This window comes from Neisseria leonii, assembly GCF_028776105.2.
In the GTDB taxonomy this organism is placed as follows: domain Bacteria; phylum Pseudomonadota; class Gammaproteobacteria; order Burkholderiales; family Neisseriaceae; genus Neisseria; species Neisseria leonii.
Map to the genome: position 1 here is coordinate 2,116,265 of NZ_CP145606.1, position 89,821 is coordinate 2,206,085.

The 89,821-nt window shown below is 58.5% G+C and carries 83 protein-coding genes and 1 other RNA gene (1 of these 84 only partly in view); 54 read left to right on the forward strand and 30 right to left on the reverse strand.

Annotated features, from left to right (window positions below):
- Together ORY85_RS10150 and trkA are read right to left on the reverse strand one after the other, a co-directional pair.
- On the reverse strand, positions 1-300 hold the 5' portion of the coding sequence (locus ORY85_RS10150) for a TrkH family potassium uptake protein (RefSeq protein WP_274570840.1). 1,155 nt of this gene lie to the left of the window's left edge; only the first 300 of its 1,455 coding nucleotides appear in the window; its start codon is at positions 298-300; the stop codon falls past the left edge of the window.
- Positions 301-368: 68 nt separating this feature from the next.
- Complete coding sequence (gene trkA, locus ORY85_RS10155) at positions 369-1,769, reverse strand: Trk system potassium transporter TrkA (protein WP_274570839.1); 1,401 nt, start codon at positions 1,767-1,769, stop codon at positions 369-371.
- 242 nt (positions 1,770-2,011) lie between these two features.
- On the opposite strand from trkA, the gene ORY85_RS10160 reads away from it, so the two are divergent.
- The 9 genes from ORY85_RS10160 to rpsI all read left to right on the forward strand — a co-directional run bounded on the left by ORY85_RS10160 (position 2,012) and on the right by rpsI (position 9,739).
- A complete protein-coding gene (locus ORY85_RS10160; protein WP_274570838.1) occupies positions 2,012-2,728 on the forward strand; it encodes a Slam-dependent surface lipoprotein in 717 nt (238 codons plus the stop codon).
- A 72-nt stretch (positions 2,729-2,800) separates the two neighbouring features.
- Positions 2,801-4,210: a surface lipoprotein assembly modifier gene (locus ORY85_RS10165; RefSeq protein WP_274570837.1), complete on the forward strand. Its 1,410-nt coding sequence runs from the start codon at positions 2,801-2,803 to the stop codon at positions 4,208-4,210.
- A 152-nt stretch (positions 4,211-4,362) separates the two neighbouring features.
- Positions 4,363-5,889, forward strand: coding sequence for a fumarate hydratase (locus ORY85_RS10170; protein ID WP_274570836.1), 1,527 nt, complete (start codon positions 4,363-4,365; stop codon positions 5,887-5,889).
- Between the two features lie 845 nt (positions 5,890-6,734).
- Positions 6,735-7,724: an NAD(P)H-dependent glycerol-3-phosphate dehydrogenase gene (locus tag ORY85_RS10175; protein WP_274570835.1), complete on the forward strand. Its 990-nt coding sequence runs from the start codon at positions 6,735-6,737 to the stop codon at positions 7,722-7,724.
- A 37-nt stretch (positions 7,725-7,761) separates the two neighbouring features.
- The gene (locus tag ORY85_RS10180; protein ID WP_274570834.1) at positions 7,762-8,193 is read left to right on the forward strand and encodes a hypothetical protein; all 432 of its coding nucleotides are present in this window, start codon (positions 7,762-7,764) and stop codon (positions 8,191-8,193) included.
- 46 nt (positions 8,194-8,239) lie between these two features.
- Positions 8,240-8,533: a cell division protein ZapA gene (locus tag ORY85_RS10185; protein WP_274570833.1), complete on the forward strand. Its 294-nt coding sequence runs from the start codon at positions 8,240-8,242 to the stop codon at positions 8,531-8,533.
- Positions 8,534-8,538: 5 nt separating this feature from the next.
- Positions 8,539-8,720: non-coding RNA, 6S RNA (gene ssrS / locus ORY85_RS10190), on the forward strand.
- A gap of 179 nt (positions 8,721-8,899) precedes the next feature.
- On the forward strand, positions 8,900-9,331 hold the full coding sequence (rplM, locus tag ORY85_RS10195; protein WP_274570832.1) for a 50S ribosomal protein L13: 432 nt from the start codon (positions 8,900-8,902) through the stop codon (positions 9,329-9,331).
- A 15-nt stretch (positions 9,332-9,346) separates the two neighbouring features.
- Positions 9,347-9,739 carry a 30S ribosomal protein S9 gene (gene rpsI / locus ORY85_RS10200; protein ID WP_274570831.1) on the forward strand — a complete coding sequence of 131 codons (393 nt, stop codon included), beginning with the start codon at positions 9,347-9,349 and terminating at the stop codon, positions 9,737-9,739.
- A 518-nt stretch (positions 9,740-10,257) separates the two neighbouring features.
- On the opposite strand, the gene murJ is transcribed toward rpsI, so the two are convergent.
- Both murJ and amgK read right to left on the reverse strand, forming a co-directional pair.
- Positions 10,258-11,796, reverse strand: a complete 1,539-nt coding sequence (gene murJ, locus ORY85_RS10210; protein ID WP_274570830.1) for a murein biosynthesis integral membrane protein MurJ — start codon at positions 11,794-11,796, stop codon at positions 10,258-10,260.
- A gap of 79 nt (positions 11,797-11,875) precedes the next feature.
- The gene (amgK, locus tag ORY85_RS10215; RefSeq protein ID WP_274570829.1) at positions 11,876-12,880 is read right to left on the reverse strand and encodes an N-acetylmuramate/N-acetylglucosamine kinase AmgK; all 1,005 of its coding nucleotides are present in this window, start codon (positions 12,878-12,880) and stop codon (positions 11,876-11,878) included.
- Positions 12,881-12,941: 61 nt separating this feature from the next.
- On the opposite strand from amgK, the gene ORY85_RS10220 reads away from it, so the two are divergent.
- Both ORY85_RS10220 and ORY85_RS10225 read left to right on the forward strand, forming a co-directional pair.
- Positions 12,942-15,263: an LPS-assembly protein LptD gene (locus ORY85_RS10220; protein WP_274570828.1), complete on the forward strand. Its 2,322-nt coding sequence runs from the start codon at positions 12,942-12,944 to the stop codon at positions 15,261-15,263.
- Positions 15,260-16,225 (forward strand): peptidylprolyl isomerase, encoded by a 966-nt coding sequence (locus ORY85_RS10225; RefSeq protein ID WP_274570827.1) that lies wholly within the window; start codon positions 15,260-15,262, stop codon positions 16,223-16,225. The genes ORY85_RS10220 and ORY85_RS10225 overlap by 4 nt, the downstream gene beginning before the upstream one ends.
- 304 nt (positions 16,226-16,529) lie before the next feature.
- Here ORY85_RS10225 and ORY85_RS10230 read toward each other — a convergent pair whose 3' ends face one another.
- Complete coding sequence (locus tag ORY85_RS10230; RefSeq protein ID WP_274570826.1) at positions 16,530-18,515, reverse strand: pilus assembly protein; 1,986 nt, start codon at positions 18,513-18,515, stop codon at positions 16,530-16,532.
- Positions 18,516-18,857: 342 nt separating this feature from the next.
- Positions 18,858-20,117, reverse strand: a complete 1,260-nt coding sequence (hemA, locus tag ORY85_RS10235; protein WP_274570825.1) for a glutamyl-tRNA reductase — start codon at positions 20,115-20,117, stop codon at positions 18,858-18,860.
- A 135-nt stretch (positions 20,118-20,252) separates the two neighbouring features.
- On the opposite strand from hemA, the gene pdxH reads away from it, so the two are divergent.
- Positions 20,253-20,894, forward strand: coding sequence for a pyridoxamine 5'-phosphate oxidase (gene pdxH, locus ORY85_RS10240; RefSeq protein WP_274570824.1), 642 nt, complete (start codon positions 20,253-20,255; stop codon positions 20,892-20,894).
- A gap of 232 nt (positions 20,895-21,126) precedes the next feature.
- Here the strand turns inward: pdxH and ORY85_RS10245 are convergent, their stop codons facing one another.
- Both ORY85_RS10245 and ORY85_RS10250 read right to left on the reverse strand, forming a co-directional pair.
- Positions 21,127-22,236: an endonuclease/exonuclease/phosphatase family protein gene (locus tag ORY85_RS10245; RefSeq protein WP_274570823.1), complete on the reverse strand. Its 1,110-nt coding sequence runs from the start codon at positions 22,234-22,236 to the stop codon at positions 21,127-21,129.
- 54 nt (positions 22,237-22,290) lie between these two features.
- The gene (locus tag ORY85_RS10250) at positions 22,291-22,476 is read right to left on the reverse strand and encodes a zinc-finger domain-containing protein (protein WP_274570822.1); all 186 of its coding nucleotides are present in this window, start codon (positions 22,474-22,476) and stop codon (positions 22,291-22,293) included.
- A gap of 231 nt (positions 22,477-22,707) precedes the next feature.
- Between ORY85_RS10250 and ORY85_RS10255 the strand changes: the two genes are divergently transcribed.
- The 13 genes from ORY85_RS10255 to panC all read left to right on the forward strand — a co-directional run bounded on the left by ORY85_RS10255 (position 22,708) and on the right by panC (position 33,872).
- Positions 22,708-23,007: a lipopolysaccharide assembly LapA domain-containing protein gene (locus ORY85_RS10255; protein WP_274570999.1), complete on the forward strand. Its 300-nt coding sequence runs from the start codon at positions 22,708-22,710 to the stop codon at positions 23,005-23,007.
- 19 nt (positions 23,008-23,026) lie between these two features.
- A complete protein-coding gene (gene lapB / locus ORY85_RS10260; protein WP_274570821.1) occupies positions 23,027-24,202 on the forward strand; it encodes a lipopolysaccharide assembly protein LapB in 1,176 nt (391 codons plus the stop codon).
- Positions 24,203-24,294: 92 nt separating this feature from the next.
- Complete coding sequence (locus ORY85_RS10265; RefSeq protein WP_274570820.1) at positions 24,295-24,798, forward strand: DUF4375 domain-containing protein; 504 nt, start codon at positions 24,295-24,297, stop codon at positions 24,796-24,798.
- 4 nt (positions 24,799-24,802) lie between these two features.
- Entirely contained in the window at positions 24,803-25,435 is a 633-nt protein-coding gene (locus ORY85_RS10270) for a hypothetical protein (RefSeq protein WP_274570819.1), read from the forward strand.
- 11 nt (positions 25,436-25,446) lie between these two features.
- Positions 25,447-26,181: an orotidine-5'-phosphate decarboxylase gene (gene pyrF / locus ORY85_RS10275; RefSeq protein ID WP_274570818.1), complete on the forward strand. Its 735-nt coding sequence runs from the start codon at positions 25,447-25,449 to the stop codon at positions 26,179-26,181.
- A 40-nt stretch (positions 26,182-26,221) separates the two neighbouring features.
- Complete coding sequence (gene rfaE1 / locus ORY85_RS10280; RefSeq protein ID WP_405030356.1) at positions 26,222-27,163, forward strand: D-glycero-beta-D-manno-heptose-7-phosphate kinase; 942 nt, start codon at positions 26,222-26,224, stop codon at positions 27,161-27,163.
- A gap of 294 nt (positions 27,164-27,457) precedes the next feature.
- Complete coding sequence (gene fabA / locus ORY85_RS10285; protein ID WP_274570816.1) at positions 27,458-27,982, forward strand: 3-hydroxyacyl-[acyl-carrier-protein] dehydratase FabA; 525 nt, start codon at positions 27,458-27,460, stop codon at positions 27,980-27,982.
- An 85-nt stretch (positions 27,983-28,067) separates the two neighbouring features.
- Positions 28,068-29,276, forward strand: coding sequence for a beta-ketoacyl-ACP synthase I (gene fabB, locus ORY85_RS10290; protein ID WP_274570815.1), 1,209 nt, complete (start codon positions 28,068-28,070; stop codon positions 29,274-29,276).
- A gap of 249 nt (positions 29,277-29,525) precedes the next feature.
- Positions 29,526-30,875 carry a polynucleotide adenylyltransferase PcnB gene (gene pcnB, locus ORY85_RS10295; RefSeq protein ID WP_274570814.1) on the forward strand — a complete coding sequence of 450 codons (1,350 nt, stop codon included), beginning with the start codon at positions 29,526-29,528 and terminating at the stop codon, positions 30,873-30,875.
- Positions 30,875-31,381, forward strand: coding sequence for a 2-amino-4-hydroxy-6-hydroxymethyldihydropteridine diphosphokinase (gene folK / locus ORY85_RS10300; protein WP_405030357.1), 507 nt, complete (start codon positions 30,875-30,877; stop codon positions 31,379-31,381). The genes pcnB and folK overlap by 1 nt, the downstream gene beginning before the upstream one ends.
- Positions 31,371-32,018 (forward strand): deoxynucleoside kinase, encoded by a 648-nt coding sequence (locus ORY85_RS10305; RefSeq protein ID WP_274570812.1) that lies wholly within the window; start codon positions 31,371-31,373, stop codon positions 32,016-32,018. The genes folK and ORY85_RS10305 overlap by 11 nt, the downstream gene beginning before the upstream one ends.
- A gap of 166 nt (positions 32,019-32,184) precedes the next feature.
- On the forward strand, positions 32,185-32,979 hold the full coding sequence (panB, locus tag ORY85_RS10310; protein ID WP_274570811.1) for a 3-methyl-2-oxobutanoate hydroxymethyltransferase: 795 nt from the start codon (positions 32,185-32,187) through the stop codon (positions 32,977-32,979).
- 56 nt (positions 32,980-33,035) lie between these two features.
- Complete coding sequence (gene panC / locus ORY85_RS10315; protein ID WP_274570810.1) at positions 33,036-33,872, forward strand: pantoate--beta-alanine ligase; 837 nt, start codon at positions 33,036-33,038, stop codon at positions 33,870-33,872.
- Between the two features lie 406 nt (positions 33,873-34,278).
- On the opposite strand, the gene ORY85_RS10320 is transcribed toward panC, so the two are convergent.
- The 3 genes from ORY85_RS10320 to ORY85_RS10330 form a co-directional block, all read right to left on the reverse strand.
- The gene (locus tag ORY85_RS10320; protein WP_274570809.1) at positions 34,279-35,058 is read right to left on the reverse strand and encodes a DeoR/GlpR family DNA-binding transcription regulator; all 780 of its coding nucleotides are present in this window, start codon (positions 35,056-35,058) and stop codon (positions 34,279-34,281) included.
- Between the two features lie 4 nt (positions 35,059-35,062).
- Positions 35,063-35,971 carry a lysine exporter LysO family protein gene (locus ORY85_RS10325; RefSeq protein ID WP_274570808.1) on the reverse strand — a complete coding sequence of 303 codons (909 nt, stop codon included), beginning with the start codon at positions 35,969-35,971 and terminating at the stop codon, positions 35,063-35,065.
- A gap of 68 nt (positions 35,972-36,039) precedes the next feature.
- Complete coding sequence (locus tag ORY85_RS10330) at positions 36,040-36,816, reverse strand: ferredoxin--NADP reductase (RefSeq protein WP_274570807.1); 777 nt, start codon at positions 36,814-36,816, stop codon at positions 36,040-36,042.
- 209 nt (positions 36,817-37,025) lie between these two features.
- Between ORY85_RS10330 and ORY85_RS10335 the strand changes: the two genes are divergently transcribed.
- Complete coding sequence (locus tag ORY85_RS10335) at positions 37,026-38,492, forward strand: phosphatidylserine/phosphatidylglycerophosphate/cardiolipin synthase family protein (RefSeq protein WP_274570806.1); 1,467 nt, start codon at positions 37,026-37,028, stop codon at positions 38,490-38,492.
- Between the two features lie 163 nt (positions 38,493-38,655).
- Here ORY85_RS10335 and ORY85_RS10340 read toward each other — a convergent pair whose 3' ends face one another.
- Complete coding sequence (locus ORY85_RS10340; RefSeq protein WP_274570805.1) at positions 38,656-38,931, reverse strand: antitoxin VbhA family protein; 276 nt, start codon at positions 38,929-38,931, stop codon at positions 38,656-38,658.
- A 388-nt stretch (positions 38,932-39,319) separates the two neighbouring features.
- Positions 39,320-40,189 carry a YicC/YloC family endoribonuclease gene (locus tag ORY85_RS10345; protein ID WP_274570804.1) on the reverse strand — a complete coding sequence of 290 codons (870 nt, stop codon included), beginning with the start codon at positions 40,187-40,189 and terminating at the stop codon, positions 39,320-39,322.
- A gap of 90 nt (positions 40,190-40,279) precedes the next feature.
- On the opposite strand from ORY85_RS10345, the gene rph reads away from it, so the two are divergent.
- The 11 genes from rph (at position 40,280) to ispH (ending at position 49,569) form a co-directional block, all read left to right on the forward strand.
- The gene (gene rph / locus ORY85_RS10350) at positions 40,280-41,029 is read left to right on the forward strand and encodes a ribonuclease PH (RefSeq protein ID WP_274570803.1); all 750 of its coding nucleotides are present in this window, start codon (positions 40,280-40,282) and stop codon (positions 41,027-41,029) included.
- 298 nt (positions 41,030-41,327) lie between these two features.
- Complete coding sequence (locus ORY85_RS10355; protein ID WP_274570802.1) at positions 41,328-42,014, forward strand: metal ABC transporter ATP-binding protein; 687 nt, start codon at positions 41,328-41,330, stop codon at positions 42,012-42,014.
- A 93-nt stretch (positions 42,015-42,107) separates the two neighbouring features.
- On the forward strand, positions 42,108-42,977 hold the full coding sequence (locus ORY85_RS10360) for a metal ABC transporter permease (protein ID WP_274570801.1): 870 nt from the start codon (positions 42,108-42,110) through the stop codon (positions 42,975-42,977).
- The gene (locus tag ORY85_RS10365; RefSeq protein WP_274570800.1) at positions 42,977-43,879 is read left to right on the forward strand and encodes a metal ABC transporter solute-binding protein, Zn/Mn family; all 903 of its coding nucleotides are present in this window, start codon (positions 42,977-42,979) and stop codon (positions 43,877-43,879) included. Before ORY85_RS10360 ends, ORY85_RS10365 begins: the two co-directional genes overlap by 1 nt.
- A gap of 194 nt (positions 43,880-44,073) precedes the next feature.
- A complete protein-coding gene (locus ORY85_RS10370; RefSeq protein WP_274570799.1) occupies positions 44,074-44,811 on the forward strand; it encodes a methionine ABC transporter ATP-binding protein in 738 nt (245 codons plus the stop codon).
- Position 44,812: 1 nt separating this feature from the next.
- Entirely contained in the window at positions 44,813-45,499 is a 687-nt protein-coding gene (locus ORY85_RS10375) for a methionine ABC transporter permease (protein ID WP_274570798.1), read from the forward strand.
- Positions 45,500-45,536: 37 nt separating this feature from the next.
- The gene (locus ORY85_RS10380; protein WP_274570797.1) at positions 45,537-46,457 is read left to right on the forward strand and encodes a MetQ/NlpA family ABC transporter substrate-binding protein; all 921 of its coding nucleotides are present in this window, start codon (positions 45,537-45,539) and stop codon (positions 46,455-46,457) included.
- 264 nt (positions 46,458-46,721) lie between these two features.
- Positions 46,722-47,270, forward strand: coding sequence for an NUDIX hydrolase (locus tag ORY85_RS10385; RefSeq protein WP_274570796.1), 549 nt, complete (start codon positions 46,722-46,724; stop codon positions 47,268-47,270).
- Positions 47,270-48,022: a hydroxyacylglutathione hydrolase gene (gene gloB / locus ORY85_RS10390; RefSeq protein WP_274570998.1), complete on the forward strand. Its 753-nt coding sequence runs from the start codon at positions 47,270-47,272 to the stop codon at positions 48,020-48,022. The genes ORY85_RS10385 and gloB overlap by 1 nt, the downstream gene beginning before the upstream one ends.
- A gap of 86 nt (positions 48,023-48,108) precedes the next feature.
- Entirely contained in the window at positions 48,109-48,603 is a 495-nt protein-coding gene (lspA, locus tag ORY85_RS10395; RefSeq protein ID WP_274570795.1) for a signal peptidase II, read from the forward strand.
- Between the two features lie 27 nt (positions 48,604-48,630).
- Positions 48,631-49,569, forward strand: coding sequence for a 4-hydroxy-3-methylbut-2-enyl diphosphate reductase (gene ispH, locus ORY85_RS10400; RefSeq protein WP_274570794.1), 939 nt, complete (start codon positions 48,631-48,633; stop codon positions 49,567-49,569).
- Positions 49,570-49,643: 74 nt separating this feature from the next.
- Here ispH and ORY85_RS10405 read toward each other — a convergent pair whose 3' ends face one another.
- From ORY85_RS10405 to ORY85_RS10435, 7 genes are all read right to left on the reverse strand, one after another.
- A complete protein-coding gene (locus ORY85_RS10405) occupies positions 49,644-49,880 on the reverse strand; it encodes a TM2 domain-containing protein (protein ID WP_274570793.1) in 237 nt (78 codons plus the stop codon).
- Between the two features lie 107 nt (positions 49,881-49,987).
- Positions 49,988-50,557 carry a 5-formyltetrahydrofolate cyclo-ligase gene (locus ORY85_RS10410; protein WP_274570792.1) on the reverse strand — a complete coding sequence of 190 codons (570 nt, stop codon included), beginning with the start codon at positions 50,555-50,557 and terminating at the stop codon, positions 49,988-49,990.
- Positions 50,554-51,861, reverse strand: a complete 1,308-nt coding sequence (gene argA / locus ORY85_RS10415) for an amino-acid N-acetyltransferase (RefSeq protein ID WP_274570791.1) — start codon at positions 51,859-51,861, stop codon at positions 50,554-50,556. Before argA ends, ORY85_RS10410 begins: the two co-directional genes overlap by 4 nt.
- A gap of 23 nt (positions 51,862-51,884) precedes the next feature.
- Entirely contained in the window at positions 51,885-52,526 is a 642-nt protein-coding gene (gene pyrE / locus ORY85_RS10420) for an orotate phosphoribosyltransferase (protein WP_274570790.1), read from the reverse strand.
- A 625-nt stretch (positions 52,527-53,151) separates the two neighbouring features.
- Positions 53,152-54,354 (reverse strand): MFS transporter, encoded by a 1,203-nt coding sequence (locus ORY85_RS10425; protein ID WP_274570789.1) that lies wholly within the window; start codon positions 54,352-54,354, stop codon positions 53,152-53,154.
- A gap of 198 nt (positions 54,355-54,552) precedes the next feature.
- Positions 54,553-55,158, reverse strand: a complete 606-nt coding sequence (locus ORY85_RS10430) for a nitroreductase family protein (protein WP_274570787.1) — start codon at positions 55,156-55,158, stop codon at positions 54,553-54,555.
- A gap of 51 nt (positions 55,159-55,209) precedes the next feature.
- On the reverse strand, positions 55,210-55,605 hold the full coding sequence (locus tag ORY85_RS10435; protein ID WP_274570786.1) for a DoxX family protein: 396 nt from the start codon (positions 55,603-55,605) through the stop codon (positions 55,210-55,212).
- A gap of 122 nt (positions 55,606-55,727) precedes the next feature.
- On the opposite strand from ORY85_RS10435, the gene ORY85_RS10440 reads away from it, so the two are divergent.
- A complete protein-coding gene (locus tag ORY85_RS10440) occupies positions 55,728-56,636 on the forward strand; it encodes a LysR family transcriptional regulator (protein ID WP_274570785.1) in 909 nt (302 codons plus the stop codon).
- A gap of 74 nt (positions 56,637-56,710) precedes the next feature.
- Here the strand turns inward: ORY85_RS10440 and ORY85_RS10445 are convergent, their stop codons facing one another.
- Positions 56,711-58,042 carry an MFS transporter gene (locus ORY85_RS10445; protein WP_274570784.1) on the reverse strand — a complete coding sequence of 444 codons (1,332 nt, stop codon included), beginning with the start codon at positions 58,040-58,042 and terminating at the stop codon, positions 56,711-56,713.
- Positions 58,043-58,166: 124 nt separating this feature from the next.
- A complete protein-coding gene (gene gtfA, locus ORY85_RS10450; RefSeq protein WP_274570783.1) occupies positions 58,167-59,615 on the reverse strand; it encodes a sucrose phosphorylase in 1,449 nt (482 codons plus the stop codon).
- A gap of 65 nt (positions 59,616-59,680) precedes the next feature.
- On the opposite strand from gtfA, the gene ORY85_RS10455 reads away from it, so the two are divergent.
- The 6 genes from ORY85_RS10455 (at position 59,681) to rpiA (ending at position 64,111) form a co-directional block, all read left to right on the forward strand.
- Complete coding sequence (locus ORY85_RS10455; RefSeq protein WP_274570782.1) at positions 59,681-60,361, forward strand: HAD-IA family hydrolase; 681 nt, start codon at positions 59,681-59,683, stop codon at positions 60,359-60,361.
- 100 nt (positions 60,362-60,461) lie between these two features.
- The gene (locus tag ORY85_RS10460) at positions 60,462-61,469 is read left to right on the forward strand and encodes a S49 family peptidase (RefSeq protein ID WP_274570780.1); all 1,008 of its coding nucleotides are present in this window, start codon (positions 60,462-60,464) and stop codon (positions 61,467-61,469) included.
- A 9-nt stretch (positions 61,470-61,478) separates the two neighbouring features.
- Positions 61,479-62,201, forward strand: coding sequence for a DNA polymerase III subunit epsilon (gene dnaQ, locus ORY85_RS10465; protein ID WP_274570779.1), 723 nt, complete (start codon positions 61,479-61,481; stop codon positions 62,199-62,201).
- Positions 62,171-62,908, forward strand: coding sequence for a 2-C-methyl-D-erythritol 4-phosphate cytidylyltransferase (gene ispD / locus ORY85_RS10470; protein WP_274570778.1), 738 nt, complete (start codon positions 62,171-62,173; stop codon positions 62,906-62,908). Before dnaQ ends, ispD begins: the two co-directional genes overlap by 31 nt.
- The gene (gene ispF / locus ORY85_RS10475; RefSeq protein WP_274570777.1) at positions 62,905-63,426 is read left to right on the forward strand and encodes a 2-C-methyl-D-erythritol 2,4-cyclodiphosphate synthase; all 522 of its coding nucleotides are present in this window, start codon (positions 62,905-62,907) and stop codon (positions 63,424-63,426) included. The genes ispD and ispF overlap by 4 nt, the downstream gene beginning before the upstream one ends.
- A 22-nt stretch (positions 63,427-63,448) precedes the next feature.
- Positions 63,449-64,111: a ribose-5-phosphate isomerase RpiA gene (gene rpiA / locus ORY85_RS10480; protein ID WP_274570776.1), complete on the forward strand. Its 663-nt coding sequence runs from the start codon at positions 63,449-63,451 to the stop codon at positions 64,109-64,111.
- 147 nt (positions 64,112-64,258) lie between these two features.
- Here rpiA and ORY85_RS10485 read toward each other — a convergent pair whose 3' ends face one another.
- Positions 64,259-65,077, reverse strand: a complete 819-nt coding sequence (locus ORY85_RS10485; RefSeq protein ID WP_274570997.1) for a pyruvate, water dikinase regulatory protein — start codon at positions 65,075-65,077, stop codon at positions 64,259-64,261.
- A gap of 425 nt (positions 65,078-65,502) precedes the next feature.
- Between ORY85_RS10485 and ppsA the strand changes: the two genes are divergently transcribed.
- Positions 65,503-67,890 carry a phosphoenolpyruvate synthase gene (gene ppsA / locus ORY85_RS10490; RefSeq protein ID WP_274570775.1) on the forward strand — a complete coding sequence of 796 codons (2,388 nt, stop codon included), beginning with the start codon at positions 65,503-65,505 and terminating at the stop codon, positions 67,888-67,890.
- 120 nt (positions 67,891-68,010) lie between these two features.
- Here ppsA and phoU read toward each other — a convergent pair whose 3' ends face one another.
- Both phoU and folB read right to left on the reverse strand, forming a co-directional pair.
- The gene (gene phoU, locus ORY85_RS10495; protein WP_274570774.1) at positions 68,011-68,709 is read right to left on the reverse strand and encodes a phosphate signaling complex protein PhoU; all 699 of its coding nucleotides are present in this window, start codon (positions 68,707-68,709) and stop codon (positions 68,011-68,013) included.
- 182 nt (positions 68,710-68,891) lie between these two features.
- Positions 68,892-69,245 (reverse strand): dihydroneopterin aldolase, encoded by a 354-nt coding sequence (folB, locus tag ORY85_RS10500; protein ID WP_274570773.1) that lies wholly within the window; start codon positions 69,243-69,245, stop codon positions 68,892-68,894.
- A gap of 54 nt (positions 69,246-69,299) precedes the next feature.
- On the opposite strand from folB, the gene plsY reads away from it, so the two are divergent.
- Positions 69,300-69,902: a glycerol-3-phosphate 1-O-acyltransferase PlsY gene (gene plsY / locus ORY85_RS10505; RefSeq protein WP_274570772.1), complete on the forward strand. Its 603-nt coding sequence runs from the start codon at positions 69,300-69,302 to the stop codon at positions 69,900-69,902.
- A gap of 104 nt (positions 69,903-70,006) precedes the next feature.
- Positions 70,007-71,572: a glutamine-hydrolyzing GMP synthase gene (gene guaA, locus ORY85_RS10510; protein WP_274570771.1), complete on the forward strand. Its 1,566-nt coding sequence runs from the start codon at positions 70,007-70,009 to the stop codon at positions 71,570-71,572.
- Between the two features lie 671 nt (positions 71,573-72,243).
- Here the strand turns inward: guaA and uvrA are convergent.
- The 3 genes from uvrA to recC form a co-directional block, all read right to left on the reverse strand.
- Complete coding sequence (gene uvrA, locus ORY85_RS10515) at positions 72,244-75,081, reverse strand: excinuclease ABC subunit UvrA (RefSeq protein ID WP_274570770.1); 2,838 nt, start codon at positions 75,079-75,081, stop codon at positions 72,244-72,246.
- Positions 75,082-75,200: 119 nt separating this feature from the next.
- A complete protein-coding gene (locus tag ORY85_RS10520) occupies positions 75,201-75,557 on the reverse strand; it encodes a YkvA family protein (RefSeq protein WP_274570769.1) in 357 nt (118 codons plus the stop codon).
- A gap of 505 nt (positions 75,558-76,062) precedes the next feature.
- Entirely contained in the window at positions 76,063-79,290 is a 3,228-nt protein-coding gene (gene recC, locus ORY85_RS10525) for an exodeoxyribonuclease V subunit gamma (RefSeq protein ID WP_274570768.1), read from the reverse strand.
- A 378-nt stretch (positions 79,291-79,668) separates the two neighbouring features.
- Here recC and trmB point away from each other — a divergent pair, with 378 nt between their 5' ends.
- The 7 genes from trmB to ORY85_RS10560 all read left to right on the forward strand — a co-directional run bounded on the left by trmB (position 79,669) and on the right by ORY85_RS10560 (position 87,724).
- Positions 79,669-80,373, forward strand: a complete 705-nt coding sequence (trmB, locus tag ORY85_RS10530) for a tRNA (guanosine(46)-N7)-methyltransferase TrmB (RefSeq protein WP_274570767.1) — start codon at positions 79,669-79,671, stop codon at positions 80,371-80,373.
- Positions 80,374-80,375: 2 nt separating this feature from the next.
- Positions 80,376-81,473, forward strand: coding sequence for a tRNA (uridine(54)-C5)-methyltransferase TrmA (gene trmA / locus ORY85_RS10535; protein ID WP_274570766.1), 1,098 nt, complete (start codon positions 80,376-80,378; stop codon positions 81,471-81,473).
- An 11-nt stretch (positions 81,474-81,484) separates the two neighbouring features.
- The gene (locus ORY85_RS10540; protein WP_405030331.1) at positions 81,485-82,831 is read left to right on the forward strand and encodes an aldehyde dehydrogenase family protein; all 1,347 of its coding nucleotides are present in this window, start codon (positions 81,485-81,487) and stop codon (positions 82,829-82,831) included.
- Positions 82,806-83,546, forward strand: a complete 741-nt coding sequence (locus tag ORY85_RS10545; RefSeq protein WP_274570765.1) for a toxin-antitoxin system YwqK family antitoxin — start codon at positions 82,806-82,808, stop codon at positions 83,544-83,546. The genes ORY85_RS10540 and ORY85_RS10545 overlap by 26 nt, the downstream gene beginning before the upstream one ends.
- Before the next feature lie 41 nt (positions 83,547-83,587).
- On the forward strand, positions 83,588-84,337 hold the full coding sequence (gene surE, locus ORY85_RS10550) for a 5'/3'-nucleotidase SurE (protein ID WP_274570764.1): 750 nt from the start codon (positions 83,588-83,590) through the stop codon (positions 84,335-84,337).
- A 138-nt stretch (positions 84,338-84,475) separates the two neighbouring features.
- Positions 84,476-85,372 (forward strand): peptidoglycan DD-metalloendopeptidase family protein, encoded by an 897-nt coding sequence (locus ORY85_RS10555; protein ID WP_274570763.1) that lies wholly within the window; start codon positions 84,476-84,478, stop codon positions 85,370-85,372.
- A 165-nt stretch (positions 85,373-85,537) separates the two neighbouring features.
- The gene (locus ORY85_RS10560; RefSeq protein WP_274570995.1) at positions 85,538-87,724 is read left to right on the forward strand and encodes a malate synthase G; all 2,187 of its coding nucleotides are present in this window, start codon (positions 85,538-85,540) and stop codon (positions 87,722-87,724) included.
- 309 nt (positions 87,725-88,033) lie between these two features.
- Here ORY85_RS10560 and ORY85_RS10565 read toward each other — a convergent pair whose 3' ends face one another.
- Together ORY85_RS10565 and ORY85_RS10570 are read right to left on the reverse strand one after the other, a co-directional pair.
- On the reverse strand, positions 88,034-88,519 hold the full coding sequence (locus ORY85_RS10565; protein WP_274570994.1) for a low molecular weight protein-tyrosine-phosphatase: 486 nt from the start codon (positions 88,517-88,519) through the stop codon (positions 88,034-88,036).
- Between the two features lie 25 nt (positions 88,520-88,544).
- Entirely contained in the window at positions 88,545-89,648 is a 1,104-nt protein-coding gene (locus ORY85_RS10570) for a conjugal transfer protein (RefSeq protein ID WP_274570762.1), read from the reverse strand.
- Positions 89,649-89,821: the final 173 nt, after the last annotated feature.

Consider the following 89,821-nt stretch of genomic DNA (forward strand, 5'->3'; position numbering starts at 1 on the left):
ATCGGTATAGCTGATGTTGGGGAAATAAACATACAGCGGCAGCGAGGAAATGGCGGCAAAACCCAGCCACAGCATCACCACCAGCGTGAAGCCGTCGCGCGGGCGCAGTTCGCGTTCGTGCCGCGCGGTCAGAAGGGCGGTAATCAGCGAGCCGGCAAAGGTGGCTGCGGCCGTGGCGGCGAAAGCGGAAAATGCGTCGTCGCGGTAGATAAAGGAAACCAGCGTCGGTACCAGCATCACCAGCGCATACAGAATGCCCAGTTTGGCCAGGACGTGGATAATCGGAATAATTTTGTGCATGGTCGTGCCTGATTGAGTTTGGCGGCCGTCTGAAAATCGGGCTGCGTACCGTTTCAGACGGCCTTTTGTCAGCCGAAAAAGCCCACTTTCACCTGAATCAGCTTTTCCAAATCCGGCAGCACGCGGCGGCGCGATACGAAGAAAATCAAATGGTCGCCGTCCATCATGACCGCGTCTTCCTTATGACCCATGACAACGGTTTCGCCGCGCACCAGCCCGGCAAAGTGGCAGCCCTGCGGCCAGCGGACTTCCGATATGCGACGGCCGACCAGTGCGGACGTTTCCGGCGTGCCGTGCACCACCACTTCAACCGCTTCCGCGCTGCCCCGGCGCAGCGGGTGGATGGCGGCCACGTCGCCGTGGCGGATATGCGCCAGAATGCCGCCGATGGTAATCAGGTGCGGCGACACCACAATATCGATCTGGTTGCCTTCGAGCAGGTCCACATAGCGCGAACGGTTGATAATCGTGACCACGCGGCGGGCACCCAAATCTTTGGCCAGCAGGCTGGACATAATATTGTTTTCGTCGTCGTTGGTTAAGGCGAGGAAAACGTCGATTTCGTCGATGTATTCTTCGGTCAGCAGGTTTTCGTCGGTGGCAGAGCCCTGCAAAACCAGAGCGTTGTTCAGATTGTCGGCCAGCCAGTGGGCACGGGCGGGGTTGTTTTCGATGATTTTGATGTCGTAGAGCTGCTCCGCCTGCTTGGCCAGGCGGTAGCCGATGTTGCCGCCGCCCGCAATCATCACCCGCCGCGTGCGCTGTTCGTTCGGACGCAGCTCGCGCATGATGGTTTTGACATGGCGGCTGTCGGCGAGGAAACAGATTTCGTCGTCTTCGATAATCACGGTTTGCGCCGAGGGCACAATCAGGCGGTCGTTGCGGTAGATGGCGCAGATTTGGCAGTCCACATTTTCGGGCAGGTGGCCGTTGATTTCGGCAATCGGCCGGTTGATCAGCAGGCCGCCGCTTTGCGCGCGCAGCACCACCATACGCGCTTTGTCGTCGGCAAAACGCAACACCTGCAATGCGCTGGTGTAGCTCAACAGCGCGGCCAGCCGTTCGGTTACCAGCTGCTCGGGGCTGATGGTTTCGGTAACGTCGAATGCCTGCCATGTGCCGGCTTCATCTTCGCGGCCGCCGTCAAATTCCAGATAGTCGGTTTGGCGCACGCGCGCGATGCGGTAGGGAATATTGAAAACGTCTGCCGCTATTTTGCAGGCAACCAGATTGGTTTCGTCAAAACGGGTCAGTGCCAGCAGCATATCGCAGTCGGCCGCGCCCGCAGCGGCCAGCACCGAGGGGGAAGCGCCGTTGCCGACAATGGTCTGCACATCCAGATGGCTGCCCAGATTGCGCAGCGCCGATTCGCTCGGGTCGATAATCGTAACGTCGTTATTGGGCAGGGCGGCCAGATTGTGCGCCACCGTCGAGCCGACCTGTCCGCTGCCGAGAATGATGATTTTCACAATAGATGCCGGTTGCCGAACCGGGTCAAGAAGTTGGAAGCGGCGTATTTTAGCGCGTTTGGGGCGCAAGCAGTATCTGTTTCCCGCCTTTTTGCAACAAAGTGAAAAATATGGATAGAAGGCTTGACTTTTTCTTGACTTTCGGGGGGTAGACGGTATAGTACGGGCTTTACGGCCGTCTGAATTCAGGTATCGGCTGCCATGCGGTTTTTATCTGGAAACCAATCAAAGGAGCAACTGTAATGAAAGTGTATCAACTGGGTATCTTGTCTGTGGCGGCCGTATTCGGCCTCGCTGCCTGCGGCAGCGGTGGCGGCAGCGCACCCGCAACCACGTCCACCCCCTCTCAGACTGCGCCGTCAAAACCGGCGGTGCCGTCCACGCCGACGACTCCTGTGCCGCCTGCCGCCGGCGCGGTGTCCGGCAATTATCTGAAAAACGGTGCCGTGCAGCAGACGAACGGCAGCAGCCGTGATGTGTTGGTGGTGGACGGCAAAGAGATTGCGCTGGTCTCTCCGGGGGTTATTTCCGGTGGGTTTACCAATCTCAGCGGCAACGTAGTCAGCGGCAGCCATATGTCTTATGCCCGCTACGGTTCGGTGGCGGCCGACGGCACCCGTTACACTTTCGCCCAAGGCGCGCCGACTGCCGATATGCCGGCCAACGGCGTGGCGACGTATAACGGATTGGCGCTGCATATTCAGAACGGTCAGCAACCGAATACCAGAGGAACTTCCCGATTCACGGTCGATTTCGGCCAAAAAACCCTGAGCGGAACCATCAGCGGTGTCGGCACCGATGTGGACCTGCAAGGTGCCATCAGCGGCAATACCTTCCAAGGCACGCATAACGGCACTGCCGTCAGCGGCGGTTTCTACGGCCCGGGTGCGGCCGAACTGTCCGGCACATACCGCAACAGCGCGCAAGGCTTTGAAGGTGCGTTCGGCGCGGCAAAATAATCTGCGGATTGGATGCCGTTCTGCCCCGTCTGCGGACGGGGCTTTTGTCTGCCTGAAAAGCGGAAGATGGAGATGAAGTGTTTGTTGGTGATGGCCGGGTTGGTGCCTGCCGTTGCGGCCGCCGTGCCGGTGCAGGATACGCCTGCCGCATTCGATCTGGACAGCCGCCGTTTGGAGCAGTCTCTGGCCGCAGAAGCCGCGCCGGAAGAAAATGAGCCGGCAGCGCAGGTGCGCCATATGTCGTCCGCAGAGCTGGCGCGGCAGCCCGAACTGTTGGAGCGGGCCTTGGATTCGGCGGTGGCCGCACGCAATCTGGAAGCCGTCCGCCTGCTGCTGCCGCTTTACCGCGCGCAGCCGGAACATGATGTTCTGCTGGTGCGTTATGCACAGGCGGAGCTGGCGTTTTCAGACGGCCTCTACGGCGAAGCGGCGGCGCAATACCGCGCCATGATTGCCGCGCGGCCGGAGTTGACGCCGGTACGCCTGCGTTTGGCCGAGGCTTTGGCTGCCGATGCGCAGACGGAAGCAGCGCGCGATCAGCTGGACAAAGTGGCGGCCGATGCCGCGCTGCCGCCCGAGGCGGGACAGCGTGCGGACGTGCTGCGCGGCGAACTCGACAGGCTGTACCGCCTCCGTACCGATTTCGGCCTGCGCTATCTGCATGAAAACAACGTCAATCAGGCACCTGATGTGCGCGAAATTCCTTATGGGAGCGGCACTCTGCGGCTGTCCGAACCCGAAAAAGCGCGCGGTTTCGCCTACCGCGCTTCGCTGGAAAAGGATTATGCCGCGGGCGGACGCTGGTCGTGGCGCGTGCAGGCGGGCACGTTCGGCAAGTTTTATTGGGACAACCGCCGCTACCGCGACGACAATCTGTCTGCCGGTGCGGGGGTGCAGTGGCGGAGCGGGCGGGGGGAATGGCAGCTGATGCCGTTTTACGAATACCGCCGTTTCGGCGGGCAGTCCTATTCGCGCGGCTACGGTGCGGCCATGGCGGGCAATTACCGTCCGGCACCGCGCTGGCAGGTTTTCGCCGCCGCCCGTGCGGGCAGGCGGGTGCACGATACGCGCCGGTATTTGGACGGCAGCCGCCTGTCGGCTTCGGCAACCGTGCTGTACCGTGTTTCACCGCGGCAGTCCTGGTTCGCGGGTGCCGACCGGCAGCACGAAAATGCGCGCGATGCTTCGGAAGCCTACCGGCGCACGGGTTGGCGTATCGGCACTTTGCAGGAATGGCGCGGCGGTCTGTCGGTATGGGCGCAGGCTGCCTATGCCCGCCGCGAGTACCGTGCGCCGGACATATTCGCCGTCAGGCGTGCCGACAGCGAATACGAAATGCAGGTGTCGGCCTGGCACCGTTCGCTGCATCTTTACGGCCTGACCCCGCGCCTGACGGCAGTGTGGAACCGCAACCGCAGCAACCATTTTTTCTACCGCCGGGAAAACCGCCAACTGTTTATCGAGCTGAATAAAACGTTTTAGCGGATGGCGCGTGGATACGGCGGTTGCGAAATTCCGTGCATCGGCAGCAGTTCGCGATTAGAATAGGCCGTCTGAAAATACTGCCCCGAGGCGGCGTTTTCAGACGGCCTTTTTTGGACGGAAAACAAACATAAGCGAAACAGGAACGCAACATGACGGTCATCAAACAGGAAGATTTCATTCAAAGCATTGCCGATGCTTTCCAATTTATCAGTTACTACCACCCGGTCGATTATATTCAGGCACTCTACAAGGCGTGGCAGAAAGAGGAAAACCCCGCCGCCAAAGATGCGATGACGCAGATTCTGGTCAACAGCCGTATGTGCGCCGAAGGCTGCCGCCCGATTTGCCAGGACACGGGCATTGCCACCGTGTTTCTGAAAGTGGGCATGAATGTACGCTGGGACGCGCAGATGAGCGTGGCCGAGATGGTCAATGAGGGCGTGCGCCGCGCCTATACCCACCCCGACAACGTGCTGCGCGCGTCGGTGCTGGCCGACCCGGCGGGTAAGCGGCAAAACACCAAAGACAACACCCCCGCCGTGATTCATATGGAAATCGTGGCGGGCGACAAAATCGAAGTGACCTGCGCGGCCAAAGGCGGCGGTTCGGAAAACAAATCCAAGCTGGCGATGCTCAATCCGTCCGACTCGATTGTCGATTGGGTGTTGAAAACCATTCCCACGATGGGCGCGGGCTGGTGTCCGCCGGGTATTTTGGGCATCGGCATCGGCGGCACGCCCGAAAAGGCCGCTCTGCTGGCCAAAGAAAGCCTGATGAGCCATGTCGATATTCACGAATTGCAGGAAAAAGCCGCGTCGGGTGCAGAATTGTCCGCGGTGGAAAAACTGCGTTTGGAGTTGTTTGAAAAAGTGAACGCGCTGGGTATCGGCGCGCAGGGTTTGGGCGGTTTGACCACCGTTTTGGACGTGAAAATCCTCGATTATCCGACCCACGCCGCGTCCAAGCCGGTTGCCATGATTCCCAACTGCGCGGCCACCCGCCATGTGGAATTTGAATTGGACGGTTCGGGGCCGGTGAATCTCGTGCCGCCGAGCCTCGACGACTGGCCGGACATCACTTACAACCCCGAAAACGGTATCCGCGTGAATGTGGACGAATTGACCAAAGCCGATGTGGCGCAATGGAAAACGGGCGATGTACTGCTGCTGAACGGCAAAATCTACACCGGCCGCGATGCTGCCCACAAACGCATGGTCGATATGCTGGACAAGGGCGAAACACTGCCGGTGGATTTCCGCAATAAAATCATTTATTACGTCGGCCCCGTCGATCCCGTCCGCGACGAAGTGGTGGGTCCTGCCGGACCGACCACTGCCACGCGCATGGACAAATTCACCCGCCAGATGCTGGAACAGACCGGCCTGTTGGGCATGATCGGCAAATCCGAACGCGGCGCGGAAGCCTGCCGTGCGATTGCCGACAATCAGGCGGTTTACCTGATGGCGGTGGGCGGATCGGCCTATCTGGTTGCCAAGGCCATTAAAGAGGCCAAAGTAGTGGCGTTTGAAGACTTGGGCATGGAAGCGATTTACGAATTTGAGGTCAAAGATATGCCGGTTACCGTAGCGGTCGATTCAGACGGCCTTTCCGTACACGCCGTCGCGCCCAAACAATGGCAGGAAAAAATCGGCATCATTCCGATTGACCCCGCCTGAATCATGCACGGATAAACCCGCTGCGTGAAGCAGAACCGCCGCCAAACCGGCGGTTTTGTCTGCCGCCGCCGGAAGGTGTTTCAGACGGCCTTTGTCGCGTCTGCAGGAAGGCCGTCTGAAAACTCAGGTTTGCCGGATTTTGCATTCAAAGTAGGTCGGATTCTCGAATCCGACAAACATCAAAAATCCGAAAACATCAAAAGGCGGCCAAGTCGGATTCCGGAATCCGACTGACAATCAGCATCGGGGTATTAGCGGAATTTCCCCGAATACGGCAAGCAATTGCCGCTGCTGCTGCATCATTTGCCGGGCGATGAGCAAATCCGATACGATAAATACCATGCCGTCATTTGCTGTATTCCGCTGTCCGACTTGGGGCAGACGTAGGCCGGATTCTCGAATCCGACAATACTCAAGATTTGGCAAACGTACTGTACCGGCATACGAGAAAAGAATATGCACTTGCCGATAGGGCACGGCTTCAATGGCCGGGTGTCATTCTCAACCAGCGTGCCCTTTCCGGTGAAATGAAAACGGCAGCGGATTTGGTGCCATACCTTAACGCGCCTGCTGCCAAGCGGCACAGCACGGACGCTGGCGGTTCGGCAGGAGGCGGTCGGTGTGCGGGTCGGGCGGTTCAGACGGCCTTCGGCGAAGGCTCCCTGCGCCATGCGGCATGTGTGCGTCCGAAATGCCGGAGTCCGGAGGCAGCGTGCCGGTATGTGTCCCGACGGTGGCAATATGGCGGCCACTGTCGGATTCAAGAATCCGGCCTGCCCGGACAGGAACTTGCTTCTGCCGCCCGCTTGCTTTAAAGTTCAGCCAAAATGACCGGAGAGGGCGATATGAAGATTAGCGTGATCGGTGCGGGCGCGTGGGGAACCGCGCTGGCGATCCACTTTGCGCTGCACGGCCACCAAGTGGCGATGTGGGCGCGCAACCGCGAACAGTTGGCCGCCATGCAGGCCGAGCGCGAAAACAAGCGTTATTTCCCCGGTTTCGCATTGCCGGACAATCTGACGGCGCATACCGAACTGGCCGATGCCTTGGACGGCAGCGGTTTGGTATTGGTGGTAACGTCGGTGGCCGGTTTGCGCGACAGCGTGGAACAGATAAAATCCGCCGGTTTCGGCCACCTGCCGGTTCTGACCGCCTGCAAAGGCTTTGAGCTGGATACCGGTTTGCTGACGTTTCAGGTGGTGCAGGAAGTCTTGCCCGACAACGACAAAATCGGCGTGCTCTCCGGCCCCAGCTTTGCGCAGGAATTGGCCAAACAGCTGCCGTGTGCGGTGGTACTGGCCTCGCAAAACGAAGCGTGGATCAGCGGCTTGGTGCGCCAGCTGAATACGCCCGTGATGCGCCTGTATGCCAACACAGACATCATCGGCGTGGCCGTCGGCGGCGCGGTGAAAAACGTCATGGCGATTGCCACCGGCCTTTCAGACGGCCTCGAATACGGTCTGAATGCCCGTGCGGCACTGGTAACACGCGGTTTGGCCGAAATTACCCGTCTGGCCGTGGCGATGGGTGCGCAGCAGAAAACCATGATGGGCCTGGCAGGCATGGGCGATTTAATCCTGACCTGTACCGGCGCACTTTCGCGCAACCGCAAAGTCGGATTGGGCCTGGCTTCGGGCAAGCCGCTGCATCAGGTGCTGACCGAAATCGGCCATGTGGCCGAAGGCGTGCCGACCATCGACGAAGTTTTCGACGCGGCCTGCCGTTATCAAATCGATATGCCGATTACCCAGATGCTGTACGAATTGGTACGCAACGAATTGTCGGCCAAAGATGTGGTCGAGCGCCTGATGGAGCGCGAGGCCAAGTCGGAATAAAACAGAATCAAACACAATTAACACAAGGTTATTTCAGATGTATCCGCAAGACACAAGCGGGCAGCAGATTCCCGCTGTCGAAACTTTTGATCCGCAGGCTGCCGTTCAGACGGCCGGTGAAGACGATCAGGTTTTAACTGCCGCGCTGGAACGGTTGGAAAACGGTATCGGCCGTTTGGCCGAAAAAATGGCCGCATTGCAGGAGCAGTATCGAAAATTACAGGAGGAAAAAGAAGAAATCGAGCTGGAAAACCTGATGCTCAAAGACGAGGCATCAGAACAAGAGCAACGCCACCGGCAAACTGTAACCGAATTGAACGAAGCGCTGAAAGTTCAAGTCAGCCAGCTGCGCGACGATATGCAGAAACGCCTCGACGATCTGACTGCCGAAAACGTCCGCTACCGCCGTGCGCTGGAAAACGGAGCGGACGGCATCGAACGCCTGCTGGCCGATTGGGGCGGGGCGTAACGCGCAGTCCGGCCCACCCGTTCAGACGGCCTGTGAAAGATAAGAGATGACGACAGAACATGTGCCGGTCCGACTGCTCGGCCGCAGCTTTACCATCGGTGCGCCGCAGAGCGAGACCGCGCGGCTGGCCGATGCGGTAGCGCGTTTGAATGAAAAAGCCGCCGCCGTGCGTGCCAGCGGCCGTGTGTTGGACAACGAACAGATCATTGTGATGGCGGCACTCAATGTGGTGCACGACCTGTTGCGCGATTTGCATGCAGCGGATTTGGCAAACGCCAAAACAGCGCGTAAAATAGCGCAATTGGCAAAACTGTGCGACAAAACCTTGTCGCAGCCGTAACGTTTTATTCCCTGCGGTGTCCGTGAAGGCATACATTCCTTTGAACCAATAAGTTCGCTTCAGGTTGCCGGGAGTTTGCAGTGGGCGAGCGTGTTCCGTTCGGAATGTACCCGAAACTGCCCGAGGCAGCCGCCTTGTCTGACAAGGTTCAAGCGGATTGAGCCGAAGCGCCACCTGCGGGGAACCCTTTCCAAACGCCCTGACTGCGGGGCGTTTTTTGCTGCACGGCCGTTTTGTCTGCGGGCACATGGTGCCGGTGCAACAATTTTACCGCTGCGAGTGAATAAAGCGGGCGGCAACATTGACAAATCGGACGGGAGTCTCTAAAATCGGCAGCTTTCTATATATTTGTTTGGACTACTCCATATGAAAACCTTTTCAGCCAAGCCGCACGAGGTTAAGCGCGAATGGTTTGTAATCGATGCGGAAGACAAAGTTCTGGGTCGCGTTGCAGCCGAAGTTGCCAGCCGCCTGCGCGGCAAACACAAGCCCGAATACACTCCCCACGTTGATACCGGCGACTACATCATTGTCGTCAATGCCGACAAGCTGCGTGTAACCGGTGCCAAACTTGAAGACAAAAAATACTACCGCCACTCGGGCTTTCCGGGCGGTATTTACGAGCGTACATTCCGCGAAATGCAGGAGAAATTTCCCGGCCGCGCGCTGGAAAAAGCCGTAAAAGGTATGCTGCCGAAAGGTCCTTTGGGCTACGCCATGATCAAAAAACTGAAAGTGTATGCCGGTGCGGAACACCAACACGCCGCCCAGCAGCCCAAAGTTTTGGAATTGAAATAATAAGGACACGAATAAATGAACGGTAAATACTACTACGGCACAGGCCGCCGCAAAAGTTCAGTTGCCCGCGTGTTCCTGCAAAAAGGCACCGGTCAAATCATTGTCAACGGCCGTCCCGTTGATGAGTTCTTCGCACGCGAAACCAGCCGAATGGTGGTTCGTCAACCTTTGGTTCTGACTGAAAATGCCGAGGCTTTCGATATTAAAGTCAACGTAACCGGCGGTGGCGAAACCGGCCAATCGGGCGCTATCCGCCACGGTATTACCCGTGCGCTGATTGATTATGATGCAGCCTTGAAATCCGCACTGTCGCAAGCCGGCTTTGTTACCCGCGATGCCCGTGAAGTTGAGCGTAAAAAACCGGGTCTGCGCAAAGCACGCCGCGCCAAACAGTTCTCGAAACGTTAATCTGTTACTATGGATATACACCCCGCTTTGTGCGGGGTGTTTTTTTCAGACGGCCTTTGGCGGCAGGGAAGGGATGAACCGGACGGCATCGGATAGTGCGTTCGGCTCTCGGGAAAGCTGAAATCCGCATCGGGGTGTCGGGGTTTTGCCGGATTTGCCGGCGACGGCCGCCTGCCATCGTTGCAGAAGCGGGAGGGATCTGCCCGACTGCGCCTCCGACAGCATGGAAATCTGACAGGCCGTTTTTTAGACGGCCTTATATGTTACAGGTTTGAAGGAGCTTAACAAAACTTCACGGGATCTGTGAGTCACAGTCATCATCACTTGCGTCAGCTTAGTTCGAGTTCCCATACGTTAAAATCAAAGGAACCCGACTATGTCTGCGCCTATGTCTTCTCTTTTACTTCCACCAAAGGTGGTGTCGGTAAAACGATGTTAACCGCAAACTTGGCCGGTTTGCCGGCCGATTTGGGTTTGCGTGTCCTGATGATCGATGCCGATGTACAGCCCAGTCTTTATCAGTTTTCGGAGCGTTTGAAATGTCGGGCGCGAAAGCCCAAGGCAAACAGGGCAGCAAAGTACAGGGCGGCACCGGTGCCGATCAGGCCGCCCAGCTGTAAGGCTTTCTGCCAGCCGCGTGCCTGCGTCCAGTCCAGCGGCAGGTAGGTTTGCACCAGCCACAGTCCTCCGCCCATGACCAGCAGGGCTGCGGCGAGTTTGACTAAGAATGCCGTCCAGCCGGGACCGGGGCGGTAAAAACCGTTGATGCGCAATAAAGTATACAGCAGCACGGCATTCAGGCAGGCACCCAGCCCGATGGCCAGCGACAGGCCGACGTGTTGCAGCGGACCGATAAAGGCCAGATTCATCAGTTGGGTAACGGCCAAGGTAAAGATGCCGACTTTGACCGGTGTTTTGATGTTTTGGCGGGCATAAAAAGCCGGTGCCAGTACTTTAATCATAATCAGGCCGATGAGGCCGAACGAATAGGCAATCAGCGCGTTTTTCGTCATCAGCGCATCGTGCAGGCCGAAATTGTTGTACATAAAGAGCGTGGCCACCAGCGGAAAGGCCAGCACGGCCAATCCGACGGCGGCGGGCATGGCCAGCAGCATACACAGGCGCAACCCCCAGTCGAGCAGGGCAGAAAATTCCTGTTTGTCGCCGGTGGCAGAGTGTTTCGACAGGGCTGGCAGCAGAATGGTACCCAGTGCCACCCCCAGAACGCCGGTGGGCAGTTCCATCAGCCGGTCGGCGTAATACATCCATGAAACGCTGCCCGATTGCAGAAACGAGGCGAAAATGGTGTTGATGACCAGCGAAATCTGCGCGATGCTCACGCCCAAAACCGCCGGTGCCATCTGTTTGAGTACGCGGTTCACCGCCGCATCTTTGAAATTGAGTTTGGGCAGGTGGAGAAAGCCGAGTCTGAACAGCCACGGCAGCTGGAAGGCCAGTTGCAGCAGGCCGCCGACGAAGACCGCCCATGCCAGTGCCAAAACAGGCGGGTCGAAATAAGGTGCCAGAAACAGGGCGAACACGATAAACGCGATATTGAGGAATGTCGGCGTGAAAGCGGGAATGCTGAACCGGTGGAAAGTGTTGAGAATCGAGCCGACGAAAGACGATAGCGAAATCAGCAGGATATAGGGAAACGTGATGCGCAGAAGTTCGACCGACAGGGCGAATTTGTCGGGTTTGGCGGCAAAGCCCGGCGCGGTCAGATAGATAATCCACGGTGCGGCCAGAATGCCGGCGGCGGTCACAACGGTCAGCGCGAACGTCAGCATACCGGCCACATGGCGGATAAATTCGCGGGTAGCGGCTTCGGAACGGGTTTGGCGGTATTCGGCCAAAATCGGCACAAAAGCTTGGGCAAACGCGCCCTCGGCAAAAATCCGCCGCAGCAGATTGGGCAGTTTGAAGGCCACAAAAAAGGCATCGGTGGCCGCTCCCGCGCCGAAGGTGCGGGCGATAATCGAGTCGCGGATAAAGCCCAGAATCCGCGATACCATAGTCAAACTGCCGACTCTTGCCAGCGCGCCGAGTAAATTCATAATCCAGCCAATTCAAAATGAGTACGACAGGCCGTCTGAAAACCGCATAGTACGGCGGTGTTTCAGACGGCCTTGATGATCAGAATGTGTAACCCGTTTTCAGTTCGTCGTCGCCCACCAAATCTACCAGTAGGGCATAGAGCGGCGCCAGATCGGTATAGCGGCGCGAGGTGCGGCGCAGATAATTGAGGAAACGCGGGATTTCGGGGCGGTATTTGTCTTTGCCGTCGCGGTAATACAGACGGGCGAAAATACCGGCCACTTTCAGATGACGCTGTACGCCCATCCATTCAAACCAGCGGTAAAATTCATCGAATTGAGCCGGAACGGGCAGGCCGGCGGCGCGTGCTTTTTCCCAGTAACGGATAACCAAGTCCAGTACAAATTCTTCTTCCCACTCGATAAACGCATCGCGCAGCAGGGAAACCAAATCGTAGCTGACCGGGCCGTAGAGCGCGTCCTGAAAGTCCAGCACGCCCGGGCGGCCGTTTTGCAGCATCAGATTGCGCACGATAAAATCGCGGTGCACATAGACTTTGGGCTGTGCCAGAAGCGGCGGCAGCAGGACATCGACTGTTTGCTGCCAGAGCTGTTTTTGTTTGAATGAAAATGGTTTGCCCAATTCTTTGGCGGCAAACCATTCGGGAAACAGATTGATTTCGCGCAGCATGGTGTCGCGGTCATAATCGGGCAGCACGTTTTCGCGGCTGCTTTTCTGCAACGCCACCAATTCGTCAACGGCTTCGAGCAGCAGCACTTTGTGGACGGCTTCGCGCGTATCGTGCTGCATGGCCGCCAGAAACGTGGTGCTGCCCAAATCGTTGAGCAGCATAAAGCCGCGCGCTTCATCGGCCAGCAGGATTTGCGGCACATTGACCGCATCAAACAGTTTCTGCACTCTGATATACGGCGCAATGCTCATTTTGTCCGGCGGCGCGTCCATACAGATCAGGCTTTCGCCGTCGGCGAAGCGGGCGCGGAAATAGCGGCGGAAGTCGGCATCGGCGGCGGCAAAACTTAATTCGAAACTGCGTTCGGGGTAGTGTGCGGCGAGCCAATTTTTTAGTTCGGTTTGTCGTTGCATGGCGTTTTTCGGGTTAAAATAAACGCTATTTTAACTGGCAAAAGTGTTTTAAGGTGATTCTTTGGCACGTTTATTTTTAGTGAAACCGATGGTGTTGACCGTGGGCATGGCATTGGGCGGCACGGTTGCCGCCGCAGATACGCCGCTGGGGCGCACCTGCCTGTCCTGCTCGCCGCAGGATTTGCCCGCCGGGCCGGAAGTTTCCGTCCGCCGCAGCGGGCAGGCGGAACTGCCGCAGGACTATACCCGCATTACTGCCGATGCAGTCGAAGGGCAGAGCCAAGTTAAGGTGCGCGCCAGCGGTGATGTGATTGTCGAGCGCAACGCGCAAACGCTGAATGCCGACTGGGTCGATTACAATCAGGCTAGCGATACGGTAACGGCGGGCGAACGTTTTGTACTGGAAGATAACGGCACAGTAGTCAGCGGCGAGAAGCTCGAATACCGCTTGGACGGCAGCAGCGGCCGTGCCGAAAATGCCGATATGGTTGTCGAGCAGGACGGCCGTCGCTTACAGGCGGCCAGCAGGCTGGCGGAAGTGGCGGGCGATGGGCGCTATCAGTTGAAAGATGTGATGTTCAATACCTGCGAGCGCGGCGATGCGTCGTGGTATATCCGTGCCGACAGCGTCGAGGCCGATTACGGTACGGGCATCGGCGTGGCCAAAAATGCGCGGCTGGTATTCGGCGGTGTGCCGGTCATGTACACGCCGTGGGCGGATTTTCCGCTTAACGGTAACCGCAAATCGGGTTTTTTGGTGCCTGATTTGAGCATCGGTTCAGACGGCACCGAAGTCAATCTGCCGTATTATTTCAATCTGGCACCCAATTACGATGCCACCCTGAACGTGGGCGGTATCAGTTCGCGCGGCGCGCGCTTGGGCGGCGAGTTCCGCTATCTGGAACCGGCCTATACCGGTACGGCCGCCGTAACCTGGCTGCCCTACGACAGCCGCCGCAGACAAAGCAACCGCTATCATCTCCAATGGCAGCACAGTCAGCAGCTGGCATCCAATCTCAGTTTGGGTGTGGATTACAATTTGGTGTCGGATGATGATTATGCGCGCGATTTTTACCGCTACGATGCGGCTTCCAATGTCAATTACAACCGCCAAGTCTGGTTGAACCATCAGACGGAAATCGCCGGAGGCCGTCTGGAAAGCAGCGCGATGGCGCAAAACTACCAAACGCTGGCCGATAAGAACGGCTATAAAAACAAGCCTTATGCCATCATGCCGCGTGTGTCGGGCCGTTGGCAGCGCCACTGGGGCGGTACGCAGGCGGATATTTTTGCCCAATTTACCCGTTTCGACCATCAAGAACGGCAAAACGGCAGCCGCAGCGTGCTCTACCCGAGCATCAGCCACGATTTCCGCAACAGTTGGGGCTATATCCGGCCGAAATTCGGCGTACATTACACTTATTATGCGCTGAACGGATTCGGCAGCCAGGCCGCCCGTTCGCGCAGCCGTACACTGCCGGTTTTCAATATTGATGCGGGCCTGACCTTCGAGCGCGATACTGCCCTGTTCGGACGCGCTTATCTGCAAACCTTGGAGCCGCGTTTTTTCTACAACTATATTCCTGCCAAAGCGCAGAATGACCTGCCCAATTTCGATACTTCCGAAAACAGCGCCAGTTACGAGCAGCTGTTCCGTGAAAATCTGTATTCGGGGCAAGACCGCATCAATGCGGCCAACAGTCTGACGGCTGCACTGCAAACGCGCTATTTGGACAAACAGAGCGGCGGAGAGCGGCTGCGTGCGGGCATCGGCCAGAAATATTATTTCACGACCGACAATGTGCAGCTGGACGGCAGCGTGGCGCGTACTTCGCGTAGCCGTTCCGATTCGTTTGGCTTTGTGGAAGGCCGTCTGACCGACAGCATCAGTACCCATGCCGCCGTGCATTACAATGACGACCAAGGGCGGGTCGAAAAGATGTCTGCCGGTTTGCTTTACCGGCCGCAGGCGGGTAAAGTGCTGAGTGTGCGTTATCAGTACGGCCGCCACGAACCGATTTATTTGGAGAGTAACGGTGCGTATTATTACGGCAAACTCCGCCAGATCGATTTGGCCGCCCAGTGGCCGCTGAGCCGCAACCTCTACGGTGTCGCGCGCTTCAATTACGCGCTCAATGTGAACCGTGCGCTGGATACGGTGCTCGGTTTGGAGTACCGCAGCGGCTGCGGCTGTTGGAGCGGCAGCGTGCTTGCCCAGCGTTATGTTAACGGCATGGACGGCAATAAAAACAGTACGTACAAAAATGCTGTATTTCTGACTTTGCAGTTGAAAGATTTAAGCAATATCGGCCAGAAAACCGGCGATATGCTGAACCGTGCCGTGCCCGGATATGTCAAAACCAACGAGGTAGTGAACCGATGAAGATGAAAACTGTTCTGCTGGCCGTGGTGGCCGGCCTTGCCCTGCCAACCGTACAGGCAGCCGGAGTGAAAGCCGTCGACAGTATTGCGGCAGTGGCCGACAATCAGGTGATTACGTTAAGCCGGCTCAACGCGGCCGTGGAGGCGGCCAAACGCAGCGGCGGTGTCCGCGGTATGACGGACGGCCAGATCCGCAATCAGGTACTGGCGCAGTTGATTAACGAGTCGCTGCTGGTACAGGCAGGCAAGCGGCGCGGTCTGGCGGCGAGCGAGGCGGAAGTCGATGCCGAGCTGGCGCGTCAGGCGGCGGCACAGAAAATCGGGGTTGAGGCGCTGTATGCCCGGGCGGCGCGGAACGGTATCGGCCGAAATGCTTTGCGCCGTCAGGCAGCAGATACAGTGGTGGGACAGAAGGTGCGGCAGCAGGTGATTCAGCAGCAGGCACAGGTCAGCGATCAGGAAATCGATGCGGCCATCGAACAGGCGGCGCGTCAGGGCATTGCCCTGCCCGAAGGCGGGGCGGTTAAAGAATACCGTGCCCAGCATATTCTGATTAAGGCCGATCAGGCTCTGGCCGCCGCAGCGGCCGAGGATACCATTCACAAACTGTGGCGCGAAGCGCGCAGCGGGCAGGATTTTGCTCAGTTGGCGCGGCAATATTCCCAAGATGCGGGCAGTGCGCCGCAGGGCGGCGACTTGGGCTGGTTTTCAGACGGCGTGATGGTGCCGGAGTTTGAAGCCGCCGTGAAAAGTCTGAAACCCGGCCAATTGAGCCGCCCGGTGAAGAGCCAGTTCGGCTGGCATATTATCCGGCTGAATGAAACCCGTGAATCGGGTTCGCCCGAAGCGCGCCGCCGCCATGCGGTGCGCAACCTGATTGTGCAGCAGAAAACCGCACAGGCGCAGGCCGCCCTGTTGCAGCAGCTGCACGAGGGGGCGTATGTGGATGTGCGTGTGCGCTGAATATTGAGGGCGGTAATGTTCCATACCGCCGGAGGCCGTCTGAAAATGCCGTCGGGTGTTTTCAGACGGCCTTTGTGTATAGGCGGGGCGGCTGTTTGGTGGTTGTTATACTGCGGGAAATGCGCTTGGCGGCGGGGCGGAAGCATAGGTGCAGGTACAGGTCAGGCCGCCTGAACCGGCAGTCAATCTGTTTGGGCTTGGCAGCCGCCCGCAGAATCCGTGTGGGCTGACAAAAATGCGTATTGCCTGTTTTCAGACGGCCTGTGTGTGTTGAAAAGTAAAATGGCGGGAGCTCCCAGAACGTTCACAGCAACCGCCATGTCAGGCGGTGCAGGCGTTTGGCGGCATCGGGGTAAACGGTCTGCCATTGCGGGTTTTGCGGGTCGGTCAGCATCAGGACGGTTTTGTCGTGGCGCATGATGACGGGGGAGCCGCTTTGCGCGTGCGGCATACGCTCGGGCGGCTGTCCGGCATCGGGTTGGAAGAAACCGGCCGTGCCTGCGCCGCTCTGTGCGGATACGGCATAGCTGTAACCGCCGGCCAGTGCGCCGCAGCGCGGGTCGGCACCGTCATGCGTGTTGAGCAGCCATTGTTTGTTCAGCAGCTGCGAATCGGTAACGACTTGTTCGTAATGGGTGCGGCCGTTTTTCTCGACTGCGGGCAGATCCAGCCGCCAGCCTTGGTGTTGCGGGGTAAGTACGCGGCGGCTGATGCGGTTGCCGCTGAGGGTTTGAATGAGCAGCGAGTCGGGGCTGATGCTGCGGTTATCCAGCAGATCCGTCAGGCCGTACAGGCTTTGCGGGGCGGCGGCGTAACGGGCATTTTGGCCGTGGCGGCCGATTTGGCGCAGGCCGGTACCGAAGTTGATAATGGCGCGGCCGTTGCGGTAGGACACCAGCGGCGCGGTGGAAACGGGCTGTCCGGCGGCGGTTTGGAACAGGCGGTGCGGACGGGTGCGCAGCCAGTGTTGCAGATTGTCGGCGCGCAGGTCGAAACGCCAGATATTGCCCTGCAAGTCGCCCGCATAGGCGTAGTCGGTGATGCCGTCCCGGTTGTCGTCCAGTACGGCAACACCGGAAATGCCGTTGCCGCCGACGGCGCCTGTGGCGAGAAAATGCAGCGTCGGCGTACCGCTGAGGCTGTCTATGTCGATCAGGAACAGCCCCGCTTCGCCTGAGGCGGCGCGGCAGATGCCGTCTGAAATATCGTCGGCGGTGCAGTAGCCGTTGCCGCTCAGAATGCCCCGGTTGCCGTTGTTGAGGCGGGTGAAAACCGCGCGGCCGTTGTGCGCGCCCAAGTGGCGCAGTTGCGGGTGGCCGCTTTGCTGTGTCCATTCGGCTACGGCGGCGGGGCGGTCGGGTCGGGAAATATCCAGCAGATAAACGGCTTGGCCGCCGCTGCCCAAGCTGCCCGCCAGCCAAGTGTGCCAACGGCCGCTGTGGAAAACATCGCCTGCCTGGGGTGCGCTGTCGTGAAACGGTCGTCCGGCATATTGCGGGTGGCTGAAATCGGCGGCGGGCTGATCGGGGCGGTGCAGGGCGCGCAAGGCGGCATCGGGTAGATAGGCGGAACGTTCGCGGCCGTCGTCGTCCGCTTGGCCGGGGCCGGCGGCGAAAGCGTGGAGCAGGCCGTCGTTGGCGGGGAAGTACAGGGTATGCAGGCGGGTGGCGTGAAGGCGGACAAACTCGGCATGGCTTTGCGCGCCGGGTTGCTGTTCGGCAACGGGTTGTTGCGGATAGCGGCGGTTTTGCCCGTTGAAGGCGGCAGGCTGCGGCTGCGGTTTGCCCATCAGCAGCGGGCGGCCGGTACGGGCATCGGCCAGCAGCGATGTACGCGCGCGGAACAGGCCGTCTGAATTGCCGTTTTCAGACGGCCTTTCCTGTTCGCGGCTGCCCTGCCAATATGCCCACCGCAGCGGGTCGGCAACGGCCTGCTGCTGTACGGCGGCCAGCTGCGGCCATAAGGCCGGACGGCCGCCGTTGAACCAAGTCAGCCAGTGCCGCTGAGGCGGCGGAGTGGGCGGCAGGATACGGCGCGGTTCGGCACATTCGCCGCCGGTCAGTGTGCAGGCTGCGTCCCACAATGCGGATCCGGTCAGATAGCGGCCGCCGCGCCGCTGTTCGATCGGATGTGCGGTCAGGCTGCTGCCGAAAGTGTCCGGGCGGTAGCGGGCGATATAGACACGGCGGGTTTCACTGTCGGCCAAAACCGGGCCGGGACACCATGTCTGCGCGGCCGCCGCTACCGGTGCGGCAAACGCCAACCCGAATGCAATCAGCAGGCGCATCATTTGTTTTCCACCCTGATCCAACCATACGGCAGAAATTATGCTGACGGAATAATAAAATGGCAAGGGCGGGGTGATGCGGCAGGTGGTATCCACCACCAAAAAAGCAGAACCCTGCGGATGCCGACAGGGTGCCGACGGATAATGCGGGAGAGCAGAGTGTACCAGAGATGATGTTTCCGGTTTCGGGGCAGCGTGCAGAATCCGGCAGTTTGAGCCGTTTTGCCGTCTTGGCCGACCAACGGCGGCCATCCGGCCAATCAGCGCGCCGGTTCATGACCTAAAAAGACCGTTGTTCCGGTTTTTTGTTCCCAAGTGTTTGATTTCAGACGGCCTGCGTGCCGTTTATCGGTTTTCGGGCGGCGGCAGGCGGTAAATCTGTGCGACGGCTTCGACCAGTTCGGGAGCGTTGCCGCCCGATTTGGACAGGGTGCTGGTGGGCGAGTGCAGCAGTTTGTTGGTGAGCTGTACCGACAAACGTTCCAATACTTCTTCCGGCGGCGTACCTTTGGCCAGCTGCTTCATGGCATTTTCCAGCACATGGCGGCGGGCGCGTTCGCCTTCATCGCGCAGGGCGCGGATCAGCGGCACGCTTTGGCGGCCGCGCTGCCAGTCGATAAATTCCGCCACTTTCTGTTCGACCATGCGTTCGGCTTCCGAGGCCGCCTGAATGCGTGCTTCGCGGCCGCTGTGGACGATTTCCATCATATGATCGACCGTGTAGAGATATACATCATCAATGTCGGCCACTTCGGCTTCGATGTCGCGCGGCACGGCCAAATCGAGCATGAAAACAGGCAGATGGTGGCGTTGTCTGAGTGCGCGCTCGACCATGCCTTTGCCGACAATCGGCAATTCGCTGGCGGTGGAGGAGACGACCACATCGTAGCGGTGCAGAATATCCGGCAGATCGCCCAACAGAGCAGGTTCGGCATGGACGCCCAGTTTTTCGCATAAATCCTGCGCGCGCGGCAGGCTGCGGTTGGCCACTGTCATCAGGCGCGGGTTTTTGGCGGCAAAATAGGTCGCCACCAGCTCAATCATTTCGCCTGCACCGATAAACAGCACATTGAGCGTATCGATGGCGGGGAAAATCCGTTCGGCCATTTTTACCGAGGCGGCCGCCATCGAAACCGAACTTTCGCCCACGGCGGTGCTGCTGCGCACTTCTTTGGCAACGGAAAAAGTTTTTTGGAACAGCGGATTGAGGTGGGTACGGACGGTTTCCTGCTCCTGCCCCACGCGCACCGCGTCTTTGAGCTGGCCGAGAATCTGGGGCTCGCCCAACACCATGCTGTCCAGCCCGCAGGCCACGCGGAACGCGTGGCGGACGGTGTCGTGGCAGCCGAGCGTATAAAGATAGGGACGGAGGGTTTCGGCATCGACGCCGCGGTCGGCGGCCAGCCACGAAGCGATGCGTCCGCTGTCGCCGATACAGTACAGTTCGGTGCGGTTGCAGGTGGACAAAATGACCGCCTCTTCGGCCGCGCCGTCCGCCACCAGACGGCCGACGGCATCGGGCAGTACCGATGCGGCAAACGCCAGTTTCTCGCGTATGTCCAGCGGAGCGGTTTGGTGGTTCAGGCCGACGACGGTCAGTTGCATGATGGGAGCGGTATGGAAAAAACGCATTATTATAGCCGAAAACCGGTGCGGGAAAAAACGCGGCGGGCAATGTGCGGTAGGGCAGGAGGCGGCTTTTGTTATACAATCGGCCGACGGTTTCGGAGGAGTGAAAAAATGGATTTACGCAGTATCCGCGAAGAGTACAGTAAACGGGAATTGTCGGCGCACGAGTGCCCGGCCGATCCGCTGGAACAGCTGGAAAAATGGCTCGGCGAGGCCCTAGCCGCGCGGGTAAACGAGCCGACTGCGATGAATGTCGCAACGGTCGGAGCCGACGGGCGGCCGTCGGCGCGGGTGGTGCTGCTCAAAGAGTTGGGCGGCGGCGGTTTGGTGTTTTTCACCAATTATGAAAGCCGCAAAGGGCAGGCCTTGGCGCACCTGCCGTTTGCCGCCGCAACGTTTTTCTGGCCTGAATTGGAGCGGCAGGTGCGGGTGGAGGGCAGGGTGGAAAAACTGGATGCCGCCGCATCAGACGAGTATTTCGCTTCCCGCCCCTACACCAGCCGCATCGGTGCGTGGGCGAGCGAGCAGAGCCGTGTGATTGCCGATAAAAGCGTGTTGGTGAAACGCGCGGCCGCCATCGGTGTGCATCACCCGCTGAATGTACCGCGCCCGCCGCATTGGGGCGGATACCGCCTGCTGCCCGACCGTGTGGAGTTCTGGCAGGGGCGGCCGAGCCGTCTGCACGACCGTATCCAATACCGTTTGGACGGTGTGGAAAACGGCGGCTGGATTCAGGAGCGTCTGGCTCCGTAAGGATACGGGGTGCCGAGGCCGTCTGAAAACCGTCGGAAACGCGTTTCAGACGGCCTTAATATATTACAGGCTGAAAGGAGTTTAATAAAACTTCACAGTATTTTTTGGCAGTACGGCAGGGGTTCGGCCGGTGGCAGATTCGAAGCGGTTTGCGGTGTGAAACGGTGCGGGCGGGTGACAGGCCGTCTGAAAGCGGCCAGGTGTTTCAGACGGCCTGTTTGACGGCGGGAGGCTAGCGGCGGTAGTGCCGTTCGGCCACTTCGTGCAGCGGTTCGGCTTCGGCGATTTTCTCGGCGGCTTCCCGCTGTTCGGCGGCATCGGCGGCCTCTTTCTCCTGTATCGTACCGGCAGCGGGCTGATACTGGAATTTGCCGTATACGGGGAAATGGTCGGAACCGATGCAGGGCAGCACGCGGATGTCGGAAACCATAAAGTCGCTGCTGTGGAAGATATGGTCCAAGGGCCAGCGCAGAAACGGGTATCGGGCGTGGAAAGTGTTGTACAGGCCGCGCCCTTTGCGCGGGTCGAGCAGGCCGCTGATGCTTTGGAACAGGCGCGAGGTGCGCGACCAGGCCACATCGTTCAAATCGCCGACCACCATCACGGAGTCGCGGCAGCGTTGGATTTCCCGGCCGACCAGCAGCAGTTCCGCGTCGCGGTCGGTGGATGTGTCGGCTTCGGTGGGGCTGGGCGGCATCGGGTGCAGGCAGAAGAGTTTGATGCGTTTGCCGCTGCCCAGCACCAGATGGGTGGCAATCGACGGAATATGGTCGGCCACCCAGTAGCGCACTTCGGCATTTTCCAAGGGCAGGCGGCTGTAAAGGTGCATACCGTAGAGATTGTCGAGCGGGATTTTGACTGCATAGGCATAGTCCGATTCGGTTTGCAGGGTGTCCAGCTGCGCTTCCCACCACGCATCGCTTTCCAGAGTCAGCACCACATCGGGACGCAGGCGGCGGATTTGTGCCAGCAGCAAATCGGCACGGCGGTTGGGTGTGAGTACGTTGGCGGTCAGCAGGGAAACGGTGTTGCCGTCGTCCGGGCCGTTGTAGGGCAGCACTTCTACTTTCGCCAGACGGGTATAGGCCAGAATTTCTTTGAGCTGGTAGACGGAACAGGCCAGATTGAGGATTTGGAGCAGGGTAAACAGCCAGTGGCCGTCGCTGCGCAGCCATACATTGAGCGGGAGGCACAGCAGGCTGAAAGCCGCGATTTGGACGCGCGGGAAGTCGAAAATGCGGAAAAGCCAGTGGTTGTGCCGGATCAGGGGCAGCAGCGTGGCCAGTATCGGCAGGCTCAAAATGGCCGATAAGAACCAGTCGGCAGGGGAGAGGGTGGTCATGCGCAGGCCGTCTGAAAAAACAGTTGCGGGTTCAAGGGCAAAAGCAGGGGCGGGTCAGTGGCCTTTGGCTTCGCCGTCCAGATAGTAAACGGTACCGCAGTACGGGCATTCGGCACGGCTGTGCGACTGAATCGGCAGGAAAACGCGCGGGTGGCCGTTCCACAATTCGGTTTTCGGGCCGTTGCAGTACAGGGGCAGATCGTGCGGGGTCAGGGTTTGGATTGCAGCGGATTGAGACATGGCTCGGCCGTCCTCGGCGGTTGGGAAAATGCTGCGTATTGTACGCTATCCGGCCGCAATTGTGCAGCTTTGCGGCGTAGATGGAAGCGGCGGCGCACAGGCCGTCTGAAAACGGGGCGGCGGCACACCCGGCCTGCTCGATTTAGTTTTGGCGCAAAATCGTTTACACTATGCGGACAGATTGTGCGGCAGGCCGCCTGCCGACCGTTTCAGCCTAAGGGGGTGCCGATTGTGAAAGTGGTGTATCTGATTATCAAAGTCTTTATTCTGTTGGTGTTTTTGGTGTTGGCTCTGTGCAACCGCCAAGTGGTGCAGTTTTTCTATCTGCCCGGACAGGAAGTCAGCCTGCCGCTGATTGTGGTGCTGTTCGGTGCATTTGTGGTCGGTGCGCTGTTCGGCCTGTTTGCCATGTTCGGCCGCCTGCTGCGCCTGCGCAGCGAAAACGCTCGTTTGCGCGGCGAGGTAAAGAAAACCGCCCGTCTCAATGAACAGGATTTGGCCGTACCGGAAAACGGGGACGGCAAATACTGACCGGCTGCGGAAATGCAATATGACAGAGCAAAACGAAATCTGGCTGTGGCTGGTGCCGATTGTCCTTCTGCCGGTGTTTTTCGCGATGGGCTGGTTTGCCGCACGGGTGGACATGAAAACCGTGCTCAAACAGGCCAAAAGCGTACCGGAGCAGTTTTACCGCAGTTTGGAAGCCTTGGTGGACCGCAATACCGGCAAGGCCGCGCGCCATCTGGCCGAAATCAGCGACTTGCAGCCCAATTCCTATGATTTGAACCTGACACTGGGCAAGCTCTACCGTCTGCGCGGAGAAAACGATAAGGCGATTCATCTGCTGCGCGCCTTGGCGGCCGCCCCAGATATTGTCGGCGATAAGCGCGACTGGGTGCGTTTTGAGTTGGGTCAGACTTACCAGAGTGCGGGTTTGATTGACCGTGCCGAGCAGATTTTTCTGAGCCTTGACGGGGGAAACACCGCCAAACAGGCGCGCGAAGTTCTGCTGAACATCTACCAGCAGGACAGGGACTGGGAAAAAGCCATTGCCGTGGCGGAACGGCTCAGCAGGGACGGGCAGAATTACCAGTTTGAAATCGCACAGTTTTATTGCGAAATGGCGCAGGCCGCACTGTTTAAATCGGACTTTGCCGCCGCGCGCGGATATGTGCGTACGGCTTTGGAGGCCAATAAAAAATGCGCCCGCGCCAATATGATTTTGGGCGACATCGAGCAGAAACAGGGCAATTTCGGTGCTGCCATCGATGCTTATGCGGCCATTGAAAAGCAGAACTACGCATATTTGAGCATGGTGGGCGAGCGGCTTTACGATGCTTACGACGCGCTTGGTCGGGCGCGGGAAGGTTTGGACGTTTTGATCGGCTATATGCGCACCTTCCCGCAGCTGGATCTGCTGAATGTGATTTACGAAAAATCGCTGCTGCTCGACGGAGAGGCAGCTGCCAATGCGACGGCAGTCGAACTGGTGCGTACCAAGCCCGATTTGAACGGCGTGTACCGCCTGCTCGGTTTGCAGATGAGCGATCTGAATCCGGCATGGCGTGCCGATGCCGACATGGTGCGCGGCGTGATTGGCCGCCAGGTGCAGCGCGGCTGGATGTACCGCTGCCGCCACTGCCACTTCAAATCCCAAGTGTATTTCTGGCTCTGTCCGGCGTGCAATAAGTGGGAAACCTTTACACCCAACCGCATCGAAGTCTGAGCGGAAGGCCGTCTGAAAACGGCAGGTGTATGCCGGCCGGAACGGTTTGCGGTTTTCAGACGGCCTGACAAGGGTATAGCAGAGATAAAATCATGAATCCTTCTTTACAGCCGGCCGATTATGCGTCGGCCGAACAAATGGCCTATACCGTTGCCGATGCCTGTTTTGCCTATTTGGAGCGGCACGGCGAAGCGGCGGCTGAGGATTTCAGCGACGAGCTGCATACGCTGATGGCTTATGTCTATCTCGACAGTCAGGTACAGGAAGGCGGGTTTCTGCAACTGATTGCGTCGGGTTACGGCGAATATGTGCTGGAAAATCCGCTGGCCGACAGCCTGCGCCGCTGGAAAATCAAGTCTACGCCGAAGATTGTCGAAGCGGTGCGCACACTGTACCGCGAATATGGTGCCGACATCGAATCGGCGGCCGGTGCGGGTGCGGATTTGGATGTTTTGCGCGCGCAGTTCGGTATTTTTGAAGAATGGGACGGTGCTTATTACGATGCGGCCGAAGCCGATTTGCAGACGGCCGCCGACTATATCGCCGCCCATCCGGCCAAGTTCCGCCTGCCCGACCGGCGGGCGAGCAAAGGATAGCAAGATGCAGGAAGCCTTGGTGCTGATCGGTATTCTGTTTGCCGTTACCCTGATGATTGCGCTGATGTTTATGAACCGGCGCGACGGCGGGGGCGCGCCCGTCGATGAGCGCGTACCGCTGCCGCCGATTACGCGCGGCGAGCCGGTACCGGCGCGGCAGAGCGAAAGCGAGCAGGCATTCCGTGCGTGGCTGGCCGTGCTGTATCAGGACAATCCGCGTCATGTCGATGCGGTGGTGGCCGATGTGGCCGCCCGTTTGCGCAAACGCGGCATCGCGGCAGGCGAGTTTCCCGCCGGGGACATTATCGCGCTGGGTGCGGGCGAAGCCGTTGGCGGCGAACACGCGTTTGCCGTGAATCGTGATGACGGCGAAAGTTTTTCCGCCTATATACGCGATATGGCGGCGCGTTTCCGCTTTGATTTGGCGGACGACACTTCGCACACTGCTTCGCTGCCCGAACGGATGCGTGCGGTTTACCCGCAGTTTCTTGCGCGCAATGCCGTACTGTACTGCGCGAAAACCGACGGCAGCTTTTATTTTCTGATGATTGTGCCCAAACGCGACAGCGAAGATTTTGTGCGTGCGGCACAGCAGTGGGGGGCGGAAATCCGTCCCGCCGACCAACCTTTTGATTAAGGGTATCCGCCATGAATCCGCTTATCGGCGATTTTCCGGCCGCACCGGCCGCCAAACCCGTTATCGTCGCTTTGGACTTTGCCGGCGAGGCGGAAACAGTGGCGTTTGTGCGCCGTCTCTCCCCCGATTTATGCCGTCTGAAAATCGGCAAAGAACTGTTTACCGCCAGCGGCCGCCGTCTGGCCGAAAGCCTGATTGCCCAAGGGTTTGACCTTTTTCTGGATTTGAAATACCACGATATTCCCAATACGGTCGCCCAAGCCTGCCGCGTGGCGGCCGATATGGGCGTGTGGATGGTGGATATGCACGCTTCGGGCGGACGGCGCATGATGGAAGCGGCGGCCGAAGCGGTCGCCAATTGCGCGCACAAACCGCTGCTCATCGGCGTAACCGTACTGACCAGCATGGAGGCGGCCGATTTGGCCGAGATCGGTTTGGCCGCCGATCCCGAAGCGCAAGTGCTGCGTTTGGCTGCATTGGCGAAAAGCGCAGGATTGGACGGTGTGGTCTGCTCGGCGCACGAAGCCGCGCCGCTGCGCCGCAAACTGGGAACGGATTTTGTGCTGGTCACACCCGGTATCCGTCTGGATACTGCTGCCAACAGCGACGACCAACGCCGCATCATGACCCCGCAGCAGGCCTTGGCCGCCGGTTCGAGCTATCTGGTCATGGGGCGGCCGGTGGTGCGTGCGGCCGATCCCGCCGCCGTTTTGCGCAGTATCAACCACACCGCAGAGGCCGTCTGAAAACCTGTCCGTATTTTTCCGAGAAAGTTAAGCTATGACCATGTTTGCCGACGATTTGAAACAGCGGTTTTCCCGAGCGCGCGTCTTGGTGGCGGGCGATGTGATGCTTGACCGCTACTGGTTCGGCGATGTGTCGCGCATTTCGCCCGAAGCCCCCGTGCCGGTGGCGAAAATCGACCGTATCGACCAACGGGCGGGCGGGGCGGCCAATGTCGCGCGCAATATTGCCGCCTTGGGCGGGCAGGCGGTTTTGCTGTCGGTAACGGGTGATGACGAAGCGGGCGATGCATTGGACGGGCTGATGACGCAGGCGGGTGTGGAAGCCTGCCTGATGCGCGACAAAAATATCGCCACCACGGTCAAGTTGCGCGTCATGGCGCGCAACCAGCAGCTGATCCGGCTCGATTTTGAAGACGCGCCTTCCAGCGATGTTTTGCAGAGTATTACGCAGAAATACCGCGAACGGCTGGCCGGGTGCGATGCCGTCATTTTGTCCGACTACGGCAAAGGCTGTCTGGGGCCGGTGGCGCAGCTGATCGACTGGGCGCGTCAGGCGGGCAAACCCGTTTTAATCGACCCCAAGGGCGACGATTATGCCAAATACAGCGGCGCATCGCTCTTAACCCCCAACCGTGCCGAACTCAGGCAGGTAGTGGGCGGCTGGCAGAACGAAGCCGAATTGGAAGAAAAAGTGGCCGCACTGCGCCGCCATCTGGCGTTGGACGCGCTGCTGCTGACCCGCAGCGAAGAGGGCATGACCCTGTTCCGCAACGGCGTGCCGCACCATCAGCCCACGCGTGCGCGGGAAGTATTCGATGTTTCCGGTGCGGGCGATACCGTTATCGGCGGTATGGCCCTGGCCTTGGCTGCCGGACTGGATTGGCCCGAAGCCATGCAGCTGGCCAATGCCGCCGCCGGTGTGGTGGTGGGCAAACTGGGAACGGCCGTCTGCACGTTCGATGAGCTGGCCGCCGCCGTATAAAACGGCAGGCCGTCTGAATACGCCGCAACGGAATCCGGTTTTCCGTTGCGGCATTTTTGCAGCTTTTCAGACGGCATAGGGGGAGGCAGGCGGTTTTCGGTCATATTGCGCCGTTACAATGGTAAAAGCGGGGCGCGGTTAAATTGTGTATTCTGCCTTGACGGCGGTGGTGCCCGGCCCTAAAATCAGGCAGTTTTAGAGTGGCTATTCTAGTGAGCGTGCCGCCCGTTGTCGGCCGAAAAATAAGCAGCTGCCGTTTCCGGCCGGTCTGCCATAATCCGAAAGGAAGATGCGATGAACACATTTACCCCCAAAAACAGTTACAGTAAAGAAGAGCTGCTTGCCTGCGGCCGGGGCGAACTGTTCGGAGCGGGCAATGCCCAGCTGCCGCTGCCCAATATGCTGATGATCGACCGTATCGTCAGCATCACGGCCGACGGCGGCAAATACGGTAAGGGCGAAATTGTTGCCGAGTTGGACATCTCGCCAGATTTGTGGTTTTTCGGCTGCCATTTCCAAGGCGATCCGGTGATGCCCGGCTGTTTGGGTCTGGACGCTATGTGGCAGCTGGTGGGCTTTTTCCTCGGCTGGACGGGCGCGCCGGGACGCGGCCGCGCGCTGGGCTGTGCCGACGTGAAATTTACCGGCCAGGTGCTGCCGAAAAACAAAAAGATTACCTACCATATCCATATCAAGCGCGTGATGAACAGCAAGCTGGTGTTGGGTATTGCCGATGCCGAAATGCTGGTGGACGGCCGCAAAATTTACGAAGGCAACGGTTTGCGTGTCGGTCTGTTTACCAGCACGGAAGATTTTTAAATCCGCATACTGTGCCGTCCGGACAGAATCCGAACCGTCGGTTCAGACGGCCTGACCCTGCCGACAGGCTTAACGGGAGAAAGATATGAAACGTGTTGTGGTAACGGGCATCGGCATTGTGTCGAGTTTGGGCAACAATGCCGCCGAAGTGCTGGCATCGCTGCAAAACATGAAATCGGGCATTGTCTTCGAGCCGTCGTTCGCCGAAATGGGTATGCGCTCGCAGGTGGCGGGCCGTCTGAATATCGATACGCAGGCTTTGATTGACCGCAAGCTGCTGCGGTTTATGGGCGATGCGGCGGCCTATGCCTATATCGCGATGGGCGAGGCCATTGCCGATGCGGGATTGACGGCGGAACAGGTTTCCCATGTGCGTACCGGCATTGTGGCGGGCAGCGGCGGCGCGGCCTCGTCGGCACAGGTCGAAGCGGCCGATGTGCTGCGCGAAAAAGGCGTGAAACGCATCGGGCCTTACGGGGTTACCAAAACCATGTCTTCCACTGTGGCCGCCTGTCTGGCCACGCACTACCAAATCAAGGGCGTGAACTATTCCATCAGTTCGGCCTGCGCCACATCCGCACACTGCATCGGCCATGCCGCCGAACTGATTCAGTTGGGCAAACAGGACATCGTGTTTGCCGGTGGCGGCGAAGAATTGTCGTGGCATATGAGCGCGCTGTTTGATGCGATGGGCGCGATGTCGAGTAAATACAACGACACACCCGAGCGCGCCAGCCGTGCCTACGATGCCGGACGCGACGGTTTCGTCATTTCCGGCGGCGGCAGTATTCTGGTGCTGGAAGAATACGAACACGCCAAAGCGCGCGGTGCCAAAATCTGGTGCGAACTGACCGGCTACGGTGCGACTTCCGACGGCAGCGATATGGTCGCGCCCTCGGGCGAGGGTGCGGTGCGCTGTATGCAGATGGCGCTGGCGCAGCACGGCGGCCGTGTCGACTACATCAATGCCCACGGCACGTCCACTCCCGTGGGCGATACCAAAGAGCTGGAAGCCGTGCGCGAAGTGTTCGGCAGCGAAATCCCGCCCATCAGCTCCACCAAATCGCTCTCCGGCCATGCGCTGGGTGCGGCAGGGTCGAACGAGGCCGTTTATTCGATTCTGATGATGGCAAACGGCTTTATCTGCGGCAGCGCGAATATCGAAACCATCGACCCGGCCGCTGCCGATATGCCGGTGGTGCGCGAAAACCGTCCGGCCGTGCTCAATGCCGTGATGTCCAACAGCTTCGGCTTCGGCGGCACCAACGCCACACTGATTTTCAGCAAAGTATAAGTTTTGCGCCGTCAAGGCCGTCTGAAAAGCGGGCAGACCGTTTTTCAGACGGCCTTTTGTCCGACTGCCCTCGGACGGCGGATTGTACAAGAGTAAAATATTAACGATATAATGCGGCGGTTTATTGAAGGCCGAATGTATCTGAAACCTTTGCACGGCGTTTTGTGCCGCAGAATGCCGCGCAAAGGTTTCACAGGCGCGAAACCGCTGCGTTTCAGATACCGGCCGCCGGAAGAAAGCAGAAAATCTATGTTGAAAAAATTATGGCGCAAAGTGGCCGGAAAAACGGCCGCGCCCGCAGCCAAGACCGTGCTGCCTTATGCGGAACACGGCATCGACGGTGCGGATTTGAGCTATGCTGCCGAGCAGGTGGTCAACCGTTTGCAGAAAGCGGGCTATCAGGCTTATGTGGTGGGCGGCGCGGTGCGCGATCTGCTGTTGGGGCGCGAGCCGAAAGATTTCGACGTGGCCACCGATGCCACACCCGAAGAAGTGCGCGCGCTGTTCCGCCGCAGCCGCATCATCGGCCGCCGTTTCCAGATTGTGCATGTGATGGTGGGGCCGGAAACCATTGAAGTCACGACGTTTCGCGGCGGCGGTAAAGCCGTACAGAACGCGCACGGCCGCATCATGAAAGACAACCATTACGGCAGTATGGAGGAAGACGCCCAGCGGCGCGATTTTACCTGCAACGCGCTGTATTACGACCCGAAAACACGCGAAATCACCGACTTCCACCACGGTGCGGACGACATCCGCGCCCGCAGGCTGGTGATGATCGGCGACCCGGCCGAACGTTATCAGGAAGACCCGGTGCGGATTCTGCGCGCGGTGCGCCTGTCGGCTAAACTCGGTTTCGAGGTGGAAGCGCAAACCCGCGAACCCATCGGCCGCTTCGCAGGCCGTCTGAAAGAAGAACCGGCGGCACGCTTGTTCGACGAAATCATGAAACTGCTGTTTTCCGGTTATTCGCGGGCCTGTCTGGCACAGCTGTCCCATCTGGGCGTATCGGAGGGTATCCACCCCTTGTTTGATGCCTTGCAGGTACGGCGGGCGGGGCAGCAGGATATGGTGGCGGTGGCACTGAAAAATACCGATGAGCGGCTGCGGCAGGATAAATCGGTATCGGTGGGCTTCGTGCTGGCGGCTTTGCTGTGGCAGCCGCTGGAACAGATGTGGCGGCAGCAGCGCGAGCGCGGCGAAAAAGCCGTTCCCGCACTGAATACGGCTATTGCCCGACTGCGCGAACAAATCGAAAAAGGTTGGGGCGTGCCGCAGAAATTTGCCGCTACCATGCGCGAAATCTGGGTGTTGCAGCCGCAGTTTGAAAACCGCAAAGGTGCGCGTCCCTACCGTCTGCTTGCACAGCCGCGCTTCCGTGCCGCCTATGATTTTCTGGTGCTCCGTGCCCAGTTGGGCGAAGTGCCGCAGGAATTGGCCGACTGGTGGACGGCATTCCAGCATGCCGACGATACGGTGCGCGCCGAGATGACGGCTGCCGCCCCGCAAACAGAAGAGGCATCGCCCAGGCGCAAACGCCGCCGCAAACCGCGCCGCCGTTCTGCACAGAAAAACGGTGGGCAGGAAGCAGCCGTATGATGAAAACCGCCGTGATTGCCTTGGGCAGTAATCTGGATGAACCGCAGCGGCAGGTGCGCGCGGCTTTGGACGAAATCGCCGCCCTGCCGCAAACCCGTATATTGCGCGCTTCGTCGCTGTATGTGAGTGCGCCGGTGGGCTATGCCGACCAGCCCGACTTTATCAATGCCGTCTGTCTGGTGGAAACCGGGCTGACGGACACCGCTTTATTGGACGCGCTGCACGGCATCGAAGCACGTTTCGGCCGCGAACGCAGTTTCCGCAATGCGCCGCGCACGCTGGATTTGGATATTATCGACTACAACGGCGGCATCCGTTCGGACGAATATCTCACCCTGCCGCACCCGCGCGCGCACGAGCGCAGTTTTGTGATGAAGCCGTTGGCAGAAATTGCGCCCGATTATCCGGTCGGCCGCCACGGAACGGCCGCAGAGCTGGCGCAGGCCTTGGGCGGGGCGGGCATCGAATGTTTGGCTGATATGCGGGAGCAGACCGGTGGATTATAAATATATTGTGGTTGAAGGTTCGATCGGCAGCGGCAAAAGCCGTCTGGCGCGGCGTTTGGCTGATTATTTCGATGCGCTTTATCTGACGGAAAGCCCCGAGCGCAATCCGTTTCTCGAACCGTTTTACCTGAATGCGGCCAACCACGGTTTGGCTTTGGAGCTGCATTTTCTGCTGCGCCGTGCCGAAGCGATTGAGGTGATTCAGTTTGAAGAAGCCAAAAGCGGCGGGCGCGTGGTGGCCGATTTTCTGCTGGAAAAAGACCAGATTTTCGTACCGGTGGTGCTGGACGGCAGCGGCCCGGCCAACGAGCAGACGCTGTTTTGGCAGATGAAGCACAAAATCATGCCCGAAATGCCCGCGCCGGATTTGGTCATTTACCTGCAAACCTCGGCCGATGCGGCGAAGAAAAACCTGCAAAAACGCGGCGACCGGCAATACAGCCTGTTTCCCGACGGCTATTTGAACCAGATTCACGAAGAATACCGCCGCTTCTTCCATCTTTACCAGAATGCGCCGCTGTTGATTGTCAATGCCGACGAATTGGACGTGGCGGACAACGACGACCATTTTGAAATGCTGCTGCGGGCCGTCAGCCATATGCAGGGCAGCCGCCATTATCTGAATTTGAGCGACTGAACGCGTGTCGGGTTATTGAATCTACAAACAGTCGGGTAGGTCGGGTTCCGGAATCCGACATTATAGAAAATGCCGGCGGGAATTGTCGGATACGGGTATCCGACCTACTGTTCCGAATTGTCGGTCAAGCAGGCCGTTAAATAATTTGCAGTTACAAAGAGTGATTATGATTACAGTCAATACCCTCAATAAAATGAAAGCCGAAGGCGAAAAAATCGCCATGCTCACCTGTTATGAAGCCAGTTTTGCCGCGCTGATGAACGATGCGGGGGTCGATGTACTGCTGGTGGGCGATTCTTTGGGCATGGCTGTTCAGGGTAAAAGTTCCACGCTGCCCGTAAGTTTGCAGGAAATGTGTTACCACACTGCTGCCGTTGCGCGCGGCAACCGCCGTGCCATGATTGTGGCCGACCTGCCTTTCGGTGCGTACCAAATGAGCAAAGAGCAGGCTTTTGCCGCATCGGCCGAGCTGATGGCTGCCGGTGCGCATATGGTGAAACTCGAAGGCGGTGCGTTTATGGCGGAAACCACCGGATTTCTGCAAATGCGCGGTATTCCGGTATGTGCCCATATCGGGCTGACCCCGCAGTCGGTTCACGCGTTCGGCGGCTATAAAGTGCAGGGTAAAGGCGGTGCGGCCGCGCAGGCACTGCTGGCCGATGCGCGGGCGCACGAGGCGGCCGGTGCGGCTGTGGTGCTGATGGAGTGCGTACCGGCCGAATTGGGCGCGGAAGTGACCCGCAGCCTGAGTTGTCCCACCATCGGCATCGGCGCGGGCGCGGACTGCGACGGGCAGGTGCTGGTGATGCACGATATGCTGGGCATTTTCCCCGGCAAAACCGCCAAATTCGTAAAAAACTTTATGGACGGCCAAAGCAGCATTCAGGCGGCGGTGGCTGCTTATGTGGCCGAAGTGAAAGCCAAAACCTTTCCCGCGCCGGAACATACTTTTGCCGCATAAAGGCCGTCTGAAAACCGTAAAACGCCGATTCGGCGTATCCGTCAGGAAGCGAAAATATGCACATCATTCATACTGTCGAGGAGATGCGCCGGTGGCGGCAGACTGTCGGCCGCGTGGCTTTTGTACCGACCATGGGCAATCTGCACGAAGGCCATCTGGCTTTGGTGCGCGAGGCGAGGCGGCGTGCGGATCATGTCGTCGTCAGCATTTTTGTGAACCGTCTCCAATTCGGGCAGGGCGAAGATTTCGACCGTTATCCGCGCACGCTGGCCGAAGATACGGAAAAACTGGCGGGCGAAGGCGTGGCCGTGGTGTTCGCGCCCGACGAAAAAGCCCTTTATCCGAATGTGGCACAGCAATACCATGTCGAACCGCCGAATCTGCAAAACGAATTGTGCGGTGCATTCCGTCCCGGCCATTTTCGCGGTGTGGCCACCGTTGTCACCAAGCTGTTCAACATCGTTCAGGCCGATGCGGCCTGCTTCGGCAAAAAAGACTACCAGCAGCTGACCATCATTCAGGGCATGGCTGCCGATTTGAACATGAACGTCGAAATCGTGCCTGTCGATACCGGCCGTGCCGCCGACGGTTTGGCACTGTCCAGCCGCAACCAATATTTGAGCCAAACCGAGCGTGCCGAAGCCCCGCGTCTGTACCGCGAACTGCAAACCGTGGCGCGTGCCGTCGAAGCCGGGGAGCGGGATTATGCCGCTTTGGAAGCCGCCGCTGTCCGGCATTTGAGTGAAAACGGCTGGCAGGTCGATTATGTCGAAGTACGCCGCGCCGACAGTTTGGCCGTGCCGCACATCGGCGATAAAAAACTGGTGGTGCTGGCCGCCGCCCGTTTGGGCAGCACCCGCCTGATTGATAATGTGGAAGTTTTAGCACCGTAGGTCGGATACTTGTATCCGACAAATCTTCCTGTTTCACAACAAGGCCGTCTGAAATACCGTAATAACGCATTTTCAGACGGCCTTGATTTCAAATCCGTTGATTGATTTTATTGATGAAACGGGCCGTGGTCAGGAATCTGCTTCTCATTTCTCCGACGGTTGCGGTGGTTATCGCGGGGAGCGTGTCGGATTCGAGAATCCGACCTACTGAATCATGTGGAAATCGTAGGTCGGATACTTGTATCCGACAAAATGTTTCCCATTCCATCTGCTTTCACAAAAAGGCCGTCTGAAATGCTGTCATGCGCATTTTCAGACGGCCTTGGTGTTGATTCATTGATGAAACTGTTGTCGGCCGGATATGTGTATCCGACATCAGCCGTTTCCCTGCCATACGGCGGCGGATTCAGCTGTTGTCCGGGGCGGCGGTATGGCAGGGAATGCCTGCATCGGTGAGTTTTTTCTGCAAGGCGGCGGGCAGGGTTTGGTCGGTGAAGATGGTGTGGAATTCTGTGATGTCGCCGATGCGTACCAGTGCGCTGTGGCCGGTTTTGCTGTGGTCGAGTGCCAGACAGCGGTGGCGTGCGTTGTGCATCATAGCCTGCATGACGCTGACTTCTTTGAAATCGAAATCGAGCAGGGAACCGTCGTTTTCGGCACTGGCGGCACTTAAAACGGCGTAGTCGGCTTTGAATTGGTTGATGAAATCGACGGTGGCCACGCCGGTTATGCCGCCGTCGAGCGGGCGCACTACGCCCGAGGTGATGATGACGGTGTAGTCGGGGCGGCCGGAGAGCAGGGCGGCGACATGGATATTGTTGGTGATGATGCGCAGCTGGCTGCGGGTTTTGGCCAGCGCGGCGGCCACGGCTTCGATGGTGGTGCCGATGCTCATAAACAGGCTGGCACCGTCGGGAATCCGGGCGGCAATGAGGTCGGCCAGACGGGATTGTTCGTTGTGGCGGCGGCTTTTCTGGACGAGGAAGGTATCGTGTGCCAGCGGATCGCTGATGGCGGCTCCTCCGTGGTAGCGGCGCAGCAGCCCGCTTTCGCACAATTGGTTGATGTCGCGGCGTATGGTTTGCGGGGTAACGTCCAGTTCGCGCGCCAATTCTTCGATCGGCATAAAGCCGTTGCGGCGGACCAGGCCGACGATGTGTTCGTGCCGTTGGATTTTCGGTGCCATGATGTCAGCGTGAAAAGGTTGGGAAAACCGCCATCAGCAGCGGCGGAATCAGGTTGAGGAGAAAGCCGCAGCTGATGGCCAGCGGGACAACGGCCGTCCCGCCGCTGCTGCGGATAACGGGCAGGGTAAAGTCCAGGCTGGTAGCACCGCCGATGCCGACGGCGGCGGAAGGGTGCCGCCGCATCAGCGGGGGAATCAGAATCAGGGCGGCCAGTTCGCGCGCCAGGTCGTTGAGCAGGGCGATGCTGCCCCACAGTGCGCCGTAGGCATTGCTCATCATGATGCCGGAGAGCGAATACCAGCCGAAGCCGGAGGCCAGTGCCAGGCCCTGTGCGGGCGGTATGCCGCTGACGGCGGCGAACAGCAGCCCGCCGGCCAGCGATGAGGCGGTGATGAGTAAGGCCGTCTGAACGCCGCGCCGGTTGATCAAGACTTGGCGCAGGGTGATGCCGCTGCCGCCCAGTTGGATGCCGACCAGTAAAATCAGCAGCATCAGCGCATAGGTGGCGGCCGATTCGGGCGGCAGCAGGGTGTCGGGCAGCAGTTTGCCCGCGCCCAATCCCAGTGCGACACAAAGGAGCTGTTTCAGGCTGCCGGTGCTGCCGACACGGCCGCCGGTATGTCGGTTTGGCTGTCTGTCAGGCATCGGGCAGCGGCGGTCGAACCACATGACGGCCAGCAGGTTCGCACCGATGATGCAGACGGCCAGCAGGGCGGCGGAGTGGGCGACAAAGCCCAGCTGCCGTCCCAAATCGGGTATGCGCGACAGTGAGAGGCCGATGAGTGCCAGCAGCAGGTAAACCGTGATGCCCAGCAGTTTGTCGAGGGCGGGCAGACAGGCTTTGGGCAGGCGGATAAAAAAGCCGAAAAAAAGCGGCGCGAGTATGCCGGTCAGGGTCAGCAGGTTGTTCATGGGCGGAGACAGCGGTTTTCAGACGGCCGGCAGCAGGCGGGCGGCCGTCTGAAAACAGGCGGGGCGGGTTATTGGTCGACAAATGCACGCTCGATCAGATAGTCGCCGCGCACGCCCATTTTGGGCGAGGCGGTCAGGCCGAAACTGTCGAGTACGGCGGCGGTGTCTTTGTTCATGGCGGTGCTGCCGCAGATCATGGCGCGGTCGTCCTGCGGATTGATGGGCGGCAGGCCGATGTCTTCAAACAGTTTGCCGCTTTTCATCAGATCGGTCAGACGGCCTTGGTGGACAAACGGTTCGCGCGAAACGACGGGATAATAAATCAGTTTGTCTTTGAGCATTTCGCCCAAGTATTCGTGTTCGGGCAGCTCGCGGGTGAAGCGGTCGTAATAGGCCAAATCCTGCTGGTAGCGCACGCCGTGCACCAGCACCACTTTTTCAAACTGTTCGTACACATCGGGGTCTTTGGTCAGGCTCAGGAAAGGCGCGATGCCGGTTCCCGTTGCCAGCAGGTAAAGGTGTTTGCCGGGATTGAGGTCGCCCAGAATCAGCGTGCCGGTGGGCTTTTTGCTGATGAGGACTTCGTCGCCGACTTTCAGGTGCTGCAAACGGCTGGTCAAAGGGCCGTCCTGAACTTTGATGCTGAAAAATTCCAGATGCTCTTCCCAATTGGCACTGGCCACGCTGTACGCGCGCATCAGCGGTTTGCCGTCCACCATCAGCCCCACCATCACGAACTGGCCGTTTTCAAAACGCAGGCTGTCGTCGCGGGTGCAGGTGAAGGTGAAATAGGCATCGGTCCAGTGGTGGACGGAGAGAACGGTTTGGGTATTGAATGCGGCCATAATGGTTTCGGGTCTTTCTGGGCTGGCGGCGGCAGAAAAAGGCGGGCGGTGTTTTCAGACGGCCTTGGCTGTCCGGTGCGGCCTCTTTGCGCAAAAATTCAAATTGTAAGGCAAATCATGAGGCTGCACAATCGCGGGCGGCGGTTTGTCCTGTTGCGGGCGAACCGTTATACTGCGCGGCTGAATGATCCGTTTTCAAGGCCGCCGCCATGCCTGCTTTCCCCGACACCGAACACCGCCGCCCGCTGCCCGTTATCGAACAGATTGTCCGGCGCGCTTCCGGTGCCCGTGCCAGTTCCGGCAACCAAATCGAAATCCTGCTCGACAGTACGGAAAATTTTCCCGAATGGGAGGCCGCGCTGCGGCAGGCACAGTCGAGCATCTGCATCGAAATGTATATTTTTGCGCGCAATGCGTTCGGGCGGAAAATCCGCTCGATTCTGCTGGAAAGGCTGCGGGCGGGTGTGGCCGTGGTGCTGGTGTATGACTGGCTGGGCAGTCTGCCCGCGCATATGAGCGGCTTTTTCCGTCCCCTCAAAGCCGCCGGCGCGCAGGTGTATGCCTACAATCCCCTGGGGCGGGCATCGGGCTTGGGCATCATCTCGCGCAACCACCGCAAATCGATTATTGTTGATGAGCAGACGGCCTTTGTCAGCGGGTTGTGCATTTCCTCGGCCTGGGCGGGCAATCCGGCCAAGGGCATTGCGGTATGGCGCGATACCGGTTTGAAACTGCGCGGGCCGGTGGTGCAGGACGTATTGGACGCATTTGCCGACACGCTGGCGGTATCGGGCGGCAAGCTGCCTCAGGCAGTCAAATGTTATGAGGCGGGCGAAGGTGTGTTTGCGGGAGAAGCCACGGCGCGGGTATTGGCCACGACGCCGCAAAACATCAACACTATGCGGCTGGATTTGAACCTGATCGGCTTGGCGCGGCAGAATCTGTGGATTACCGATGCGTATTTTATGCCGACGCGGATGTATGTCCAGGCACTGATTAATGCGGCCAAAGCGGGTGTGGATGTGCGGATTCTGGTACCGCGCACATCGGATATCCGCTGGATAGGTACAGTATCCCGCACTCAATACCGCCCGCTGCTCGATGCGGGCGTGCGTGTTTATGAATGGAACGGCACCATGCTGCACGCCAAGTCGGCGATTATCGACGGCGAATGGGCGCGGGTGGGCAGCACCAATCTGAATCTGTCGAGCTGGTATGCCAACCGCGAACTGGATATTTCCATCGAAGACAGCGGCACAGTGTATAAACTCGAACGCTGTTTTTTACGCGATTTGGAAAATGCCACCGAAGTGGTATTGGATGCGCAGCAGCACGCGGCATTGCGTCAGGAGCGCGAAAAAATATTTCAAAACCATAAGGCACTGCATTCGGGGCAGGTCAAAGGCGTGGTGCGGCAGGTGATACAGCTCAGCTATGCGTTTGATGCCACCCTGCCCGGCGTGCGGCCGGTGGCACCGTCCGAGGCTTGGGCATATTTGAGTATCGGTATTGCTGTTTTGCTGCTGGCGGTTTTGGTGTGGTTTGTGCCGCAGTTGGTGGTATGGCCGCTGCTGCTGGTGCTGCTGGCGGGCGGCGGCGGAACCACGGTGCAGGCGTTGCGGCAACTGCATACGCTGCGTCGGCAAAAGTCGCACGATCGGGCAGATAAAGTATGATTTGTTGAATATGTTCGGGTAAATCTTGGGTAGAGGTAAATATTGAATCGTAAAGTTGTTTAGTCCATCGAGGGAAAAATTTTGGGTTGCCTGTAACATTTTTGAGGCAACTGGAAGATTTTCCCTGTAATAGCATGAAATCATGCTTTCTCGTTTTCGGTCATCATAAATCCTTCCAAGACAAGCCCAGTTCGGCCAAGCGGTTCAGTTTCGCTTGGATACGCTCTGTTTCTTCGGGCAGATTTCCCAGCATGATAGCCCTTGCCTGCTCTTCGGTCAGTTCGCCGCGTATGCGTTCCATTGATATGACTTTATAAAAGTCTTTTGGCTCTGCGTTTTCCAGCGCAAAGCTGGCAACAATTTGCCGGTAAGAATCGCGTTCAATAGCGATTTCTTCAGGGGTGTAGCTAACGACTTTCGGGCGGTCGAATTCTTTCAATAATTCGGTTCGTCATTGTTCTTTCCTTTCCGGATGAATACAGTCTTTTATTTCATTCATCACGGCATCTGAAACCGCGATTGTTTCCGCGTCCATTGCAATAATTCCTCTGTCATAGGCAAGTTTGATGATTTATATCATGTATTTCTCTTGATAAAGTTGAAGTTGGTATTTTTCCGATAACACTGCCGGACAGATGGGTATCTGCCGGCTGTGTCCGGTTTTTCTCTGAGGGTTTTATTGCTTCAATAGGAATTTTCATTAAATGAAATGAAAATAATAAAATATTTCAATATGTTTGAGTGTGCATAATTGGCGGCAGGAGCGGCCGGTCTTTTAAGGCTGATGTGGTGGACTGTGTGCGGTCGGTCGGCGGAAGTTTCTGAATTTATTCGATATTCTGCACCTGTTCGCGCATTTGTTCGATTAAGACTTTCAATTCCACCGAAGCCTGTGTGCATTCGGCGGCGATTGCTTTGCTGCCCAGTGTGTTGGCTTCGCGGTTCAATTCCTGCATCAGAAAATCCAGCCGTTTGCCCGCGCTGCCTTTGTGGCTGCCGATGATGCGGCGTACTTCGGCGATATGGGTTTTCAGACGGCTGAATTCTTCGTCGATGTCGGCTTTCTGCATATAGACGGCAAATTCCTGCTGCAAACGGTCTTCACCGATGTCGGTGACTGCTTCGGCCAGCCGGGCGCGTATTTTTTCCAGATGGGCTTGGAGCAGATGGGGGAACAGTTCCTCCAGTGCTTCGACAATTTCCTGCATGGCATCGAGCCGTTCGGCCAGATGGGTCTGTAATTTTTCTCCTTCGCGGCGGCGCGATTGGGCGAATCCGTCTGCGGCCTCGGCGGCCAGTGCGCGCACGGTGTCGGCCAGTTCGTCCTGATGGTTTTCCTGTGCGGTCAAAACACCGGGGAATTTCAGAATATCGGCGACGGTCAGTTTGCCCAAGCCGTCAAATTCGTTGCGCCAGCGGCGGTTGAGTTCGGCCAGACGGGCCGCCAATTCGTGATTGACATTCAATCCGGCCGTCTGAACGGTATTTTGCAGTTGGATGCGGCATTCGATTTTGCCGCGCTGTGCGGCTTGGACGATGATGTCGCGCAGGCTGCTTTCCAGATGGCGCAGTTCATCGGGCATTTTGAACTGGATGTCGAGAAAGCGGTGGTTGACCGAGCGGATGTCGATCTGGATATGGCGGCTGCCGCATACGCCTGCGGCGCTGCCGAAACCGGTCATGCTGTATAGGCTCATGGCGCACTCCTGAGTTGTGTAATCAAGCAGGCAGAATATAGCACAGGGCGGCCGTGTTATAATGGCTGCCCGACGAAAAAAGGAAACACGATGAGTCATGTGATCCGCAGCGGCCGTGCGGCCGACGAGTTGCGCCCTGTGCGCATTACGCCGAATTTCCTGCCGCATACCGACGGCTCGGTATGGATTGAGTGCGGCAACACCCATGTGATTTGTACGGCGACGGTGGATGAGAATGTGCCGCCGTTTTTAAAGGGCAAAGGACAGGGGTGGGTGACGGCCGAATACGGCATGCTGCCCGCTTCGGCCGGTTCGCGTATGCGCCGCGAGGCGGCGGCGGGCAAGCAGTCGGGGCGCACGCAGGAAATCCAGCGGCTGATCGGGCGTTCGCTGCGTGCCGCGGTGGATTTGAGCCTGCTGGGCGAGCGGCAGATTCTGATTGACTGCGATGTGATCCGTGCCGACGGCGGTACGCGTACGGCGAGTATCACGGGGGCGTTTGTCGCACTGGCTGTGGCGGTGAAAAAGCTGCTGAATGCGGGGATTTTAATCCGCGACCCGCTCAAAGAAACCGTGGCTGCCGTATCGGTGGGCGTGGTGGGCGGTGTGCCGCTGTTGGATTTGGATTATCCCGAAGATTCGGGCTGCGACAGCGATGTGAATCTGGTGATGACCGGCAGCGGCAAAATCATTGAAATTCAAGGCACGGCCGAGGGTGCGCCGTTCGATTCCGACGAATTGGCGCAGTTGCTCGCGCTGGGACGCAAGGGTACGGCCGAATTGACGGCCATTCAGCAGGCGGCGTTTTCGGCGGCGTTTGATCCGTCCGGCGCGCGCTGACCGTTTGCCGGTCTGAATCCGGTTGCAGAAAAGGGGAAACCCCGGAAAACGCTGACGGTTTTCCGGGGCTTTGACTGTCTGCAATCGGACAATGGGTTTTACAGTTTATATGTTATATAGTATCATTCTGCTTTTCAGACAGATTCAGACGGCCCGGGGCTGCCGGTGCGGCTGCCGCCGAACGGCCGTCTGAAAACGGAAAGGCGGATATGTTGTTGACGGGAATGTTGCAGCGGCTGGCGGTTGCGCTGGGGGCGGCGGTGCCGGTGTGGGGCGCGTATTTTTGGGCGGTCGGTGCATGAAGATTGTGCTGGAAAACCTGACGGCCGGTTATGGCGGCAGGACGGTAGTGCGCGGTGCCGATATGTGTTTCGGTGCGGGGCAGATGTGGGCGGTGGTCGGTGCCAACGGCGCGGGTAAGTCCACGCTGCTGAAAACGGTTGTGGGGTTGTCGGCACCGGTATGCGGCCGGGTGGTTCGGCAGGGGCTGGTGCGTCGCGATTTGGCCTATCTGCCGCAGCGGTCGGAGATTGATCGCAGCCTGCCGCTGACGGTGTTCGAGTTGGCGGCGATGGGGTTGTGGCACGAAATCGGTTTTTCCGGCCGTGTCCGTCCGGCACAGCGGGAGCGGGTGCGGCGGGCGTTGGTGCAGGTGGGTATGTGGGATTCTGCCCGCCGTCTGATCGGCAGTTTGTCCGAAGGCCAGTTCCGGCGTGTGCTGTTTGCGCGGCTGTTGGTGCAGGAGGCCGCTTTTTTGCTGTTGGACGAGCCGTTTGATGCGGTGGACGCGGAAACTGCCGGTGTGCTGCTGAATGTGTTGCGCGACTGTAACCGTGCGGGGCGGGCGGTGGTGGCAGTGCTGCACGATTACGGACAGGTGCGTGCGTATTTTCCGTATACGCTGGTGCTGGCGGACGGCGGTATGCGGGCGGGGCGGACGGAGGAGGTGCTCGGAGCGTCTGTTCAGGCGGAAGAGGCCGTCTGAAAACGCTGTTGTGCGGCGGCGGTGTGCTGTTTGGCTGCTGCGGTTGCGGGCCGTGCTCTGTTTTCAGACGGCCTGTTGGTAGAAAGGCGGGGTATGTACGGATTCTTGGTTGAGCCGTTTGTCGAATTTGATTTTATGCGTTATGCGCTGGCATCGATTGTCTGCCTGTCGTTTTCTGCGGCACCGGTGGGCGTGTTTCTGGTGATGCGGCGTATGAGTCTGGCGGGTGATGCGCTCGGCCATGCGGTGCTGCCGGGCGCGGCGGCGGGCTATATGGCAGGCGGTTTGAGTCTGCCTGCCATGAGTGCGGGCGGCCTGATTGCGGGGCTGCTGACGGCATTGCTGGCCGGTGGGGTCAGCCGGTGGACGAATGTGAAGGAAGATGCCAATTTTGCCGCGTTTTATCTGATCAGTCTGGCGTTGGGGGTGATACTGGTCAGTGCGGGCGGCAGCAGCGTGGATTTGCTGCATCTGCTGTTCGGCTCGGTGCTGGCAGTGGACGTGCCGTCACTGCAATGGATGGCGGCGGCGGCCACGCTGACGGTGGCGGTTTTGGCGGTCGGGTACCGGCCGCTGCTGTTGGAGAGTGTGGATCCGCTGTTTTTGCGGACGGTGAACGGCAGAGGGGCGTGGTGGCATTCGGTATTTCTGGTGCTGGTGGTGGTGAATCTGGTAGCGGGTTTTCAGGCTTTGGGGACGCTGATGGCGGTGGGTATGATGATGCTGCCCGCAGTCAGTGCGCGCCTGTGGGCACGCAGTATGGGCGCACTGTTCGGTTTGTCGGCGGTGTTCGCGCTGCTGTGCGGTACGGCGGGGCTGCTGTTTTCGTATTATGCGGACATTCCGTCCGGCCCTGCGGTCATTCTGTTTTGCGGGGCGTGGTATCTGGTGTCCGTTGTGTTCGGCCGCGCAGGCGGTATCGTATGGAAAGGCGGTGTATCGGCCGCAGGAGGATCGTGGTAATGAAGGTAGTGGTAAGAAAAGTGGCCTGTCGGGTGTTTGCCGTGTCGCTATGGCTGTTGGCGGGTGCGGTGTCGGCCGCCCAGCTGCCGGTGCTGGCCGGTTTCAGTATCGTGGGAGATGTGGCCAAGGCGGTGGGCGGCAGCAAAGTGGCGGTTACGAATCTGATTGAAGCCGGTCAGGATGCCCATGCTTATCATCTGACCGGCAGCGGTGTGCGTAAAATCCGTGCGGCCAAGCTGGTGCTGCTCAACGGTTTGGGGTTCGAACCGGCCGATGTGCAGCGTGCGGTGCGCCAGAGTAAAGTGCCCTATGTCGAAGCGGCGGCGGGTATCGCGCCTATTGAGGCGGACCACAGCCATAGTCATCACGGTCATGACCACGGCGAGTTTGATCCGCATGTGTGGCACGACCCGGTATTGATGCAGACGTATGCCGCCAATGTGGCCGCTGCATTGGTCAAAGCCGATCCGGCCAACCGCGATTACTATCAAGGCCGTCTGAAAAGCTATATTGCCGAATTGAAGCAGCTCGATATCTATGCGCGCAGCCGGTTTAACCGCATTCCGGCGGGCAAACGCAGGGTTCTGACCGGACATGAGGCCTTTGCCTATTTGGGTAAACGCTACGGCATACGCTTTTACGCACCACAGGGTGCAGGTGAAGCACAGCCTTCGGCCAGACAGGTTGCCGCACTCATCCGCAGCCTGCGCCAAAACCGGGTCAAGGCAGTATTCGGCGAGTACGGAAAAGATATGCGCATGATTGAGCAGATTGCCCGCGGGAGCGGTGTAAAATTGGGCGGCAGACTGCATGCCGATACTTTGGGGAGCAGTACGGAGGCCGATACTTACATTAAAATGTTCCGGCACAATATCGATGTACTGGCCGATGCCATGCAGTAAGCGGCCGGCTGGCCGTCTGAAAAACAGCTGCGGGAAAACTTGACCTTATTCGGAAAATCGATTAGATTTAGCGTTTTGCGCCGATTTGATACAGCTTGCGGGCGGAACAGCTAAAGCGGTAGGCAGCGGGAAGCCCGCTGCGCTTTGAGCCCGTTGTGTCGCACATCGGGCTTTGTTGTATGGTTTGAACGCATATGATTATTTTGAACGAGGTCTCCAAGCGTTATCCGACGGCCGGGAAAGGCTGGTTCAGCGCAGTATCGCCGTTGAGCCTCAGTATCGGGCAGGGCGAGATTTTCGGCCTGATGGGCTATTCGGGCGCGGGCAAATCCACACTGCTGCGCCTGATTAACCTGCTGGAACGGCCCGACAGCGGCACGGTAACGGTAAACGGGCAGGAACTGACCGCCATGAACGCCGCCCAGCTGCGCCGCGCCCGTCAGAATATCGGTATGGTGTTCCAGCAGTTTAACCTGCTGGCCAACCGGACCGTAGCCGACAATGTGGCTTTTCCGCTGGAAATTGCCGGCTGGCCGTCTGAAAAAACGGCCGTGCGGGTGAAGGAATGTCTGGAAATCGTCGGTTTGGCCGACCGTGCCGCGCATTATCCCGCCCAGTTGTCGGGCGGCCAGAAACAGCGGGTCGGCATTGCCCGCGCACTGGCACCCAGCCCGCGTGTGATTCTGGCCGACGAGCCGACTTCCGCACTCGACCCGGCCACCACCCGCAGTGTGCTGGCCTGTTTGGAAGACATCAACAAACGCTTCAACGTTACCGTCGTCATCGTTACCCACGAAATGAGCGTGTTGCGCCGCCTGTGCCACCGTGCCGCGCTGCTGCACAAGGGGCAGCTGGTCGAAGTGGTGGACGTTGCGGGCAACCAAATCCGCGCCCAATCGGCCATCGGCCGCGAACTGACTCAGGAGGATTGAGATGGACGCTGCTTTTTGGGAACGTGTCGTGCAGACCGTTTCGGCCATGCGCGGCGAAATTGTGCAGGCTTTGTGGGAAACTTTTGTGATGGTAGGTCTGTCCACCACATTTGCTGTTTTGTTCGGTACCGTGCTCGGTGTAGCTCTGTTTGTCAGCGGCAGCCGCCAGCTTTATTACAGCCGCAGTATATATTTCCTGCTGGACAATCTGGTCAACCTGATGCGTGCGTTTCCGTTTGTGATTCTGATGATTGCCATGATTCCTGCCACCCGCGCCGTTGTCGGCACGACCATCGGGCCGGTGGCCGCATCGCTGGTATTGAGCGTGTCGGGCATGTTCTATTTTGCCCGTCTGGTGGAGCAGAACCTGCGCGAAGTCCCGCGAGGCGTGATTGAAGCGGCCATCAGTATGGGCGCGACACCGGCAGACGTGATTCGGAAAGTCCTGCTGAACGAAGCCCGTGCAGGCATGGTGTCGAGCATCACTGTTTTGGCCATCGGCCTGCTCTCGTACAGCGCGGCGGCCGGCATGATCGGCGGCGGCGGCTTGGGCGACTTGGCCATCCGCTACGGCTACTACCGCTATCAAACCGAGATGATTGTCTTTATTGTCGCTATTTTGGTGCTGCTGGTGATTCTGATGCAGGGCAGCGGCAACCGGCTGGCGCGCAAACTGGACAAACGTTGATTTTGTTACCCTGCTATTTGATGAAATGGAGAATATAATGAACGCAGTAATGAAAACCTTCTCATTTACCGCACTGGCACTGGTACTGGCCGCCTGCGGCGGTCAGAAACAGGAAACCGCACCTGCGGCCGCTTCCGAAGCTTCCGCCGCTTCTGCGCCGACGGCAGCGGCCGAGAAAAAGGAAATCGTCATCGGTACCACCGTCGGCGATTTCGGCGATATGGTGAAAGAGCAGATTGAGCCGCTGCTGAAAGAAAAAGGTTACAGCGTGCGCCTGGTGGAATTTACCGATTACGTGCGCCCGAATCTGGCCTTGGCCGAAGGCGAACTGGACTTGAACGTTTTCCAGCACAAACCGTATCTGGACAACTTCAAAGCCGAACACAAGCTGGACATCACCGAAGTCTTCCAAGTGCCGACCGCGCCGCTGGGTCTGTATCCGGGTAAACTTGCTTCACTGGACGACGTGAAAGAGGGCAGCACCGTATCCGCGCCGAACGATCCGTCCAACTTTGCCCGCGCGCTGGTGATGCTGGACGAATTGGGCTGGATTAAGCTGAAAGAAGGCGTGAATCCGCTGACGGCCTCCAAAGCCGACATTGCCGAAAACCCGAAAAATATCCAAATCGTCGAGCTGGAAGCCGCACAGCTGCCGCGCAGCCGCCAAGATGTCGACTTCGCGGTGGTAAACGGCAACTACGCCATGAGCAGCGGCATGAAGCTGACCGAAACCCTGTTCCAGGAGCCGAGCTTCGCTTATGTGAACTGGGCGGCCGTGAAAACTGCCGACAAAGACAGCCAATGGTTGAAAGACGTGAACGACGCGTACAATTCCGAAGCCTTCAAGTCTTACGCGCACAAACGTTTTGCCGGTTACAAATATCCCGCTTCATGGGGTGAAAACGCTGTTACCGGTGCGCAGGCCGAAGCTGCTTCCGCCGCTTCCGCCACCAAGTAATTCCGGTGCAGTTGAGGCCGTCTGAAAAACGCGTTCCGCCGTTTTTCAGACGGCCTTTTTCCGGTTTGCTATACTGGTATCGGTTACGGGGTTGGGTAGAACCGTAGTTGTCGGATTCTCGAATCCGGCAACCGATAAAATCAATATGCCGACCGACCGGAATGTGATTTGCCGAAACGGCGGCGGCATATCCGGCGTTATCCCTTGCGCCGTTTGACCGGTTTGCCCGCGCCGTGCGTCCCCTGTTGGAAAAGAGGCTGTTTGATGGATTTGACCGAAACCCTGATCGACAGCGAGCCGGTTTTCGACGGTTCGTTTCTGAACATTTCCCACGACCGCGTGCGCCTGCCCGACGGCGGCGAAGGGCGGCGGATCGTGGTGCGCCACCCCGGCGCGGCCTGTGTGTTGGCGGTAACGGACGACAACCGTGCGGTGCTGGTGCGCCAGTGGCGGCATCCGGCAGGCGGCGCGCTGCTCGAACTGCCGGCCGGCAAGCTGGATGCGGGCGAAGACCCGGCGCAATGTGCTTTGCGCGAATTGGCCGAAGAAACGCCTTATACGGCCGGGCGCGTATCCCTGATTGCCGTGTTCTACACCGCACCCGGTTTCTGCGACGAAAAAATGTATCTCTACCGGGCTCACGGCGTGCGCGGGGACAGCGGCTTGTCGCCCGATGCCGACGAATTTGTCGAAACCGTGCTGCTGGATCGAAAACAAGTGCGCGCCGCGCTTTCAGACGGCCGCATTCAGGACGCGAAAACCATTATCGGCCTGCAAAACTGGCTGTTGGAAAACGGAGGGGAAAGGACATGATGCGTATCGAGCCGGTAACGGCATTTGACGATAATTATATCTGGCTGCTGGTGTCGGACGGCGAAGCGGTGTGCATCGATCCGGGACAGAGCGCGCCGGTGGCCGAGTACCTGCAACGAAACCGTCTGCGGCTCGCCCAAATATGGATTACCCACCTGCACGGCGACCATACCGGCGGCATAGAAGATTTGAAAAAACAGTTTCCCGACTGCCGCGTGTTCGGCGGCGGCGATATTGCGGCGCGCACCCATGATGCCTCCGGGAGCAGTGTGTTGGGCTTTGCGGGCTGCCGTGCCGAAGTGTGGGCGGTGCCGGGGCATACCGACCAACACTTGGCCTATCTGCTGCACGGTTCGGACGGCCGCCTGCACGTTTTCTGCGGCGATACGCTGTTTTCCGCCGGCTGCGGGCGCGTGTTCAGCGGCACGGCACAGGATTTGTACCGCAGCCTGCAACGCTTCGACAGTCTGCCGCCCGATACCCTGTTTTATCCCGCCCACGAATACACCGCCGCCAATCTGGATTTTGCCGCCCATATCGAGCCGGACAATAGCGACATCGCCGCCGCACAGACAGCGGCCGCCGATACCCCCACGCTGCCGGTTACGCTGGCGCACGAGCGGCGCATCAATCCGTTTCTGCGCATCATGCAACCTGCGGTGCGTGCGGCCGTCCGGCGCGAAATGCCTGAAACGGACGACACGCCTGAGGCGCGGTTTGCTGCCCTGCGCGACTGGAAAAACCGCTTTTAGCCGCACCTTTACGTAAACCGGCTTCATCGGGGCGGCGAATCGGTTTACAATGCCGCCCTGATTGTGGCCGTCTGAAAACACAGAATATGCAGAAAACTTCCAAACTTCCCTATTTTTTACTGGCTGTTGCCGCTTTTGCGGCCGACCAATTGAGCAAAATACTGGTTTTGTCGAAATTTGAGTATGCCGAACGGCTTAATGTGATTCCCGGTTTTTTCGACCTCACTTTGGTGTACAACCCCGGTGCGGCATTCAGCTTTCTGGCCGACGCGGGCGGCTGGCAGAAATATTTTTTTCTGGTGCTGGCGGCGGTTATCTGCATCTGGCTGGCACGCAGCATAGTGAAAGACGAGTTCGGCGCCTGGGGCAAATGGGGCGCCGCGATGATTATCGGCGGCGCATTGGGCAATGTGGCCGACCGCCTGCAACACGGCCATGTCGTCGATTATTTTCTGTTTTACTGGCAAAACTGGTATTACCCCACTTTCAACGTAGCAGACTGCTTTATCTGCACCGGCGCGGTACTGCTGGTAATCGACGGCTTCAAACAGCCGAAGAAAAAGACGGAACAGGCCGTCTGAAAACGGCTTTGGCAAGGATATAGAACCGTGAACGACAAAACCATTACGCTGGCCAACCCGCGCGGCTTCTGCGCAGGTGTGGATCGTGCCATCAGCATTGTCGAGCGCGCGCTGGAAGCATACGGCGCGCCGGTTTATGTGCGGCACGAAGTCGTGCACAACCGGTTTGTGGTGGACAATCTGCGCGAAAAAGGCGCGGTATTTATCGACGATCTGGCCGATGTGCCCGAAGGTGCGACGCTGATTTATTCGGCGCACGGCGTGAGCAAGGCGGTGCAGGCCGAAGCGGCGGCGCGCGGGTTTCAGGTATTCGATGCCACCTGCCCGCTGGTGACCAAAGTGCATAAAGAGGTGGCGCGGCTGGACGAGCAGGGTTATCAGATTATCATGATCGGCCATGCGGGGCATGTCGAAGTGGAAGGCACGATGGGGCAGCTGCCGGAAGGCAAAATGCTGCTGGTGGAAACCGTGGACGATGTGGCCGCTTTGGTGCCGGACAATCCCGACAAGCTGGCTTATGTCAGCCAGACGACTTTGTCGGTCGATGAAACGCGCGACATCATCGCCGCCTTGCAGGCGCGCTTCCCCACCATTAAAAACCCGCACAAAGAAGACATCTGCTATGCGACGACCAACCGCCAGAAAGCGGTCAAAGATTTGGCGGCCGAATGCGATATTGTGATTGTGGTCGGTTCGCCCGCTTCGTCCAACAGCAACCGCCTGCGCGAAGTGGCGGCCAATTTGGGCGTGGATGCGTATATGGTGGACAATGCCTCCTATCTGGAAGCGCAATGGTTTGCAGGCAAACAGAAAGTCGGCGTGACGGCGGGGGCGTCGGCACCGGAAGTGCTGGTGCAGGAGGTGGTGTCGCGCATACGCGAATGGGGGCATGAAACCGTTGTCGAAGGCGAAGGCGCGGCCGAAAGTATTGTGTTTGTACTGCCCAAAGCCCTGCGCGGAGCGTAGCGGACCGGGTCATGGCCATGAAAAACCTCTGTACGGTTCAGATTCCGTACAGAGGTTTTTTGCGGCCGGGCGGTTTAAACCACAATCGCGCCCAGCGAATCGGTGGGCTTGAAAGCGGCCAGAATGCCTTCGATGATACCGACCACACCGGGAATAAACGTCCAGCTGAACAGAAAATACAGAATGCCCGCCCAAACCCGTCCGGCACAGAATTTGTGGACGCCGAAACTGCCGAAGAGCAGTGCCATGGCGACATACAGGGCTTTGTTGCAGGTATGCGGATAAGTGGAAGCGTAGGATACGGGCTGCATGGTGTCTTTCCTTTCTGAATCGGGCAGGTGCCTAACATGGCGCGCGCAGGCGGAATTTAAAGGCGGCCTAATGTAAAGAAGCGGCAAAGGCGGGACGGGCAGGGTGGTCAGAAACGCAGGTAATGACGTTCGGAAACAAAAGCGTGCAGTGGGCGGTCGTGCGACTCGTGCGGCAGACGGTCGGCCAGCTGGCAGGCAAAACCGGCGGCGATGCGCCTGGGTGCAAACGGGCAGCGTGCCAGCGTGGCATCGTAATAGCCGCCGCCCTGACCGAGGCGGAAACCCTGCCGGTCGGCGGCGACGACGGGAATGATGAGTGTGTGCAGCTTGTCGGCACGGATGCGTTTGCCTGCAAATTGGGGGATTTTCAGACGGCCTTTGGCGCGTTCGGCCGTCTGATTCGGACGGTAGGGCGTGAACCACAGGCGCAGGCGGCCGCGTTCGATGTAGGGCAGGTAAACCTGTGCGCCGCGCTGTCGGGCGGTTTTCACCAGAGCCAGCAGCGACATTTCGCTGCCTACCGGCCAATACAGCGCGATTTTGCACCCGCGTTTGACCAGCGGTTTAAGGCGGCGGACAACGGCCGCTTCGGCCCGCCGGCGGGTATCGCGCGGCAGGTGGAGACGGGCGCGGCGGAAGCGGCGGCGCAGTTCGGCTTTGTCGGCGGCGGGGTTCATGACAGGGCGAGTTTGAAGATTTTCGACCGGCGGCCGTTTTCGCGGTATTCGGCCAGCCGCTGCGGCGGCAGCTCATCGGGGGAGGCCGTCTGAAAACCGCGTTCGGCAAACCAGTCGCCGGTGTGGGTCGTCAGGGCGAACAGGGTGTCGGCACCGCCTGCGCGGGCTTGTGCGGCGATGTGTTTGAGCAGGTGTTCGCCGTAGCCGCTGTCCTGCGTGTCGGGCGAAACGGCCAGACAGGCCAGTTCGGCCGTTTTGCCGTGGTGTTTCAGCGCAGCGCAGCCGTAGATGTGGCGGTCGTGTTCCAAAACCCAGAATTCGCGGATGTGTTCTTCCAGATAGCGGCGGCTGCGCGGGCGCAGAATGCCGGCCGCTTCCAGCGGGCGGATCAGGGCGGTGATGTGCGGAATGTCGCGGTTGCGCGCGGCGCGGATATTCATAAAGGGCGCGTTGGACAGCGAGGTGCCGGTACCGTTGCGGGTGAACAGTTCGCCGATCAGGCCGCCGTCGGCCAGTCCCGACAGAATCTGGCTGCGCGCCACACCGTTTTCCACCGCGTAAACCGCCGCTTCCAAAACGCGTGTCTGCGCGGCATCAATCAGGCCGTCTGCCAGCAGTTTGCGCGCTTCGGGGGCGGAAAGGTTGGAAATCAGGCCGTCTGAACGGTCGAGAATGCCGTCCTGTTCGGTGAGGAAAATCAGTTTTTCCGCACCCAGTGCCACGGCGGTATCGCGTGCGATGTCGGTCATGCTCAGGTTGTAGGTTTGACCGCCCAGCGATGCGCCCAAGGGGCTGATGAGGACGACGGCATGATCCAGATGGCGGCGGATGCTGTCGGCATCGATTTTGCGCACGCGGCCGGTGTAGCCCATATCGATTCCGTCGATGATGCCGTAGGGGCGGGCGGAAAGATAGTTGCCCGAAGCTGTATTGGGGCGCAGTCCGCGTTGCGGCGACTGGCTCATGGCGGCGGAGAGTGCGGCTTCGATGTCGGCGCGCAGCAGGCCGCAGGCCTGTTTGGCCGCAGCCAGGGCGGTTTCGTCGGTGATGCGGCGGTTTCGGTGGTAACGCGGTGTGTGGCCGGCGGCTTCGGTCAGGCGGTTGATTTGGCGGCGGGAACCGTGCACCAGTACGAGCCTGACCCCCAGGCCGGACAGCAGGTTGAGATCGGCGGCCAGTGCGCGCAGCACGGGCGGATCCAGCAGGGCGCTGGCCAAGCCGATAACCAGTGTTTTACCGCGCAGATAATGGATATAGGGCGCGGCTTCGCGGAAATCGCGGACGAAAACGGAAGCGGTGTGCATATTCAGACGGCCTGTGCGGACGTTCAGGCCACGCCGTAGCGTTCGCGGTAGGCGCGGACGGGTTCGAGGTGCGCGGCCAATTCGGCGCGGTTTTCCAGGAGGGCGAGCAGGTCGCGCAGATTGGCGACGGCGATGACGGGCAGGCCGTACTGCTGTTCGACTTCCTGTACGGCCGACTGTTCTCCCGTGCCTTTTTCCATGCGGTCGAGCGCGATGGCGACGGCGGCGGGAACTGCACCTTCGGCTTCTATCAGTTTTACCGATTCGCGCACCGATGTGCCGGCCGAAATCACATCGTCGATAATCAGCACGCGGCCTTTGAGCGGCGCGCCCACCAATACGCCGCCTTCGCCGTGGTCCTTGGCTTCTTTGCGGTTGTAGGCAAACGGCACGTTGATGCCTTGTTCCGCCAGCATCATGGCGGTGGCGGCGGCCAGAATAATGCCTTTGTAGGCGGGGCCGAACAGCATATCGAAGCGGATTTTGCTCTCGATGATTGCCCGGGCGTAGAAACGCGCCAGCGCGAGGGTGGACGCACCGTCGTTAAACAGCCCGGCGTTGAAGAAATAGGGCGACAGGCGGCCGGCTTTGGTGGTGAATTCGCCGAATTTTAAAACGTTTTGTTCGAGCGCGAATCGGAGAAAATCTTGGCGGAAGTCGGACATGGCGGCGGCCTTTGCGGTAAAGGGGACAATAATCTGACAATTATAAGCGATGCGCGGCGGAAACTGAACGGCTGTTTGCGGGAAAGCCTGCCGTATCAGGCCGTCTGAAACGCTGCATTGTATTATTCAGGCGGCCTGTGTCAGGGATAGAAGGGGCTTGGGAATCGAACCATAACAGGCCTACTTTAATCGTGTATGGAGATTCTGTATGGTTTGATGCCGGATTCGGGAATCCGGCCTACTTGTGCGGTTTCCGTATTGCCTGTTTGGCTTCGTACGGAACTTGCCCTGATGCAGGTCGGATTTTCAAATCCGACAGTTGTTGATTTTGTCAGTTGGTTGTCGGATTCAAGAATCCGACCTACGTTTCTGCTGTTGCAGATTTTCCGGTTTCAGACGGCCTCTGCAACAGGCAGGAATGACCGCTTTGTCTTGGTGGATTTTGTCGGATTTGAAAAGCTGCGGTATAGGTACGGGATAGGTAGGTCGGATTTTCGAATCCGACCTTATGTTGATTTTGTCAGTTTTTTTGAAACCGGTAAGTTTGTTGTTGCCGATTGTCGGATACCAGTATCCGACCTACTTGTGTATTGCTGTTTGGATTTTTTAAAAACGTGCGACTGTTTCAGACGGCCGGTTTGTCGGCGGGACGGTGCAGGGCGGGGTCGCTGCGGTAGGAAACATACCAGATGGCGAGTCCGCCCAGCGCGAGCAGGCAGCCGACGGTGCCGGTGGATGTCCAGCCGTATCCTGCCTGAATGGCCAAACCGCCGAGAAACGGCCCCAGGGCGTTGGCGACGTTGAACGCGCTGTTATTGAGTGCGCCCGCCATGGTTTGCGCGGTGGGGGCAACGTCCATTAGGCGCACCTGCATCAGTGTGCCGATACTGGCACCGATGCCGATGAGCACGACAATCAGGCAGACCGCCCACAGCAATTGTGCCGCCCACGGGAAGAACGCCAGAGACAGTGCACTCCACATCAACAGGGCGGCAATGCAGGGCATCAGACGGCGGCCGCCGGCAAAGCGCGGCACCACAATATTGCCCAGCGTCATGCCCACGCCGAACAGTGCCAGTACGGGCGGCACGGCCGCTTCGGATACGCGGGTTACTTCCGTCAGCGTGGGTGCGATGTAGGTGTATACGGCAAACAGGCCGCCGAAGCCGATCGCGCCGGTAAAAAGCGTCAGCCAGACCTGCCGGTTGGCCAGTGCGCCCAATTCGCGCAGTGGCGACATATCGCCGCCCTGCATATGGTTTTTCGGCTGGAAAACGGCCACGGCGGCTGCGGTGGCGGCGGCCAGTACGGACACAATCAGAAAGCAGCTGCGCCAGCCTGCCGATTGGCCGAGCCACGCAACGGCAGGGACACCGACAATGCAGGCCACTGTCAGGCCCGTCATCATCAGGCCGACAGCCTGCGCACGCCGTGCGGGCGGAACCAGTGAAGCGGCCACCGTCGCGCCCACGCCGAAAAACGCGCCGTGCGGCAGGCCGCTGACAAACCGCCAAACCAACAGGGCGGGATAACTTTCGGCCACGGCGGCAGCCAGATGGCTGAGCGAAAAAGCCGTCATCAGCCACAACAGCAGCGTGCGCCGCGACAGCCGCGCCCCCAGCACGGCAATGGCGGGCGCACCGACGACCACGCCCAGCGCGTAGGCCGAAATCAGATGCCCCGCCTGCGGTTCGCTGACGGCCAAATCGGCAGCGATTTGGGGAACCAGCCCCATGGCGGCAAATTCGGTGGTGCCGATGCTGAAACCGCCGAGCGCAAGCGCAAACAGCAGCCGTTTGGGGTGGGGGACGGGGGAGGTGTGTGTCATGGGGGTGTCATCAAAACAGCAAAAACAGCGGAAAAATCCGCTGTTGAAGAAAAGTAATATGATAACAAAATCGGTGTGGCGGGAAAACCCGTGCTGTCAGGCCGTCTGAATGCGCAGTGCGGGAAACCTGCTGCGCCCGTTTTGGCTGCACAAAAATCCGCTACCTGTTTCAGACGGCCCGGGCGTGCCGGTGCTGCATTACAGGCCGTGGACGGCGAAGCGGCCTTCCAACGGTGCAAAAGTTTTCTCGCCTGCGGCCTGTCCGATACCGCCGAACACCATTTGCGCGCGCAGCGTCCAAGTGGCGGGAATCTGCCATTCGCGCGCAACGGCCGCGTCAATCAGCGGGTTGTAGTGTTGCAGATTGGCGCCGATGCCCGCTGCGGCCAGCGTGGTCCAGACGGCATATTGGTGCATGGCATCGGTATGTTCCGCCCAGACGGGAAAATTGTCGGCGTAGGTTGGGAATTTTTCCTGCAGGCTTTTGACGACGTCTTGGTCTTCAAAAAACAGCACGGAACCGGCCGCCGCTTTGAACATATTCAGTTTCTGTTCGGTAGCGGCAAAATTTTCCGCCGGGACGACGGCGCGCAGCGCGTCTTCGGCAAACTGCCACAGTTTTTCGTGTTCCGCGCCGAACAGCACCACCACGCGGGTGGATTGCGAATGGAAAGAAGACGGGGTGTGCAGTACGGCGTGTTTGACGATGTCGGCCACTTCGGCAGCCGGCAGCGGCAGGTTGCGGTTGAGGGCGTAAACGGAGCGGCGGGTTTCGGCCGCCTGTTGGACGGTTTGGTAAGTCATAACGGTTTCCTTATGGATTGATGGATTCAAGTATGGGAAAACAGGTGCGGGTCAGCGTTTGCCGCGCAGGTTGTCCAAGGCCCATGCACCGCCGCCTGCGGCAGACAGGTAGAGAAAGACAAAGCAGAACAGGACGGCCGGTTCGCCGCCGTTCATCAGCGGCAGCAGCGGGGCTTTGGCTGCGTGTGCCATAAAATAGGCAACCGCCATCTGGCCGGACAGGATAAAGGCAACCGGACGGGTAAACAGGCCCAGCAGGAGCAGCAGGCCGCCGAATACTTCCAAAATACCGGCCAGACCGGGCAGGGAGAAGAGCTGCAAATCGGCAAAGTATTCCATATACGGCATACCGAACAGTTTGGCCGTGCCGTGGAGCATAAAGAGATAGGCGGTAACGATGCGCAAAACCGACAGCAGTACAGGTTGGAATTTAGACAGGGCGTTCATAGGGGCTTTCTGAAAAGGTGGAGGTTGTCCGCACGCGGGCGGAAAGGAAGTTGCAGTATAGCGGTTTGTCGGCTGCTGGGATAGAATCCGCGCGTTGATGCACCATTTCTTGACAAGAAAGTATGGATACCCTGTTCAGCCTGAAAGTATTCCGCCAAGTGGTCGAGTGCGGCAGTTTTACCAAGGCGGCCGACAAACTCAATATTTCCAATGCCATGGCCAGCAAATATGTCAGCCATCTGGAAAAAAGCATCGGTGCCAAGCTGTTGATGCGCAACAGCCGCAGCCTGCACCTGACCGAAGCCGGCAGCCAGTATTACCGCGAAAGCAGTTATGCGCTGGATATGCTGGACAATGCGGCAGAAAAGGCCGCAGGCGGGCGCGAAGTGCCGCAGGGCGAGTTGAAAATCACGGCACCGCTGTGGTTTGCCAATGATTTTTTTGCTGCCTACCTGTGTGAATATTCGGAACGTTATCCCGATGTGTCACTCAATATCACGCTGGAAAACAAGCTCAGCAATCTGATTGCCGAAGGTTACGATCTGGCGTTGCGGGTATCGCGCGAACCGAATCCGTCTCTGATTGTACGCAAATTGGGCGAGGTGCATTTTTATATGGTGGCGTCCGCCGCTTATGCCGGCCGTTACGGGCTGCCTGAGGACATTGCCGGCCTGGCGCAACACCGGCTGGTGCTGCCGGCCTATACGGCCGCTCTCGATGTGTTGGAAGATGAGGCGGGCCGGCAGGTGCCTTATCCGATGTCGCACGTGATGCGCAGTAACAACAGCATTATGATTCACAGTCTGATACGCAGCGGTGCCGGTATCGGTTTTATGCCCGAATGGCTGGCACGCGGCAGTCTGGCCGACGGCAGTCTGCACAGGGTGCTGCCGCAGTACCGCCACAAGGGCGTTACGCTGTATGCTGCGTATACCGACCGTGCCTATCTGACTGCCAAAGTACGCAGCTTTATCGACTTTATTGCCGAAAAAAGCCGGCAGTATATCGGTTCGGATACAGAGGCCGTCTGAAAATACGGTATGGAAAAACCGGCCGGGACAGCTTTCCCGGCCGGTCTGTATTTTTGTCGCTGTGCCCGGTGTTTTCAGACGGCCTCTGTCCCTTCGGGACGCTGTTTGGTGCGGATAAAGAGGGTCAGTACCGAAGCGGCTGCCAGCATCAGCCCGGCAGTCGTCATGGCGCGGACGGGGTCGCCGCCCAGAACGGTTTCAAAAATGCTGCCGAAAGTAAAGGTCTGAATCAGCATCGGAATCACAATCATCATATTGATGATGCCCATGTAAGTACCCAGACGCGCCTGCGGAATTTCGGCTGTGACGATCAGGAAGGGAATACCCATCATCGATGCCCAGGCGATGCCGAAACCGATCATCGGTACCAGCAGCAGGTAGGGGTGCGAAATCAAGGGGAAGACCAGCAGGGCGGCCGCCGCCAGTGCCACGCAGACGGCATGGATATATTTGGCGGCATAGCGGCGGGTAAAGTAAATCAGGCCGAAGGCGGCAATAAAGGTAATGAAGTTGTAGAAGCCGTTGACAATACCGGTGTGTGCGGCGGCCAGTTCGAGCGCGGTCTTGCCGCCCGACAAATCCCAAGCGACAGTTTTAGCCATGGTGGGCGTAACGAACTGCCAGTAGATAAACAGGGCATACCATTGGAACAGGTATACCAAAGCCAGCCGCCGCAGTGCGGACGGCATTTGGAAAATGGCCGCAGTAATGTCTTTGAGCGCTTCCACCAAACCCATCAGGCCGCGCGGTTTGGCGCGTATGGCCGCCAATTCGGCCTTGCTCGGCGGGTATTCCTGCGTGGAGAATACGGAAATCAGCACGGTGCCGATGGAGCAGAATGCACCGATATAGAACGATCCGTATACCCAATACGGAATGCCCGAAGCGGCCGTGCCGGAAATGGTGCTTTGAAACAGCGGCATCGACAGGTTGGCCAAGATGGCGCCGAAACCGGTAAACATCGACTGCATCAAGAAGCCCTTGCTGCGCTGGTTTTCCGGCAGCGTGTCGGCGACAAAGGCACGGTAGGGTTCCATCGCGGTATTGTTGCTGATGTCGAGCAGCCACAGCATCAGCACGGCCATCCACAGTGCGGTTACGTGCGGGAACAGGAACAGCGCGATGCTGCACCCGATGGCGCCGATCAGGAAATACGGCCGCCGCCGTCCGAGGCGGTGCACCCAGGTGCGGTCGGAAAGTGCGCCGATAATCGGCTGCACTATCAGGCCGGTAACCGGACCTGCGGCATTCAGCAGCGGCAGTTCGGCCGGATTGGCACCGAGAAACTGGTAAATCGGATTGACGGCACTCTGCTGCAAGGCAAAGCTGTACTGAATGCCGAAGAAGCCGAAGTTCATCAGCATGATTTGGCGCAGGGTAAGTGCGGTGCGTGCGGCGGTATTCATAAAGGTTTCTGCCTGTTCGTGGAAAAAACGGCTGCGGCATATTGGCGGCAAACTGTGCCGCAGGCCGTCTGAAAAAACAGCCGCATCATCCGCTGCGCAACAGGGTGTACGGCGTGTCCGTTATTTACAATATAATGCTGCGGGTTGTGCCGCCCAAAGTTTCGGTGATTTCGAAGGTTTTGGCGGCTGCATCGGCGAGCAGTTTGGCGGATACGCCCGCTTCGGTGTTGTCCCACACGATTTCCAGCCGGTTCTCGTCCAAGGTGTTGACGCTGAATTCGCCGTCGAAAGCAGGCGAAGTGTTGCGGAATTTCAGCAGATTGAACAGTTGCTGTACCACGGGACGGCGCACGGTTTCGTCGATTTCCGCCAGCGTGTAGTAATGGCGGTTGATGTTGCGGCCTTCTTTGGTGCGCTCCAAAAGCTCGATGTCGTTTTCACCCGCCAGCAGGCCGACGTAGTAAATTTGCGGAATACCCGGTGCGAAACATTGCAACACCCGTGCCAGAATATAGGCTTGGTCGTTGTTGCCCAAGGCGGAATAGTAGGTGCAGTTGATCTGATAGATGTCCAGATTGTTGTATTCCGCGCTGCTGTATTTTTTCTTGACGTTGGCACCTTGTGCATACAGAGCTTCGCGGGTGGCTTCGCATTCTTCGTCCGTCATCAGGTCTTTTACGTCCACCACGCCGATACCGTCGTGCGTGTCCAGCGTGGTGAACTGTTTGCGCGGGCAGACGGCCAGCCAGTGTGCCAGGCGGTCTACGCGGCCGCTGAACAGGGTGTGCAGCACCAGCATGGGTAGGGCGAAATCGTATACGTAATAACCGTGTTCGGCGATTTTCAGCTGAATGGTGTAGTGTTCGTGGATTTCGGGCAGTACGGCAACCTGGTGCGCATCCAGCGTATCGGCGCATTCTTTCAGCGTCTGCCAGATGTCGGGTTCGACAAAGAAACAGTCGGTACCGATGCGCTTGTTGGCATAGGCAAAAGCGTCCAGGCGGATAATCGATGCACCCTGCCGGGCCAAAAAGGTCAGATTGTCTTTGATGAACTGTTTGGTCACGGGGGCGGTAACGTCCAAATCCACCTGTTCTTCGTCAAAGGTACACCACACTTTTTCCGAAGTGCCGTCTGAAAATTCCGCCATGCGGTAGGGTGCGCGCGGCTTGCGCTTGTAGATGGCGTCTACCTGTTCGGCTGTCGGCTCGCCGCCGGGCCAGAATTCCTTGTAGCGGATAAAGAGGCTGCGGTAGGCGGATTCGTCTTTGTTGGCCAGAAAATCTTGGAAATAGGGCGATTGGGCGGAAATGTGGTTGACCATAAAATCAAACATCAGATCGTATTTTTCTGCCAGCACGCGCACATCTTCCCAGTTGCCGAATGCGGGATCGACCTGTGTATAGTCCATCGGCGCGAAACCGCGGTCGCCGGAAGAGGGGAAGAAAGGCAGTATGTGGATACCGCCGATCACGCCGTCCATGTGCTTTTCCAACACGCTTTTTAAATCTTTCAGGTTGCTGCCCAAGCTGTCGGCATAGGTAATCAGCATGGCTTGGTTTTTGATGCCCATGGTCGGTATTCCTTGAAAAGAAATGTTTGTAGAATATCTGGATTGTAATAATTTGAAAGTCGTCAATGTATTATACTAACACACAATTTGCGTCCGACAAGCGGCCTCAGGTCATTATTTTCGATTGGGACGGCACGCTGGCCGATACGGCTGGGCCGATTGTGGCCGCTATGCGTGCGGCGTTTGCCGAAAACGGTCTGACACCGCCGCCGTCTGAAACAGTCAGGCAGCTGATCGGTTACAGCCTGCCGGTGATGGTGGCGCGTTTGGCGGCCGATTGCGACAGCAGTGTGCAGGCGCGCATTATGCGCAGCTATATGCTCGGTACGCTCAATCCCAATAACGGCGGTATGCGTCTGTTCGATGATGCGCTGCCCTGTCTGGACGCGCTGAAAACGGCGGGTTTCCGCCTGGCGGTGGCGACGGGCAAGGGGCGGGCGGGGCTGGATAAAGCCATCGTCCAAACCGGTACGGCGGATTATTGGGAAACCACGTGCTGCGCGGACGAATGTCCTTCCAAGCCCGCGCCGGATATGGTGCGGGAAATCTGTGGCGAACTGGGTGTGCTGCCGTCCTGCGTGTGGGTGGTGGGCGATACGGTTTACGATGTGCAGATGGCGCTTGCGGCCGGGGCGCAGGCGGTGGCCGTTACGACCGGCGCGCACGATGAGGCGCAGTTGCGGCAGGCGAATCCGTCGGCAGTCATCGGCTGTTTGGCCGAATTGCCCGCGCTGCTGGCGGTTTAGGCGGGAAGCGGCCGGAAAACCCGCCTACCGAAACGCGGTATGCGGTGCTATAATCCGCGCGGTTGTGCGGTTGAGGCCGTCTGAAATTTATGGATTCAAAATGACTTTCAAAATCCGTCGGGAAGAAGAGAAGCGCGACAGTGTAAACGGGCTGCCGGATGCTGCGGCGCAGCCGTGGGAACGTCAGGTGGTGGAGGGGCTGATTCAGACGGCCTACCGCGACCAGCGCAGCGCGCGTTTCTGGCGCAATGTCTGGCGGGGCGTATCCGCGCTGCTGTTTGCCGCCACGCTGTTTACGCTCCACAGTTGCGGGGGCGGTTTCAGCATGTCGGGCGGCAGCCGGCCGGCCAGCAAACCGCATACGGCCGTCATCCGGCTCAACGGCGAAATCGGCGGCAGCCGCGATCAGGCCGCGCTGTTGCGCGAAGGCTTGGAGGCCGCTTATGCCAACAGCAGCGTGAAAGGGATTATTATCCGCGCCGACAGCCCGGGCGGCTCGCCCGTGATGGCCAATACCGCCTTTAAGGAAATACGCCGTCTGAAAGCGGACAATCCCGAAGTGCCGGTTTATGTGGTGGCCGAAGATATGTGCGCATCGGGCTGCTACTACATCGCGGCGGCGGCAGATAAAATTTATGCCGACCCGTCCAGTCTCATCGGCAGCATAGGCGTGATCGGCGGCGGTTTCGATTTTACCGGCCTGATGGACAAACTGGGTGTCAAACGCCGCCTGCGCATTGCGGGCGGCAATAAGGGTATGGGCGATCCGTTTTCGCCGGAAACGCCCGAGCAGCAGGCCATTTGGCAGGAAATGCTCAACGATATCCATCAGGAATTTATCAAAGCGGTGCGCGAAGGGCGCAAAGGCCGTCTGAAAGAGCAGCAGTTTCCCGATTTGTTCAGCGGCCGTATCTACACCGGCAACGAAGCGCAGAAAGCCGGCCTGATTGACGGTTTCGGCGATATTTACAGCGTTTCGCGCGATGAATTCGATGCGCCCGAACTGGTGGACTACACGCCCGAAGATGATGAACTGACCCGCCTGCTCGGCCGCCGCTTGGGCAGCGAAATCCAAAACGGCTGGAACAGCCTGCGTCAGACTTGGTAGAAAAACAATATGGCACGCCGACAAATTATTCTGGATACCGAAACCACCGGCTTTGACCCCGCCACGGGCGACCGCATGATTGAGTTTGCCGGTATCGAAATGATCAACCGCCGCCTGACCGGCGACGCGCTGCACCTTTATATGCACCCCGAACGCGATATTCCCGAAGGTGCGGTGGCGGTGCACGGCATCACGCTGGAAAAACTGGAAGCGGAAAACGCGCCGCCGTTTGCCGAAGTCGGGCAGCGGATAGCCGATTATCTGCGCGGGGCGGAGCTGATTATCCACAACGCCAAATTCGATGTCGGCTTTCTGGATATGGAATTTAAGCGCATCGGCTTGCCGAATGTGAAAGAGCTGGGCTGTGAGGTTATCGACACGCTGGCGATGGCGCGCGAAATGTTTCCCGGACAGAAAGCCAGTTTGGACGCGCTGTGTACCCGTTTCGAGGTGGACCGCAGCAAGCGCGTGTTCCACGGCGCGCTGATCGACTGCGAACTGCTGGCCGAAGTTTATCTGGCGATGACGCGCAGCCAGTTCAGTCTGGTGGACACGCTGGAAGCGGACAGCGGCGGTACGGTATCCGCCCTCAGTCGTCCGCGCCCGCAGTTTTTAAAAGTGCAGGCCGCTTCGCCGGAAGAATGCGCCGAACACGAAGCCTATCTCGACGGCTTGGATCAGGCGGCGGGCGGCCGCTGCGCGTGGCGCGGCAGTTTGCAGGAGAAAGCGTAGCCGTGCGCCGCATCGCCCTGATTCCCGCCGCCGGTGTCGGCGAGCGTTTCGGCGCAGACAGGCCCAAACAGTATGTGTCACTGGCCGGGCAGAGTGTGTTGGCGCACACCTTGACCGTCTTTGAACGCCACCCGCAGATTGACGCTGTAGCCGTGGTGATTTCGCCGCAGGATACATGGTTTGACGGCGAAATTCAGACGGCCGCTTTTTCCAAACTCCGTGTTTTGCGCAACGGCGGTGCCAGCCGTGCCGAAACCGTATCCAACGGCTTGGCCGCGCTGTCGGCAAGCGGGGCGGTTGCGGATCAGGACTGCGTTTTGGTACACGATGCCGCCCGCTGCTGCCTGCCGCGCCCCGCGCTCGACCGTCTGTTGGCCGCAGTCGGAGACGGCGGTTGTGCCATTTTGGCTTTGCCCGTTGCCGATACTTTAAAACGTTCGGCCGACGGCATGATCATTGATGAAACCGTTTCCCGCTGTATGCTTTGGCAGGCGCAAACGCCGCAGGCGGCACCGGCCGGATTGCTCCGCCGCGCGCTCGCCGCCGCCGATGCCGCGCAGATGACCGATGAAGCCTCGGCACTCGAAGCCGCAGGCGCAGCGGTGAAGCTGGTAACGGGAGACAGCCGCAATCTCAAACTCACTTTGCCGCAAGACGAATACATTGTGCGCCTGCTGCTGGCGCACCCGTCGGAGGACGAATCATGAATATCCGTATTGGACAGGGTTACGATGTCCACCAACTGGTTCCCGGCCGCCCGCTGATTCTCGGCGGTGTGGCCATTCCGTTCGACAAAGGCCTGCTCGGCCACTCCGATGCCGATGCGCTGCTGCACGCGCTCACCGATGCGCTGCTGGGGGCGGCAGCCTTGGGCGACATCGGCAAACTGTTTCCCGACACCGCCGCCGAAAACAAAGATGCCGACAGCCGCGTGCTGCTGCGTACTGCCTATCAGGCTGTGCGCCGTGCCGGTTGGCAGGTTGTCAATGTGGACAGCACCGTCATCGCCCAGCAGCCCAAGCTGCGTCCCCATATCGATGCGATGCGCGCAAACATTGCCGCCGATTTGGGTTTGCCCGTGGAGGCGGTGAACATTAAAGGAAAAACCAACGAAAAACTCGGCTATCTCGGCCGCTGCGAAGCTATTGAAGCACAAGCCGTGGTGCTGCTGGCCGCCGATACCGCCCGTCTGTTCCAAGACCAAACAGCATGGAAAACCGCTTGAACACCCGATAAGGAAACCCGTCATGAACCAGCAGGAACTCAAACGCACTGCCGCCCGCAAAGCCGTGGAATTTGTCCCCGAAAACGAATACATCGGCATCGGCACAGGCTCGACCGTCAATCTGTTTATCGAAGAGCTGGCCGCCAGCGGCAAATGCATCAAAGGTGCAGTCAGCACGTCTTCCGCGACTTCCGCACTGCTGGCAAAATTTGAAATTCCCGAAGTGTCGTTGCGCGAGGTGATACGGCTGGGCGTCTATATCGACGGGGCAGACGAAATCAACCACAGCCTGCAAATGATTAAAGGCGGCGGCGGCGCTCTGTTGGGCGAGAAAATCGTGGCCAGCGCATCGGACAAATTCGTCTGCATTGCCGACGAAAGCAAATATGTGGCCAAACTCGGCCGCTTTCCGCTGCCGGTGGAAGTGATTCCGTCCGCCCGTTCGCTGGTGGCGCGCCAACTGCTCAAACTCGGCGGCGAACCCGAACTGCGCGTGGGCTTTACCACCGACAACGGCCACGAAATCCTCGATATCCACCATCTCGACATCAACCAGCCGCTGACTTTGGAAGACGAAATCAATAAAATCACCGGCGTGGTGGAAAACGGCATTTTCGCCCGCAATGGTGCAGATGTGCTGATTCTGGGCAGGGCGTCGGGTGCGGAAGTGATCCATATCCGTTAAGTTTCCGCTGCCCAAAAATACTGTTTTGTCGGGCTCATTCGAGCCTGTAATCTATAATCTGTCATACATCAGGCCGTCTGAAAACGCTGTCGGGGGATATGCGTTTTCAGACGGCCTTTTCGGCGGCGTCTTCTGCCTGCGCGTGCGTTAAAAACGCCGTTTCAGCTTACAGGCCTGCATGATACTGACGGCCAGCTCCTCCACCGATTTCTGCGTGGTATTGGTGAAAGGGATATTGAAGCGGCGGAACATGGCCTGCGCCTCGGCCACTTCGCGTTTGCAGGTGGCCAGGCTGGCATAGTGGGAATCAGGACGGCGTTCCTGGCGGATTTCCGCCAACCGGTCGGGCTGAATGGTCAGGCCGTAGAGTTTGTTGAGATGGTTGCGCAGCATGGGCGGCAGGCCGGGATTGTCCAAATCGTCCGGTGTGAGCGGATAGTTGGCCGCGCGGATGCCGTATTGCAGTGCCAGATACAGGCAGGTCGGCGTTTTGCCGCTGCGCGAAACCCCGATCAGAATCACATCGGCTTTTTGCAGGTCTTTATCGCTGATGCCGTCGTCGTGATTGAGCGAAAAATTGACCGCTTCCATGCGCGCATCGTAACGTTCCGTATCGCCGATACCGTGCCGCCCGCCTGCGGTATGGCGCGCCTGTATGCCCAATTCGTCTTCCAGCTGGCCGAGAAAAGCATCGAAAAAACTCAGGTGCAGGCCGGGGCTGCTTTTGATGATGCTGCGGATTTCCTCATCGACAATGCTGGAAAAAACCAGCGGGCGCAAGGCCGTCTGCTGGGCGGTTTTCTCGATAATCTGCACCATGGCGCGCGCCTTCTCGGGCGTATCGACAAAAGGGTAGGTGGCACGCTTGAACTGCACATCGCGAAACTGCTCCAGCAGTGCCTCACCCATGCTTTCGGACGTGAGGCCGGTGCGGTCGGAAATAAAAAAAGCGGGTCGTCTGGCCATCGGCACGGTATCCATTGTGATTGAAATAAAGACAAGTACGGCAGGCGGCATCATAGCAATACACGCCTTTTTTGACCATGCGTTTAAAATACTACACTCTGCTACATGAAAATAAGCGGGCATGTAAATACACATTTAATTTCAATAAATGAGTATAAATTGAAATTTTATTTTTGCTGATGCGGCAGACGGCAGCCGGTAAAACCGGCAGGGGCGGCAGCTAAACGGCGGATTAAGCAGTATTTAGTTTCTGATACGGTTTTTGTCCGGCCGGATTTCACCGTGTTACAATCGGGTGTTTCGGCAATTTTCCGCACGGTTTGCCGCATTTTGTACCGCAGACGGCATAGCGGGCTGCTGCCGAGTAGATTAGAATATCTCCCGTTTTTGCACTTGGTCTCCAACCTTTCTTTCGGAACAATAAAATGGCTGAAAATTACGTTATCTGGTTTGAAAATCTGCGCATGACCGATGTCGAGCGCGTGGGCGGTAAAAATGCTTCTCTGGGCGAGATGATTAGCCAGCTCACCGAAAAAGGCGTACGCGTTCCCGGCGGTTTTGCCACCACAGCCGAGGCTTACCGCGCATTTTTGGCGCATAACGGCCTGAACGGGCGCATTTCGGCCGCATTGGCCGCGCTGGATGTGGAAGATGTGGCCGAGCTGGCGCGAGTGGGTAAGGAAATCCGCCAATGGATTTTGGAAACCCCGTTTCCGGCCGAATTGGATCAGGCTGTGGAAGCAGCATGGGAAAAAATGGTAGCCGATGCGGGCAGCGATCAGATTTCGGTGGCAGTGCGCTCTTCGGCCACGGCGGAAGACCTGCCTGATGCCTCGTTTGCCGGCCAGCAGGAAACTTTTTTGAACATCAACGGTTTGGAAAATGTCAAAGAGGCCATGAAGCATGTGTTTGCCTCTCTTTATAACGACCGTGCCATTTCCTACCGTGTCCACAAAGGCTTTGCGCACGATGTGGTGGCTTTGTCCGCAGGCGTGCAGCGCATGGTGCGTTCCGACAGCGGTGCGGCGGGGGTGATGTTCTCCATCGATACCGAAAGCGGTTTCGACCAGGTGGTATTTATCACCGCTTCTTACGGCTTGGGCGAAACTGTGGTGCAGGGTGCGGTCAATCCCGATGAATTTTATGTCCACAAGCCCACACTGGCAGCGGGCAAACCGGCTATTTTGCGCAAAACGCTCGGTTCCAAGCTGATTAAAATGACGTTTACCGACAAGGCGCAGGCAGGCAAGTCGGTGCAGGTGGTCGATGTACCCGAAACCGACCGCCGCCGCTTCTCGATTTCCCCCGAAGAAATTACCGAGTTGGCCAAATATGCCGTGATGATTGAAGAGCACTACGGCCGCCCGATGGACATCGAATGGGGACGAGACGGTATCGACGGCAAGCTCTATATCCTCCAAGCACGTCCGGAAACCGTGAAATCGCAAGAGGAAAGCGGCCGCAGCCTGCGCCGTTACAGCATCAGCGGCGAGAAAACCGTTTTGGCCGAAGGCCGTGCCATCGGCCAGAAAGTCGGCCAAGGCAAAGTGCGGCTGGTTAAAGACGCGTCCGAAATGGATACGGTCAAAGCGGGCGATATTCTGGTAACCGATATGACCGATCCGGATTGGGAGCCGGTGATGAAGCGTGCGGCAGCCATTGTGACCAACCGTGGCGGCCGTACCTGTCATGCGGCGATTATCGCGCGCGAACTGGGTATTCCTGCCGTGGTCGGCTGCGGCGATGCGTCCGAGCGGCTCAGCGAAGGTCAGGAAGTAACCGTATCCTGTGCAGAGGGCGATACCGGCTTTATTTACGACGGTCTGCTGAATGTGGAAGTCAGTGATGTAGCATTGGACAATATGCCCGCTTCACCGGTGAAAATCATGATGAACGTGGGTAATCCCGAGTTGGCATTTTCGTTCTCGGGTCTGCCCAGCGAAGGCATCGGTTTGGCGCGTATGGAGTTTATTATCAACCGCCAAATCGGTATCCACCCGAAAGCCTTGCTGGACTTTGACAGCCAAGATGACGACATCAAGGAAGAAATCGAAGCGCGTATTGCCGGTTATGAATCGCCGGTGGCATTTTATGTGGACAAAATCGCCGAAGGTGTGGCGACATTGGCCGCTTCGGTTTACCCGCGCAAAGTGATTGTGCGGATGTCCGATTTCAAATCCAATGAATACGCCGGCCTGATCGGCGGCAGCCGTTACGAGCCGCACGAGGAAAATCCGATGATCGGTTTCCGAGGTGCCGCCCGCTATGTTTCGGACGATTTCAAGGAATGTTTCGCCTTGGAATGTCAGGCACTCAAACGCGTGCGCGATGAGATGGGCTTGACAAATGTGGAAATCATGATTCCGTTCGTGCGCACGCTGGCCGAGGCCGAAGCGGTGATTAAAGCCTTGAAAGCCAACGGTTTGGAACGCGGTAAAAACGGCCTGCGTCTGATTATGATGTGCGAAGTGCCGAGCAATGCGCTTTTGGCCGAGCAGTTCCTGCAATATTTCGACGGCTTCTCTATCGGCTCGAACGATATGACCCAGCTGACGCTGGGCGTGGACCGAGACAGCGGCGGTCCGATTGCCGCTACTTTCGACGAACGCAATCCGGCGGTAAAAGTGATGCTGCACTTGGCGATTTCCGCCTGCCGCAAGCACAATAAATATGTCGGTATCTGCGGGCAGGGGCCGTCTGACCACCCCGATTTTGCCAAATGGCTGGTGGAAGAGGGCATTGATACGGTTTCGCTCAATCCCGATACGGTGATTGAAACCTGGCTGTATCTGGCTAAGGAATTGAACAGTTGATTCCGTGAAAAGCAAAACCGCCGCATTGAGATGCGGCAGTTTTGATGCTATCCCCTCTAAAAAGGCCGTCTGAAAACGGGAAACAGCGTTTTCAGACGGCCTTTTTCGGCAGTTGCCGGTTCAGGCGATGGTTTTTTTGATTTCTTCCAGCGACGTGTGGCGGACATCGATGCCTTTGGTCAGGTACACCACATGCTCGGCGATGTTTTTGGCATGGTCGCCGATGCGTTCGACGCTGCGCGCCATAAACAGAATATCGATGTTGCTGCCGATGCTGCGCGGATCTTCCATCATATAGGTGATGCGGCTGCGCAATTGGCTGAGATAGTCGTGATCCAATATTTTGTCGGTTTCCGTCAGCTCGATGACAACGTCGGCATCCAGTCGGGCGAAAGCGTCCAATGCGCGGCGCAGCATGCCTTGCGTGATCCGTGCCAAACGCGCCACACCCAGCAGGTCGGCAGATGTGGCGCGTTGGTGTTTGGCCAGATCTTGACCGATCAGGGCGATTTTTTTGATTTCGTCTCCGATGCGTTCCAGATCGACGATAATCCGGATAACCGTCATCACAAAGCGCAGGTCGCCTGCGGCAGGCTGGCGGCGGGCGATAATGGTTTGGCAGGCATCGTCGATTTGGATTTCCAGATCGTTCAATGCTTCGTCGCCGTCGATAATCGGCGTGAACGCATCGGTTTCGAGATGCTGCATAACCGCTAAGATACCGTTGAGCTGCTGTTCGGCCAAGCCGCCCATGCGCATGACTTCGCTGCGTACATTTTCAAGCTCTTCGTTGAAGCGGGAAGAAATATGCTCCGACATGATGCTGTCCTCAATGATCCGTATCAGAAATTCTGCCATCTTACCCGCATTTTATGACAGGAAATTGACAGCTCGGCCGCCTCAGGCCGTCTGAAAACGGGTTTCTGCGGGACTCAAACCCGCCAAACGGGGATTTTCTGACCGGAACAGGCCGTACCGATTTTCGGGGAGTGGCAATGCGGCTAACGTTCGGCCTGACGTTCGATTTCCACGCCGACTTCGCGGACATCGGGCAGAATGCCGGGCTTGGTCACGCGCACGCGTACCCACAGTGCGCCGAAATCACGCAGGATGAGGGCGGCCGTATGTTCGGCCAGGGCTTCGAGCAGGAGGAAATCCTGTTTTTCCAGACTGTCGCGCACGGCTTGGCACACGTCGCCGTAGTGGATGGTGTCGGCAATACGGTCCGAAGCGGCACTTTGCGGCGGCACGCCGACGGTTAAATCCAGTATCAGGGTCTGCCTGCGTTCGCGCTCCCAGGCATAAACGCCGATCAGGGTATCGGCTTTGAGGCCGTGCAGAAAAATTTTATCCATCAGAAGTACCGTTTCAGTTAAAATTCCCGCTGTTATTCTAATGCAAAACCGCTTATGTTCGTGAATGTATCCACTGTTTTAATGGCCTATCTGCTCGGTTCGCTGTCGTTTGCCGTGATGGTTTCCAAATGGTTCGGTATGGCCGATCCGCGCACCTACGGCTCGGGAAATCCGGGTGCCACCAATGTGCTGCGCAGCGGGAAAAAAGCCGCTGCCGCTTTAACGCTGCTGGGCGATGCGCTCAAAGGGCTGCTGGCCGTATGGTTGGCGCGTGTGCTGCAAACGCGTTTCGGGTTGGAAGACGGTGTCGTGGGCATGGCGGCGGTGGCGGCATTGGTCGGACATATGTGGCCGCTGTTTTTCGGTTTTAAGGGCGGTAAAGGCGTGGCGACGGCGGTGGGCGTGCTGCTCGGACTGTCGTGGCCGGTGGCCTTGATTTGTGCGGCGGTGTGGCTGGTGATGGCTTTCGGTTTCAAGGTATCGTCGCTGGCCGCGCTGGCGGCCACGCTGCTCAGCCCCGTTTTGGCCTATTTTATGATGCCCGCGCCTCTGGCATGGGCGGTGCTGGTGATTGCCGTGCTGGTGATTGTGCGGCATAAAAGCAATATTCGGAAACTGCTGGCCGGCAAGGAAGACAAAATCGGCGGCAGGCCGTAATCAAAACCGCCTGAGGCCGTCTGAAAACCGCATCACGGGTTTTCAGACGGCCTGCGGCATTGTGTTAAAATCCGTTTTATTTTTCCCGATTTCAGGCCATTATCATGACCCAAGACAAAATTCTGATTCTCGATTTCGGTTCGCAGGTAACCCAACTGATTGCGCGCCGTGTCCGCGAGGCGCATGTTTATTGCGAGCTGCACCCCTACGATATGCCTTTGGACGACATCAAAGCGTTCCGTCCCAAAGGTATTATTCTTTCCGGCGGCCCCAATTCGGTGTACGAATCCGATTATCAGGCCGATACCGGCCTGTTTGATTTGGGCGTGCCGGTGCTGGGCATCTGCTACGGTATGCAGTTTATGGCACACCATCTGGGCGGCGCAGTATCGCCCGGCAACCAGCGCGAATTCGGCTATGCCCAAGTGAAAACCGTCGACAGCGAATTGACGCAGGGGATTTCAGACGGCCTGCCCAATACGCTGGACGTGTGGATGAGCCACGGCGACAAAGTATCCAAGCTGCCCGATGGCTTTGCCGTGATCGGCGATACGCCGAGTTGTCCGATTGCCATGATGGAACACGCCGAAAAACGGTTCTACGGCATTCAGTTTCACCCCGAAGTCACCCACACCAAACAGGGGCGTGCCCTGTTGAACCGTTTCGTATTGGATATTTGCGGGGTCCAACCCTCTTGGACCATGCCCAATTACATAGACGAAGCCGTGGCCAAAATCCGCGAACAGGTCGGCAGCGACGAAGTGATTCTCGGCCTGTCGGGCGGTGTCGATTCCAGTGTGGCCGCCGCTTTAATCCACCGTGCCATCGGCGACCAGCTGACCTGCGTGTTTGTCGATCACGGCCTGCTGCGCCTGAACGAAGGGCAGATGGTGATGGATATGTTTGCCCGAAACTTGGGCGTGCGCGTGATTCATGCCGATGCCGCCGAGCAGTTTATGGGCAAACTGGCGGGCGTAACCGATCCCGAGCAAAAACGCAAAATCATCGGCGGCGAATTTGTCGAAGTATTTGATGCCGAAGCCAAAAAACGGGTCAATGCCAAATGGTTGGCACAAGGCACGATTTATCCTGATGTGATTGAAAGTGCGGGCGCGAAAACCAAAAAAGCCCATGCCATCAAATCGCACCACAATGTCGGCGGCCTGCCCGAGCAGATGAACCTGAAACTGCTCGAACCGCTGCGCGATCTTTTCAAAGACGAAGTGCGCGAACTGGGCGTGGCACTCGGCCTGCCGCGCGAAATGGTTTACCGCCACCCCTTCCCCGGCCCCGGTTTGGGCGTGCGCATTTTGGGCGAAGTCAAAAAAGAATATGCCGACCTGCTGCGTCAGGCCGATGCCATTTTCATCGAAGAATTGCGCCATACCTGCGACGAAAACGGCACATCGTGGTATGACCTGACCAGTCAGGCCTTTGCCGTCTTCCTGCCTGTTAAATCCGTCGGCGTGATGGGCGACGGCCGCACTTATGATTATGTCGTTGCCCTGCGCGCCGTGATTACCAGCGACTTTATGACCGCGCATTGGGCGGAACTGCCTTATTCCCTGCTGGGCAAAGTGTCCAACCGCATCATCAACGAAGTCAAAGGCATCAACCGCGTGGTGTACGATGTCAGCGGCAAACCGCCCGCTACCATCGAATGGGAATAAAAAACGGGGCATTGCCCCGTTTTTTGTCGGCTTGCCGTCATGTGTCCGGTGTATGAACACACGGAAATAAGAAGAATATTTATACCGTATCAGCGAAATTTCAGAGCAATGCAGGCAATTGGAAAAAATTCAGACGGCACTTTTGGATACAGTTCAGTTTTTCCCGGACAAAGCTGAATCATGCGTCATTATGGTCTATGGATTGCAGTATTTTCGAGAAAGGCCGTCTGAAACAGGTAGGGCAGGTGTAATTCTAGCGTTTCAGTCATACCATACTCTTATAACTGAAAAAGTTAGATTGGCGAATTCGATACGGCATATTTTTAGAAATATGTTTAGAGAATAGAATACTAAGTGTAGGTCGGATACGAGTATCCGACCTACCCAAGCTGAAATACCGGTTCCAGACGGCATTGTATGTAGGGTGTATGGTGCAGCCAGCTACGCACTGAAACAGGTAGAGCGGGCGTATTGATTGGAAAGTTGATGACAAAAAAAGATGGGCAAGCATAGGTTGGGTCAGGAACCAACCAAACCGATCAAATCTCCCTAGATATGATGCAAAGGCCGTCTGAAAACTAATTTAATTTAAGGTTTTCAGACGGCCTTTACGTAGGTCGGATACTGGTATCCGACCCTACCGTGTGGCTTGTGCCATATAGCTTTAATCATTATTTCAAAATGTTTCCTAAATATCTCCCTGTATAACTCCCCCCAACTTTCGCCACCTCCTCAGGGCTGCCCTTGGCAATAATCCGTCCTCCGCCGTCGCCGCCTTCCGGTCCCAAGTCGACAATATAGTCTGCGGTTTTAATCACATCAAGGTTATGTTCGATAATCACAATCGAGTTGCCTTTGCCTTTCAGACGGCCTATGACTTCCAATAATAAAGCGATGTCGGCGAAGTGCAGGCCGGTGGTGGGTTCGTCGAGAATATATAAAGTGCGGCCGGTGTCGCGTTTGGAGAGTTCGAGGGCGAGTTTGACGCGCTGGGCTTCGCCGCCGGAGAGGGTGGTGGCGGACTGGCCGAGGCGGATGTAGCCTAAGCCGACGTCTGTCAGGGTTTGCAGTTTACGGGCGACGGCGGGCACGGCATCGAAGAATTGGCGGGCTTCTTCTACGGTCATGTCGAGCACTTGGCTGATGTTTCTGCCTTTGTATTGCACTTCCAGTGTTTCGCGGTTGTAGCGTTTGCCGTGGCACACTTCGCAGGGGACGTAAACGTCGGGCAAAAAGTGCATTTCGACTTTGATGACGCCGTCGCCCTGGCAGGCTTCGCAGCGGCCGCCTTTGACGTTGAAGGAGAAGCGGCCGACGCTGTAACCGCGTTCGCGCGACAGGGGTACGCCGGCGAAGAGTTCGCGAATCGGTGTGAATAAGCCGGTGTAGGTGGCGGGGTTGGAACGCGGGGTGCGGCCGATGGGGGACTGGTCGACGTTGATGACTTTGTCGAGATGTTCCAGGCCTGTGATGTCGTCATACGGTGCGGGTTCTTCGTGGGCGCGGTTGAGTTCGCGGGCGGTGATTTTGGCCAGCGTGTCGTTAATCAGGGTGGATTTGCCGCTGCCTGAAACGCCTGTGATGCAGGTGATTAAACCCAAAGGCAGTTCTAACGTTACATTTTTCAAATTATTGCCGCGCGCGCCTGTTAAAACCAACATTTTTTCAGGATTGACGGGGGTTCGTTTTTCAGGCTGCCTGATTTGTTTTTTACCGCTTAAATATTGACCTGTAACGGATTTTTCGCAAGCTGCCACTTTGTCGGGCGTATCGGCAATGATGACGCTGCCGCCGTGTTCGCCCGCGCCCGGTCCCATATCGACCACGAAATCGGCTTCGCGTATCGCGTCTTCGTCGTGTTCGACCACAATCACGCTGTTGCCCAAATCGCGCAGGCGTTTGAGGGTAGCGAGCAGGCGGTCGTTGTCGCGTTGGTGCAGGCCGATGGACGGTTCGTCCAACACATACATCACGCCTGTCAGGCCGCTGCCGATTTGGCTGGCGAGACGGATACGCTGGGCTTCGCCGCCGGATAAGGTTTCGGCGGAGCGGCTCAAATTCAGATAATCGAGGCCGACGTTAATCAGAAAGCCCAAACGCTCGGTGATTTCTTTGAGGATTTTTTCGGCAATCTGTTTTTTGTTGCCTGCCAAATCGAGTTGTTCAAAAAATTCGTGGGTTTTGGTGAGCGGCCAGGCGGAGATTTCGTGCAGCGGCTGTTTGCTCACATAGACATAACGCGCTTCTTTGCGCAGGCGCGCGCCGCCGCAGCTCGGGCAGGCTTTGTGGCTTTGGTATTGCAGCAATTCTTCGCGCACGGTGTTGGAATCGGTTTCGCGGAAACGGCGTTCCAGATTGGGGATAATCCCTTCAAAGGCGTGGCTGCGGTTGAAGGTGGTGCCTTTTTCGGAAAGGTAGCGGAATTCGATGACTTCTTTGCCCGAGCCGTGCAGAACGGTTTTTTTCACTTTTTCAGGCAGGTCTTCAAACGGGGTATCGACATCGAAGCCGTAATGGGCGGCCAGCGACTGAATCATTTGGAAATAAAACTGGTTGCGCTTGTCCCAGCCTTTAACCGCACCGGCGGCCAGCGACAACTCGGGGTGCATGACGACACGTTCGGGGTCGAAGAAATTCATATTGCCCAAGCCGTCGCAGGTGGGGCAGGCGCCGACGGGATTGTTGAAGGAAAACAGGCGCGGCTCCAATTCGGGCAGGCTGTATGAACATACGGGGCAGGCAAATCGGGCGGAAAACCAATGTTCCTGACCGCTTTCCATGTCCAAAGCCAAGGCACGCTCGCCGCCGTGGCGCAGCGCGGTTTCAAAACTTTCCGCCAAACGCTGTTTGATGTCGGCTTTCACTTTCACGCGGTCGATGACCACATCGATATTGTGCTTGATGTTTTTTTCCAGCTTCGGCACTTCGTCGAGCGGGTAAATTTCGCCGTCCACGCGTACGCGGGCAAAGCCCTGCGCCTGCAAGTCGGCAAAAAAATCGGCAAACTCGCCTTTGCGTTCGCGCACGGCGGGGGCGAGAATCATCACGCGGGTGTCTTCCGGCAGCGTTAAGACGGCATCCACCATCTGCGACACGGTTTGGCTGGCCAGCGGCAGGTCGTGTTCGGGGCAGTAGGGCGTACCGACGCGGGCGTAGAGCAGGCGCAGATAATCGTGGATTTCCGTTACCGTGCCGACGGTGGAGCGCGGGTTGTGGCTGGTGGATTTCTGCTCGATGGAAATCGCAGGCGACAAACCCTCAATCAAATCCACATCGGGTTTGTCCATCATCTGCAAAAACTGGCGCGCATAGGCCGACAGGCTTTCCACATAACGGCGCTGGCCTTCGGCATAGAGCGTGTCGAAAGCCAGACTCGACTTGCCGCTGCCCGACAAACCGGTTACCACCACGAGCTTGTGGCGCGGAATATCGAGATCGATGTTTTTCAGATTGTGCGTGCGTGCGCCGCGGATGCGGATGGTGTCGTTGTCGGTGGGCAGTTTGGACATGGTATCGGCCGGATTCGGAAAATAAAAATAACCCGCGATTATAACATTTTGCAGAGTGGGGAGAAAAAGGCCGTCTGAAAAACCGGCGGGCGGTTTTCAGACGGCCTCAAATGCACTCATCAGCGAGATTTCAGCGCGTCCACAGCCGCTTGGGCGCGGCGTTTGATGTCGTCGGTCATATGTGCCTTCATTTGCGTATAGACCAGTGTCAGCACGGCCAAATCATCGGTAAAACCCAAAGGGCCCAGCAGGTCGGGAATGCTGTCGATGGGGCTGAGGAAATAGACCAGCGCGCCGGCGATAATCAGTTTGGCACGGCGCGGCGTGCGCGGGTCGCGGTAGAGATAGTAGAGTGCGTACAGCTGTTTGACGGCAGGCGCGCCCAAGCGTGCGGCAAATTTCGCCACCTTGGTTAAAAAGCCGTTTTCATCGAGTTTTCTGCGGCGAAAGCCGGGAATGTAGTCTTCCGGTTTCATTATGGGTTCCTTTGCAAAATAGGGCGGAGGGGGAAACGGTGGCTTAAAGTATGGGGCAGACGGGCAGATGCAAGTGCGGCAGCGGTTCTTTTGCAGAAAATCACGCAATCATGACATAGATGCGGGATACATTTGATCGGGTATGTGGTGGGGTATCGGAAAATGTCGGATTCAAGAATCCGACCTACGCTGTTATGGTACAACGGTAAACCGTATGCCCGAAATCCGGCTGTGTTGCTGCTTGCTGAAATGCGTGCAGTGATCGGATTCGGGCATCTGTCCTGCAAAATATGGCAGGTCGGATACTTGGTATCCGACATTTGCTTTTCGATATTCGGGTTCGGCTGTCGATCGGTCGTCGAAGGTGTGTATATGGGGCCGGGGTCATTCGGTATGGTGGCCGGGTTCGGGAATCCGTTTGTCAGGTAATGCTTCTAATACGTCGGGTTTTAGGTTGGGCATTTCGTAAGATTAAGATGGGTCGGATTCCAGAATCCGACCTACGTTATTCAGACGGCCTTGATGGCTGTATGTCCGTACCGCCGCAGGCGGTCAGGGCGGGGATCAGGGTGTCGTGCAGGATTCGGGCAAACAGCGGGTCGTCGGGCGGCGGGGTTCGGCGGGCGAAGGCGGTGGCGTTTTCGGGATAGTCGGCACGGGCGGTTTGACCGCTGTTGCGGCCGAAATAGCTTTGGTGGGCGGCGGCATTCAGGCGTTCTTCGGGTGTTTTGCCGCTTTTGCTTTCCGGTTTGATAAAGGCTTGGGCGGCTTTCAAGGCGGTGTGCGGAACAAAAGGCAGCGGACGGATTTGTCCTTGGCGGTAATAATCGAGCCACGGTACGAGCAGGTCGGCGGCCGTACCGGCATCGGGCAGGGCGGTGAATGTGGCGGTTTCTTTGCCGAGAGTCAGATGATGGCCGGCAAAATGTGCCATATTTTGCGGGCGCACGGCATTCAGAATCAGGTGTTGCAGCAGGCGGGCAATGAAATGGGCGGTGCTTTCGCGGCCGGTGGTGATGCGGCCTTCGGCGGTGAGGCTGTCGAGCGATCCTTCGAGAATCATGCCGCCGATATGCAGGCGGTAGGAGGTGTCGGGCAGGGGGGCGGCTGAGAGCAGGCGGCCGTCGAGACGGCGGGCTTGGGCTTCGTATTGTTGCTGCCACAGTTTGCCCAATTCGGCTTCGGGCAGTTGCGAACGGGCGTGCAGCGGTTCGGCGGCCGTGGCAAAGTCGAGATGGCGGCGGCGGGCTTCGGTGTAGGCATCGGCCACGGCATCGGCCTGCGGCGGCTCGAAGGGTTCGGCGGCCTCGCTGTCGCTGCCGTGCCACGGGGCGCGCCAGTCGAGACGGTGGCGCAGCCAGTAGCGCGGCGGGTTTTGCCAGAATTCGATCAGGTCGGCCTGACGGATGACGGGCGGTTTGCCGCTTGGTGCGTCCTCGCCGTTTTCCGGCGGCGTGAAAAACGGGGCGGTTTCAGACGGCCTTTGGCGAGCCTGCGCATAATCGCTGCGGCTGCTGATGAGCGGGCCGTTTTGGAAATAGCGTGCGGAAAAGGGTTGCAGCGGGTGCTGTTCGATAAGCTGTTTCTGCCAAGTGCCGCTGCTGTGGCCGCACATACTGTCCAGCGTGTCGGCCAGTTCGCTGACCAGCGGCGAGGGGGCGAGTTCGTCGTTGTTGCGTATGCTGCGGCCGATGTAGGACAGATAAAGATGTTCGCGCGCGCTCATCAGGGCTTCGAGAAACAGGTAGCGGTCGTCGTCGCGGCGGGCGCGGTCGCCGGCGCGCGGGTGTTGCGCAATCAGGTCGAAGGCGGCGGCTTTGGTGTTGCGCGGGAAGGTTTTGTCGTTCAAGCCCAAGAGACAGACGGCCTTAAACGGCAGACTGCGCATCGGTACCATGCCGCAGATGGTAATGCCGCTGCGCAAAAAGCCGGCTTCGCTTTCGCTGTCGAGAAAACGGCCGATGTGGCGCAAAACGGTTTCCGGCGGCAGTGTGCCCGAAAAACCGGCCAGTGAGGCTTCGGCCTGCCAGTCGGCCAAGGCTTCTTCCAGCTGTATTTCGGCGGCCTGATCGCTTTCGGCCGGTTGGAACAGTTCGTTTTTCAAGGTACGCAGCCGATCAATCCAGCCGACGGTATCGGCCGGAGTCTGCCAGAGGTGATAATGGCGGCTCAGGGTGCGGGCGAATTGGTGGAAACGGCTTAAAACGGGCAGGTGGCCGGTGCCGGTATGCCAGGCGGCGGTGTGCTGCCACAGGCCGCCGTTTTCGGGCAGCAGCCAGCCTGCGGTCATGCTGTCCAAGCCCTGCTGCCAGGTGTAGAGGCCGTTGCCGCCGCGCATCTGCGCGTCCCAGCCCCAGCGGATATTGAGTTCGGCCGCCGCTTCGTGCAGCAGCGGCAGATCCTGACGGGTCAGGCCGAAGCGGGACAGGACGGCTTCGTGGCCGAGCAGTTGCAGCACGGTGTCGATTTCAAAACGGCTTTCCAATACTGCCAATGCTTGTGCCAATGCGTCGAACAGCGGACGGCGGCGGCGGATTTTGATGTCGGATACCGAATACGGCAGGGCGCGGCCGCCGGCGGTTTGGCCGAAAACGGCTTCGATAAACGGGTGGTAGGGTTCGATGTCGGGCGTGAGGACGGCGATGTCGTGCGGCTGCCAGTCGGGGTGTTGTTCGAGCAGGTCGAGCAGGTGGTCTTTCAGAATCTGCAATTCGCGCAGCGGGCTGTGGGCGGAGACGATGCGGATGCTGTTGTCGGGCGTGTGGCGCGGTTCGGGCAGTTGCAGGGTTTGAATATCGTATTGCAGGCGGTGCAGCAGGCTGTCCGAGGCGGGGGCATCGGGATAGGGGGCAAGGGCAAGCTGCGGCTCGGCCTGACTGAGTGCGTCGAAAAAGTCGCGCCCCTGTTTGCCCAAGGAAGCCAGAAGCGGGTGTCCGGCGGCTTCGAGGCCGTCTGAAACGCCGTTTTGCAGGATTTGTGCCGGGCTGATGATGTTTCCCCAATAATGTTCGCTCGGATTGAGGGCGAAAATGTGTACGTCGGTGTGTTGCGAAACGGCTTGCAGCAGTTGCAGGTGTACCGGTGCCATCACGGAAATACCGAATACGGACAGGCGCGGCGGCAGTTTCACGGCAGTGCGTTCCGGCTCCGACAAGGCGGCCGACAGGGCGCGCCACATGCCCACGCGGTGCAGATTGCTGCCGCTGTCTTCATTCAGATAACGCCACAATTCGGCCTGCCAGATTTCGTCGCTGCCCAGATTCAGCGTACGGTTCTGCTGCCACGCATCGAGCCATTCGGGACGGTAAACCAGATATTGGTCGAAAATGTCGGCCAATTGTCCGGCCAGCTGATATGCGGCCAGGCTGCCGCCCGCCAGATAGCCGCTCAATGCGGCACGGGCGGCTGAGAAACCGCTGCCGTCGAGGCCGTCTGAAAACCGTTTCAGCAGTCGCCAGCGCATCACGCCGGGCGCAAAGGGGCTGAGCGCGGGCAGGTCGGGCAGGGCTTGGCGCATCAGATGCCAGTGGAATTTGGCGGGCAGGAGGAAATTGAGATTGGCGGCGATGCCGTCGCGTCCGGCCAGAAAACGGGTGAGATAGCGGCGCATTCCCTGACTCTGCACCAGAATGTCTTCGGCGGCCAAAGGCTCGGCGGGCGGCTGCGCGCGGTGGACGGCGTGCAGCATACCGGCAAGGTCTTCGAGGCGGTTGGACTGGTACAGATACAGCATGGCAAAACACCGTGGGCGAAAGTGCCGATTATAAAGAACCGGCGCGGCGGCGGGTATATTTTTGCGGCGGCAAAAGCGCGCGTGATAGAATGGCGGCATGAATGACATACAAAAGCCGTCTGAAAAACGGGATATGCGGTTTGCCTGTTCTCGAACCTGCTGCCTGTTTTAATCCGCTTTGCTTGTTTGAGCTTCGCAAAACCTCCCTTAAAGGGTGGTTTTGCTTCGCAGAAACCCGCTTGGCTCGTTTTCAGACGGCCTGTTTATCGAAAATTTTTTGCGGCAGGCTTGGACGGCGGCGGATTGCGCCGTTGTGTGCCGCCTGCAGCATCAGCCAGCCCCGCTGCCGTACCGGCTGCGGAGAGAACGGAATGCAGTATGACAGATTTTACCCCCGAAACCGCGCCCGAAACGCAGCGGCGCAGTATCCGCAGTTTTGTTTTGCGCCAAGGCCATATGACGGCCGCCCAGCAGCGCGCCATCGATACGCTGTGGCCGAGCTACGGTTTGGACTATCGGGCCGAAACGGCGGATTTGAATGCCGTGTTCGGCCGCAGTCGGCCGAAAATACTGGAAATCGGTTTCGGCATGGGTACGGCGACGGTGGAGATTGCCAAACGCCTGCCGGAAAAAGATTTTCTCGCCATCGATGTGCACGGACCGGGTGTGGGCAATCTGCTGAAACTGATTGGAGAAGAGGGCACGGACAATATCCGCGTGATGCGCCACGATGCGGTGGAAGTGGTGGAAACCATGTTGGCCGATGCCGCGCTCGACGGTATCCATATTTTCTTCCCAGACCCGTGGCACAAGAAACGCCACCACAAACGCCGTCTGATTCAGGCTCCGTTTGTCGCCAAACTGCTGCCCAAACTCAAAGCCGGCGGCTATATCCATCTGGCTACCGACTGGGAAGACTATGCCGTGCAGATGCTGGACGTTTTAAACGGTTTTCCCGAGTTGGCCAACACCGCCGCCGATTATGCCCCCACGCCCGACTACCGTCCCGAAACCAAATTTGAAGCGCGCGGCAAACGGTTGGGGCACGGCGTGTGGGATTTGGTGTTCGAGAAAAAGGCCTGAGTATGGATAGGGACGAACAGGCTTACGCTGCCCAGCTGGCCGCCAAAACCGAACGCTTCACCCGACTGTTTGCCGGTCTGGACACGCCGCCGCTGGAAGTTTTCGCCTCGCCCGAATCGCATTTCCGTATGCGGGCGGAATTCCGCATCTGGCACGAGGGCGGCCGTATCGACTATGCGATGTTCGAACCCGGCCGCAAAGCCGGAACGGCCTCCCTGATCAAAATCCGCACGTTTCAGACGGCCTCCCGTGCCATCAACGAATTGATGCCCGCCCTGCTGGCGGCGTTGTCGGCCGACGATGTGCTGAAAAACCGTCTGTATCAGTGCGAATTTCTCGGCACGCAGAGCGGTGAAATGCTGGTCAGCCTGATTTACCATAAAAAATTGGACGATGCGTGGACGGCGGCGGCGTGCCGTTTGGCGCAGGCGTTCGATATTCATCTTATCGGGCGCAGCAAAGGGCAGAAAATCGTTTTGTCGCAAGATTTTGTCACCGAAGAAATGAGCGTCGGCGGCCGTCTGTACCGTTACCGCCAAACCGAAGGCGGTTTCACCCAGCCCAACGCGGCGGTATGCGGCAAAATGCTGGCATGGGCGGCCGACTGTGCGGGCAGCGACCCGCGCGATTTGCTGGAGCTGTATTGCGGCAACGGCAATTTCACTTTTCCGCTGGCCGCCTGTTTCCGCCGCGTTTTGGCGACGGAAATCTCAAAAACTTCGGCGGCGGCCGCACAATGGGGCATTGAGGCAAACGGCATCGGCAATATCCGCATCGCCCGCCTGTCGGCCGAAGAATTTACCGAAGCGTATCAAGGCCGCCGCACGTTCCGCCGTCTGGCCGAACAGGGCATTGACTTGGCCGCGTATGATTTTTCGACGGTATTCGTCGATCCGCCGCGCGCCGGAGTGGACGGGGATACGCTGCGCCTTTTGGCCGGATTCGACCGCATCCTTTATATTTCGTGCAACCCCGATACTTTGCGCGCCAATCTCGATGTATTGGCGCAGAGCCACCGTATCCGCCGCATGGCACTGTTTGACCAGTTTCCGTTTACGCACCACATTGAAAGCGGCGTATTGTTGGAAAAACGGGTATAGGCATGGGCGGTATGACTTATCAAAGCCGCTATATTATGGACGGCACGGTGTTGTGGCAGAGGCCGTCTGAAACGTGGGCGGAATTTGCCGCCAGGCTGGAAGCCCTGCGCGGACGGCAGCGCGCGTTTGCCCGCCTGTCTGTGGCTGCACGCGCGGCCGTGCTGCTGCGTTTTGCCGACAGGCTGGAAGCGGCCAAAGGGCGTTTGGCGCGCATGGTGTGCGAAGAAGTCGGCCGCTGTCTGCGCGAGTGTGAAGCGGAGCTGGATAAATCGGTAGAGCTGGTGCGCTATTACGCCGAATGCGCGCCCGGGCTGTTGGCGCATAAAGATGTGGCCACGCAGGCCGAGGTCAGTCAGGTACGCTTTGAGCCGTTGGGTGTGGTGCTGGCGGTGATGCCGTGGAATTATCCGGTGTGGCAGGTATTGCGTTTTGCCGTCCCTGCCTGGTGTGCGGGCAATGCCTGTGCGGTCAAGCCCGCGCCGAGCGTGGGGCGGGTGAGTGAGGCACTGTTTGAGCTGGCGGGGGAAGATCTGCCGCTGGCGGCGGCCTGGCTGGCGCATGATGATGTGGCGGCGGCCGTTGCCCGATGCGACGCGCTGGCGTTTACCGGTTCGAGCCGGACCGGCCGTCTGCTGGCCGCCCATGCGGGCAGACATTTGAAGAAAAGTGTGTTGGAATTGGGCGGCAGCAATGCGTTTTTGGTGCTGGCCGATGCCGATCTGGAACAGGCGGCCAAAGATGCCTGTTATTCGCGTTTCCGCGATGCGGGGCAGTCGTGCAATGCGGCCAAGCGGATTATTGTCGAAAAACCGGTGATGGCGGCTTTTCGCGCGCTGTTTCTGGCCGAATGCGCCAAACTGCAAACCGGCGACCCGATGCAGCCCCAAACCACGCTCGCCCCGCTGCACCGTGCCGATTTGCGTGCCGTGCTGCATGAGCAGGTGTGCGATGCAGTGCAAAACGGCGCGCGGATTCTGTGCGGCGGCTATCTGCCCGAAGGGGCGGGGACATTTTATCCGGCCACGGTTCTGGCCGATGTGAACCGCTGCTGCCGCGTGTATTATGAAGAGGTGTTCGGGCCGGTGGCCGTTTTAATGGAAGCCGAAGATGCGGAAGATGCAGTACGGTTGGCCAACGATACGCCTTTCGGTTTGGGTGCCAGCATCTATACCGCAGACAAGGCCGCAGCATGGCGGTATGCCGCGATGCTGCACACCGGTGCGGTTTACATCAACCGCCACACCAGCAGCGATCTGCGCCTGCCTTTCGGCGGCATCAAAGATTCGGGCTACGGGCGGGAATTATCGGAATTCGGACTCTATGAATTTGTCAATGTTAAAACCTACTGGCAGAAATAAATTATGGCTGCTGTGCATGCTGCTGCCGTGTGCTGCGGCGGCCGAGACACCGCGCCAAGTGTATTTCAGCCGCAGCGGCGATCCGGTGGTATCGGCCGTTCAGGCGGCCTATCTGCGCGAGTACCGTATTGAAGGCGCGGCGGCATCGGCGCAGGATTTCTATTACCCTTCGCGGCGCAAGTATTCCGACCCTTATACCATGCCGTTGCAGGAAGCGCGCCGTTTCGTCCCCAAACTGCACAACGGTACGTTGGTGTTGTGGTATGAAAACGGGCGCAAAAAAATGGAAGCGCCGTACCGGAACGGACAGCCGCACGGCGAATGGAAAAACTGGTTCGACAACGGCAATATGTCGGCCCTGATGCCCTACCGCAACGGCAAAGTCGAAGGCGTGGGCGCGCGGTTTTACCGTAACGGTGAAAAAGAAAGCGAAATCCGTTTCAGCAACGACAAAGCCAACGGCCAATGGCGGCAGTGGTATGAGGGAGGCCGTCTGAAAAGCGAAATCCTGATGCGCGACGACAAGCCCGTCTATATGCAGACTTGGGACGAGGCCGGACGCATTACGGGCGAAATGGATTTGAGCCGCGGCCGCAACGGCGTGGTACTCGAATGGTATCCCGACGGCAGCAAACGTTCGGAAAGCGTCTATCTGAACGACAGCCTGTCTTCGCGCACCGAATGGGACGAAAACGGCAATCCCTTGGACGAATAGGCATGAAACCGCCGTTTCAGACGGCCCGGCAAGGAGCATAAATGAATATTCTGGTTTGTAACGACGACGGCTACCTGGCGCAGGGTATCGCCGTTTTGGCGCGTGTGGCGGGTGAGTTTGCCAATGTGCGCGTGGTCGCGCCCGAGCGCAACCGCAGCGGCGTGAGCAATTCGCTGACACTGGATCGTCCGTTGCAGCTGCGCCAAGCCGAAAACGGCTTCTATTTTGTCAGCGGCACGCCCACCGACTGCATCCATCTCGCGCTGCACGCCATGCCCGAATTTGTGCCCGATTTGGTCATTTCCGGCATCAACCACGGTGCCAATATGGGCGACGATACGCTGTATTCCGGCACGGTGGCCGCCGCTACCGAAGCCTATCTGCTGGGCTTTCCCGCTGTGGCCTTTTCCCTCAACGACATCGGCGGCCGCTATTGGGATACTGCCGAAAAAGCCGCATGGCGGCTGCTGGACTATCTGGTGAAGAACCCGCCGCAAAAACCGATTTTGTGGAACATCAATATTCCCGCCGTCGCCCCCGAAGACATTCAGGGCTTCAAAGTAACCCGTCTGGGGCGGCGGCACCACCAGCAGAGCATCGTGCCGATGCGCAACCCGCGCGGCGAAGAAGTTTACTGGCTGGGGCCGGTGGGTGAAATTTCCGACCGCGAATCGGGCACCGACTTTGCCGAATGCGAAGCCGGTTTTATTACGGTAACGCCGCTGCAAATCGACCTGACCGCCTATCCGCAGTTGGCCGAAACACGGGATTTTTGGCGCAATCTGGCCTGATTGCGCGCGCCAACCGTTAAGTTGCTTAAAATCGGGGCAAATACGGACGGCAAATATTGAGCCGTTTCGGGGGTTTGATTTATGATATGCCCCGATGCGTTTCAGACTGTAAACACTATATTAGGGAAAGTAAACCATATGAAGAAAACCGCTCTGCGTGCCGCTGCGGCCGCAACCGTTATGATGTTGGGTGCCTGTTCCTGGTTCCAGCAGCCTGCTGCTCCGGTGGTGGCGGGAACTGCTTCCGGCAGCGGCACGGCCGCGACAGGCGGCACGGCCGCGACAGGCGGCGGTGCCGCAGACAACCCTTACGGCGCAGCACCGTATGACCCCAATGCGGCAGGTGCGGGCGTGGGCGGCAACACGGTTTATACTCCGCCGCCCGCTGCGGCTTCAAGCGGCGGTTATGTACCTTCTTACGCGCCGGTGGACATCAATGCCGCCACGCATACCGTTGTGCGCGGCGATACGGTGTACAATATTTCCAAACGCTACAACATCACACAGGACAATCTGCGCGCTTGGAATAATCTGGCCGACAACAATATCGGTGTCGGGCAGGTTTTGCGCGTGAAACCGGCCGGTTATACCGCACCGTCCGTGCCGCAGCCTGTACCGGCTCCCGTTCCGGCTGCTTCGACGCCGATCGGCAGCGGTGCGGTACGGACCGTGGCGGGCATTACTTGGACACGGCCGACGGCGGGCAGCATCATATCCAATTTCAGTACCGCCACCAAAGGCGTGGACATCGCCGGTAATGCCGGTCAGACCGTGGTGGCGGCGGCCGACGGCAAAGTTGTTTATGCCGGCTCGGGTCTGCGCGGTTACGGCAATTTGGTTATCGTCCAGCACAACAGCACTTACCTGACTGCCTACGGCCACAATCAGAGCCTGCTGGTGAAGGAAGGCCAGAATGTGAAACGCGGCCAGGCGATCGCGCGCATGGGCAGCAGCGATACCGACCGCAACAAGTTGCGTTTTGAAGTCCGCCAGGACGGCAAACCGGTGAATCCGGCCAGCTACATTCCGCTTTAAAGCACAGTAAACGGTGCGGCCGCACCTGATTGAGGCCGTCTGAAAACGCAAGTCCGCGCTTTCAGACGGCCTACTTTATTATTCTTCGGTTTAATGTTATGTTTAAGCGGCATTTCTATAAATGCGCGATGAGAAAAACAGATATTGAATATGGAGAACCACAAAATGGCTTACACCTATATCCGTGCCGCCGACCTGCAAATCGACCATCACCTTTACCGTTTCATCACCGAACGCGTGCTGGCGGACCACCCTGCCGTGCAGGCAGAAGGATTCTGGCAGGACTTTTCCGATCTGGTGCATACTTTTTCGCCGCAAAACCGCGATTTGCTCGCCAAACGCGACCGCATTCAAATGCAGATCGATCAGTGGCACCGCAACAACCCGGGTCCGGTCGAAGATTTGGCCGCCTACAAAACCTTTTTGAACGAACAGGAATATCTGGCGGATACGCCGCTGCCGTTTCAGGTGTCCACGGACAATGTGGATAGGGAACTGGCCGAACAGGCCGGGCCGCAACTGGTCGTGCCGATCAACAACGCCCGTTATGCGCTCAATGCAGCCAATGCGCGCTGGGGCAGTCTGTATGACGCACTCTACGGTACCGATGCCATAGACCGCAGCGGTGATTTGGCTCCCGTCGGCCGCTACAACCCCAAACGGGGCGATGCCGTGATTGCGTTTGCCCGCGAATTTCTCGACAGCAGCATTCCTTTGGTCAAAGGCAGCCATAAAGACGTACAGGCGTACTATGTGGCAGCCGGGCAGCTCAAAGCCCGCCTGGCAGACGGCAGCGAAAGCGGCCTGTTTGCCCCCGAATGTTTTGCCGGTTACAACGGCAGTGCCGATGCACCGTCATCGCTGCTCTTCCTGCACAACGGCCTGCATTTCGATATTCTGATCGACAAAAACAGCCCCATCGGCAGTCAGGATCCGGCAGGGGTCAAAGACATCATTCTCGAGGCCGCGCTGTCCACCATTATGGACTGCGAAGACTCGGTCGCGGCAGTAGACGGAGCAGATAAAGCCGTGGTGTACGGCAACTGGCTGGGACTGATGGAAGGCACGCTGGCAGAAGTAGTGGAAAAAGACGGCAGAACCTTTACCCGCCGCATGAATCCCGACCGCGAATATCAAAAGCCCGACGGCAGCGGCACATTCAAGCTGCCCGGCCGTTCGCTGTTGTTTATCCGCAATGTCGGCCACCTGATGACCACGCCGGCCGTGCTGGATAAAGACGGCAACGAAATTCCCGAAGGTATTCTGGACGGTGTGATGACCGCCCTGATTGCCCATTTCGATTTGAACCGCAGCGAAAACAAAAACAGCCGCGCCGGATCGGTTTATATTGTGAAACCGAAGATGCACGGGCCGGAAGAAGTGCGTTTTGCCGACAGGCTGTTTGCCGCGTTTGAAGATTTGGCCAAGCTGCCGCGGAATACGCTGAAAATGGGCATTATGGATGAAGAGCGGCGTACTTCGGTCAATCTGGCCGCCTGCATTTACGAAGCGCGAGAACGTGTGGTGTTCATCAACACGGGTTTTCTCGACCGTACCGGCGACGAAATCCACACGTCGATGCTGGCCGGTGCGGTGGTGCGCAAAGGCGAAATGAAATCGAGTGCATGGATTCAGGCATACGAACGGAACAATGTCCAAGTCGGCTTGGCCTGCGGGCTGCCGGGCAGGGCACAGATCGGCAAAGGTATGTGGGCGATGCCGGACATGATGGCCGAAATGCTCAAACAGAAAATCGCCCACCCGAAATCGGGTGCCACCACTGCCTGGGTGCCTTCGCCGACAGCCGCCACGCTGCACGCGCTGCATTACCACCAAATCAATGTCTTCGATGTGCAGAAAGATTTGGCGGCACAGGAGCCGCAGCACTATTTGGACGATCTGCTGCATATCCCGCTGGCAGAGTGTACCGCGTGGAGCGAGGCGGAAAAGCAGCAGGAGCTGGACAACAACTGTCAGGGTATTTTGGGTTATGTGGTGCGCTGGGTGGAGCAGGGCGTAGGCTGTTCCAAAGTACCCGACATCCACGATGTCGGCCTGATGGAAGACCGTGCCACGCTGCGCATTTCCAGCCAGCACATTGCCAACTGGCTGCTGCACGGTGTCGTTAGCGAAGCAGAAGTGCGTGCCGCACTGGCGCGGATGGCGGCGGTGGTGGACAAGCAGAATGCCGGCGATCCCGCGTACACGCCGATGAGCGGCCGGCTCGATACTTCGCCTGCTTTCCTGGCTGCCTGTGATTTGATTTTCCAAGGTACGGCGCAACCCAGCGGCTATACCGAACCACTGCTGCACCACTGGCGGCGGGTGGCGAAAGAAGCGGCCGGTGCGTGAATGAAGTGATGGTCTGAAAAGGACGGTTCTGCCGTCCTTTTTTTGCGCCCGCCCGTTTCGGCAAGGCTGCATCCTGCTGTTTTCAGACGGCCTTCCGGCCAGACGGGCGCGGAAGTCTGACCAAACCGGCGAAACCGGAAGCAGAGTGGTGATGCAGGCAAAAAGACGATGGGTATTTTGATGCGGTCAGGCCGTCTGAATATCTTGCCGGTCCGTTTGATATTCGCAGAAGCCCGCTTGGGGCAGGTTTGGATTTTGCGGAATCCCCGTTGTGTCTGTTCTGGCTTTCAGACGGCCTTCCGGATACGGTCAGGCGGAGGGTTTGCCGTCAGCCGTCAGGCCGAGTTTGGCCAGCAGGGCGTTGCTGCCGTCGCGGCAGAGACGGTAGGTTTCGTCGAAGTCGCCGGTGTACCACGGGTCGGGAACATGGCTCATGCCGCTTTCGGGTATCAGGTCGGTGAGCTTGAAAATTTTGTTGCGGTGGCGGCCGAAACGCTTTTCCAGTTCGGCCAGATTGTTGTCGTCCATCGCAATCAGAAAATCAAATGCTTCAAAATCGGCTGCCTGAACGCGGCGGCTGGTGAAGCCTGCCGGTGTGATGCCGTGCTGTTTGAGCATCTGCGCGGTACCGCGGTGCATATCTTCGCCGTCGTGCCAGCCGGAAGTGCCGGCGCTGTCGCTGACGATACGGTGTGCCACACCCGCTCGGGCGGCCTGATGGCGCAGGACAAATTCGGCCATCGGCGAACGGCAGATGTTGCTGAGACAGACAAAAAGAATGCGGTAGGTTTTCATGATGCGGCTTTCGCGCTTGGGTGGGTTATGGGGTGGAGGCAAACAGGGGGTTGTGGCCGTTCCGTTTCAAGGCTTGGGCATAGTTGGGCAATTCTTCGGTTTCGTGCAGCGGATCGTGCAGCAGACGGATGGTTTCGACTTGGCATTCGGCCATCAGGTCGAGAAAATTCTGCTGAATGGTTTCGATGTGTTCGCCCGGGGTGAGCGGCCAGACGAATACTTGCGGTTGCAGTTCAAATTGGCTGTCGGTGGCGTTGAAGCCGAACAGCAGGCGGCCGCCTTCCTGTGCCGCCATGACTACGCCTGCGCGCGGACTTTGCAGACGGATGGCGCGCAGGGCGTTGGCGGCGAAAACGTCCAGTGCCATGCGGGTGCGCAGATGTTGGGCTTCGGTGATGGCATGAATCGGGGTGGCGGGAGCGAGCGGGTTGGCAAACAGAGTAACGCCGGCCGCCGCCAAGTGCTGCTGCCACACCTGCATCAGCGGCAGGGCGGCTTCCTGTAAATTTTTGCCCAAGGCCGTCTGTAAGGCACGGCTGCCGTACCCCAGCGCAAAAGCGGTGCTGACCGATTGGCCTTCGGCCAGCGGCAGCGTATCGTGCTGCGGCAGTGCGGCGGCAAACCCGGCAGCGGCTTCGGCATGCTGTTTGGCGGCAAACCAGCGTCCGGCGTTGATGCCGGCCAAATCGGCGGCCGTGAACAGGGCGGGCAGCCACGTGGCGTGTGCCAGTGCGCGGGTATGCGGATAGTTGGCCAGACAGGCGGCCGCTTCCACGGCCGGTGCGGAGGCTGACAGCGCAGCGGGACGGTTGGTGCCCGCCACCAGCACCACGGGCAGGGCGAACCATTGGACTTCGTCGTCGGTTTTGGCTTGCAGTACGTCGTCGAGTGCCTGCATCAATGCCTGATAGGCAGCGGGGGAGGGCGCCATGCTCAGTGCCACCGACAAACCCAGATAATGATTTTGTGCCAGCATGGTATGGATTTGCGTGCGCAGCGATTCGGCTGCCAGCCGGGCTTGTGCGCCGCTCTGTCCTCGGGCGAGCGCGGCCGCGTGCAGCAGCAGCTCGTTTTTGACCGGATCGGCGGGGTAGGGGCGGGTATCGGGCAGAAAGGCGGTGGCGGTCATGATGATTCCTGATGGGCAGTCCAGTTTGGTCGAGCGCGTGATTATAGTCGAACAGGCCGTCTGAAAACAGGGTCGGTTTTCCGGTACGGCGGCATGGCGCGGCCGCCTGTCGGGTGGAACGGGTTGTGTGCGTACGGTAAAAATATTCAGACGGCCTGTACGCGGGGACAGGC

Coding starts and splice junctions, on each gene's coding strand:
- ORY85_RS10160 (WP_274570838.1), top strand. CDS start 2,012: ATGAAAGTGTATCAACTGGGTATCTTGTCTGTGGCGGCCGTATTCGGC.
- ORY85_RS10165 (WP_274570837.1), top strand. CDS start 2,801: ATGAAGTGTTTGTTGGTGATGGCCGGGTTGGTGCCTGCCGTTGCGGCC.
- ORY85_RS10170 (WP_274570836.1), top strand. CDS start 4,363: ATGACGGTCATCAAACAGGAAGATTTCATTCAAAGCATTGCCGATGCT.
- ORY85_RS10175 (WP_274570835.1), top strand. CDS start 6,735: ATGAAGATTAGCGTGATCGGTGCGGGCGCGTGGGGAACCGCGCTGGCG.
- ORY85_RS10180 (WP_274570834.1), top strand. CDS start 7,762: ATGTATCCGCAAGACACAAGCGGGCAGCAGATTCCCGCTGTCGAAACT.
- ORY85_RS10185 (WP_274570833.1), top strand. CDS start 8,240: ATGACGACAGAACATGTGCCGGTCCGACTGCTCGGCCGCAGCTTTACC.
- rplM (WP_274570832.1), top strand. CDS start 8,900: ATGAAAACCTTTTCAGCCAAGCCGCACGAGGTTAAGCGCGAATGGTTT.
- rpsI (WP_274570831.1), top strand. CDS start 9,347: ATGAACGGTAAATACTACTACGGCACAGGCCGCCGCAAAAGTTCAGTT.
- murJ (WP_274570830.1), bottom strand. CDS start 11,796: ATGAATTTACTCGGCGCGCTGGCAAGAGTCGGCAGTTTGACTATGGTA.
- amgK (WP_274570829.1), bottom strand. CDS start 12,880: ATGCAACGACAAACCGAACTAAAAAATTGGCTCGCCGCACACTACCCC.
- ORY85_RS10225 (WP_274570827.1), top strand. CDS start 15,260: ATGAAGATGAAAACTGTTCTGCTGGCCGTGGTGGCCGGCCTTGCCCTG.
- ORY85_RS10230 (WP_274570826.1), bottom strand. CDS start 18,515: ATGATGCGCCTGCTGATTGCATTCGGGTTGGCGTTTGCCGCACCGGTA.
- hemA (WP_274570825.1), bottom strand. CDS start 20,117: ATGCAACTGACCGTCGTCGGCCTGAACCACCAAACCGCTCCGCTGGAC.
- pdxH (WP_274570824.1), top strand. CDS start 20,253: ATGGATTTACGCAGTATCCGCGAAGAGTACAGTAAACGGGAATTGTCG.
- ORY85_RS10245 (WP_274570823.1), bottom strand. CDS start 22,236: ATGACCACCCTCTCCCCTGCCGACTGGTTCTTATCGGCCATTTTGAGC.
- ORY85_RS10250 (WP_274570822.1), bottom strand. CDS start 22,476: ATGTCTCAATCCGCTGCAATCCAAACCCTGACCCCGCACGATCTGCCC.
- lapB (WP_274570821.1), top strand. CDS start 23,027: ATGACAGAGCAAAACGAAATCTGGCTGTGGCTGGTGCCGATTGTCCTT.
- ORY85_RS10265 (WP_274570820.1), top strand. CDS start 24,295: ATGAATCCTTCTTTACAGCCGGCCGATTATGCGTCGGCCGAACAAATG.
- ORY85_RS10270 (WP_274570819.1), top strand. CDS start 24,803: ATGCAGGAAGCCTTGGTGCTGATCGGTATTCTGTTTGCCGTTACCCTG.
- pyrF (WP_274570818.1), top strand. CDS start 25,447: ATGAATCCGCTTATCGGCGATTTTCCGGCCGCACCGGCCGCCAAACCC.
- rfaE1 (WP_405030356.1), top strand. CDS start 26,222: ATGTTTGCCGACGATTTGAAACAGCGGTTTTCCCGAGCGCGCGTCTTG.
- fabA (WP_274570816.1), top strand. CDS start 27,458: ATGAACACATTTACCCCCAAAAACAGTTACAGTAAAGAAGAGCTGCTT.
- fabB (WP_274570815.1), top strand. CDS start 28,068: ATGAAACGTGTTGTGGTAACGGGCATCGGCATTGTGTCGAGTTTGGGC.
- pcnB (WP_274570814.1), top strand. CDS start 29,526: ATGTTGAAAAAATTATGGCGCAAAGTGGCCGGAAAAACGGCCGCGCCC.
- folK (WP_405030357.1), top strand. CDS start 30,875: ATGAAAACCGCCGTGATTGCCTTGGGCAGTAATCTGGATGAACCGCAG.
- panB (WP_274570811.1), top strand. CDS start 32,185: ATGATTACAGTCAATACCCTCAATAAAATGAAAGCCGAAGGCGAAAAA.
- panC (WP_274570810.1), top strand. CDS start 33,036: ATGCACATCATTCATACTGTCGAGGAGATGCGCCGGTGGCGGCAGACT.
- ORY85_RS10320 (WP_274570809.1), bottom strand. CDS start 35,058: ATGGCACCGAAAATCCAACGGCACGAACACATCGTCGGCCTGGTCCGC.
- ORY85_RS10325 (WP_274570808.1), bottom strand. CDS start 35,971: ATGAACAACCTGCTGACCCTGACCGGCATACTCGCGCCGCTTTTTTTC.
- ORY85_RS10330 (WP_274570807.1), bottom strand. CDS start 36,816: ATGGCCGCATTCAATACCCAAACCGTTCTCTCCGTCCACCACTGGACC.
- ORY85_RS10335 (WP_274570806.1), top strand. CDS start 37,026: ATGCCTGCTTTCCCCGACACCGAACACCGCCGCCCGCTGCCCGTTATC.
- ORY85_RS10345 (WP_274570804.1), bottom strand. CDS start 40,189: ATGAGCCTATACAGCATGACCGGTTTCGGCAGCGCCGCAGGCGTATGC.
- rph (WP_274570803.1), top strand. CDS start 40,280: ATGAGTCATGTGATCCGCAGCGGCCGTGCGGCCGACGAGTTGCGCCCT.
- ORY85_RS10355 (WP_274570802.1), top strand. CDS start 41,328: ATGAAGATTGTGCTGGAAAACCTGACGGCCGGTTATGGCGGCAGGACG.
- ORY85_RS10360 (WP_274570801.1), top strand. CDS start 42,108: ATGTACGGATTCTTGGTTGAGCCGTTTGTCGAATTTGATTTTATGCGT.
- ORY85_RS10365 (WP_274570800.1), top strand. CDS start 42,977: ATGAAGGTAGTGGTAAGAAAAGTGGCCTGTCGGGTGTTTGCCGTGTCG.
- ORY85_RS10370 (WP_274570799.1), top strand. CDS start 44,074: ATGATTATTTTGAACGAGGTCTCCAAGCGTTATCCGACGGCCGGGAAA.
- ORY85_RS10375 (WP_274570798.1), top strand. CDS start 44,813: ATGGACGCTGCTTTTTGGGAACGTGTCGTGCAGACCGTTTCGGCCATG.
- ORY85_RS10380 (WP_274570797.1), top strand. CDS start 45,537: ATGAACGCAGTAATGAAAACCTTCTCATTTACCGCACTGGCACTGGTA.
- ORY85_RS10385 (WP_274570796.1), top strand. CDS start 46,722: ATGGATTTGACCGAAACCCTGATCGACAGCGAGCCGGTTTTCGACGGT.
- gloB (WP_274570998.1), top strand. CDS start 47,270: ATGCGTATCGAGCCGGTAACGGCATTTGACGATAATTATATCTGGCTG.
- lspA (WP_274570795.1), top strand. CDS start 48,109: ATGCAGAAAACTTCCAAACTTCCCTATTTTTTACTGGCTGTTGCCGCT.
- ORY85_RS10405 (WP_274570793.1), bottom strand. CDS start 49,880: ATGCAGCCCGTATCCTACGCTTCCACTTATCCGCATACCTGCAACAAA.
- ORY85_RS10410 (WP_274570792.1), bottom strand. CDS start 50,557: ATGAACCCCGCCGCCGACAAAGCCGAACTGCGCCGCCGCTTCCGCCGC.
- argA (WP_274570791.1), bottom strand. CDS start 51,861: ATGCACACCGCTTCCGTTTTCGTCCGCGATTTCCGCGAAGCCGCGCCC.
- pyrE (WP_274570790.1), bottom strand. CDS start 52,526: ATGTCCGACTTCCGCCAAGATTTTCTCCGATTCGCGCTCGAACAAAAC.
- ORY85_RS10425 (WP_274570789.1), bottom strand. CDS start 54,354: ATGACACACACCTCCCCCGTCCCCCACCCCAAACGGCTGCTGTTTGCG.
- ORY85_RS10430 (WP_274570787.1), bottom strand. CDS start 55,158: ATGACTTACCAAACCGTCCAACAGGCGGCCGAAACCCGCCGCTCCGTT.
- ORY85_RS10435 (WP_274570786.1), bottom strand. CDS start 55,605: ATGAACGCCCTGTCTAAATTCCAACCTGTACTGCTGTCGGTTTTGCGC.
- ORY85_RS10440 (WP_274570785.1), top strand. CDS start 55,728: ATGGATACCCTGTTCAGCCTGAAAGTATTCCGCCAAGTGGTCGAGTGC.
- ORY85_RS10445 (WP_274570784.1), bottom strand. CDS start 58,042: ATGAATACCGCCGCACGCACCGCACTTACCCTGCGCCAAATCATGCTG.
- gtfA (WP_274570783.1), bottom strand. CDS start 59,615: ATGGGCATCAAAAACCAAGCCATGCTGATTACCTATGCCGACAGCTTG.
- ORY85_RS10455 (WP_274570782.1), top strand. CDS start 59,681: ATGTATTATACTAACACACAATTTGCGTCCGACAAGCGGCCTCAGGTC.
- ORY85_RS10460 (WP_274570780.1), top strand. CDS start 60,462: ATGACTTTCAAAATCCGTCGGGAAGAAGAGAAGCGCGACAGTGTAAAC.
- dnaQ (WP_274570779.1), top strand. CDS start 61,479: ATGGCACGCCGACAAATTATTCTGGATACCGAAACCACCGGCTTTGAC.
- ispF (WP_274570777.1), top strand. CDS start 62,905: ATGAATATCCGTATTGGACAGGGTTACGATGTCCACCAACTGGTTCCC.
- rpiA (WP_274570776.1), top strand. CDS start 63,449: ATGAACCAGCAGGAACTCAAACGCACTGCCGCCCGCAAAGCCGTGGAA.
- ORY85_RS10485 (WP_274570997.1), bottom strand. CDS start 65,077: ATGGCCAGACGACCCGCTTTTTTTATTTCCGACCGCACCGGCCTCACG.
- ppsA (WP_274570775.1), top strand. CDS start 65,503: ATGGCTGAAAATTACGTTATCTGGTTTGAAAATCTGCGCATGACCGAT.
- phoU (WP_274570774.1), bottom strand. CDS start 68,709: ATGTCGGAGCATATTTCTTCCCGCTTCAACGAAGAGCTTGAAAATGTA.
- folB (WP_274570773.1), bottom strand. CDS start 69,245: ATGGATAAAATTTTTCTGCACGGCCTCAAAGCCGATACCCTGATCGGC.
- plsY (WP_274570772.1), top strand. CDS start 69,300: ATGTTCGTGAATGTATCCACTGTTTTAATGGCCTATCTGCTCGGTTCG.
- guaA (WP_274570771.1), top strand. CDS start 70,007: ATGACCCAAGACAAAATTCTGATTCTCGATTTCGGTTCGCAGGTAACC.
- uvrA (WP_274570770.1), bottom strand. CDS start 75,081: ATGTCCAAACTGCCCACCGACAACGACACCATCCGCATCCGCGGCGCA.
- ORY85_RS10520 (WP_274570769.1), bottom strand. CDS start 75,557: ATGAAACCGGAAGACTACATTCCCGGCTTTCGCCGCAGAAAACTCGAT.
- recC (WP_274570768.1), bottom strand. CDS start 79,290: ATGCTGTATCTGTACCAGTCCAACCGCCTCGAAGACCTTGCCGGTATG.
- trmB (WP_274570767.1), top strand. CDS start 79,669: ATGACAGATTTTACCCCCGAAACCGCGCCCGAAACGCAGCGGCGCAGT.
- trmA (WP_274570766.1), top strand. CDS start 80,376: ATGGATAGGGACGAACAGGCTTACGCTGCCCAGCTGGCCGCCAAAACC.
- ORY85_RS10540 (WP_405030331.1), top strand. CDS start 81,485: ATGACTTATCAAAGCCGCTATATTATGGACGGCACGGTGTTGTGGCAG.
- ORY85_RS10545 (WP_274570765.1), top strand. CDS start 82,806: ATGTTAAAACCTACTGGCAGAAATAAATTATGGCTGCTGTGCATGCTG.
- surE (WP_274570764.1), top strand. CDS start 83,588: ATGAATATTCTGGTTTGTAACGACGACGGCTACCTGGCGCAGGGTATC.
- ORY85_RS10555 (WP_274570763.1), top strand. CDS start 84,476: ATGAAGAAAACCGCTCTGCGTGCCGCTGCGGCCGCAACCGTTATGATG.
- ORY85_RS10560 (WP_274570995.1), top strand. CDS start 85,538: ATGGCTTACACCTATATCCGTGCCGCCGACCTGCAAATCGACCATCAC.
- ORY85_RS10565 (WP_274570994.1), bottom strand. CDS start 88,519: ATGAAAACCTACCGCATTCTTTTTGTCTGTCTCAGCAACATCTGCCGT.
- ORY85_RS10570 (WP_274570762.1), bottom strand. CDS start 89,648: ATGACCGCCACCGCCTTTCTGCCCGATACCCGCCCCTACCCCGCCGAT.